The following is a 103,192-nucleotide window of genomic DNA, read 5'->3' on the forward strand; positions in this document are numbered from 1 at the left end:
GCAATCGCTTGGCGCCCAAACTGGCTGTCGGCCCCAAACATCGAGTTGAGAACGGGTGCGAGGGCGACAATGGGCACGACAGCGAGTGCCGCAATGATCGGGGCACTCATCTGATCGGCGATGTGCCACCGGGCGGCAATCGCCGAGAGCACAATTCCGAGCACCGAACCGACGAGAAGGCCAAGCAGAGCATTTGTTCCCGTGAGCATCGTCGCGGAGACTACCGCCGGCCAGAACTCGACAAGTTCCCCGACGATCGATGCCGGACTCGGCAGCAGATAGTCGGAGACCCCTCCCACGGTCACGAGAAGCTGCCACACGCCAAGCACAATCAGGCCCAGAGTGATGGGCGCCGCGATGCGCAGCGTCGATTCAGTTCGAGGGCTCCACGCCCGCTTTCGGCTCGTGCCTGATCCGCCCCCCGGGGCCACCACCGAGTTCGCGGCCGTGCTGGTGCTCATCGAGACTTCGCTCATCGAGACTCCACTCCTCGAGCGGATCGCGCTTCGAGACCGGGCTGGTCTGCTGCCCCGCCGTGCAGAGCTTCGCGCACCTCGGTCACCATTTCGAAGAAGGCTGTGTCTTCACGCAACTCGTCGGTGCGATCCTCACGACCGGCAGCAGCGCCGAGTCGCATCGGCACTATCTCACTGATTCGGCCAGGTCGCGGCGACATGACAACGACACGGTCGGAGAGAAACACCGCTTCGGGAATGGAATGTGTCACGAAGACCACTGCTGCCCCGGTATCAGCCGCGATACGCACGAGATCGGTTTGCATCTTCTCTCGGGTCATCTCATCGAGCGCCCCGAACGGCTCATCCATCAGTAGTAACCGTGGTTCTTCAGCAAGTGACCGTGCAATCGCAACACGCTGCTGCATGCCGCCAGAGAGCTGATCGGGAAAACGATCGGCAAACTCGTTGAGGCCGACCATATCGAGCAACTCGGCGACACGAGACCGACGAGCTGCGGATGCCACACCATGAAGTTCGAGCGGTAATGCAACGTTCGCGGCGACCGTGCGCCACGGCAGTAGCCCGGCCTGCTGGAACGCGATTCCGTAATCCTGGTCAAGACGAGCCTGCGTGGCGGTCTTGCCAAAAACGGTGAGTTCGCCAGCACTGGGCGTATCGAGGTCAGCGATCAGCCTCATGAGCGTCGACTTGCCGCAGCCCGACGGGCCGATGAGAGACACAAATTCGTCATCGGCGACGGTGAGGTTGATCCCCTCAAGCGCGTTCACAATCCCCGACGCGGTCTCGAAGTGTTTGTCGACGCCGCGCACCTCAACCGCGGCAACTTTTTCGGGGGCTACGGCATCCGTCTGGTCGTTCTGTAGTGCTGAGTGGGGAATGTGATCGCTCATGCGGTCTCCTCGGTTCGTCGGTAGTCCTTGAGAATCACGCCGAGCACAGCAACGGAACCGGCCGCTACGAGCCCAAGCACGATGGCGCCGAATATCGGACCCCACGCTTTCGCGGGGTCACCAGACGCCTGCCCGGCGAATTGGATGAGAAGGCGCCCAAGCCCTCCTTGGAGCCCGGTCGAAACTTCCGCAACGACAGCACCGATAACGGCGTTGGCAGCTCCGAGTCGAAGCGCCGGCAGAAGGTAGGGCACTGCTGCGGGAAGTCGAAGACGCGTAAGTGTCGCCCAATAGCCCGAGGCATAAGTCTCGAATAGCTCGACGTGGATGCGGTCGGGAGACTGCAGACCTTTGAGCGCGCCGACCGTGATCGGGAAAAACGCAAGATAGCTAGCGATGAGGGCAACCGACATCCAGTCCTGCCACTCGAAGCTGCCAATCTCCACACGCGAACCCCAACTTTTTACAACGGGGGCGAACGCGATAAGGGGCACGGTTTGGCTGATCACGATCCACGGCAGCAGGCCAAACTCGGCAAGCCGCCACCGCTGCATCAGGAGTGCAAAACCGACACCCACGACGACCCCAACCAACCAACCCGCCGCAGCAATGCCCAGAGTGGTTATTGCGGCAAGCGCAACGACCGCCCACAGCGGTAGCGCACCATCAGCCCGCGTGACGGGTTCACCGAGACGCGTCATCATGTCCCAGAGGTGCGGCATTGCCAGATCGGTTGTGCGCGGCAGCACGCGGAGTTCGCCAATCAGCACGCCGTTCTCGGGGCCGATGAACTTATAGCCCTCCCAGATCAACGCGATCAGCAGCACTCCGGCAATACCCCAGCCGAAGCCACGGAGAAGTCGAGTGCGCGCGGGGTTAGCCACCGCCCCCGGAAAACTCACGGGGCGGACAGCAACCTCCCCACGCTCATCGTTTCGGGTTGCCGTCATTGGGTTAGGCCTTCGCCGTCACAGTGTCGGTGAGGGCCGGGATCACCGTCTCGCCATAAACCCGCAATGTTTCTTCCTTATTGTCGTGCTGCAGGTAGCCAGCGAACTGGTCGACACCGAGGGCCCGCAGTTTCTCGAGCTTCTCGATATGCTGCTCCGCGGTGCCCATCACGCAGAAGCGGTCGACGATCTCGTCGGGAACAAACGCGGCGTGCGAGTTGCCTGCGCGACCATGCTGGTTGTAGTCGTAGCCTTCGCGTTCCTTGATGTAGTCGGTGAGGGCCTCCGGCACAGAGCCATCCGCACCGTACTTCTTCACGATGTCAGCGACGTGATTGCCGACCATGCCACCAAACCAGCGGCACTGGTTGCGCATGTGCTCCCAGTTGTCGCCGATGTACATCGGGGCGGCGACGCAGAACTTAATCGCCATCGGGTCGCGCCCGACCGCTTCAGCAGCGTCGCGCACTTTCTTGATCATCCACTCGGCAATGTCGAGGTCGGCAAGCTGCAGGATGAAGCCATCTCCGACTTCACCGGTGAGCTTGAGAGCGAGCGGGCCATACGCCGCCACCCATATTTCGAGCTCAGAACCTTTACTCCAGGGCAATTGAAGCTGAGCCCCGCCGTATTTCACCGATCGCGAGTTCGCAAGTTCCCGGATGACGTGGATCGAATCCCGAAGTTCCTTCAGTGTCGTGGGCTTGCCGTTGGTCACCCGCACCGCCGAGTCGCCACGGCCGATGCCGCAGATGGTGCGGTTGCCATACATCTCGTTGAGGGTTGCGTAGGTGGATGCCGTCACAGTCCAGTCGCGCGTGGCCGGGTTCGTCACCATTGGCCCAATCGTGATCTTGCGCGTCTCGGCCAAGATCTGACTGTATATCACATAGGGTTCTTGCCACAGAATGTGCGAATCGAAGGTCCACACATGGCTGAAGCCGTGGGCTTCCGCAAGCTTCGCAAGCTGGACCGTTCGTGATGCGGGCGGGTTGGTCTGAAGTACTGCTCCGAAATCCATGGTGCTCCTCGTTCGTGGTGGAGGTAGGCCGAGGCAGCATCCGCTGGCTAGTGCCGAACGGATGCTGCACAAGAACCGTTTAGGTCAGGTACTGGCTGAGGCCGCGCTTCATAAAGCGGCCATCACCCTTAGACCCGAGGTACTGGTCGTCGGCGACGATGACCTTGCCGCGTGAGATTACGGTGTCGACGCGCCCATCAATTTCGAAACCTTCCCACGCCGCGTGGTCCATGTTCATGTGGTGCTTTTTTCCGGTGGGGTTGCCATCGTCGTCAACGGGCATTCCAATCGACGTGTGACCGTTGGGGTCGTAGACAACGATGTCGGCGTCGGCCCCGGGCTGAATCACGCCTTTTCTGCCATAGATGCCAAACATTCGCGCAGGCGTTGTGCTCGTGAGTTCGACCCAACGCTCGAGGGTGATCTCACCGGTGACGACACCCTGATACATGAGGTCCATGCGGTGCTCAACCGAGCCGATGCCGTTCGGAATCTTGCGGAAGTCAGCGAGGCCCAACTCTTTCTGGTCCTTCATGCAGAACGGGCAGTGATCGGTAGATACCATTTGCACATCGTTCGTGCGCAGCGACTGCCACATGGCATCCTGATGCCCTTCTTCACGCGAACGCAGTGGCGTAGAGCACACCCATTTCGCGCCCTCGAAGTGCCCGTACTCCTCACTTCGCGCACCGAGCTGTTCCTCGAGGCTCAAGTAGAGATACTGCGGGCAGGTCTCGGCGAAAACGTTCTGGCCCCGGTCGCGAGCACCAGCGATTTGCTCGACGGCCTGCTTCGCGCTCACGTGCACCACATAGAGGGGGGCACCGGTGAGCTTTGCGAGCATGATCGCCCGATGGGTCGCCTCCTCTTCCATCTCCCAAGCGCGAGCGACACCGTGATAGTACGGGTCAGTCTTGCCCTGCTCGACCAACTGCTCAGCGAGAACATCGATCACCGGACCGTTCTCGGCGTGCATCATCGTCATCATGCCGGTGTCGCGCGACACCTGCATGGCCTTCAGAATCTGCGCGTCATCCGAGTAGAAAACTCCCGGGTACGCCATGAACATTTTGAAGCTTGTGATGCCCTCGTCGGGCAGCTTCGCCATGGCCTTGAGCGACTCGGGCGTAACGTCTCCCACGATCTGGTGAAAGCCATAGTCGATGGCGCAATTGCCCGCAGCCTTCGCATGCCACGCGGCGAGAGCGTCCTCGATGTGAGTTCCGTAGGTCTGCACGGCGAAGTCGATGATCGAGGTCGTGCCACCCCACGCCGCAGCGCGAGTGCCCGTCTCGAACGTATCGATTGCCGCGGTGCCACCGAAGGGCAACTCCATGTGAGTGTGCGCGTCAATGCCGCCCGGAATGACGTACTTTCCGGTGGCATCAACAACATGATCGACGGATGCCGCGACATCCGTTCCCAAAAGCGTGCTGCCCGGTGACAACACAGCTTTGATTACTTCGCCGTCGATGAGTACGTCGGCTGGGGCTCGCCCCGTTGAACTAACAACTGTTCCGCCGGAAATGAGAGTGGTGGCCATGATTCGCTCCTCTGCGATGTCGGGTGCCTGCTGATCCCCAGGTGCAAAAACAACCCGGAGGCTGTCGTTATGGCTTCGGGATCGAGGTGTAAGACTCCGGGCGACGATCACGGTAGAACTGCCAGTCATCGCGCATCTGTCGAATCATGTCCATATCGAGGTCGCGAATCATGATCTCTTCGTCAGTACCCGATCCGCGCTCGCCGACGAAATTTCCGCGCGGGTCGATGACCTGGCTGGTGCCATAGAAGTCGACCGCTAGGTCGCCATATTCGTTATCCTCGCGTCCAACGCGGTTCGGCTGAAGCACAAAATAGCCGTTGGCCACGGCCGCTGCCGGACCTTCAACCTCCCACAGCCGATTAGAAAGCCCCGGCTTCGTGGCGTTCGGGTTGAATACAATCTGGGCACCATTCAGGCCAAGCTCGCGCCAACCCTCAGGGAAATGGCGGTCGTAACAGATGTAGACGCCGATCGGGCCGACAGCAGTGTCGAAGACCGGGTAGCCCTTGTTGCCGGGGCGGAAGTAAAACTTCTCCCAGAATTTGTCGAGGTGAGGGATGTGGTGCTTGCGGTACGAACCGAGGTTCGTACCATCGGCGTCAACAACAACCGCGGTGTTGTAATAAACACCCGGCATCTCCTCTTCATAGATCGGCAGAACCATCACCAGATCGAGTTCTTTCGCGAGCGCCTGAAAGCGCTGCACGATGGGGCCATCAACGGGCTCCGCATAGGCGTAATACTTTTTATCTTCCGTGATTCCAAAGTAGGGGCCGTAGAACAGCTCCTGAAAACAAATGACCTGAGCACCCTGCTCTTTCGCATCACGAGCGAACTGCTCGTGTTTTTGGATCATCGACTCTTTGTCGCCGGTCCAAGTGGTCTGGGTAATTGCTGCGCGAACCGTCGTCATGGTGCCTCCTGAGTCGTTCGGCGTCGTTGCCGTCGACTCGGTGGGCGCTAAGCGCTCACCGAGCGCTGCTCAGATGCCGAAAAAGTGATAGCCACATGGGCCAGTCACCCGAATTAACATTTTCCAGCGTGAACATTTCAGTTGTGTTGTGCAGATGTGAAGTTGTGGTTACTCATCATGTCGCTTTGACAGCAAGGAGGCAATGGTAGAGGCGCGAATCTAGACCGCTCGTAAGCGCGCTTGCCAAACGCGACCGTGCTGCTGACTCTGCTGCGGAGCCGCAAATACGGTCGTCACTTCGCTCGCGTACATCACTGAGTCGGGGACACGATCAGCGAGGCCCTCAAAACCCGCAGCGGCAAGTAACCCGTCATCGAGGTGCACGAGCTCGGCAGGCTGCAGCGGCCACGGTTCGTGGTGATTGCGACAGTAGATCGTGCGTCCACGGCAGGTCTCGTGGAACCCCCAGCGCGCAGTCAAGAACATCGCCAGAGGGTCAGCCGCGAGCGCAACACTCGCCACGGGATCATCAATCGGCTGCACGATGATGTGGGATGCGGCATCCGGTTGACCGTGCCGTTTGGTTCGGTAAGCGATCTTGCCGTCACGCTCGCCAATTTTCATGGAAGCCCAGCGGTACGGCAATGCGAACACCGCCTGCGCTGTGAGCACCGGGATGAGGTGCGATGCTTCGAGAGAAAGAAACACAACTCCGCGGCGACCCTGCGCGTCAATTGAATACAGTCGCACATTCACTTCAGGAAAGTCACCCAACCACGGGATGCGGGGCCCGCCAAAAAATGAGCTGCGTGACATCTGAAACGCTATGAGCCCGACCCACGTGCTGCCGTCAATGGTGTCGGGGCGGCACCCGGCGGGCATGTACTGCTCGACGACGTTGGGGTCAACGCGCCAATGCAGAAATGTCACCTCGCTCCAGCGCTGCCGCAAGATCGCGGAGCTGCCGAGAGGGGGCGCGTCTGATGACATCATCGTGGCTGCCGCATCAGGAGAGAAGCTGGTTGTCGCGTCGAGTGAAGGGGCGCCACAGCACTACTTGATCGGAACGTTCGCCCCGAGTTCCCGCCTTAATCGAGATCACTTCACCGGCAGTGCCGGCCGCAAACACACGTCGACCGGGCTTCGCGAGCAGTTCATCCGCGAGTGCCGCTTCTAATTCGTGCACTCGCGAAGTCAGCTCACTCACCCGATTTTCAAGATCGAGGATGCGCTTGATGCCTTCGAGGTTGAGTCCTTCAGCACTCAATGCTGCGATCTCGCGCAATTGCATCACGTCGTGCATCGAATAACGCCGCGACCGACCGCTGGTTCTCGTGGGTGACACGAGACCCAGACGGTCGTACTGTCGCAGCGTCTGCGGATGCATGCCTGCCAGCTCTGCCGCGACGGCAATAGCAAAGGCGGGCGTGAACTCATCCATGATTGTCAGCTCCTGGCTTTAGCCATTAGGTCGTCTCGCGGGTTCTCTGCGGGCATAGCTTTAGCGAAAGCTTCGAGGTGTTCGAGGGCCGCCTCCGGGATGCGGTTGGGCACCGCCACTTGCACTTCGGCAAGAAGATCTCCAGTTGCTTTAGCCGTGGCTACCCCACGACCCTTTACTCGTAATACTCGTCCACTCGGAGTTCCCGGCGCGACCTTCAGTTTCACCGGGGCCCCACTCAGCGTTGGTACCTCGATGGTGGCGCCAAGCACTGCTTCCGCAAACGTCACGGGCACCACAACCCGAAGGTTGTTGCCGTCTCGTTCGAATACCGGATGCTTGCGTACCGAAACAGTCAGCACCAGATCGCCTGGTTCCCCACCGTTCGGGCTCGGTTCACCCTTTGCCTTGAGGCGGATCTTCTGCCCGTCGCTAACTCCCGCAGGAATCTTCACGTTCATCGGGCGACCGCCCGAGGGCTGGAGTTTGATCGTTTCGCCGTTAATGGCTGTGCCGAAATCAAGCGTTGTGGTTGCCGCTAGGTCGCGACCCTTCGCCGGACCACCGCGGAACCCAGCAGGACCGCGAGCACCGCCAGCTGGCCCACCGAACATTCCGCCGAGGAGGTCTTCGAAGCTTGCGCCCGACTGCCCGCCAGCGTACCGCTGACCCCCTGCGCCGCCAGCGCCAAACATGCCCCCAAAGACATCTTCGAAGCCGCCGGATTGGCCGCCCGCTTGAAAGCGAGCGCCCGACCCCATGGCACGAACCTGATCGTACTCTTTGCGCTGTTCGGGATCTGAAAGCACCGAATGCGCTTCGCTGATCTCTTTGAAGCGAGACTCCGCTTTCGGATCTCCTGGATTGGAGTCCGGATGAAATTGACGCGCGAGTTTACGATAAGTCTTTTTCAGATCGGGCGCTGTGACATCTTTCGATACCCCCAGCACCGCATAGAAGTCCTTATCGAACCAATCTTGGCTAGCCACTACACGCCACCCCCGGCCTAATCAGTGGGGCCTGAGACAGCAACCTTCGCGGCGCGCACAACGCGCTCACCAAGAATGTAGCCAGGCTCGACCACGTCAGCGATCGTGTTTTCGCTCGCTTCCGGGTCGTTCAAGTGCACAACTGCTTCATGGAAGGCGGGATCAAACAGTTCGCCCTTCTCACCAATCTTGCGAAGGCCGAACCGCTCAAAACTGGAGTGAATCTTCTGAGCGACCAGAGCCAGAGGGCTGCCTTCGATGATGTCGCCATGCTTGTCTGCACGGTCTAGATCGTCGAGAGCAGGCAGCATCGAGCGAATGACGTCAGCGATGACAGCTTCACGGTTGGCGACTCGATCGCGCTCAACGCGCGTGCGGAAGTTCACCAATTCGGCCTGAGAGCGCAACATTTGGTCACGCATTTCAGACACGAGGTCGCGGCTCGCGTCATCGAGTAGTTGCTGATCTTCTGCACTCAGCTCGTCTGGGTTCTTTTCGGACTCGGCATCCATTGTGGCCTCATCGGACTCCTCGCCTGAGCCGGATGACTCATCGACTGTCTCCTCGGCGGCATCCTCGCTCTCAGCGGGCTGCCCCCCGGCTGCTGCAGATTCCCCCGCAGCAGCCGAGTCAGCGGAACGAATGTCGCCAGTTTCCGGATCAACGCGACGTTTGTCGCGGATCACCGGCTCTCTGGGCTCGTCGTGGTCTTTATTTTTGTCTGACATCTACTTCTTGTCCGTAGCCGAGTCAGCCTCGTCGTCGTCAACAACTTCTGCATCAACGATGTCCTCGTCAGAGTTCTCGTCGGTGGGAGCTTCGGTTCCTTCTGCAGGCTCAGGATTTTCTTCCTGGTGCTTGTAGATTGCTTCGCCGATCTTCTGCTGGCTCTCGCTCAGCTTGTCGAATGCGGTCTTCACCGCCGCTTCGTCATCGCTGGCAAGCGCCGAGTTGAGCGCGTCGACGTCGGCCTGAACCTCAGTCTTGACGTCTTCTGGGAGCTTCTCTGCGTTGTCGGTGATGAGCTTTCCGGTGGAGTACGCGAGCTGCTCGGCATTGTTGCGAACCTCTGCGGCTTCACGACGTGCCTTGTCTTCTGCAGCGTGCTCTTCACCTTCACGAACCATGCGCTCGATGTCATCCTTCGACAGGCTTGAACCGCCCGTGATAGTCATCGACTGCTCCTTGCCGGTGCCCTTGTCTTTAGCAGACACGTGCACAATGCCGTTGGCGTCGATGTCGAAGGTGACCTCAACCTGCGGAATTCCGCGCGATGCTGGCGCGATGCCGGTGAGCTCGAAGGTTCCGAGGTTCTTGTTGTCGCGAGTGAACTCACGCTCACCCTGGAACACCTGAATCGAGACGGAAGGCTGGTTGTCATCCGCGGTGGTGAAGGTTTCGCTTCGCTTGGTCGGGATGGCGGTGTTGCGGTCGATGAGCTTGGTCATCATTCCGCCCTTGGTCTCAATGCCGAGGCTCAGGGGGGTGACGTCAATGAGCAGAACGTCCTTGCGCTCGCCCTTGAGTACACCGGCTTGAAGTGCTGCACCGACGGCAACAACCTCGTCGGGGTTGACGCCCTTGTTGGGCTCCTTGCCACCGGTGAGCTTCTTGACGAGCTCAACAACAGCAGGCATGCGAGTGGATCCACCGACGAGCACCACGTGCGCTACGTCGCTGAGCTTCACGCCAGCTTCTTTGATTACGTCGTTGAAGGGCTTCTTCACGCGCTCGAGTAGGTCGGCGGTGAGCTCTTCAAACTTTGCACGTGAGAGCGACTCGTCGAGGTTGGCGGGGCCGTTCTCAGTGAGCGAGAGGTACGGAAGCTGGATGCTTGCCGACGTCTGTGAGGAGAGTTCCTTTTTCGCCTGCTCGGCAGCTTCCTTCAGGCGCTGCTTAGCGATCTTGTCGCCAGAAACGTCGACTCCAGTGGAGTCCTTGAAGCGCTGGATTAGGTAGTCAACGACGCGGGCATCCCAGTCGTCACCACCGAGGCGGTTGTCACCCGAGGTGGACTTAACCTGGATGGTCGAGAAGTCGTCGTCTTTGCCCACTTCGAGCAGCGAGACATCGAACGTTCCACCACCGAGGTCGAACACGAGAATGAGTTCGTCTTCTTTGCCCTTGTCGAGGCCGTAGGCGAGTGCGGCAGCGGTGGGCTCGTTGATGATGCGCAGAACGTTGAGGCCCGCGATCTCACCAGCTTCCTTCGTTGCCTGACGCTCAGCGTCGTTGAAGTAGGCGGGAACGGTGATTACCGCGTCGGTGACGTCTTCACCCAGGTACTGTTCGGCGTCGCGCTTGAGCTTGGCAAGCGTGCGGGCCGAGATTTCCTGCGGGGTGTACTTCTTATCGTCGATCTCCACCTTCCAGTCAGTACCGATGTGGCGCTTGACGGATGCGATGGTGCGGTCAACGTTAGTGACGGCCTGACGCTTTGCGGTTTCACCAACGAGGACTTCGCCATCCTTGGTGAATGCGACGACGGATGGCGTAGTGCGCATTCCTTCGGCGTTTGCGATGACGGTGGGTTCTCCACCTTCGAGTACGGCAACCACTGAGTTTGTGGTTCCGAGGTCAATACCTACTGCTCGAGCCATGTGCTCTTACTCCTTTAAGCGTTTGGGTGTGCGAACTTGAGTCGCTTACTGTCAAGTTTCCACCTCTGCGGAGCGAGAGTCAAGCTGCGTAGCTGAAAGTTGAGTGTGTATGACTCAACTGTCTATGTACCAGCTGGGATCTATGACTGAAGTGGAGCGTTCTGTTATTGCGAAAACGTGTGACCCGCGCTGGTTTACGATTTCGTAATAAAATGATATCTTTACGAAAACGTAGTAGGTTGTGTCAACCTCGAAACGCAGCAAGGGGAAGTCGATGCGATACACCACACGGGTCACCGGGCCGGACTCGCTTGGTCAACTCATCCAGCAAGCCCGTGTGGCTTCCGGGCAGACTCAGGCTGAGCTCGCGGACGAACTGGGCATATCCCAACGAACGATCACCGAAATCGAAACCGGGAAATCGACCAAGCAAATGCGACGGGTGTTTCAGCTGCTCACGACAGTCGGCGTAACTCTCAATGGCGAGTGGGAAGTGAGCGATGGTTGAGCTCGCTGTAGAGCTTTACGGCCAGCGGTTCGGGGTTATCTCGGGAGATAACTACCGCTCGTTCGACATCACTTTCGACCCCTCCGCCATCGCAACGTTCGGCGCAAATAGTCGCATGCTCTCAATGGCAGTCCCGCTGGCATTGCAGCCTAAACGCAGTCTTGCGAGACGGCGCCGCAACTATTTTGCAGGTTTGCTGCCGGAGGGCACCCAACTGGAGAGCATGGCGAGGAACGCCCAACTCAACGAGTTTGATGTGCTGGGCTTGCTGGCTCGGTATGGCCGCGATGTCGCTGGGGCAATCCAGATCTGGGATATCAATGATCCCAGCGAACCGCGCACACCAAAAGCTGTGCCCGTGACTGCCAGCGAGGTAAGCCACATGCTCAAAGACTTTGCCGGGCAGCCACTCGGCAATGCCCGACGGGGCGGAAAGACGTCACTTCCCGGCGTTCAACCCAAGATTGTGCTCGCACAAACCACAACAGGGTGGGCACGGGTTGAAGACGGGTACCCGTCGACACACATCCTCAAGCCGGTCGTAGAAAAATATCCGACCATGATCTTCGACGAAGAGTATGGCTCCCGGTTCGTGAGGGCTCTCAAGCTTGCCGGATTTGGTTCCACGCTTCAACAGTTTGATGGCACCGAGGCGTTGGTCATCGAACGCTATGACCGCAGTACCTCAGCACCCGACGGTCGCATCCATCAGGAAGATCTTGCTCAGGCGCTCGGAGTTCCCACCATTGAGAAGTACGAAAAATATGGCGCGGTGACTCTGGAACGCCTCAGCCGTTTATTGGCAGAGACCGACGAACGAAACCCGTGGCTCACGCTCGCGAAGATGCTCACGCTGAGTGTGGCTGTCGGCAACCTCGATATGCACGCCAAGAACATGTCGCTGCTGCATCCGGCAGACGGCACCGTGACTATTGCACCCATGTACGACGTGGTTCCGCAGACACAGTACGACACGGATGGAGAATTCGCGTTCCGTGTCAATGGCAAGCTCGACCACGCCTCCATCACCAAAGCTGACATTGTTGACGAGGTGACGAAATGGGGAACAGGGCGCGCCGAAACGGTCGTCAACGAAACTTTAGAGTTCGTGCGGGATATGGCTGCGACAGAGACGCCACACCCCTCAGCAGAGCCATCCCTGCAGGAGCGTATTCACCGATTCAGCCAGAACCTGCTCGACAATCGCATGGTGGGCGCATAGCGGCCCTCTCCGCGCCCACGTATCCCCACTCGAGCGGACACGCCCCAATGTGGCTGATATGACTCTTTGTTGTACCAATTGTTTACCGCGCACCACTAGCCTGATCGCATGACGGACAAGAATCCCGACAACGAAGTCCCGAGGTCTCCCGCTGTTCCCCGCGTCGCCAACACGCGCGCGATAGGAACGGTGGGGCAAGGTCTGATCGCGGACGCACCCATCCCGAAGAGTCGCGTTCGCGCTTGGGCTTTATGGGATTGGGGCTCGGCAGCATTCAATGCTGTCGTCACGACATTCGTCTTCAGCACCTACCTCGCGAGTGGGTTGTTCATCGATCCGGAGATCGTTGCCGCCGCTGGCGATGACGCCAAAAACCCCGCCCTCGTGCTTGCCGGAGCCAACAACACCACCATTATTTCTGGCGCGCTCACCATTGCCGGAATCCTTGTCGCACTCTTGGCGCCCATCCTGGGCCAGCGTTCCGACGGCTCAGGTCGTCGCAAACTGTGGCTCGCCATCAACACCGGACTCGTCGTGGTCGCTATGGGCGCCATGTTCTTCGTGGCACCGATCCCCTCGTATATTTATCTTGGTGCCGCACTGCTTGCGGCAGGAAACGTCTTCTTCGAGTTTGCGAGCGTCAACTACAACGCCATGCTTGTGCAGGTCTCAACACCCACAACAGTAGGCCGGGTGTCGGGCTTCGGTTGGGGCATGGGCTACATCGGCGGCATTGTTCTGCTGATCATCCTGCTCGTACTGTTCATTCAAAACTTTGGCAGCGACACCGGCAACGGGCTATTGAACGTGCCCTTCGGCACTGAGGGCGGCGCGCTTGATGTGAGGTTCGCGATTCTTGCTTCCGCAGCGTGGTTCGCAATCTTCGCAATTCCCGTTCTCATCGCAGTACCCGAGATTCCGGCTGGGGCGCGAGAAAATCGGGTGAGCTTCTTCGCGAGCTACGCCAAACTCTTTGGCACCATAAAGGCACTCGCCAAGAAGAGTCCCCAGGTGCTCATGTTCCTGCTCGCCAGCGCGGTGTTCCGTGACGGACTCGCAGCGGTATTTACCTTTGGCGCGATCATCGCGGCGCAGGTATTTGGGTTCAGCCCGAGCGAAGTCATCTACTTCGCCGTCGCCGCCAACCTCGTAGCCGGTATCGGAACCTTTATTGGTGGCTGGCTCGATGACAAACTCGGCGCCAAGAATGTCATCATCGGCTCACTCGTCGGACTCGTGCTCGCGGGGCTCGCAGTGCTCTTAATCGGTGACGCCAAAACCGGGTTCTGGATTGCTGGGCTCTTCCTGACCCTCTTCGTCGGCCCAGTTCAAGCTGCCAGCCGCAGCTTCCTCGCCCGCATCACGCCGGCCGGGCGCGAAGGCGAAATCTTCGGGCTCTATGCGACCACAGGCCGTGCCGTCAGCTTCCTAGCCCCTGGACTGTTCACTCTCTTCGTCGCCCTCACCGGAGACACTCGCTTTGGCATCATTGGCATCGTGATCGTCTTGCTGGCCGGGCTCGCCCTCATGCTCCCCGTCAAAGCGAAACAGTCCGTAATCGACTAGCCAGCGGTCCGTACAGCGGGAGCCCCCACGCGTTTCGCCCGGTCGCGCAATCGAGGAGAGGAGTACTGTCAGTTTATGGACACGCAACAACCCATCGGTTACTGGGTGAAACTTGTTGACCGGCTCATCGACGGCCTATTCGCCACCACCCTCGAAGAACACGGAATAACCAGAAGACAGTGGCAGCTGCTGAACGTACTGTCGCAGGATGCGGCGGGGGTTGAGCGGCTCGACAGAGAGATCGCACCCTTTCTCAGTCCCGCGAACGCCGCCGTGCCTCCGGAGACCCCTGGTGCACACATGAGTTCGCTGGAGTCGTTGACCGAACTTGTCGAAAGCGAGTGGCTGACAACCGACGGCTCCCTCTACGACCTGACTGATCGCGGGCGTGCGGTCGTAGAGCGGCTCACGGCCGTCATCGCAGACGAACGCACACGGGCGACTGTTGGCGTGACTCTTGAACAGTACGAAACTGCCGTGACCGTCCTCGAGACGATGGCCCGCAACCTGAACCCCGAAGGCTTTACAGGGCCGCCACCGCCCACACCATAGCGGCTCTAGCGGATCAGCGCCCACCAGATCAGGAGCATCGTCACGAAAAACCCGGTGACGAAATTGAGGGCCAAGAACTTGCGCCAACCGCGATTCGCTGACGCTGCTGTGGCATCCGTGATGGTCCAGAACGGCGCGCACATCGCGGCATACGGCAGGACCAGAATTGCTGCGAGTGGGCCAGGCCAGGCAGCAAAGAGTAAAAACACCCCACCGGCAAGGTAGGCGAGAACCGCAAATCGCGTCGTCGCGCGAGCGCCGATCACGGTGCCAATCGATGAGATGTCGGCGGCGCGGTCAGCCAGCACATCCTGCACCGCTCCGAACGCGTGCGATGCAATCCCCCACAAGAAGAACGCGGCGAGCACCGCCCACAGTTGCGGCGTAAACGCAGCCCCCGCCAACACCAGTGCGTAGATTGCTGGCGACACAAAGTGCGTACTTGAGGTCACAGAATCGAGGAAGGGACGCTCCTTGAAACGCAGGCCCTTCGCCGAATACGCCACCACGGCGAACATGCTGACGAGCAACACGAGCCAAGACAACGGGTTGCCGACAACCACGAGATACGCAATGAACGGGAGTGGCGTGACCGCAGCGGCAATGAGCGTCGGCCGGTGCATCCGCGGGGCAAGCAACGCACCCTCAACCCCGCCCTTGCGCGGGTTTCGGAGGTCAGATTCATAGTCGAACACATCGTTGATGCCATACATCGCCAAGTTGTAGGGCACGAGAAAGAAAATCGTGCCCAACACAAATGTGAGATCGATCGTGCCCGTCGTCAAGAAATACGCTGCCGCGAAGGGGAACGCAGTGTTCACCCAGCTGAGCGGGCGAGACGACAGGAAGAGATCCTTAAGCATTGGTGCCTTTCCGGGAGTCGCGCGAACCGAGCAGTGTCCACAAGCACGGAAGTGCAACAACGGCCGCGATTGTGTAGGCGAAGTCTTCAAGCGGGGCGACTCCGATGAAGGCACCACTAATGGCATCCGCGCTGTACCCGACGAGACCGACCGAGATCATTATGTTGTCGAAGACCGCAGTCATGATCAGGAGGATGCCCGCAGTGATCGCGATTGCGTGCCACTGCGGAGTGCGCCGAGTGGCGACCGCAGTGATCGCAAGCGCGACAACGAGAGCGAGAAAGACCGCGTTGAGCAACCAGTAGGTCATGCTGCGACCACCTTGGTGCGGGTCAGGGCGCCGTAAACGTTCATGGTGAGGTAGCAGAGCAGAGTCAAGAAGAAGACTTCTTCGAGCGGCACCTCAGGGGCGATTAATAGACCGGTCATAAAGTCCGTTTCACCGCGGAAGAAGATGCCGAGCCCCACCCCGAAGAAATCCCACACGAGAAAGAACACAACCCCCGCGACCAGAACGATCGTTGCGCGACGTGCATCTCGCCAAAAGAACAGCGTGAACCGTCGATCAAGCACCACCATGCCCGTCAGCGAAATTAGCAGCGCAACAAGGTAGAGAACGATCACGGCTACCCTCGCGGCCCAGACTCAACCTGCGCAGCGAGTGGCTCAGGAAGCGGACCAGGAGAGGTATCGCCGCGCAATCGCTTAACGAGTACCTCGGCACTGATAAGACACATCGGCAGTCCGATACCGGGAATCGTCGAGCCGCCAACATAGTAGAGGCCCTTGACCTTTTTACTCACATTGCCCGCGCGGAAGAAAGCACTCTGCTTAAGCGTGTGTGCTGGGCCCAGCGCGGTACCGCGCCAGGCGTTAAGGTCATCGGCAAAGTTGCCCGGGCCAACCGTGCGGCGAACCGTGATTCGCTCGGCAAAATCAGGGATGCCGGTCCAGTCACCGATTTGAGCGATCACGTTGTCGGCGAGCATTTCGATTCGAGTGTCCCCATCACCATTGAGCTCACCGCGACCGATGCTCGGGTCGGCAGGAATCGGAACCAGCACGAAGACGTTTTCGAAGCCATCCGGTGCAACATTCGGGTCAACACCACTGGGCTTGCAGATATAGAGGGAGGCTGGCTCGGGCACGGTCGGGTTGTCTCCGAAGATCGCCTCGAAGCCTTCTTGCCAGTCCTTCATAAACAACAGTGTGTGGTGCTCGAGTTCGGGCAGTTCTCCCTTGACCCCCAGATACAACAGCAGCGCGCTAGGGCCAGGGATCTTCGTGTCCCAATACGACGCCGGATAGGTCTGTTCCTCAGCGGCGAGCAACTGGGTTTCGGTGTGGTGGAGGTCCGCGGCCGATACAACAATGTCGGCGTCGGCGAACTGGATCGCGCCGTGAGCATCAACGTATTCGACTCCCGTGGCAACACCATTGGCGGTCACGATGCGAGTGACCTTAGCGTTGGTGCGGATCTCAACACCGGCGCCCCGAGCAACGTCGGCGATGCTCTCGATCACACGAGTGAACCCACCCATGGGGTAAAGAACGCCGTCGGCGAGGTCGAGGTGGCTCATGAGGTGATACATGCTGGGCGTGAGATACGGCGACGATCCCAGGAAGACCGCCGGGTAGCCCAAAACTTTGCGCAGGCGGTCATCTTTTACCGTGCGGGCCACGAGCCGCGAGAGCGGTTCAATCAGCAAGCGGATGAAGCGGGCTGCCTTAGCGAGCACCGGTTTTGTCGCGCTCGTGCGTAGGTCAGCGAACGTCGTGTAGAGGAAGTACTGCTTAGCGAGTTCGTAGGTTTCTTCCGCCGACTTCAGGTACTTCTTCATTCGAACAGCTGAGCCAGGCTCGATGCTTTCGAACAGCGCAAGGTTCTCGTCAAGGTCTGTCGAAATATCGATTGGCGCGGTTTCGTCCTCGAAGTAGACCCGGTAACCAGGATCGAGGGTTACCAGCGATAGTTGCTCTTCAGCACTCGTACCCATGAGCTTGTAGAAGTGGTCGAACACTTCTGGCATCAGATACCACGAAGGGCCGGTGTCGAACCGGAAACCATCATGCTCCCACGATCCGGCACGACCGCCTACCGCAGGCAAACCTTCAAGGAGCGTGACCCTGTGGCCTTCCTTAGCGAGCAAAGCAGCACTCGCAAGTCCTGCAATACCTCCACCAATAACAACGACGTCACTCATACGCGAGGACTCACCCCAATCGCGGCGGCCGCAGCCAACCGAAGTTTGACAACATCAGGAACGCGCACACGGGTGCGCACCAGGTCACTAGCCGGAGTCGCCCGGATGCGCTTCGACAGCTGTGCAAAGAGGGAGTGCGCGAGCGCAACCGCCTTCTTGCTGCTGGAGGGAAGTTGTGAGCCGATTACAGCATCCCGCAGGTCGGCATCTAGGTCATCGAGAAGTCGAACTTTTTCTTCCTCGGTGAAGGTCGCAATATCGATGCCAGGGAAGTAGCTTCTGCCGAGTGTTTCGAAGTCGTCGGCCAGATCGCGCAAGAAGTTAACTTTTTGGAACGCTGCACCGAGCGCGCGTGCGCCGTGTTCGAGTTTGGCGCGCTGCTCGTCGCTGACATCATGCCCGTGGAGGAATGCGCACAGACACATGAGACCAACGACCTCGGCCGACCCGTAGACGTAGCGCTCGAAGCTTGACTGATCGTGCACCTTCTGGCTGAGATCCATGCGCATCGACTCAAAGAAGGGGGCCGTCAGCTCGGCACCGAATGACACTTCGCGGGCGGTCAAAGCAAAAGCGTGAACGATGAGATTCGAGCTGAAACCGAGCTCCATCGCGTTCTCGGTTTCGCGTTCGAGTTCGTTAAGTTGGCGCGTAGTGGCAACTAGGTCAAGGCCAGCCTCCTCAGCACCGCCGTCAACAATTTCGTCAGCGATCCTCACGAGTGCATAAATGTTCTCAACGTGCTGACGAACCTCCATCCCCAACAGGCGGGAGGCAGCAGAAAATGACGTCGAATAGCTGCGGATGACAATGCTCGCAGCGTCTTCAGCGACCCGATCGTAAAGCTTGAGGCGTGTGCTCACGCGCGCCGACTTTCTGACTGCCAGCGCACATTAGTTAGGCTGTGTTCACGGCGGCACAGCGCGTGCGTCGTTCCGAATCTATCCACATAGGCAGACTATCGCGATCATGACTGAATTCTCTGAGCAGGTCGTACTCCTCTCCAACGCAGGCGAGCACATTGGGGTCGCTGATAAAGCCCTCGTGCACACGACCGACACCGCACTTCACCTCGCGTTCTCCTGCCACGTCTACAACGCTGACGGCCACGTGCTCGTCACACGACGCGCGCTCAGCAAACTCACCTGGCCCGGAGTGTGGACCAACTCCTTCTGTGGGCACCCGGCCCCCGGTGAAGACATGGCTGACGCACTTATTCGGCGGGCACGTTACGAACTGGGAATTACCATCAGCGACGTCGAGCTTGTGCTGCCCGACTTTCGCTACCGTGCCGTCGATTCCTCCGGCATTGTCGAGAACGAGATCTGCCCCGTGTACCGTGCAGTGACCGCGGATCACGCCGCCCCTAACCCCGACGAGGTTGCCGAATTCGAGTGGGTTGACCCACAATCGCTGCATGCCGCCGTGGCCGCAACGCCGTTCGCGTTCAGTCCTTGGCTGGGGTGGCAGTTGGAGCAGCTCGATAAGCTCGGCGCGAACTAGCCCCATCCGCTAGGTGCGGCAAACGCGAACCCTCGACGCCCCCTAGCCCCCGATAGACCCGGCGTCGTTCGCCCGCACGTCGGTGAGGTGGAAGTTCTTAAAGCTGCGGCTCGCCGTCGGGCCACGCTGACCCTGATAGCGCGAACCGTACTGGCCAGAGCCGTAGGGCGATTCAACGGGGGAGGTCGTTTTGATGAAACACAACTGCCCGATCTTCATCCCGGGCCAGAGCTTAATCGGCAGGGTCGCCACGTTGCTGAGTTCGAGCGTGACATGACCCGAGAACCCGGGATCGACAAAACCCGCGGTGGAGTGGGTGAGCAAGCCGAGTCGCCCGAGCGAGCTTTTGCCCTCAAGGCGCGCGGCGACATCATCGGGCAGCGTCACGAGTTCGAAGGTGGAGCCGAGCACAAACTCTCCGGGGTGAAGAATGAACGGCTGGTCGGCATCCACCTCCATCAGATGAGTGAGATCGGGCTGATCTTCTGACGGATCGATGAAGGGGTATTTGTGGTTATCAAAGAGTCGGAAGAAGCGGTCTAGCCGCACATCAACGCTCGATGGTTGAACCATGTCGAGATCGAGAGGTTCGAGGCCAATGCGACCAGACTTGAGTTCGGCCCGGATGTCGCGATCACTGAGAAGCATGGCCTAAGACTAGCGAGTCGCTGGAGCCAAAGAGAGGCCCCGCACGCAAAGGAGTGAAGCTGCGAGCACTAAGTGAGCACGCAGCTTCCTTCCGTCTGGGGCTCATGCTTGCCCTACGATTAGGGGCATGTCGACGACAACTCGCTTGGTCGTGCTCGGCGCTGTGCATCAGTTTCAGCCTGTTCACGGCTACTTTCTCCGCCGCGAGCTCACGGCTAGGCACATCAACGAATGGGCGAACATTCAGCCTGGCTCCATCTACAACGCGCTTCGTTCGCTCAAGAACGATGGCTACCTGGCGGAGAATGGAACCGAAACCGCCGGCAATCGCCCTGAGCGCACCACCTACCGCATGACAGACGAGGGCGAAGTCGAGTTGCTGCGGATGCTGCGCAACGCGCTCTGGAACGTCGAAGTCTTCGACACCAAACCTGTCATGGTGCTCACGTCATTCATGTATGCCCTGCAGCGTGAAGAAGTCCTTGCGGGGTTGTTGCACCGAGTAAGTGAAATCGATGTTCGAATCACCAGCAACACCCGCCACATTGGAGATGTCGCGACCTCGACATCGACGCCCCGCTATGTGCGCGAAATTTTCGAACTCGCCACCGCCCGCCTGCGCGGCGAGCAGCAGTGGGCCCGAGACATGATCGAACGTATCCGTGGCGGCGACTATGTCTTTGCCAGTGAAGAGGACTAGTAGGTGCGTGTGGGGTTCGCGAGGCGCACCTCATCGAGAGCCGCGTTGGCAACGTCGGTGGTAAGGCTGAGACTCGTTCCTGAGGCGTGAATCCACAGGTCACCAACAAGGTAATGGGTGTCTGCGGTGGTGCTCACCATGTTCTCGCCTGATAACTCGAGCGTTGTGACCCCGCCGCTGGTAGCACCAAGGAAGCCCGAGGCGAGAAGTGCGGCTTTGAGGTTTGCTGCGTCGGTGTCAGTGATATCGGTGACGGTGAGGCTGAAGCCACCATCAGAGTTAGGCACACCCCAGACACAGTTTTTGGCAATCGATGCGTTTGAGGCTGCTGTGCCGATCTCGGGTAGTTCGTCACCACGGATCGGCACCGAGTCATCATCACCCAGCACTTGAGTGCTGTCCGAGAACAAACTCTTGGCAGAGCTCAACGGCAGCATGGTGTCGCAACCCGGAATAATGAGCGGCTCAATTGTGGGGAGCGGCGTTGAGGTTGCCGTTGTGGTGTTCGTGGGGGTCGGAGCTGAACTCGACGCTGTTTGCGCAGTCCCGCCACCGCATCCGGCGAGCGCAACTAGCAGCAGCACTGCGGATGTCGCAGCCGCTGTCACCGTCGGGCGACCCTGCGTCGCAGCCACCCTGTTGCTTGCGCTCCTAGCGTTCATGCCTGAAGCGTAGCCCTGCCCAGTGTCGCAGGGGAAGAGAGTAGTTTCTACTGTGGAGAATCTGGTTCGTGGCCTGACGAGAACTCGCAACTATTCGTCGATCATGACTCGGGCTGCTCCCCGCTCGGTTCAGGGGCCACCTGGTGTGGGGTTGTCTGGTCTGCGCGCAATCGGTGCGCTACAACAATTCCGCCAATGGTGAGCACGCCGAGCGCGCCGAGCGCAATAAAGAATCTGCCGTCGAGCGCCGCTCCATAGGCGCCGACGGCGACATACGCGATCGTTCCGGGGATGATCCCGATGACCGTACCGAGGGCATAGTCTCGAATGCGCACAGCCGTGAGCCCGGCCGTGTAGTTGATAAACGTGAATGGGATCACCGGAATAAGTCGCACCCCGATCACCGAGAGCAGACCCCGCCGCCGCAACATCTCGTCTACCGCCCGTACTCGCCCGCCGGTAAATCCTTCGACGGCATCCCGGCCAAGCAGCCTGCCAAGAACGAAGGCGAGCGTTGCCCCAAGAAGGGCCCCCAGTATTACGACGACAATCCCCACGGCCAGTCCCCAGACCGCCCCGGCAGCAATGCTGATGACGGTCTTCGGAACTGGGGCGAGAGTGAGCAGGGCGAAACCGACGATGAATCCTGTCACGCCCAAAATCCCCGCACTCTCGGTCCACGAATGAATCTGTTCCAAGGACGGAAGGTGAAGGGTAAGCGCCACGACGACAACGATGAGGAGAAAGACGGCTAGCGCGCCAGCTCGCCACAGGATCGCCGCGCGGGTCTTATTCATTGGCCAATGCTACGTCCGCGACGGCTACTGCGCCTGGGGTGTGGCGCGCTGAGCCCAGCCAGCTCGTTGACGTTCGAGATGCTGCCGCCACCGGAGTGATCGGGAATGTTCATGCCAGCAGGCTAAACCCACCTACCTGTTGCCCTAGGGAATAGCGGTGCGTAAATTGTATTGAACGGCTGCTGCCGTGTGCGGATGTAGTTCAGTGGCAGAACTTCAGCTTCCCAAGCTGATAGCGCGGGTTCGATTCCCGTCATCCGCTCCGAGTGTTCGTGTTCCCCGTTAACGACGGATGAGCTCAGGGCCACCTAGTCGGTGAACTGGACCCCACCGTTGTGTCGGCGGCGATCAACGCTGAGGGTGAGCACGTCGGGGCGCGAGTAGTGGCCCGCGACATCGAGGTCATGGCTGTGTGCGTTTCGCGCACCCAAATCTAGGGTCGCAATGATGGTGCACGCTTCGCCAACAACGGGCTCGACAACCCAAGACCCGTCGGGGCCGACCACGCCAGAACCGCCACTGAAGAGGAGACCCTGCTCGGGAGCATCCGGCCCAACCCCCTGCCGGTAGGCGGCACGAAGCTCACTAGGCACATCATCCGTCGACAGGTATTGGCCAGCACAGATCACGAAACAGCGACCCTCAAAGGCGTACGAACGCGACGCGATGTGATGCATCTCGGGAACGTCAGGCCACGCCGCAATATGGATCTGCTCATCCTGCGCATGCAGTGCTTGGCGCGCGAGCGGATTCCAGTGCTCCCAACACACCAGCCCACCCACACGCCCAGCGGGAGTATCAACAACCCGAAGACCGGCACCGTCCCCCGCGCCCCACACAATTCGTTCGGTGTGCGTTGGGGTGAGCTTGCGATGCAGATTCAGCGTGCTGCCGTCGGGGCCAATGGTGATGAGCGAGTTGTACAGCGTGCCCGACTCGCGCCCGGCACGCTCATTCAGGCCCATCACAACAGTGACCGCATTACTGCGAGCAGCTTCTCGCACAGGCTCGAGATCATCCTCAGCAGACCCCGGCTCGCCAACAACGGGGCTCTCTTCTAGCAAACGTCGGTACCAGCCCTGAGCGACCTCGTCGCGCCACCCGGCCAGCCCAAACACCCACGCGGGGTAACAGGTCAACCACGTCTCGGGAAAGACCACCAACTGCGCGCCCTGCGCTGCGGCATCCGCAATGTGCGTCACCGCACGGCGGAACGACTCTGCAAGATCAAGAACGGCAGCAGGATGTTGGATGATCGCCACTGTCGTCTCGGTCCCAGAACTATGCGCTGCCATGAGCACGCCTTTCGGCCTCGAAATACAGTTCCGGGCGCCGGTCGGCATGAACGTCATTAAGTTCACTGATTTTTTTGTTGCGCGCGTCACTCAGGTCAAGCTGGGCAACATGCATGCCGGCCTCGCCCAGTTCGAGTGTTGTGAGGGGGAAGCCATCAGCATCCACGATCACGCTGCCCCCCAGCCAGTCCTGCCCGCGTTCACGCCCGGCACGATCCGCTGCGGCAACAAACATGCGGTTCGTTGCCGCCGCGGCCTGAACTTTGACGACCTCAATGGGCCGCTCACCCTCTGGTGCGGGATAGAGCGGCCAATTCACCGGGCAACACAGCAGCTCTGCGCCCTCTAACGCGGCTGTGCGAACCCACTCAGGGAACTCAAGGTCGTAACACACCATCACACCGATACGTCCAACCGCGGTATCAACCACCGGAGGGATCCCTGTGCCGGGCGTGAACAAGTCAGCTTTTTCGTTGTTCCACAGGTGCGCTTTGCGATAACAGGCACGCACTCCAGTCGGGTCGACGATCACAGCAGAGTTATAGATCTCTCCAGAACCATCAGCCTCGGCAAACCCACCAACAATAATCAGATTGTGCTGTGACGCGAGCGCCACCCACTCACTCACAGTGGGACCCTCGACAGATTCGGCAACAGAACGCAGCTCGTCAATGTTGGCGAACATGTAGCCCGTGTTTGCGAGCTCAGGCACAACCACAACCTGAGCACCGGCATCCACAGCTCGTGTAATGGCAGAGCGCAATGACTGACGATTCGCCTCAACATCGCCAACCACCAGAGATACCTGGCAGCTTGCAACAGTCACCGTGTTGTCAGTCATTGCGCTCCCCTACTTTTCTGGCCGGTGCAGCGTGGCCCGTACCCAGCGTTCGGTACCTAGTGTCCGGTGCCCTCGAGCGTACGCTCGCTGACTTCGCGGGCAGCCTCCTCAGCCTTGAGATCGAGGTTGCGCGAGAAGATGTAGTAGAGAACTCCCGAAACGAGCAGTCCGACCACGAACGACAAGTCCGCACCACCCAGGGCCACAGCAACGGGGCCCGCAAAGAACGTGGTTGAGAAGAACGGAATCATTGCCGCAAACCCAATGAGGTACGCGGTCACCCCGCGCCACGCCCAGTTACCGTAAATACCCTTCGGCGAGAAGATTTCGGTGATGGCGTACTTGCCGTGTCGAACCAGATAGAAGTCCACCAGGTTCACCGCGGTCCACGGCACCAAGAAATACAACATCATGATGACGAAGTCGTTAAAGCTTCCCAAGTAGTCATCCGGAATGAGCAACGCGATCAGCAAGGTGAGCAGTCCAACGGCAGTGAGACCAATGACCCGCAAGCGCAGAGTCGGACGAACCTGCTTGAACCCGTCAACAGCACTCGTACCGGTAAGCATCGCACCGTATGCATTCACGCCCATAATCGACAACAGTGCGACGGTCGACACGAGCACAGCGAAGGTGCCGAAGCCGGGGAAGAGCGAGTCACCCACCTCCTTGATGGCACCAATCGCATCCGCATTCGGGATGTTGGCAGCCAGCAGCGCGCCCAGGGACATCAGCCAAATCGCTGACCCAGCAGCACCCACATACACCCAGGTGATGAGCTTGGGGGCGGAAACGTTCTGTGGCAGGTAGCGCGTGTAGTCAGAAACGTAAACCGAGTAGCTGATGTTGTACCCAGCCGCGAGCGAGAACTGCACCAAGAACGCCGTCGTGTTCCACCCGAGAGCGGTCTCATCAGTGGCGATCGCAGCGCCAACACCCGAGTAATTGACGATTGCCAAGACGGTAATAATGGCGAAGACGGCCACCAGCAGGCCAGTGAGCCAACGCTGGATGAAGTGCAGCAGGTCGTGACCGACCACCGCAATCACAATCGAAACGATGATCAGGATCGGATACCAGACCAGCTTGCCGCCCGGAAGAACCAGCTGGAGCCCCTGCGTTGCGAGAATCACATCAAAGACAAGGAAGCCAATATAGACGAACACTGTCGCCGTGAACGGCACAATCACTCCACGACGCCCGAACTGGGCGCGCGATTGGATCATCTGCGGAAGGCCCATCCGCGGACCCTGGTTGGCATGGAATGCCATGAAGAACGTTCCGAGGCCAGCACCGAGCACGACGGCCAGAATGCTCCAACCGACGCTGAGTCCGAGAACGGGGCCGATGAATCCGGTGACCAGAGTGGGCAAAACAAAGTTGCCGGCAAACCAGAAAGGCCCCTGGTGCCACACTTTGCCGTGCCTCTCGGCTCGGGGTACGTAGTCGATTGAGCGGGTTTCCAGGCGGGACTCCCGCTGTACCGACGATACAGGTGCGGTTGACATCATTGTCCTCTCGGTTATTCGTTGATTTCGGGTATCACACTGAGGTTTACGGGGCGGGCGTGGCGTCGGGGTTACGCGCGGAATCCGGCGTCATAGCCGAAATGATTTCGTACGCCACATGGGATGCTGCGACCGCGGTAATCTGTGCGTGGTCATAGGCGGGGGCGACTTCGACAATGTCTGCCCCGACGATGTTGACGTTGCGCAGTGCTCGCAACATCGTCAGCAGTTCGCGGCTGGTCATTCCGCCAGCCTCTGGAGTTCCGGTTCCTGGCGCGTGCGCCGGGTCGAGCACATCGATGTCGACGGAAACGTAGACAGGTCGATCACCGAGTCTGGTGAGCATCCGGTCAATCGCACTCTGGAGCCCCTCGGTCTCGATTTCGACGCTCGAAATAATCGCGAAACCCAGACGTTCGTCATCGCGAAGGTCATCACGTGAATACAGCGGACCACGGATGCCCACATGCGTGCTTGCCTGCATGTCGATGAGCCCCTCTTCTGAGGCTCGACGGAAGGGGGTGCCGTGTGTGATGGGAGCACCGAAATAGGTGTCCCACGTGTCGAGGTGGGCGTCGAAGTGGAGCACCGCGATGGGACCATGCTTCGCAGCAACTACCCTCAGGAGCGGAAGCGCGATGGTGTGGTCACCGCCGATTGTCACGAGTCGTTTGCCGTCGGCGCTCAGCTCAGTGGCAGCCTGCTGAATCTGGGCTACGGCTTCGTCGAGGCTGAACGGGTTTGCGGAGATGTCTCCGGCATCCACCACCTGCTGGGTGCTGAACGGGGCGACATCCTGCGCAGGGTTGTATGGGCGCAGCAGTCGTGACGCTTCGCGCACGTGGGCCGGACCGAAGCGGGCACCGGGACGGTAGCTGACGCCGCTGTCGAAGGGAACACCGACGACAGCGATATCGGCACGCGGAACATCTTCGATTCGAGGCAAGCGGGCGAATGTTGCGATGCCGGCATAGCGCGGCACGATGCTCGCGTCGGACGGGCCGATCGGTTCGGTCTGGTCAGTCATCGTTGCCGCTTCCCTTCGTTGGGCCGGATGAGATACTTATGTGAAACATAAACTGCTTATTAGGCAACAAAGTGTGTGTCTGATTCTGTCCCGATCTTCTGCGCCTGTCAAGATGGAGAAATCACCACCTCCAGCCAAGGAGTTCCATGCGTCCCCTGCACCCCACCCCCTCAGCAAGCCGCGTGCGCGTCGGAGCGCGCCTCCGTGCCAGCAGACGCGCCCAAGGTCTCACAATTGAACAATTGGCCGATGCCACCAGCCTGACCAAAGGGTTCATCAGCCGAGTAGAGCGCGATGAAACGTCACCAAGCGTTGCAACACTTCTCACCATCTGCGAAGTGCTCTCGCTGCCGATCGGCACTCTCTTCGAGGCATCCGAAACCGAACTCGTTGCGCTTGCCGACGCTCCCCTGATCAACATGGGCGGCCGCGGCGCGACCGAGCGCATGGTCACACCGCGCGGCCAATCGAAAATTCAGATGCTGCGGTCGACGCTCGAACCGGGTGCCCACGGCGGAGACAAGCTGTACACCGTCAACTGCGACGTCGAGGTCGTTCACCTCATCAGTGGCACATTCGAGATTCAGTTCACCGACCGCACCGCCACCCTCAGCGCCGGTGACACCATCACCTTCCCTGGCCGCGAACTCCACAACTGGAAAAACCCCGGAACTGCGGATGCCGAAGTCATGTGGACCCTTGTGCCCGCGGCCTGGAGCGGCGCGGTTTAGTTTCGCGCGGCCCTAGCGCCCCGCAATCACCACAGGCTGCAGGGTCGCACTTTTCGGTTCGCGGCTATCACCTGAGGAGCGCCCGGTGAGCCGGCGACCGATCCACGGCAGCACGTATTCGCGCCAGTATGCCGCGGTGCGGGGGCGGGCATCGTCCGCTGGTCCCTGATCGGCAGCAAAATCGGGAACCGGAATTTCGAGCGCAGACAACACGTTGCTGGCAACGCGAGCATGACCGCGAGAATTCAGGTGTAGCTTGTCGACCGACCAGTACTGCAGCTTCGTGAGCTCCTGATCCGCCCAGTTGTTCACAAAAGTCACGTTGTCCTTCGACGCACGCGACATCACCTCGTGTGCCAAACGATCACCGCGAGTCGCCATGACAGAACCGAACGGCAAATGCTTGCTCGGGTTTCCCCCACTGAGCAGCAGAACGTGGATGCCGCTGGTCGTCGCCGTATTCACTGCAGCAAGCAGTTGGTCGGTGATCGATTCCAGCGACACTTTGGGGCGCATGATGTCGTTTCCGCCACCATTGATACTCATCAGCTGAGGTTTCAGGGCGACCGCCGCCCGCAACTGCTCCCCAGCGATGGGCGCGAGGAGGCGCCCACGAATGGCGAGATTGGCGTAGGAGACCGGTGTGGCTGACGCTAGCGCGAGGCCCAATGCAACTTGGTCGGCCCAACCGCGCACGCGGCCATCGGGCAGTTCATCCCCGACGCCCTCGGTGAAGCTGTCACCGATGGCAACATAGCTGGAGAACTGGTGAGTCATGCAGTTTCTACTTTCCGAACGCCAAATGAACTCCAACCCCCGCTACCTGCGCGAAAACTTGAGTGTCGATCATCGTTCCAGACTACGCCTGCCACACGAGGTGCTATCAGTCGGGCCGAGCAGCCAGCTCCTCAATGAGTTCGAGCGCACGCCGCAGCACCGTGCTTGATGTGTTCGCAGTGTACGGAAAATACACGACTTCCACGCCGACCGCAGCGAACTCCCTCTCTAGCCGTTCGCCCTTTTCGGTGCCGCGCCAGTCATCGCCCTTAAAGAAGGTCGTGAAGCCGACCTGGCGCCACGTTTCTAATTTGTCTGGCACACTTTCGACGACAGCCTCATCGACATACCGGATGCTCTGAACGATTTCTAAGCGCTCGGCAAGAGGAACTGTGGGGCGCAGGTTCTTGGTTAGCTCGAGCATCTCGTCAGAGACAACACCGGCGATGAGGTAATCGCACTGTTCTCGGGCTCGTTTGAGAATGTTGAGGTGCCCTACGTGAAAGAGGTCGTAGGCGCCGGCGGCATATCCAATTCTTTTGCTCATAATGTTCACTCTGTTCGGATCAGGGTGGGTGGTGTGGGTCGGGTGGATGCTAGGGAGTAGCGCACAGTTTTCTGGTGCTCAAACGGGAACTGGTAGCCGCGCTCGACCACAAGGGACGTGAGAAAGAACAGAGTGAAGATCACGCTCGATTCGATGAGCCCGTTTTCGAGGGCGCTCCGCAGCAGCAAGAGCACAAGCAGCGGGAAGGTTAGCGCTCGCAATTCGCGCGACACCAGACTGTCTCTGAGAGTAAAAACCACCCAGACACTGACGGCGACCAGTCCCACGATTCCTGTCTGAGACAGGAGAGAAATCCAACTACTGTCGAGCACTTGAACGTCCCACCAGCGCTGATCGACCTCCACAGTTTTTACCGCCAAACCGGCGCCGATCCACTTGTGCCAAGTGGCCATGGGGATGCTGAAAACGGCATCCCAGGCAATTGTTCGTGAGCTCAGCGTGGCAAGTTGGTCGACATCCTGTCCCCGGATTGCAACCTCAGAGACGACATTCGTAAACGCCACAACCGCATACGAAACAGGGGCGAGGAGGATGAGGGCGATGCCCGTCGAGTGCGGCACAGGCCACGCCAACAGAATGCCGACAACCATCGCGATCACGACAACAAGGAGCGTCGTGCGCGATCCCGTCGCCAACAGGATCGACGCGAACGCGAGAAGGAGCGCCGCTCTGCTTGCTGTCAGCCCCGACCTCGCAATTGTGATGGCAAGGCCCAACAACGGTGGGGCGGCAAGGCCAGCAAGCTCGTTGGGTTTCATCGCCGGGATACCAGTGGCGAGTCGGCCGTCAGCCAAGAAACCGGGAATGCCGGTTACCGCTCCGATAATGGTGAGGATGCCCATGGCGATGAGCAGAGCGGTGAGCACCTGCATCGGCGCTGCACAACTTGCCAGTACGTACACGGTGGCCGCGAGCAACAGGATGCGCACTGCGAGAACGAGCGACGGCATGACATCCCCGCTTGCGAGTGCGCCCAGACAGGAGAGCCCAACCACGATCACCAGCAGAATCGTCGACCTCACACCCACACGGGCACGCGTCGTCGACCGCTGATAGATAAGGAGTGCACAGCCGAGCGCGATGAGCGCAAGAAGTGCCTTCGCTACGACGACGCTGTCGAATCCTCCCGTGAAGAGAGCATCGGGACGCCAGGAGACGACACTCAAGACGACGAGAAACCACGTTCCGATAATGGAACGTGAGATAGCTCTGGTCCCGTGCAGCTCTCGTGAGGACATCAGCCAGCCGGCGGTCTTTTCGCTGCGGCTATGCGCCGGGGAGTGATGAGCGCCTTCGCGGGTTTGGTCGCGAAATCCTCGGGGGTCCACGTTGCCATCAGGTGGAGGTGCCGCGTGCGTGGCACCTCCACGAGAACAACACCGATCGGGCGAACGCCCGCAATCCGCAGTTGGCTGACCGCTTGCGCCAGCTCAACCTCGGTGGAGTGGTTATGCCGAACAACGATGACGGATACGTCGGCATACGGTGCGACCAGTTGAATGCTGACCGGGCTCGCGACCGGCGCAATCTGCGTGATCACAACATCTGCGTCGGCGAAGAGTTGGGTCGCGACAGAACGAAACGACGCCTGCGCCTGCGCTTCTGTCAGAGTCGCAATGCCGGCGGGTACGACAAAACTGCCAGCATCTTCCACAATGCGGATGACGCCAGACAGGGTTGATGATCCTGTCAGCAGTTCTGCGAGGCCCGGTCCGCCAGCGAATTCAGCGAGTGGGCTCGACTCATCATTCGTCGTCTCGGATTCCACAAGCAGCGTCTGCCGTCCTGTTGCCGCGACAGCTTCGGCGAGCGCGAGCCGCACCTGAGGCGCACCCGACTTGTGACCGGTGGGAACAAGCAGTAGCAGGCGCGGCATCCCGCCACCATTTGCCTGGGCGATTCTTGTAACAGTTTCTGTCACGGCAGCATCGAGCTCGTAATGTTCCTGATCGCGTGCACTCCGGCGATGGCGGCGCGGAATTGCGCCCAATACTGCAAGTCCGGTGGCGCGCCTCACATCATTCACTGAGCGAATACGACGATCGAACCGTGCCAAAAGAAGGGCGATGATCGCCCCGCCAGCGAGTCCCGAAAGTAGACCAAGCCCGAGAATTACCGTCTTCTGCGGTGCGCTCGGAGCCACTGGCGTGAGCGCCGGGATCAGCCGGTCTAGGGAGACAGTAAACGTTCCAAAGTTCTCGACTCGCGCGACGAGCTGCGACAGGCTGTCCGCGACCGCATTAGCGATGGCGGAGGAATCCGCTGCTGAACCCGCGCGTGCCGTGATGTTGATATTGACCGTGCTGTTGGGGTTCGTCGCTGACACCATGCTCGAAAGTTCTTGCACCGTGAGATCGAGCTCGAGGTCCTTGATGACTGGCCTCAACACGTTAGAGCTGCGCACGAGATCCGTGTAGGAGTTGACGCGTGCGAGAGAGAACTGCGAACGCTCCGCGAGAGTCGAATTCTCATCATTGACGACAAGAAAGAGGGTAGCGGTGGCGGTATAGGTGGGCGGAATGCTAAACGCTATGAGCGCAGCGGAAACTACTCCAGCCGCGACGGCAACAAGAATAGCCAGCCATCGCTGCCGGAAAATCTCGAGATAACTCAGATCTTCCACGCGTTGAACCACCAGTCGGGAGGGGAAACAACTAGCTGGCGTCAGGTTAGTGCGCCAACCAAGCACTTCAGGTTTTCTTTACCCTAGTAGGTATCGCGCGATTCTGGGAAGATAGATTGAGGTTCCGCAGGATGGCGAGTGCCCCCGCACCGCGTCGCCCGGCGGACCGTGAGGAGCGCCCGTGCCCGCTGCGAGAGAGATCACCACCCGGTCTCCGCGGCGCCGTCGTGTGGTTGCTGCCGGGATCGCCTTAGGGGTCGCCGCCGTTGTTGTCGTGGGCTCCCTAGCTGCTACTCAACTGGGGAGTAATGGCGACGTTGTACTGCCACCGATCCCGTCGGTGGCAGGCGTTGGGGCGCCTCAGAATGCCGGATCGAATTCGGTCGACGCGGGTTCGGTCGATGTGGGCACCACAGCCTATGAGCCTCCCGCAGACGCCCTCTACGTTTCGCCCACCGGGGATAACGATGGCGATGGCAGTCGTGAGTTCCCGCTTCGCACCATCAAAGCGGCAATCGCGCGAGCTGTGGCGGGGGGCACAATCGTTTTGCGTGAAGGCGATTACCACGAGTCCGTGACGATTCCTGATGGCAAACCACTCACGGTGCAGTCGTATCCGGATGAAGCCGCTTGGCTCGACGGAAGCCAAGTTGCTGAGGGTTGGGCTTCGAATGGCGCACACTGGTCAATGCCGTGGGATGTCGTCTTCGATTCCAGCCCGACCTATACCCGTGGGGCGGAAGACAACACAGAAGAGCACTGGAACTTCGTCACCAGCAAGCATCCGCTCGCGGCGCATCCCGATCAGTTGTGGTGGGATGACGAACCGCTTACTCAGGTGACTGGGATTGACGAGCTCACGGCAACCTCGTTCTTTCACGACGAAGCTGCGGGACTGCTGTATCTTGGCGCCGACCCCAGCGAGCATGTGATTCTGGCAAGCGAGCTTCAGCGAGCGGTCAGTATCCGCGCCGCCGACACGGTAATTCGAGGCGTTGGTGTGCGCCGCTACGCGCCATCAGTGCCCGATTTTGGTGCCGTGACCGTCGAACGCCCCCGGGTCACGCTAGAAAATGTGGTCATCTCCGAGTCCGCGACCACCGGCCTTTTCATCACGGCCGCCAATGTGACGCTGCGCAATGTGACGTCGACGAAGAACGGGATGATTGGTGTCGCCGCAAACTTCGCTGACGACCTTGTTATCGAGGGCCTTAAGGCGTCTGGCAACAACACCGAATGGTTCAACAGGGCGCCAGTTGCCGGAGGGATGAAGCTCACACGTTCACGCACAGTGGTCATCAGTGGTTCCGAATTTTCGGACAACAACGCGACCGGTTTGTGGTTCGACCAGTCGTGCCGCGATATCGCCATCACCGGAAGCGAACTTGCCGGAAATAAGGGCCATGGGGTGTTCTTGGAGATCTCAGCCAGAGCAGTCATCGCCGACAACTACATTGCTCACAATGACAACCTCGGCATGAAGATCAATGACACCAGCAGCGTAGAGATCAGGAATAATCTCGTGGTCAGCAAAAAGAATGCGATCTCAGTTCTGCAAGATCAGCGGCTGAAGAGTGATGAGAGCGTTCCTGGCCACGATGAGCGCTTTATGGATGACCCGGTGATGACGTGGTTGGGTACCGATGTCACAATTGTGGGCAATACTCTGGTCGGCAGCGGGGATCGCGCCCTGATTTGGATCGAAGACTATTCGCGCACCCGAAGCGCTGACGACTTTGGGATTACCGTTGAGAACAATCTCTTTGCGCGAGCCACTAATGGCGACCCCCAAACAATCATCGCTTGGCCGATGTCCCCCGGCAACGTGACACGATTCAGCTCCCTCGACGATGTCACTCGTGGCGCCGATCAAGAGCACAGCGGGTTAGAGTTTCGCGGATCGGAAGCCGTCGAACGCAGTAACGGCTCTGCCGCACCTCTGCCAGAACTGCCTAGCTGGATCGCAACCACGTTTGTGGGGTTTCCGGCTGTGGCTGCCGCTCTCGGTTAGCGCAAGCCTGCACTAGATCCACTTCCCGTTCCCGCTCCCGGCTCGCGCCGAATCAGGGGCACCAGAATGAACCATCTAATGGCGAGACCGCCAAGAATGGATGCCCCGGCGAGTGCCGCCGGAACCCACTGCACTCCGCCCCCCGCTGCGAGCACGGTCCAAACGAATCCGACGGCGACAACGGTATCGATCGCGCGCACCGTAAAGACTGCTGCTTGCCTTCCAGCGACGGCCGCGAGCGCCCCATAGGGAGTCACTGCGGCGATGGATGCGGTGTAGGCGATCCAGCCGACCACGGCGAATAGGTCCGGCGCAGTACCGAAGAGCAGCGCACCTGCCCAGGGCAAAGCTGCAACGAGAACGGTGCCAACGAGCACCGTAAAGCCTACGAGGGCAAGCACTGAACGATCTGCTCTGCGCAGTTTCTCACGGAGCGGTTTCTTCTTGTCGTTTGCGAAAGAGATAAAGAGGTAGGAGCTGAGTCCACTCACGGCGAGCGTTGCTGGCGCTACGTACACTCGACCTGCTTCGAGAAGACCTGTCGCCGCCAGGCTTGCAAGCAGCGTAACGAGGGTGCGAACCACGGTGAGCATCGCTGGGCGCAGAAACTGTTGACCTGAGCGCCAGCTGCCGTACTGAAAGACTGCCACCAGACCGACGCGAGTGAAGCCGACGAAGAATCGTTCCTCGGCGGGAAGCAGAGCGATGCCCAGAGCGATAGCGGCAAGCTGGCCGATCGCGATGGCGCCGAGAAAGACCAGGAGACTGAGGCTGCCCGTCAGCGTGGCAATGCCGATGACCACGAGCGCCACACAGAATGCGGCGAAGTCGATCATCATCACACGCCAAAAACCGAACCCGGCCATGAGTAGACGCCGCATGATCTCTTCGAGAGCGAAGAGGGCGACGGCAACTCCGAAGACCAATGCCGTTGCGGCATCCAGAAGCCCTGACGCCCATCCGACAGCCGCAGACGCTATCGCGGCGAGCGCGGCAATCCCGACCGCATACTGCTGAAGCGCCGATCGGATGCTCCGCTCGCGGCGCTCTAACACCACTAGTGAGTCGCCGACCATTCCGCTCGCGACTCCCGCTACGAGAACCATGACGCCATAGGCAATCGCGAAGGCGCCGAGTCCGTCAAAGCCGAGCGTGCGCGCAACGATGACTTGGATCGTGAAACTCGATAGGGCTTGCATGCCCTGCGATCCGATCGCCCCCAGGGCTGTGCGTTTACGCGTCACACTAACTAAGACTATTGCGGGAGTCGTGCGAGGAAGTTGTCGAGTCGTACAGCGACGGGCGCGTTGGGGGCTGAGCTCGACAGGTAGCTTTCAAAGCCGATTGAACCGGCCGCCTGAAGGGCGGCTGTCGAGTCTGTCGTGCTCAGTTGCCATCCTGCAGGTTCAGCATCTCCAGCTTTCCAGAGCTTCGCCGTGATTGTTGTGGGGTTGGTTCCGCTGACGCTGGTCTTGAGGATAAGTGTGTCCCCTGCCACATAACTCAGACCGGGAACGTTCATATTGGCGAGCACAGTGGAGGAGCCAGACATAATCTGCAGTCCGACAGCGCCTCCGGGTTGCAATCGTGCTCGTGCCTGATAGAACGCCGAACCCACTTGGCGCCCGATGATTCCCATGACGATGTGCCCTGATTCGGCGACCTTGTCTGCGGAAATTTCAACCTGCGCTTCAACCGCGGTTTGGCTCACCCCGGTGAGAAGGGCGCGACGCGTTGATCCGGGCGTGGCGTGCGCGACTAAGCCCGATCCGCTCGACACGGTGAAGGCAGAGTTCACGTTCGTTGACCAGCCGCCTCCGGTGTTGGCTGTTCCCCATCCGGCGGCGACGGTGCGAGTGAAGTCGTCCAGCGCGATGGGGCCTCCGGCTGCAGTGACGGTGACCTGATGGCTGACCGACCCGGTGGCACCTTGGTTATCGGTGACCGTGAGAACGACGGTGTAGTTTCCGGCAGTCGCATAATCATGGGTCGTCGTGGCGCCAGTTCCTGTCTGTCCGTCACCGAAGTTCCACGAGTACGAACTGATCGTTCCGTCAGGATCACTGGAGGTAGATCCATCGAATGATGCAGTCAGGTCGGCCGTTGCGGAGGTGAACGCCGCAGTGGGTGTTTGGTTCGCGCCGAGCCAGATGTTGGTGATTGGTGCTGCCGCAGCGCTCAGGTCGTTTGACGGCACCGAATACGCATCCTGAATTGTGCGCAACACGTCATAGTGGTCGATTGTTTGCGAGTACTGGCCGATCTTGACCTTCTCGCCGACGAAGATTGTCGCAATCTGGTTGGAGGCTCGTCCATCGTTTTCATCCCACGTCAGAATCAGCACGCTGTTGTTTGCCTTTGCCCAAGTCACATAACCTCCGAGGGCGGACTGAAGCCACGTGTCTGCTTCGGTGATCGTGCCGTCGTGCATGTCATGTTGAAGGTCTGGCACAACAAAGGAGACATCGGGCAGAGTGGCGTAGTCAGTGGGGAACGCCGTGAACGGCTGGTTTACCGCTGCAGGAATTGACGGCCAGTTCACCCATGGGTTGTGCTTGCGCGCATAGTCGCCGCTTTCACAGCCGGTAAAACCAACGCTTGGCAGACTCTCTGAGTACCCGACAAAGCTCTTACCGTTAGCGGTCAACTGGTTGTATAGGTTTGTCGTCGTGAAGGTGTTTGGGCAGTCGTTTGTGGTCACCCCATTGAGCGAACCGCTGAACAGCGCGAGGTAGTTCGGTTGGCTTGGGTGGACCACAGCGAATGACTCTGTCATCAGGGCACCGTCGCCTGCTAGGGAATTGATGAACGGAGCCTGAGCACTGCCAATGATCTGAGTGTCGGACTTGTTCTCCATGATGACGACAACGGTTTTCGCAGGTTGCGGTACGTCCGCTGCCGGGTTGGGTGCGACCACGTGCGTGACAGCTGTGGTTGCGCCCTGGTTGTCGGTGATGGTGAGTGTCACTGTGTACGATCCGGCAGACGCGTAGCTGTGCGATGCTGTGGCTCCGGTGCCGGTCTGGCCGTCACCGAAGTTCCAGGCATAACTCGCAATGCTGCCGTCCGGGTCACTGGAGCCGTTTCCGTTGAAGGATGCGGCGAGGCCGGCTAGATCGAGCGTGAACGCTGCCACCGGGGGCTGATTCGCGGGATTGGCGGTGACAGTAACAGGCTTCGTGACCGATCCCGTCGCGCCCTGATTGTCGGTGACCGTCAAGGTGACTTGGTAGGTGCCGGCTGTGGCATACGTGTGGTCGGGGCTGATTGCGGTGCTGGTCTGGCCATCACCGAACGCCCAAGTCCGCGAGGCGATGCTGCCATCCGGGTCGGCCGAAGCACTCGAGTTGAAGCTTGCCGTTAGGGCGTTCACCGAACTCGTGAAGGATGCCGTGGGGGCCTGGTTGACGGGCACGACACCGCCCTCGGCATGACCGGCGACAGCGAGGAAACTGTCGTAGCTGACTCGCACCGGAGCGTTTACGGCAGAACCCGAAAGGTAGCTGTATTGGCCTACTGATCCCGCGGTCTGAAGGCTGGCAACCGAAGAGCTCGCGGCCAGAGTCCAGTCAGTTGGCTCTGCGGTGCCCGATTTCCAGACCTTGCCGCGCAAAGTTGTCGGCGAGGTTCCAAAGGCTTGAGCCTTGACTAGCAGCACGTCTCCCGGAGAGAACGTCAGCCCGGGAACTTCGGTGTAGGCGATGCTGGTTGAGCCACCGTTCAACAGTTGGAACGCAAGCGTTCCGTTTGAGAAATATCGCACGCGTGCTTGGTAGAAGCTGTTTCCGACCTCACGAACGGTAAGCCCGGTGAATGCGCCGCCACCAGTGATCGGTTTATCGACGGAGATGCTGGCGCTGACCGTCACATCATCAGTCGATACTGACGGCAACCAAGCATGCCTCGTTGATCCAGCAGAACTGTGGTTGACAACACCGGCATCCGAAGCGACCGAGAAGTTGCTGTCGGTGTTCGTTGACCAGTCACCGCCAACTACTGCTGTTCCCCAGCCAGAGGCGACCGTGCGAGAGAACTCGTCTCTGGCCAGCACGGTCACGGCCGGAGGTGCAAGCGCCGTCACCACCTGTGACACCGTGCCCGTCGCACCTTGGGCATCAGCCACCGTCAACGTAACCGTGTAGGCCCCGGCGGCGGCGTAAGAGTGGGAAACAGTTGCGCCAGTATCGTTGGCGCCGTCGCCAAAGTTCCACTGGTACGAACTGATTGTGCCTTCGGGGTCCGACGATGAGGAGCCATCGAAACTCACGACGTTCTCGGTCACAGTCGAGGTGAACGCCGCCGTCGGGGCAACATTCGCGGCAAGCACCGTCACCGATGCTGTCGTGGTCGCCGAGGCTCCCTTATTGTCAGTGACCTTGAGCGTCACGTCGTAGGTGCCCGCGGCCGCGTAGGTGTGATTGAGCACAGCCACAGCGCCCGTGGATCCGTCGCCGAAGTTCCATTCGTAGCTGGAGATGGTTCCGTCAGGGTCAGAAGAACCGGAAGCATCAAAACTCGCTACGAGATTTGCCTCAGTGTGCGTGAACGCGGCAACCGGTGCCTGGTTCGCGGTGCCCAAGAGGTAGTGAGAGCTCACATCGCTCGCGCTCAACACGGTCTGGTAGATCGCGAACTCGTCGAGATCGCCGTCGAAGTAGTTAGATGACGCCACTCCGACCGTGTTGCCGCGTCCGAGCCGCCAGAAGCCGGAGAACGTTTGGCTCGGTGTCGCAGGACTGGTCGCTGCCAACGCGCCGTCGACGTACAGGCGCAGCCCCCCTGATCCCTGGGTCGAAACAGCCTGATGCCAGTTGCCGTCGTTGTACGACGCGGCACTCGACACAGTACTGCTGCCGGTTCCAAAGAGCAGGGTGCCGTCGTTGCGCATGATGATGTGATCGCCATAACTGCTGGCGGTACCCGCAGCGGATGATCCAAATTCGACAAGTTTTCCACCGCTGGTGCTGGTCGTTCTGAACCAGACCTCGCTCGAATACGTCGATGGGTTGGCCATCGAGACTGCGGTCGCGGCGAGACCCTGCGTGAACCGGGTCGCACTGTTACTGGTGCCACCGAGCGCACCGGGAACGTCGCGAGTGTAGGTTCCGCTGAGGTTTCCGTTGATGCCCTGCAGTCCGGCGTCGTTGGCGACTGCGCCGGAAGCTTCGCTCAAACGCCAGTACAGTTGCGGACTAGCCTCATACACCGCAGCTCCGTAGCTGTCGGTTGGTGCCGGCGGGCCTGTGAGTGAGCGGCCTGAGAGCAGGTAGTGGTTCTGCACTTGGGTCGCGGTGAGTGGCTTCGGGTACACGGCAACTTCGTCAATGGCACCGTTGAAGTAGTCAGCCCCACTCCAGCTTCGGTCGCCACCAATACGCCAGTAGCCCCAGTAGTTTTGGCCCCAGACGACACTGGGATCTACGCCGATGCGCACGCCGTCGACGAAGAGTTCCATCCCGGTCGCGCCCATGCTGCCGACTACCTGATGCCACTGGTTGTCGTTGTATGACCTGGCGCTCTGCACGATGCGTGTGCTGCCCGTGTAGACCCCGAAGTTCACCTTTCCTGACGTATCCATGTAGATGTGACGGTCGTAGTTGTTGGAGTTGCCGGATTGCTTGTTGCCGAATCCGACAATCTTTCCGCCGGCGGTGGTACTCGTCTTGAACCAGGCCTCAACGGAGAAGGTGTTGTCGCGCCACACCTTCTCTCCTGATCCGGTGTAGCTGTTGGAACTTCCGGTGAAGTTCGCGGCAGTGTTGCTGTCACCGATGATCGCCCCGGATGCTCCGAATCCGACTCCAGCGTTGGCGGTCGAGTTGTCGCGGCCGACACTGTCTACCGCAGTGCTGCCGCTTGGGTCTCCGAGCCTCCAGTAGCTAGTGGGCTGGTCGTTCATCACCGCACTTGCATAGTCGCTGAGTTGTCCGGTGGCGCCAGCGGTATACGACACGGTGGTTCCCCAGCCGTTGTTGCCGTAAGGATCAATGGCACGGAGTCGGTACGTGTAGGTCTGCCCTGGCGTCAAACCGGTGTCAATGTAGGTCATTGTCGGGCGGTCGTAGAACCGTGCATCCTGCGTCGTCACGTAGATGGGCGACGCGCTCTTGCCGTCGCGGATGAGGTGGTACGTGAGGTTCTCGTTGTCACGATCCCAGTCGGCGATCCAGCTGAGCGCGATCGTTCCGGGGGCGGGAGACGTCATCGTGGGTACGAGGTCGTTACCGGTTAGTCGCGGGCCGTCAAGGTTAGGAGCGATCGACGGCACCGCAAATCGCAGTAGGCCCTGTTGTGATTTGCCGTTGACTCTCGTGAATTCTCCGCCGTAGACCGTGTACTGGGCGTTGGCGCTGACATCCCATGGCCCTTGGTACTGGCCGGTGAAGGTTCCGAGGTTGATGTCGGGGAAGAAGTTGAGCATTGATGGGCTCGCGTTGCCTGACCAGTTCGGGTAGCCGTAGGGGTCGCGGGAGATGGTGCCTGTTGCGTCCTTGCTGAAAGCGATACCGCGGCTAAATGTCCAGGGATCGGTTTGCGGGAAGGCGTCGATGTTGCCGCAATAGTGCGAGTGGCCGGCGGCATAGATGGCGCCATTGGGGGCGGGGGAAACGGAGTAGGTGTCTCCGTGGCAGTCGTTGATCCAGACGATTTCGCCATTCGACCAGTTGGCCCGGAACGTGCCCTCTAGGTTTCCGCCGGAACCGAAGACATAGCCCGAGCCGTAGAAGCTGTCGGAGTCTGATGCCAAGGAGAAGATTGCTGCATTGAGTCCAGCATTGCGAACAGAGTTGTTTACTGCGAACGGGGTGATGAGCGCTCCAGCAGTCGCATCAACCATCGCGAGGCCGTAGCCGGGGTTGCCTGAGCCGTTGACTGTGGTGAAGTCGCCACCGATCACGACTTTTGTTTCGTCAGGCGAAATGACGATGCCGAAAGCGCGGCCGCCCGCAAGCTCGGGCGCCCACGGAGTTACGGCACCATTGGAGGCGAGTGCGGCGGCACCGCCAAGCCGAGTGCTGCCGCTGACCGACGTGAAGGGGCCAGAGAAGTAGACGGCGGAGTTTGTCGCGACGACCGCGTAAACACGATAGTTCGCGCGCGCATCGAAAGCGCTATTGATGGCACCCGTGGCGGTATCAAACGCAACAATGCGGGATTTGGAGGTGCCGTTGACGGTCGTAAAGTCGCCGACTGCGTACAGGCGTGTGCCATCCGGCGATGCCGAGATAGCTCGAACCTGCGAATCAAAGGTGGGGGCCCAGGGCAGCAGTGCCCCGGTGGTGAGGTTGTACGAGAGCATGTACGAGCGGTTGACTTCGTTGGTTCCGGCGGCGGCCCCAAAGGGGCGTGCCTTGGTGAAGTTTCCCGCAACGTAAACCGTGTTGCCCACGATGGTCTGATCCCAGACGACCCCATTGATCTGAGGGGTGGGAAGTACGTCTGTCGAGACTGTGGATGGCATGGGCGGGCTAGCCGCCGTGTCGGCGACAGCCGCGGTGGGCTGCATCCACGTGAGCAGGGTTGCGATTAATGTCATCGTTGCTGCGGCTGAAATCAGTCTCAGCGTTTTCGGTGGCATATGGCGGGGTGCGCGCATTTTGTGCCTTTTCGGGGTGTCGTGGGTATTTCGGGGTTCCACTGGTGCCACACTATATTCCCTATACCCCATTTTGGGTGCCCCCCAAAAGGGGGGTAGAATTGGTGAACCACCTACGCCGGGCTGACGAGCTATCTAGCCATCAATTCCGCGACATCACCTTGGAACACCAGCGGAACAACGTCCACCGAGTAATCGACCATGATCGTGACGTTGCCACGTTGATCCTCTGGAACTGTAAATATATAAAATCCATCAATTGCTTTATTGGGTGCGATCGACGCGGGAAGTGGTCTACCACCGGGCTCACGCAGCTCCTGGGCGGGCGTGCGATCGGGCCCAAAGTAGCAACTGACAATAGCCGTACGAAGTGATGTTTCACTTGACGTCGAGTTGGTGATCGTAACGGTGACACGTAACGACGGCCCGGCCACTTCTCCCGGTCCCTGCGCAATCCCATCGACGGCTTCGACCGCGGCGATCTGTGCAGTGAGGCCAGCCGTGATGATTCCGGGCTGCTCGATATCGATCGGAGTCACATCGGGCACCACGGGGCCATCAGTTGGCGGCTGCCCCGATGGCGCAGCGGAAGGGGACCCAGCGCCCCCACCCGGCGTCGAGGGCGAGCTGGTGGGCGACGCAAGCAAACCCGACGTTGGCGCAAACTGGGTGAAGGCAACAACCCCGAGACCGAGAGCGATCACTGCCACAATTCCGATAGCCACAATCCGCCCCGAGCGCGTACTCAGCCATGACGCGGCAGGCTGCTGGGTGGGGGCTCCTCCGCCACCAGCGGGGGTCTTCGCATTTGTCATTGCGGCTCCGTGGCATTGGGAGTGTTCGGGGTTGGACGATACACCCCGGGTGGCACGAGTGTAACCCCCCACTTCTGGGGAGAAACTGCGTTTATCGCGGGGCGTACACTTTCGAGTCCAGACAGTGGGGGGTCTGTTCGAAATTCTTGAGGCACTGCCAGGAGGATGGACAGTTGAAAAACCGCATTTCAGCAAACGCCCGTCTTCCGAACGCCCGCCAGCCAACTGTGCGCATCCTAGGCACTCATGGGGTTCCCGCCGCCTATGGTGGCTTCGAAACCGCGGCGGAAAATGTCGCTCTCTTTCTTCGCGACCGGGGGTGGCGCACCATCGTCTACTGTCAGGTTCCGGGAACCGGGCCAGCGACAACAGATGTGTGGAATGGCATCGAGCGAGTCATGATCCCCCAACCTCGTGACGGCTGGTTGGGCACGGCAAGCTTCGATCTTGCCTCGATCCGACACGCGTCACGACACCGGGATGTCTGCCTCACGTTTGGCTACAACACCGCCGTGTTCAACATCATCCAGCGACTCAAGCGCATCCCCAACATCATCAACATGGATGGAATCGAGTGGTCGCGAGCGCGGTGGGGCAAGGGCCGGCAAGCGATTCTTTGGGTCAACGAGCGCATCGCCTGCTGGGTAGGAAACAGTCTGATTGCCGATCATCCTGTGATCGAGCAGTATCTCGCGACCCGAGCGCGACGGTCGAAACTCATCACAATCACGTATGGCGCCCACGCCGTGGAGCAGGCTGACCCGCTCCCCGTGACGAGCAGGGGCCTGACGCCGGGGCACTATCTAACCCTCATCTGCCGCCCGATTCCCGAGAACTCCATCCTCGAGCTGGTGACCGCGTTCTCCCGAGAAGAACGCGGTCACCAGCTCGCGATCTTCGGCACGTATGACGACAGCGATCCCTACGCTCGTGCTGTGCGCGAAGCGGCGAGCGATGAAGTTGTCTTCGTCGGGCCGATCTACGAGCCACATGAGGTGGCGTCTCTTCGATTCCACAGTCTCGGTTATCTGCACGGTCACACGGTCGGCGGCACTAACCCATCACTCGTCGAAGCAATGGCGGCGGGCAATGCGGTGATTGCGCACGACAATGCCTACAACCGGTGGGTGGCGGGCGACGGCGCTCTCTACTTCAGCGATGTGGATGACGCTGCCGAACATATTTCGACTCTGCTAGGTTCGCCGCAACAGCGGCACGCACTCGCCGCCGCAAGCCGAAGTAGGCACCTGACGGAGTTCACCTGGGAGCACGTTGCGGGGCAGTACGAAGATGTGCTGAAGCTTTACGTTGACGCGCCCCCTTTGGTGCCGCCGTTCGAAGATTCGGCACAACCATCTCAGCAACCCGCTGAGGTGCACGAGCGAGAAGAACCTCGGGAGAAGTCCGCATGATTCGTGTCGGTGTGGTCGGTTTAGGAAAAATGGGGCTATCCCACCTCTCAATGATTCGGGCACATCCCGAGGTGTCCGTTGATGGTGTGGTGGATTCGGCTGGCTACATTCTTGGCGTTCTTTCGAAGTACACAGGACTGAAAACTTTCACCGATTTCGACAAGATGCTGCAGACTGTCGAGCTGGATGCGGTATTAATTGCGACCCCCACCCGCTTTCATGCGGCAATGGTGCGCACGGCGCTCGAACACGGTCTCCACGTGTTTTGTGAGAAGCCGCTCACCCTTACTTCGACCGAGTCGTCAGAGCTAGCTGAGTTGGCTTCAGCGCGAGGGTTAGTTACTCAGGTCGGGTACCACAACCGTTTTGTTGGCACTTTCCGCGAAGCGAAGCGTCTGCTCGAGGCTGGAGCCATTGGCCGCGTCACTCATCTTCAGGCCGAATCGTATGGTCCTGTCGTGTTGAAAGCGAAGGGCTCGACGTGGCGCAGCAAGCGCACGGAGGGCGGAGGTTGCCTCTACGACTATGCCGCGCATCCACTCGACCTGGCGACCTGGTTTGTGGGTGACGCGACCGGAGTCGGGGGAACCATTCTGGGCAGCATCTTCTCGGAGAACACGGAAGACGAGGTCTACAGCACGATCTACTTCGCCGACGGAGTGAGCGGCCAACTTTCGGTCAACTGGTCAGACGAGTCGTACCGAAAGATGACGACCCGTATGAGTATCTTTGGCACCCAAGGCAAGATAATTGCCGACCGGCAAGAGATTCAGGTGTACCTGAGGAGCACCGCGCCCGAAGCAGAAGGGTACCCGCAGGGCTGGAACATCAAATCGACGACCGAGCTCACCGACGAGGTGTGGTTTTATCTGCGGGGCGAGGAGTACAGCGCCCAACTCGATCACTTTGTGCGACGCATCCACGATCCTTCCCTGCCCGCCACCAACGACTTCGCAAGCGCGGCGGTCACTGACCGGATCATCGAACTGCTCACTCAGGATGCGGCAGCAGGGCCAGCCATAACTGCCGCGTCGAGTGCTGCAGCAGCATCGACACCGACCCGCCGCCGCAGCCTCTTGGGGAGACGATCATGAGCACCACAACAGACCACACTTCGGCAGCTCCGTCAGCACCGGCCAAGCTCGACCGCCTTCTCTTCGGCGACAACCAGTTCTTTGGCATTAACCACCGCTCTGAGGAGAAAGCCCGCGAGCAGGCGATGCGCTTTCACGACCTCGACGCGATCATGGCTGTTATTGACGATGCGTATGACAGCGGCATCCGCACCCTCATGTGCACCACCCACGACCGCATCTCCGAAGTCGTTGACCGGATGCGTGCCGAGCCTAAGCGCTACGAGGGGTTTTCGTTCTTCCCCTGCATGCCCTACGCCCACAAGTATGCGGATGCCGTGACCGAGAGCGGCATCCTAGGAGCGCTGGGTAAGTTCCTGCCCGATGAGGGCCTGCTCAACGCGATGATGCGCGGGGGGCGCTCGCTGGCCAAGAAAGACATCGAAGGCATAATCACTTTGCTTGTGGATGCCGAGATGGCCGGGTTCACTGGCGTGCACACTCCAGTGATTTGGCTGCAAAACGTGGTCGTGGATCTGCTGCTCGGGCTCGGATTTACGGATGCTTTCGCAATCTTCGCTAACCATGTGCGGTCACGTTACAGCGCCGAACCTGGGTTCATCACAATGAACCTGCCGATGCTGCTCGACCATCTTGATCGTGCCGGCATCGAGAACCCACTGGTGTGCTCAAACATCAACAAGATCGGGTTCCGCATGTCTGGTGGCACCGAGGCGTATCAGGATGCACTCGCCAAGCGTCCTTTCCGGGCGGTCGCTATGTCGGTGTTCGCGTCGGGTGCTATTGCCCCCCGCGAAGCACTCGAGTGGATCTTTGCGCAGCCGGGGATCGAATCGATTGTGTTCGGGGCATCCAGCCGTGGGCACATCGAGAGCACCGTTGCGCTTGTGCGGGAGCTCGAGAACTAGGGCTCGCTAGCGCCCTCAGGACGCGTCGATCATGCGCAGTTCGCGCCACCACCGTGCGAGCACGGCGATGAGGATTACGGCGTTGGCGGCGAACAGCAACCCGTACACGATGACGAATCCGCTGAGCCAGCCAAACAGCACAAATGACAGGCAGAGCACCGCGTAGTCGGTGGGGATCGCCACGATTGTCTGCAGCCAGCCACCACCACCGCTCGGTTTGGCGTAGGCATGTCCGCGCTCAGATGACGCGATCCTGCGCAATTGGTCAGTAAGGATCATCGCGAAAAAGAACACCGATGACACCACAATGAAGCCGAGCGGAATCAGCAGCACAGCATCCGGCAACTCATCACCGAAGCGGTACAACGAAATCAGGATCACGCCGTGAAAGATCACAATCTTGAAGGCGTCAACGACATGATCGAGCCACTCACCTGATTTGGTTCCGCCTCCGAGCAGTCGAGCGAGTTGCCCATCTGCAGAATCAAGGGCATACCCGAGCAGCAGTAAGAACGCGACGAGAATTCCGAGCCACCAACTGGGCAGAACTGTGGCTACTAGAACAAGCGCGACCAGCGTCGAAGCCGCGCTGACCATCGTGACCTGGTTCGGCGTTCGGCCCATCAGAAACGCGGCCGCCGCGAGCAAACGTCCAAGACGGCGATTCACCCAGCGCGAGTACGGTGGCGCACCGCGCCCTGGTTTCTGTGCGGTTGCAAGCTGCCGGACTATGGCACGGTATCCCAATGGTGCGGCTGGGCTTTCCCCTGTGGCGGTCATATTCCACTGTAGCGGTATGCACTTCGCGAGGTCGAGGGATCGATTCCGGCCACGAGCGCAGCGCCGGCGATACGATGTGGGGCATGCGCGTTCTCTTTGACGGCTTTTGGTGGGCGCGAGGCCCTGCGTCTAATCGCCAAGTGCTGCGCGAGTTCATCTGGGCGTGGGAGCGCGAATTTCCCCAGGATGAGCTCACCGTCGCCGTTCGCCGCGCATCCGCTGACATCGCTCGGTCAGAATTGCCCGACCGCGTCACCGTCGTCGGCACTCGGCTGAAACCTCACGGCATCAGCACAATCGTCGAGCTGCCTTTCATCGCCAGACGGATGCACGCCGATGTCACCATCACGCACAATTTCACTCCGGCATTCGGGGCCTGCGCCGTCTTCATTCACGACTACATGTTTCTTACTTCGCCGGAGTGGTTCACGCTCAAGGAGCGTGCCTACTTCAGCCTGATGCCGTTGACAGCCCGGAGAGCCACCTGGGTGTTCACCTCGTCGCAGACTGAAGCCGACCGCATTAGTCGCCTAAGTCGCGGACGCACAGTTGTTCCGGTGGGGCTCGCTGTTGGGCGGGGCCTGGCGGATGCTGTTCCGCGCAAGCCAGCGGGGCTCGAGGCGCCGGATGCGACTGGCGGCGCCTTTTTGCTCTGCGTCGGCAGGCTCAACGCTCGCAAGAATCTGGCCACCACCATCGAGGCGGCACTCGCGTCTGGTCGAGCTACCGAAGATTCTCCGCTGGTGATTGTGGGAGAACCTCAGGGCAGAAGTGCCGACCTGCCAGCGGCCGTCGCCAAAGCTGTTGATCGCGGCATTGTGCGGTTTCTGGGATTCATTGACGATGACGAACTCGCCTGGCTGTATGAGAACACTTCCCTGCTGTTGTTCCTCACCCGCGATGAGGGGTTCGGGCTTCCCGTTCTCGAGGCGCGACATTTCGGCGCGCCCGTTGTGGTGAGCGATATCCGGGTATTCCATGAGATCTTGGGAGCGAAGGCTAGGTTCGCTGATCCGGATGATGTGTCGGCTATCGCCGACGCCATCCGAACTGCACCCACGCGGGAGTCGACCCCGTCGCCCGGTGATCTCGGCTATTCGTGGGAGGCAAGCGTGCGCTCAATGCGTGAGGCGATTTCTCGCCAACACTCGTAGCTCGCCGGCGGCCTTTTCCTCACACAGAACGACGGATTCCGGAGATAACCAGCTCAGAGGGTTAGCCCGCCGCTGATGGCGCAGTCCGCTTCGCAAAGCTGGGGGGACTTGGCGTCCGACACCAGCAAACGTAGATCGCAGGGCACCGCAGCCCCCCGAGATGGCTGCCGGTTCCATTACGACCCATCCGCTCAACGTGGCATCGTTCGCGTGCACAAAAGTTCCATCTCTCGTGGCACACATCAGCGACGGGTGTTTGCCCTCACATGCCTCCCGACGGCAACTGTGAGGGCGCCTGGGGGTTATTGGCGACCCGCAGGTGGTAGTTGTCTGGGCCGTTCATTGCGGCAGCACGAACGCTGGCGGGTGCGCGTTTCATTAGTACGCCCCTACGGGGTGAATCAGCACTTTGACCGTGCGCCACATAATGACGAGGTCGCCAACAACCGACCAGTTCTCTACGTAGTAGAGATCGAGCCGCATGCTGTCTTCCCAGTTGAGGTCAGAGCGTCCATTGATTTGCCACATGCCGGTGAGCCCCGGCTTGATGTACATTCGGCGGTTGACCTTTCCTTTATAGGCACGCACTTCGCTGGGCAGTGGCGGGCGCGGGCCAACTAGGCTCATGTCGCCTTTCAATACGTTCCAAATCTGCGGCAGTTCGTCAAGCGAATACTTTCGGATTACCCGGCCGATGCCTGTGACTCTTGGGTCGTTCTTCAGCTTGAAGAGCACGCCCGAGCCTTCATTCTGCTCAGCGAGTCCAGCGAGCTTTTCTGTGGCATCCGTCACCATCGACCGAAACTTGAACATCCGGAATGTCGCAAGGTTGCGACCCACTCGCACCTGGCTGAAGAATGCACCGCCGAGGCTATCCATTCGGATCAACACTGCCAAGATCAGAAACAGGGGTGAGAGGATCACGAGGGCGAGGGCAGAGACCACAATGTCGAGGCCTCGTTTGACGACGTGTTTTCCTCCTTCGAACTGCGGAATTTCAACATGGATAAGAGGAAGGCCTTCGACGGGTCGAAAGTGGATGCGCGGCCCGGCAACATTGGCGAGGCGGGAGGCCAAGATCAGCTCGGCCGCTGTGCCTTCTAACTGCCAGGCGAGGTCGCGAATGAAGTCGTTGCCTGAGCCATGGTCGCCAGCAACAATGACGGCGTCAGCTCCGAGCGCAGCGGCGGTTGCGGCGATCTGCTCTGGGCCGAATCCGTGACTCTTGACAGTACCGAATTCGGGCTCCTCTTCGGAATCCGGGTCGGTCAGCACCCCAACGACGGCGAATGCTGCACTCAGGTTCCCCTGAATCCGTGAGACGACGTAATCGACCTCGAGACGTGATCCGACAACCACTGCACGGGAGAGCGCTCGTCCGAGCTTTCGCTGACGGGTGAGCGATCTGCGCCACGACCATCTGCTGACGAGGAGCACGCCAACGCCGGTCGCCATGGTCAGCACCGCGCTTTTGCCGGGGAAGCCGGCTTCTAGGAACAGAAGGGCGATCGACAGCAGGCCGAACGCAGTCATGCACGCGGTAATGAGTCGCTTGTACTCGTCGGGTCCTGCGCCAATGATGCGGCGGTCGCGGGAGTGGAAGATCTCCAGCAGCCCTATCCACACGAGTGCGATAGCGCCGAGACCCAACCACATCAGCGGGGGAACTCCGGCGATGAACTCGGGAATGCGGGTGATTTCAGCACGAGTCAGCAATGCGGCGATCATGGTGCTGACAATGATCGCGGCATCCGAGAGCAGCAATTTCTTTTGATAGGCGCGCGTCCATACCAAACCAGATTCGGGATGGCGCGTGGTTGACGCAAGCGGGTGAAAGTCAGTCTCTTCGACGAGTCGTAGGTGGCTGCGCTCTCTCTCGGTTGTGGGCTGGACGGGTAGTTTTCTTAGCTCGCTCATTGCTCAGCTTTCGCTGGGCAATGAGCGAGCGGGGTAGCGGGTATTGCGGGGGCGGGTTGTCTTGCGGGTGATTTTAGGGGAGGGCGAAACTGCACATGCATCGGGATCACGACATTTCGGGTGTCGGGTTGGAGCGCACTCATAGGAACGCACGGGGGGCGTGCGTTGGGGGGGAGGACGCGAGCGGGGTGGCACGCGTTTGCGGGGCGAGTTTTCTTGCGGGTATTTGTCTTGCTGTCCCCCTAAAGGGGGTAGTGAGTGAAACTACTCTCCTTCGCGCTCGGTGAGATACCCCCACTTTGGGGGGTACACGGCGTGTCGCATTGACGGAACTCCGCTCTCCAGCCCGTCAATCTCCAGGCGCTGTGCGCGGTGATTCCCGCTCTAGCGTTTTCGCCCACTGCGCGCAAAGCGCTCCACTAAAGACAGCACCGCAGTCGTCGGCCGTGTAACTGAGTAGCCGGCGGATGCCCTGCTCACCCCTAAAACACGGGCATCTCTTGCATGGTGACGCCGCTAGATAACGAGCGGTTTCAGCACAACGATCCGGCAACCTCCGCAAGGAACGAGCAATCGAAGAGCTAAGGTCCGTGCAGCTGAGAGCCCTCCCCGGCACCACCAGAACCATGTGCGCTCCATTTTCGAGAATCCACCCACCAATAACCTGCTCCGGCAAGTGGTCTACACATGCACTGGTGAGAAGTCGTCGCCGCGGAATGGTACTAGGTTGCGGAATCATGGAAGGGCTTATTCCCGAAACGATCGGGCATCATCCGAGTAAAATGGCCAAGTGATGAACGCCCTCGATGTTGGCCTAGTGGTGTTAGGTCTTATTGTGCTGGTCGGTGGCGGTGAACTCTTGGTGCGGGGAGCATCCTCGTTAGCAAGCAGTTGGGGGCTAAGCCCGCTGGTAATAGGTCTGACCGTTGTCGCAATGGGAACGTCAGCCCCCGAACTGGCGGTCAGTGTCGAAGCAGTGTTCAGAAACGAAGCCGACTTAGCGATCGGTAACGTCGTCGGGTCTAACATCGCAAACGTTCTCCTCATCCTTGGTATTGCAGCGCTCATCCTCCCCCTAGCTGTCAAGCAGCAGTTGGTACGAATTGACGTACCGGTCATGATCGGGGCATCCGTTGCGTTGTTGATCTTCGCCGCGGACGGAATCATCTCCCTCGTCGATGGGCTTCTCTTGTTGGCCTTGGTCCTTGTGCACACCGCGGTCACTCTCATTCTTGGTCGCCGGGAGACGATCGCGCTGAGAAAGGGGGCCATCAACGATCAGTCCGCTACAGAAGCGGTCGATGCGCCGACGGCTCATCGACCGACCTTCGTGGTCTCGGTGCTGTTCGTGTTGGGCGGCATCGGACTACTGGTTGTGGGCGCAAACCTGCTGATCACCGGTGCCGTCAACATCGCAGCTTCATTGGGTGTAGGAAGCTTGGTGATCGGGCTGACGGTTGTTGCGGTAGGCACCTCGCTACCTGAGCTGGTTACGTCCGTCATCGCGGCAGTACGTGGCCAGCGAGATATCGCTGTCGGAAACATTGTGGGCAGCTGCATCGCTAATATCGGTTTCGTGCTCGGTGTGCCCGCTCTGATCTCGGGCGGCGGCATCCTGGTGGCACCCGCAGCGGTTGCTCTCGATATTCCGCTTATGCTCGCCGCGGCGGTGGTGATAGCGCCTCTCACGTTCACCGGCTTCACCGTGCAACGGTGGGAAGGAGTGATGCTCGTAGGGCTCTACCTCGCGTACATGACGTACGTCGTTCTGGATGCCACCGCCCACGACGCGCAAAGCGGCTTCACGTGGACCATGGTCCTTTTTGTGCTCCCGCTGCTAGTACTCACAGTCGCAACAACAGTCTTTTACGACGTGCGACGGCGCTCCAACCGGAGGAAAAGTGGCCAGATTTCTCCTGTGAAACTAACCTAGAACCGTGACCACTTTCAGCGCAGAAATCGTGTCCGCAGTACTCGCCCATATGAACAGCGACCACAACGGTGACAATTTGCTCATCGTGCGTGCGTTTGCCGAATCTGCCGCCATCTCGGCGGCCATGGTCTCACTCGACGACACCGAAGGTACGTGGCAGTACTCCGACGGCCACGGTGTTGAGCACCACGTTTCGCTCCCGTGGGGTGCCCCCATTAGCGAGCGTGCAGAGATCCGGCAAGAAATTGTGCACCTGTACGAACGAGCGTGCGAGAAGCTCGGCGTCGAAGCACGGCCACACAGCTAGCGCACCGCCGCAATCCCGCCCCAAGTTCACCACTTGCTGCCCCTAGCCAAACCGAATGGCCGAGGGATACGAATAAGGATCAACAGTGCAAACATCGGGTTTGCGCAGAGGAGGCACGTCAATGGCTACATCACCTAACCGTCTGCTGGGAGTCATCTTCGGCGCGGTATACGTTCTTATTGGACTACTTGGGTTCTCCGTTACCAACGGTGTGGGTTTCTTTGCCACCGAAGGTGGACTGCTGCTGGGCCTGTTCGAAGTCAACATCTTCCACAACGTTGCCCACATCCTCATCGGTGCCGCCCTGCTTCTCGCCGGAATCTCCAACAAGCGAGCCGCCCGCGCTGTGAACTCCACGGTCGGCTTCGCGTACCTCGTCCTTGGTTTTGCCGGACTGCTACTCGTTGGCACATCGCTCAACATCTTGGCTCTCAACGCTGCAGACAACGTGCTGCACTTCGCCAGTGCCGTTGTACTGCTCGCTGTTGGCCTCGGTGCCGACAAGCGCGCTACCGGCGTCAGCTCATAACGCTCGACCAAGTGCGACGGGCTGCGGTAACGTGCCCGTCGCACCCCCGCAAACACCACCATTCCCAGCGCTGAGAGGAGCTCGATCATGTCCACTATTGCCCGAACCTGGATTTCCTTTGCCGCAATCGGCACCGGACTAATCCATGTTGCACTTGTGATCGGTGCTCCTCTCGGGCTGGCCATCCCCCTCGCACTCCTCGGTGTCATCGAGTTTGGCTGGGGTGTGCTCGCCTTCACACGAGACACCCTGCCAACACCGCGCGCCGCGATGGTAGTTGCGGTGGCACCACTTGTTGCGTGGGGGTTGCTGGTTGCCGCAGCATCCAGTCTGCACATCCCCACCCTCGCTTCAGTCATGGATGTCGTGCCCTGGGGCGTTGCCGCCATCTTCCAACTTTTTGTGGCCGGCGTCCTGTCGCTGCACGCCCGCCGCGTGCGTGAAGGTCGCCCGGCGGCGCGCACCGCCCCCGGCGCTGTACGCTACTTGACCGCTCTCATGGTGGGTGGTCTGGTGGTTTCTGCTCTCACCACTCCGGCACTGGCCGCTACCGAGGCTGGCCTCTACGCGCAACCTCATGGCGAGCACGACAGCTCATTTACTCCGCAGAGAGACGACCCCGCCGGCGAGAACGTCGACGGCCTGTTCACTATCCCTGGCCACGACGGTCACTAGGCGACGCTCGCCGAAATCTCGCATCCCCAGTAGTCACAGCATTGGGCGGCCGTGCGGCTAACTCCGCACGGACCGCAGAGTCACTAGCGTGATGGTGATCGCTACGGCCATGAGGCCGACCGCAACCCACGATGTTGCAACAACTCCCGAGTCGAAGGCGTGACGGGCGGAGTCCAACAGTTGCTCCCCGAGACCATCGGGCAGAGTGGAGGCCACCTCGACGGCACCGCCGAGGGTCTCGCGCGCTGCCATCGCATCCGCGGCGGGGAGTCCGTTCGGGATCACTATCGACGAGCGGTAGGCGGCGGTGAGGATGCTGCCGAGCACGGCCGTTCCGAGCACCGCACCCAGTTCGTAGGCGGTCTCGGAGACACCGGATGCCGCCCCGGCCTTATCAGCAGGGACGCTGGAGATGATGAGATCGTTGGAGAGCGTTTCTGCCGAACCAATCCCGGCACCAAGAATGCAGAACGCCACGATGAGGCTCAGCACTGTCGCGTCGCCCCCGATCACTGCGATTGACGTGTAGGCGAGTAGCGACAGCAATAACCCGCCGGCCATCAGAAACCCTGGTCGAACGAACCGCACGAGTGGCACAACGCCGAGTCCCGCAAGGATGATGACAATAATGCCGGGGGTGAGCGCGAGAGCCGCATCAAACGGGCTGAGTCCCACCACAAGCTGCAGATGCTGAGTGAGGAAGAACAGAAGTCCGAGGAGCGAAAAGACACTGACGAGGTTCACAAGCACCGCACCGCTGAAGGAGGGCACCCGGAACAGGTTCATGTCGAGCATTGGGTTGCTCTGCGCAAGAAGCCGACGCACGAAAAACACGGCGGAAAGCACCGCGATGACTAGTAGCACGACAGGCAGCACACCAATACCCTCCGTTGCGATGACCTTAATGGCGTAGACGGCCGGTCCGAGCGTGAGGATCGAGAGTGCAATGCTGCCGAGGTCGAACGGACCGGGCGCCGGGTCTTTCGATTCTTGGATCAACAGTGGCGCGAAGATCAGCAGCGGCAACAGGAACGGCACGGCGACGAGGAATACCGATCCCCACCAGAAATGTTCGAGTAGGACTCCCCCGACGAGCGGTCCGATAGCGGAACCGGCCGAAAATCCGGCTGCCCAAATAGCGATCGCGAGTCGTCTCTGCCGACGATCGACGAAGAGCGAGCGCAAGAGCGACAGGGTCGACGGCATCAGCATGGCACCGAAGACTCCGAGGAACACCCGAGCGACGATGAGCGAGATCGCATCGGGGGCGAAGGCCGCGAGCACGGAGACAATTCCGAAACCCGTGGCACCGATCAGCAGCATGCGACGACGCCCAAATCGATCGCCGAGATTGCCCATCCCCACGAGCAAGGCGGCGAGCACCAGTGGGTACACGTCGACGATCCAGAGCTGCGCGACCGCACTCGGCCGCAGGTCTCTGGCAATACTCGGCAGGGCGAAACTCAACACTGTGTTGTCGATCGAGACAAGGAGTGTCGGCAGCATCAACACGACAAGAGCAAACCACTGCTTGGTCGTCGCCAAGACGCGGGGCTGCTCAATCGCACTCACTTCATTACGATACAGTCCTGACGCTGTCACCCTTGCGGTTTCCGTGGCAGCTCCCAGTAGAGTGAGGGTCACCTAAGTAACTTCGCTAGGAGACCTCAGTGACTGTAATTCCTTTCTCACAGGCCCTTCGTGAGCGCACCTGGTCAAGCCACGGTGATAGCGAAGGCGCCGACTTCATGAAAGATCTCATGACGGGCAAGGGTAGCCGCGAAGACTACATCGCCCTCGTCGCCCAGCACTACTTCATCTACGAAGCCATCGAGGCCGCAGCCGACCACTTTGCGAATGATCCCGTTGCCGCACCATTCATCACCTCGCAACTCACCCGCCTGCCCGCCATCGAAGCTGACCTAGAATTTCTCATCGGCCCCGACTGGCGTAACCACATCGCGCCCCTCCCCACGGCGGCCGCCTACGCCGCACGCGTGGGCGAGATCGCTGCCCAAAACTGGGCTGGCGGATTCATAGCCCACCACTACACCCGCTACCTCGGTGATCTTTCAGGTGGGCAAGTCATCCGCACCCTCATGCAGCGCCAGTTCGGTTTTGACACCAACGGTGTCGGCTTCTACCTCTTCGACCAGATCGCGAAGCCCAAAGAGTTCAAGACCACCTACCGTGAACAGCTCGATGCCGTTGAGTGGGATGACGCCGAACGCAACCGCGTCATCGACGAAGTGTTGACGGCCTACAAATTCAACACCGATCTGTTTGTCGACCTTTCCCGCGCGAAAGCGGCTGCCTAGCCCGCGTCAACCTGAGCACGCAAGGTATCGAGCGTTTCCAGAATTTCTACCGATACAGCGAGTGGATGCTCAGGCGCTTCCGTTCGGCCATCGGCAACGTGTTGCGCGATCGCGGTGGTTTGAAAGGCGAGCCCCTCGCGACCACGGAGTCCGGTTTCATCCGTGAACTCGGTGCGTTCCTCACCACGAACAAAGGCAAAACCATCGGGCGCATAAAACGGAGAACGCACCTCGACGCGAGCGCGCGTGCCGCTGATGCGGGCCTCTGTGGGAGTGTCGGCAAGCATCGTCGTGTGCAACACAGCCTGGGCACCGGTGGGGTGGTCGAGAATCATCGCCACCTGGCCATCAACACCACTGTCGAGCATCCGCCCCTTCGCAAACAACGAACTGGGCGCACCGAGTGCGAAACGGGAGAACCACACCGGGTAGATGCCAATATCGCGCAGTGACCCCCCACCCATTGCCGGATCAAACACTGGCTGATCACGGAGGTCGCCAAAGTCTGCTCCGAAATCTGCGGTCACCACAGCCACGTCGCCCAGCTCCCCCTCAGCCAGAAGGCGCGCCATCACGATCGTCTGTGGCAGGAACCTGGTCCACATCGCCTCCATCGCAAACACCCCAGCAGCGCGAGCGGAGTCAACGATCACACGCGCATCAGCGGCATCGACACCGAGAGGTTTTTCGATCAGCACATGCTTGCCCGCGGCGATCGCCAGTAACGCTAGCGGGCGGTGAAAGACGTTTGGGGCGGCAACATAAACGATGTCGACCTCGGGATCTGCCACGAGCTGCTCATAGCTTCCGTAGCTACGCTCGATTCCATTCTTCTGCGCAAACTCTGCGGCCCGCGCGGCAGAACGAGATGCCACCGCCACAACCCGCTGATCGGTGTTCGCGTGCATCGTTGCAACCCAGTCAGCGGCGATCCCGCCAGGAGCGAGCACACCCCAGCGAAGGGTCGCACCGCCACGTAGCGGCACAGCAGTCGGTTCCGGCAGAATCACGACAGTTCCTTTCCCAGATAGACCGAGTCAGTGCCACGGGCAACCTCCACGAATCCGAGGTGACGGTAGAACGCGATCGCGTTGTGGTTGTCTTCACCAACATCCAAGTGGATGCTGTGCACACCGCGCGCGCGAAGCGCGTCAAAAAGTGTCTCGAGCATCGTTCGCCCGAATCCTGTGCCTTGCACTCGCGGCAGCAAGTCGATGTGGAGGTGCGCCGGGTAGCGCTCGGCTACCGCATCGGGCGAGTGCACGGGTGAATGGAGGTGGCTGATCAGCTCATCGTCGAGTGTTGCGCCGCCGGTGAGGGGGTACTGTTCGCGCAGCGAAGGCCACCAGTCGCGCTCTTGCCACGCCTCAAATCTGCGGGTGTCGGCAGCGCCGAGCACGTAGCCGGCAACTCCATGGTTGTCTGCGATCACGAACGCGAAGTCAGGTTGCCCCACCAGATACGGGCCAACATAGACGTGACCCAGAAGGTCGGGGTTCTCGTAGAGAACGCTCCCATCGGCGCCCGCATCCGCTGTCTGAAGACAGACGCGGTAGGCACCGGGGAGGTCCTGCAAGCCCGCCGGGCGGATATAGCTCATTGTTTCACCATATATCTCGCGTCAAGTGGTCTATTAATATGATCACGCTACGATATCGAAGTGGTCTAAGATGACTGGCAACCAGAGTTTCCTCTTCGCTGTGGGTCCCGACATCTAGGCATTGTGCCGGGTATACCTGTGAGCGAGCAGTGCCACTACTGGTCTAACAGGATCTTTACCGCACGCCCACAAATGGGCTCTAATGTGAAGGTGACAGTCGTCGTCGAGTCAACCAGACACACACTGAGAGCGCGCCTACGAGAGCTGGTCGCGTCAACAGAGGTGGGCAAGAGCCTGCCAAGCGAGCGTGACCTGAGTGCGCAGTGGGGTGTCGCCCGAATGACAATCCGTCGGGCCGTTGACGCACTCGTCGCCGAAGGGCTTGTCGAGCGCCGCCACGGCTCGGGCACCTATGTGACTCCACAGCCCTTTGTGCGCCTGCTCGGGCTCACCTCCTTCTCTCAAGACATGCGCGACCGTGGCCTCGAACCCAGCGCCCGACTGCTCGCCTACCGTGTCGCTGCTGCAGACACCACAATCGCCGCGCAGCTACAGATCGCCCCCGGCGATCCCGTCGTTAGCTTTACTCGGCTGCGATTGGGCGGCGGTGAAGCAATGGCTGTCGAAACGGTATGGATTCCTCAAGCACTTGTCCCCGGAATTAAGGGTGGCGATCTCGGGGGTTCGCTTTATGAACTTCTCGGAACCCGCTACCGCATCGTGCCCGGCGCAGCCAACGTCTCCATCGAACCAGTACTGCCCGATCAGCGTGTGCGAGAACTGCTGACGATTCCCGAAGATCAAGCCTGCCTTCGCATCCGCATGGTCGACTCCGACTCGCGCGGCAACATCATCATGATTGCCAACTGCTTCTACCGCGGCGACAAATACCAGCTCACCGCCCAAGTCTCTGGTGCGGCGTTCAATCCCGAACAAGCAAGGAACCGCTGATGTCTACCGTTCTTGGTATTGATGGTGGCCAATCAGGCATCCGACTCAAAAGCTCTGCCCAAGCAGGAACGGTCGAGGTTGACGGCGTCAGCCGTCTGGAGGGTGACACCGTGCGCGCAGTGTTCAACGCCATCGCGAGCGCGTGGAAACACGGCCGATTCGAGCCCGTCGACCGAGTCGTCATGGGACTCACCACGTCACCAGCGGATGCCGCAGCGGCGTCACGCCTCGGCGCACTTGTCGGCGCGGAGACGGGCGCACGAGAAGTATGGATCGCCGATGACACCGTGACCTCGCACGCCGGGGCCCTCTCCGGCGAAGCGGGAGTCTCGCTGATCACCGGAACCGGCGTCGGCTGCTTGGCTCTCAAGAACGATGGCGAATCACGGGTCATCGATGGTCACGGCTATCTCCTCGGTGATGCCGGGGGTGGATTCTGGATCGGCAGCCGCGGAGTCTCCGCAGTTCTTAAGCAACTTGACGGCCGCGGCGAAACCACCATGCTCACCGAGCGCGCCGAAAACCAGTTCGCCGGCTTGAATAATCTCGCCGCACGTATTCACAGCGTGCGCCGCCCGGTGAACCGCATTTCGCAGTTTGCCCGCGACGTACTCACCGCAGCAGTCGAAGGCGATGCGATCGCAAACGAGATTGTCGACGGCGCGGCGCACGAACTATTCGAAACCGCGCGCGTCGGCCTCCACTGGGTTGGCGAGGATGCCCCCCTGGCGCTCGGGGGAAAACTCCTCGGCCCCAATACTGTTCTCTTCGCGCGTCTCGTCGAACTCCTCGCCGCCGATGGACTGTCATTCCGGCCCGCCGATGCCTCAGCCCTCGATGGAGCGCTCCTGCTGGGTGCTGGTGAGGCCGACAGCATCTATCGCAGCCTCATCCACGTCTGGAAAGAAGAGCCAACATCGTGACCGCGATCACCCCCACCAACCCAAATACCCGGGATGAGGCATCCCCTGCCGACCGGTACCTGACGCACGCGATCGAACTCATCGAACGGCTGCGTACCGCCGAAGCAGCAAACCTCATTGCGGCATCCCGGCTAATCGCAAACACGCTGATTGGTCACCACACCGTCCACGTGTTTGGCACCGGCCACTCACACATGCTCGCCGAGGAACTCTTCTACCGAGCCGGTGGACTTGTCAGCGTTCGGCCGCTGCTCTTTGAGGGCCTGATGCTGCACTCAAGTGCCCCCCTCAGCACCTCACTCGAACGACTTCCCGGCCTTGCCGAGGCCCTGCTCCTCGACCACCCGATTACGGCAGGCGATGTACTCATCGTCGCCTCAAACTCCGGAAGCAATGCGGTTACCTCCGAGCTCGTGCAGCGCGTTATGGCCGAGGGCATTCCCGTCATTGCCCTCACGAGTCTCAATCACGCAACCTCACCGGCCGCTCGACCGACAAACCTCCCTAGACTGCATGAATTAGCCACAGTCGTTATCGACAACGGCGGATGTGTTGGTGATGCGGCTGTAGACATCACCGGGATTGATACGCGCGTCTCTGCCACCTCGACCGTGGTCGGCGCTGCAATTCTCAATGCCGTGATGGCCGAAGCGATTCAGTTAGCCGTCAACGAAGGCGTTGTTCCCGATATTTACGAGAGCAGCAACACCAGCAGTGGCGACACAACGAACCACAAATTCACCAGCAAGGGGGCTTCGGTATGACAGCCACCTCCGAGCGCGGCGTTGTGCACACATCACCGTTTGCTGTCCGAGGGGTGATTGAAGGGTTCTACGGACCACCATGGAGTCACGCCCAGCGACTCAACCTCATTGACTTTCTCGCCACACGTGGAATGAACACCTTCGTCTACGCGCCCAAAGACGATCCTCTCGTGCGGCAGGAATGGCGTAGCACCTACGGCGGCACCGAGCTTGCCCGCCTGGCCGAACTGATCGCACGGTGTGCCGAGCACGACATGACCTTCATGTACTGCCTCTCCCCCGGGCTCACCATCAAGTACTCCAGCAGCGACGACCTCGAGAGGCTGCTCGCCAAATATGGTGCTGTGCGCGAACTAGGCGTCAGCAGTTTCGGGTTGCTTCTCGACGACATTCCGGCCCAATTGCAGCATCCGCAAGACAAGACGGCATTCACCGATCTGGTCGAGGCCCAGCAGTCGCTCATCGGCAGCGTGTTTTCGCACTTCTCCGCTGACCTTCACCTCACCGTGTGCCCCACGCAGTATTGCGGCTATGGCACTGAGGAGTACATCAGTCGGCTCGGCACCGGAATCGACCCCCGAATTGACCTGTTCTGGACGGGTCGTGCAATCTGCTCACCAACCCTCGATCTGACCGACGCGGCCGTTTTCGCCCGCTCGACGGGGCGCCCTGCGACCTACTGGGATAACTACCCTGTGAACGATGTGGCGATGGGCCACGAACTTCACATTGGGCCGTACCAAGGTCGTGATCCTCAGCTGTATCGCTTCTCCACCGGCATCATCGCCAACGGCATGGAACTCTTTGAGTCATCCAAAATCCCATTTGCTACCATCGCCGACTATCTGAGGGACCCCGAAGGTTACGACCCTGAGGCCAGTTGGAAACAAGCAATTCTGGATGTCGTTGGCCCCGACAACGCCGCAGATTTCGGTCTTTTTGCCGACACCGTTCGTTTCTCGTGCCTCTCGCCCGACGATGCCCCTGATCTCGCCCAGGCTCTCGAGCGCTTCACTTTTGAGTCGGAGTATGGCGATCGCGTCGCCGCCGCTTCCGAACTGCTGCAGCGCGCGGAGTCGATGGTGCAGGCTTCCGATCGTCTACTCGAGGGCCCCGTCAGTAATCCGGTACTTATTGCCGAGGTTCGCCCCTGGCTGGAGTCGTTTCGACTGGGCTCGCGCGCACTTGTTGAGGTTGCGAAGCTTGCCGCTGATAGCCGACTCGATTCGGCTGGCCCCACTGTTCTCCGCCCGTATCTTGATGGGCTGAGAAGCGCCCGTCGCCGCGTTTTCGGCGACTTGCTCGATATGACTTTGGCGGAACTAGTCTCCGCCGAGGGCTCACTACCCGCACCGCCCGCACCTGCATCATCTACAGCAAAGGAATGATCATGACCGATAAGCGAAAAACGACCACAGCTGCCGTTGCGGCGCTGAGTGCAACTGCCCTCATTCTCACCGGTTGCGCGGCGGGTGGCGGTGGTGGCTCAGATGACAATGTTCTGCGCATCGCTATGGGTTCCCCTGGCGAAGCTCAGATTCGGGTGTGGGACGACGTCGCCGCCCAGTTCGAGGCTGCCAACCCCGATGTGACGGTCGAAATGAACTATCAAGATGACGACCTCTACCAAACCATTGGCCTCCCGAACCTGCTCAATGGTCGCAACGCTCCTGACATCTACTTTGAATGGGCGGGTGCGCGCCTTGAGCAGCGTGCCGCCGATGGTTTTGCTGCCGACCTCACCGCGGCAGTGACGACGGGCCCGATCGCGGGTCTCTTCGACGAAAATGTGTTCACGTCGCTGACCGTTGATGGCGCAGTAGTTATGGTGCCTCACGCCTCTGACGTGGCAAACGTGCTCTGGTACAACGAAGACATCTTCGCGGATGCCGGACTCACCCCGCCGACGAACTGGGATGAACTGCTGGCCACTTGTGATGCGCTGAACGCGGAAGGTATCATCCCGATCGCCTCCGGCAATAAGGACCTGTGGGCTGCAGGCAACTGGCTTGCCCACATGACCTCACGTGTTGTTGGCGAAGAGGCATACAGTGCTGCGCTTTCTGGTGACTCAGACTTCAACACTCCAGAGTGGGTCGAAGCATTTGGCTATGTGAAGGACCTCGCAGACCACAAGTGCGTCAACGAGAGTGCGAATGCTGTTGACGACAACGAGGGTGCCCAGCTCTTCTTCCAGGGCAAGGCGGCAATGCACGCCATCGGGTCGTGGCTCGTGAGTTGGGCAATCGATGAAGCTCCCGACCTCAACTTCGACTACGTGAACCTGCCCAGCATGCCCGGTGCTGGCAACCAGGACAGTGTGATTGGTGTTGTTACCGGTTACGTCGTGAATGCGAAGAGCAGCAAGCAAGACCTGGCGGCAGAGTTCCTCGCCCTTCTCAATAGCGATGAGAACGTTCAGGCGTTCATCGGTGCCGAATTGACTCCGATGGCACTTTCGGCATCGTCTGGTGACGAGATTGACTCGCGCAGCGCGGGCCTGATCAACATGTTGGAGACCGCTCCCGCCATCGTTCTTCCGCCCGACACCGGCTACGACCTCGAGACCGCCAACGCACTGTATGCGGCTCTTGCTGAGGTGCTGGGTGGTCAAAGCACGCCCGAGGATGCCGTTGCCGGCATAGATCAGAAGCTCGGCTAACACCTCCCCCGCAAGTTAGCTAGTGTGCTGACCGCCCCCAACCCGAGGGCGGGCGGTCAGCATCCTTCTCGAGAGGCACCTAACCAATGAAGCCCAACCGCAGGGCCACCCCGTACCTGTTCTTGGTGCCGGCCATGGCAGTGTTTGGCTTCGCGGTGCTTTTTCCCGTGATCATGACGATCGCCTACAGCTTCACCGAGTGGAACGGTTACGGCGCGATGCAGTTTGTCGGCATCGACAACTACGTCAAGGCGGCGAACGACACGTTGTTCCGTGACTCGTTTGCCCACGTGCTCGTCTACATTGCGGCAACAATTTTTCTTGAGGTTGTTGTTGGACTGGTGTTGGCGGGTCTCGTCAGCGTGAAGCGCCGTGGCTCGCTGTGGTTCCGAGTGGCAATCTTCACTCCGGTCATGCTTCCGATGGTTGTTGTCGCGGTGCTGTGGTCTTTCGTCTACAACAATGACTTTGGGTTGCTCAATGCCGCCCTCCAGAACTTCGGACTCGACGATCTGCAGCGGGTGTGGCTTGGTGATCCTGCAACCGCACTCCTCGCGGTCAGTGTCGTTTCTGGTTGGGTCTATGCCGGTTTCTACATGACGATCTTCTACGCGGCCTTCAACCAGGTGCCGACGGAGGTCATTGAGGCCGCGCGCCTCGACGGTGCTGGCGAATGGCAACTGTTTCGCCGCATCAAGGTTCCGATGATTCGTAATGCCGTCACTGTCGCCTTACTTCTGTGCATCACGGGCGGCTTCCAAGGCTTCGACCTGTTCTATGTGATGACCAACGGCGGCCCTTATGGGGCAACCGAGATTCCCACGACTTATCTTGTCAAGTCAGTATTCACGTTCGGGAATGTTGGCTACGGCTCGGCAATGGCAGTCGTGCTTACGGGTGTTGTCGTGGTGTTGGGGCTGGTCTTCACGAGAGTCAATCGTGAGAGGCCAGAAAAGGTGAGCGCATGACCACCGACAGTCGATCGACGACATCCCGCGCATCCAGCTCTGCCTTGCGCTCATCTTCGGTGCAGCGTTCTGCCGTCGGCCGAATCCCCGATCTGCTGTTCACGCTCTCGCTAGTCGTGATCGCGGTTGTTTTCTTCTTCCCGATGCTCTGGATGGTGTTCTCCAGTTTCAAGTCGAATTCTGCAATCTTCGCCACCCCGTTTGCGCTCCCGACCGAGGTCGACTTCGGTCGTTGGGCTGAAGCGTGGGAGATCGGCCATATCGGGCAGTACGCGCTCAACAGCGCGATTGTGACGGGGGCATCTGTGTTCGGCATCCTGCTGTTTGGCGCTGCTGCTGCCTTTGCCTTTAGTCGCTACCGCTTCCGAGGTCGTAACCTGCTAATGGGGTTACTCGCACTCGGGCTACTCCTGCCGTTGCAGTCATACTTCATTGCGCAGTCCACAATGTTCACCCAACTGGCCATCACCGATACCCGCTGGGCCCTCATCATCCCGTACACCGCCATGGGGCTGCCCCTCGCGGTCTACCTGCTGAAGGTCTACTTGGATGCCGTACCTGATGAACTCTTTGAGGCCGCCCGCATCGATGGAGCTGGTGACCTTCGCGTGTTTGGGTCTATCGCGCTGCCGCTGTTGCGGCCTGGACTCGCCACGGTTGCGATCTTCTCTGCGCTGTCGAGCTGGAACGAGTTTCTGCTCGCGCTGCTCTACATTCAGGATGACGCGCTCAAAACCATTCCGACGGGCCTGCTCGCATTCTCCAGTCGGTATGTGACCGACTACGGCCTGCTGTTCTCCGCGCTGTCGATCGTGACGCTGCCCATGATCGTGATCTACATCGTGTTCAACAAGCAGATCGTCGAGGGCATCACGGCCGGCAGCGTGAAGTAGCGCGCGACTAAGCCTCAATTGCGGGAATGGGCTGAGTACGCGACATGAAACGAACAACGTTTTCGTCAACGATGATGTCGCTTGGCCGCAGGGGGCGGCTCAGGTAGAGGCCTTCGAGGCTGCTAATGCGGCTGAGCGCAACGTAGGTCTGGCCGGGTGCGAACGAGCGCGACCCGAGGTCAACAATTGCGCGGTCATAGGTTTTTCCCTGTGACTTGTGGATAGTGACGGCCCAAGCCAACCGCAGCGGAAACTGGGTGAACTCGGCAACGACATCTTTGCGAAGTGCCTTGGTGCGGGCCGAGTAGGAGTATTTGAACTTCTCCCACACGGCGGGTTTCACTTCGTAGTCGCGGCCATCGACCTCTACCCACACTGTGGAGGCTATCTTGGTGACCGTGCCGACGCTGCCGTTAACCCAGCGCTGGGTTCCGCCCTCGTTGGTGTCATTGCGCAGGAACATCACTTGCGCGCCAACTTTGAGATCGAGCGCATCATCCGCAGGGTACGAACGCCCACCAAATTCACCGGAGATTTCGGCCTTGGCCGTGAGCACTTTGCCGGGTAGTCGCGCCAATTCGGTGGCGTTGATTCGAGTGACCGCGCTGTTCGTCGTTGCGAGGGTGATTGTTCCGTCATTCGGGGCCGGTCGCGCCCCAACCTCGTTGAGCCGCGCCGCAATTTCTGCTGTCACCCCGTTGTGGCGAACGGCGTTGAGCATGAACTTAAATTCGCCTTCATGCTGGCGGTGGATGCTAGTGAGTTCATAAATCGTCAGATCAGTCTGTTCCCACACCAGAGCGTCAAAGAACCACATCGAGCGGTAGCGATCCTCAAAATACGCACGCTCATCGGGATCTCCGGGCACGGGGGCGAGTTGGTACGGATCCCCGAACAGCACCACCTGCACGCCACCGAAGGGTTCATTTTTGCGCTGACGAGCTTGGCGAAGGCTGCGGTCGATGGCATCAAGGAGATCTGCATTCACCATCGAGACCTCGTCGATCACGAGTGTTTCGATGGTGTTGAGCAATTTGCGCAGTTGGGGGTTCTGTTCAAGCTCGTGGTCGGCGATTACCCCGATCGGCAACCGGAACAGGGAGTGAATCGTTTGCCCGCCAACGTTGAGGGCAGCAACACCGGTGGGCGCGCAGATCACAATCTGCTTTGAGGTGTTGTGCGACAGGTGGTTGAGCAGCGTGGATTTTCCGGTGCCAGCGCGCCCGGTGACAAAGAGGTTATCGCTAGTCGTCTCGATCGCAGCGAAGACTGCTGCTTGTTCGGGAGACAGAGTGATTTTTGACACGCAATCACCCTAATGCTGCGGGTCACGGCTCTTGTTCTCCGTTACCTGTTTCGTGCCGTGGCATATCTCTCACCTCAGCGGTTTAGGATGTGTGAATGCGTCGCGAGCTTGTTACCTGGTCTCTTGTGCTCGGCCTGATTATTGCCGCCTTCGCGACGACCGTAATCGTGCTCAATTCGACGATCTATAGTTCCAGCGGATTCGTGCGCAGCTACCTCGGTGCTCTTGCTCGCCACGATATGTCTGCGGCGCTAGAGATTGCCGATATCTATCTGCCCGAAGAGCACGGCGCGGCATCCGACGATGGTTCTGGCGCAACGCCCATCGATACAACCGGTGCCGGAACCTTACTTTTGGCTGGATCCCACGAGCTGCTGCGCCCATCGGCGCTCAGTTCGCTTGACGACATCGCCGTTGTCGACAGCGTGACTAACGCTGACGGGACCGAGACTGTCACTTTCATGTTCGAGTTGGATGGACGCTCAGCACAATCGACCTTTACAGTCACTCGCGCCGGAGCCAATTTTGGTGTTTTCGCCGAGTGGGATTTCGTTACTCCGCCCCTCACGATCGTTCGTCTAACGGTTGCTAACGCTCAAGAATTTGATGCCAACGGCAGCGAGTTTGTTGCTCCCTCTCAAGATGTTCCTTCGCCCTATGTTGTTCTCACTCCCAGCAGTTTTGACATCACCCACAAGTCAACCTTCCTCAAGGCTGACCCCATTGTGGTTTCGGCGACCGAGCCCGGCGGAACTGTGCGGGCGCGTCTCGACGTGGTCGCCAATGAAGCGATGATCGCGCAGGTTCAGCGCGAAGTGAACGATTCTCTCGACGAGTGCGCTACCCAAGTGGTCTTGCTTCCCACCGGATGTCCGTTTGGCCAACCCATGGCTAACCGCATCGTTACTACTCCCGAGTGGAGCATCGCCGAGTATCCCCCAGTGTCACTCAGTCCGGGGTCTCAGCCAGCGAGCTGGGAGATGCCTGCCACGGATGGCGCAGCCCACTTGCGCGTCGATGTGCGCTCCATCTTTGATGGCTCAGTTTCGACGTTCGACCAGAATGTCGGCTTTAGCTCAAGCTACCTCGTGACATTCCTGGCCGACGATAAGTTACTGATCACCGCACAGTACCCGCGGTAGCCGCGCAACCCAGCGACCGAGCAACCCAGCAACCCAGCAACGGTGCCTTTCGGTACCCTCAGCGAAGCCCACTAGCGGCGCTGGGCCAGCATCTCGTTGTAGGCGTCAAGTTCCGCATCCCCGTCGCGCTGGGCCTTGCGGTCGTAGCGCACAGAGTCACGGCTGTCACTGCGCCTCCACATGATGGCAACGGCGATTGCCAGCGAAATCGTGGGGATCTCACCAACACTCCACGCGATTCCGCCACCGATGCGTTGGTCCTGAAGTGCGGTCACTCCGGTATCCCACCCCATAGCGCCATACCAGTCGGCCAGCAGAACGCCGGTGCCGGTCATGAGGCCCAGACCAAAGAAGGCATGGAATGCCATTGTGCCCAACAAGATCAGCAATCGAATGGGGTAGGCCGGGCGGTGCGGTGACGGGTCAATGCCAATGAGTGCTTGCACGAACAGGTAGCCAGAGCCTAGGAAGTGAATGATCATCCACTCATGGCCGACATGATCTGTTGTCGCCCAACGGAACAGCGGCGTGTAGTAAAAGATCCACAGCGAGAAGACGAAGATCCCGGCAGCAACCAGTGGATGCCCGATGATCGCCATGTAGCGGGAGTGCACGATGAGCAGAATCCATTCACGCGCGCCGCGGCTGCCATCGGTTCGCTTCGCGACGGCACGCATCGCCAGGGTGATGGGCGCGCCGGGGACGAGCAGCACAGGAATCATCATTCCGAGAGTCATATGCCCGAGCATGTGCATCGAGAACAGGTAGCCCTCATACACGTTCACGCCACCGTTAGTGATGTAGAACAGCAGCAGCATCCCGGCAATCCACAACACGGTGCGGTGAATTGGCCAGCTGTCCCCACGCTTGCGGAGGCGCCACACGCCGGCCAAGTAGAAGAAGATTGCAAAGGCGCAGATCAGCACCCAGATCAGGTCAAAGCTCCACAGGGTGAAGAGGTTGCTCACGGAGACCGGCGGAGGCAGCGGTGCCCCGGTGAGGTACGCGGCGGGCGAGGAATCTGGGATGTCGGCTGCCACGACCTCCGGAACAGGAGTGGGTGTTGCCGCGAGGGCGGCAGCCGCGCCAGACGCGAGCCCCATGAACGCGAGCTCAGCTGAGACAATCCACCAGAACCATCCGCGGTTCTTCGACTGGTTCGATTCGAGTCGGCCGATCGCGTAGCTGCGATAAATGGCACCGAACAGCCCCAACATGATCAGGGCGAAGACTTTGGCGAGCACGAGAAGTCCGTAGGGAGACAGCAGGTTTCCGAGGTTCTCGACCCGAATTTCTGCACTCACATACCCGGAAACTGCCACAACAATGAAACTGATAAGCGCCACCGTCGAGTAGCGGCGCAGCACCAGAGTCAACCGGCTCTTCGTAAGCTTCGGCTGCGCAATAGCAATGGCAAGCAAACCACCCAGCCAGAGGGCCGCAAAGAGCAAGTGCAGGAATATGGCGCTTGTGGCTGCATCGTGATCTGCAGTGCCACCGCTGTGGCCCTGCAGGGCCATGGGGACGAGCCCGGCAACAGCCAGCACCAGCACGAAGGCCAACCCCGAGGGATTACGCACCGCAAAGCACAAAACGGTCACCACGGCCGCTATGAGCACAGTGGCAAGCCACGCCTGCCCCAGTTCGGTAACGGTCAGAAAGCTCGCGAGAACGTCACCAAAGGCGTTTGTGAAGTCAATGGGCTGGTTGCGCACCGCAAGAAAAGTGAAAAACCCGGTGAAAGCGGATGCCACAGCCCAGAGTGCGGCACCGGCGGCAGCAAAATCGAGAGTGAGACTGAACTCATCACGCTTGGGTGCCATCGCAAAGATCGCGATAAGAAGCCCACCGATTGTGGCGGCAAGGCCCAAGTTCACAAAAAGCTTCGAGATCGGAAGACCCCAGCGAACAACAGCGCCAGGGTCGAGCAGGATGGGTGCTGCTGCCCCGCCGCCGAATTGAAGACCCACAACAACAGCCACGAATGCGACGACCAGCAGCAGGGCGGGTCCGGCTATCCGGCTGATACGAAGCACGTATCAAGAGTAGCCGTGACCACACGGGAGAACGCCCATAAACATCGGGGGTGGCTGACCGCCCGCGATACTGCCCACAAACAAAATAGGGCGACAACCCGAAGGATGTCGCCCTATTTATGAAGCCAAGTGAAGAGGCTGTAGTACTTAGCCCTTGGCTGCTGCCTTGAGCTTGCTGCCTGCACTGAGCTTTACGCCGTGGCTGGCCTTGATCTCGATTGCTTCACCCGTCTGTGGGTTACGGCCGGTACGAGCCTCGCGGAAGGTGCGCTCTGCAGCCATCCATCCTGGGATCGAAACCTTGGTTCCTTCGCCGACTGACTTAGACAGCACGGAGAAGAAAGCGTCGACGACGCCGGATACAGCGGCCTGGCTCTGGCCAGACTCTGCGGCAACCGCCGCTACGAATTCAGTACGGTTTAGCGACTTGTCAGCCATAGGTGGTCCTCCTCGGGACGTTGTGCAGTTAGTTGTTCCAAAACGTTAGAAAACGTCGGAACCGCTTGGAATCTACCAGCTTGACTTGGTAATTCCGGGCAACTCGCCCCGGTGAGCCATTTCACGGAAGCGAACACGGGATACACCGAACTGGTTCAGGTATCCACGGGGACGTCCATCAATGGCATCGCGACCGCGTACGCGGATCGGCGAAGCATCGCGGGGAAGCTTCTGAAGGCCGAGGCGTGCAGCCTCGCGCGACTCGTCAGTTCCGGCGGGGTCGACGAGAGCTTTCTTCAGCTCGAGACGACGCTCGGCGTAACGCGCAACGATGACCTTGCGCTGTTCGTTCTTTGCAATCTTGCTCTTTTTAGCCATGTTTAGCGCTCCTCGCGGAATTCAACGTGCTTGCGAACCACTGGGTCGTACTTCTTCAGTACGAGGCGGTCGGGGTTGTTGCGACGGTTCTTGCGCGTCACATAGGTGTAGCCCGTTCCCGCAGTCGAACGGAGCTTAATGATCGGACGTACGTCCTGTGCCTTAGCCATTAGATCTTCTCCCCACGTGCAAGGAGATCCTTGACAACGGATTCGATGCCACGAGCGTCAATAACCTTGATGCCCTTTGCGGACAACTGAAGGGTTACGTTGCGGCGAAGCGACGGAACGTAGTACGTCTTCTTCTGGATGTTCGGGTCGAAACGACGCTTGGTGCGACGGTGCGAGTGCGAAATGCTGTGTCCGAAGCCGGGAATGGCGCCGGTCACTTGGCAGGTTGCTGCCATGGTCATACTCCTATTCTAGTTACCGTAGGAACAAAGCCCTACCCAAGATCACTTGTCGGCACACGCAAGCCACTCAATACAGAAATGAATTCAACACACAGTTGAACTCAACACAGAGCGGATTGTGAGTGCGAGAGCGGAAGAAACCACTCGATCAACGGTATATGTTACGTGCTAGAGCACGCTGGGCACAAGCCGAAGACGTCAACGATGTGGTGCGGTTGGGTGAATCCATGCTCTGTGGCAACGTTTTTGGCCCACTGTTCCACGGCATCGGCCTTGATTTCAACGGTCGTGCCACACTCGCGGCAGATGAGGTGGTGGTGGTGCGAGTCGGGAGTGCACGCCCGAAACAGGCTCTCGCCATCTTGCTGCAGCGAGTCGGCGTCACCAGCTCCGGCAAGGTCGGCGAGCGCGCGATACACGGTCGCGAGCCCAATGGGGCTACCCGCTTCCCGCAGCGCACCGTGCAGTGATTGAGCGCTCACGAAACCCTCTGACTGGGTCAGAGCATCCCGCACCGCTTCGCGCTGCCACGTATTGCGCTTCATGGTTCCCATTCTAACTTTAAGCCAGGGTGCTGGCGGTCGCGACTGTGGCTCCGGATGCTCGGCTCACGGTGCGGCTGCGACCCCGTCGCGCCCCGATCACCCGGCACACCAAGTAGATCGCAAATGAGATTGTCGTGATGTACGGACTGATCGGCAGCGACCCGCCAATTGCGAGCAAAACGCCACCCGTTGCGGAAACGAATCCGAAGATCATGCTGAGCACCGGAACGAGTCTCGGCGAGGATGACACACGCATTGCTGCGGCAGCCGGCGTCACGAGGAGAGCCATCACGAGTAGGGCCCCGATGATTTGCACCGCAACGGCAACCATGAGGCCAAGGAGCACCATGAACCCGAGTGAGAGCATCCGCGACGGCACACCACGAGCGGCCGCAACCTCAGGGTCAAGGCTGTCGAACGTCAGCGGGCGCCACACCACGAACAACGCCGCCAAAACAACAATGCTGATCCCAATTAGCAGTCCAAGTTGGGGTCCATCAACCGAAATGATTTGGCCGGTGAGCAGCCCAAACTTGTTTCCACTGCGTCCGGGATAGAGCGCCAAAAACAGGATGCCCAGGCCCATACCAAACGGCATGAGCACGCCAATAATCGAGTTTCGATCGCGAGCCTTAGCCCCGAGCATCCCGATCAGAATTGCGGCAATCAGCGAACCAGTGATCGAACCAGCGACAACGTTCACGCCGAAGAGCAGGGCGGCAGCGGCTCCGGCAAAGGACAGCTCGCTGATGCCGTGCACAGCAAAGGCCATATCGCGCTGCATCACGAAAACGCCGATTAGCCCGCCGGCAATGCCGAGCACCGCCGCAGCGATCAGGGAGAAGCGCACCAGGTTAAGCAGTTCTGCATAGTCACTGAACCCCACGATTTGGCCCCAGAAATCGTCGAAGATCATACAACCTCCTCATCGTGGTGATGATCACCCTGCGGAATACCCGCAACGATTACTCGACCGCCGATCCGCACAACCTCAACCGGGGTGCCGTATAACTCGGTGAGAACTTCACTGCGTAAAACCTCTTCGGGTGCGCCGACCATGAACTTGCCGCCAGCCAGATACAGGATGCGGTCAACCATTCCGAGAATCGGATTCACATCGTGCGTCACAAACACCACGGCGGTGTTGTGCTCACGACGACGCGCATCGATTAGTTCCGACACACCACGCTGATGCTGCAGGTCAAGACTCAGGAGGGGTTCGTCACAGAGCAACAGCACCGGGTCATCCGCCAACGACTGCGCAACGCGCAAACGTTGCTGCTCGCCGCCAGAGAGCGAACCGATGGGTTGGTTCGCATACTCGGTCGCCCCGACCGAGGCGATCAGTTCATCAACCCGAGCCTTGACGCTGCGGGGGAGCGTTGGCACACCAAAGCGATGCCCGTTCACTCCGAGCGTCACAAGGTCGCGACCGCGCAGGGGAGTACCCGGCGCGGCAATCTTCTGCTGCGGAATATACCCAATGCACCGATCCCCTCGGCGAACCGGATGCCCCGCCACCGTGACCGTACCCGCATCAAGCTTCTGCTGCCCCAAAATCGCCTTCAGCAGGCTCGACTTGCCCGAGCCATTCGACCCGAGCACCGCCAAAAACTCACCTGGAGCAATGTCAAGGTTCAGCCCAGACCACAGCGTGCGCCCCCCAAATCCGAGCGCACCATCGTGGATGCTCAGCACCGGAGCAACGGTCGACCCGGAGGTGGCGCCAGCGGGGACACCTCCGGCCGAAATTGTTGTCATGCGATCACCGCTGTCATTCGGCAAGTGCTGCCGCGAGTGCATCGAGGTTTGACGACATCCATTCGACGTAGCTTGATCCCTCGGGCAGTGTCTCTGTGAAGGACACCACGGGAACCCCTTCCTCAGTGGCGGTCAATTGCACACGTTCAGTCTCGGGGCTTGCCGTCTGTTCGTTGTACGCCAGGAGTGCAGCGCGACCCGATTCGATGAGATCGAGCACATCTTTCAGCGCGGTCGGGGGTACATCAGCACCCTCCTCAATGGCCTGGCTGAAATCGGGTGGAGTGATGTCGCGAAGCCCGACAGCCTCGAGCAGGTACACGGCGACAGGCTCGGTGACGGCAGCACCGCGGTCGGCTGCGAGTTCGGAAATCTGATCCGCTTGGGATTCAAGATCGCCGAGCTCGATGAGGAAGGCGGCAAGGTTCGTGTCGAACTCCTCGCTTGATGCGGGGTCGAGCGCCGTTAGTTCGTCGGAGATGTGCTCGGCGATGTGCTCCATCGCGGAGAAGCTGTACCAGACGTGCTCGTTGAAGCCCTCGATGTGATCATGGCCATCGTCTGTGGTGTGTTCGTCGGCGTCATTGTGTTGCGGATCGTCCTCGAGGAGCCCCGAAGCGTCAACAGCGGTGATCAGAATCGCGGATGCTCCGGAGGATTCGTAGAGCGCTTCGGCGAAGGGGTCGTAGCCGCCGCCATTGACCACGACCAGGTCTGCTCGAGAAACCGCCAGCTGATCGCGTGCGGACCCTTCATAGCTGTGGGGGTCTTGAGCAGCATTGTCGATGAGGCTCGTGACCGATACGGCGTCTCCGCCAAGAGTCGAAACGAGACTGCCATAGACGCTCGTTGAGGCGACGACGTCAATCTTTCCATCATCCTCGGGCGGCGTGGTTGCTGAGCAACCGGCGAGGGTGAGCGCGGAGACCGCGAGCACGGCACCGGTCGTGAGAGTGAGCGAACGGGAGGAGGTAAAGTGAGACATCTGGGTGTCCTTCTAAGGTCGAAGCCAGTAGCGGTAATGAGATTCGTTATCAATAGAGTACATGGCGGTGTCAGCGGTCGCTAATCGAGCTTCCGCTAGACGCTAGACGTTCAGCCGGTTAATCGCTCAGGCTCCACAGGCTCGTTAGCTCGACTGCTCGGCGGGTTCCACCGATTCGCCGTCCGCGGGCTCACCGTCCTCCGCAGGCTCGCCGGGCTCAATGCCCGTTCCGTTCCACGTTTTGATGATCGCCCAGCCAACCGCCGCAATGGGCACCGAGAGAACCGCACCCACGATTCCGCCGAGCACGGTTCCGGTGGTCAACGCCACCAAAATTACCAACGGGTGGATGCTCAATGATTGCGCCATCACAATGGGCTGCAGCAGGTTTCCCTCCAGCTGGTTGACGAGCACAACAATGCCCAGAACGATCAGCGCAACGACCCAGCCATTCGTCACCAGGGCGACGAGAGCGGCCAAAATGCCGGCAACAGTGGCACCGACAAGCGGGATAAAAGCGCCAAGGAAGACGATTACTGCCAGCGGGAGGGCGAGGGGCACCTGCAGAACCAACAGCCCAGCACCGATTCCGATCGCGTCAACTGCGGCAATGATTGCTGTGCCGCGCACGTACCCACCAAGGGTCTGCACGGCGGTGTTGCCGATGCGGTGACCGCGCTCGCGACGCACGCCGTTCATGGGGCGCAGAAAGAACTCCCAAATAGTGTCGCCGTCTTTGAGGAAAAAGAACAGAATCACCACACCGAGAAGCAGTCCGGTGACGACCTGGGCTGCCGCAGAAACACCTTGAATCGCACCGAGACCGAAGGAGGCGCTCGTGAAGAAATCGAGCGTCGCGTTCCAGGCCTCATCGAGTGCATTTTGATCAATCGGGAATGGCCCATTTAGGGCAAACGCTTTGAGCTGCTCAAAGCCATCGGCCGCCGACGTCGCCAGTTCCGACCACTGGTCTCTCACAGCAAACACAATTGCCGTGATCAAGCCACCGAGCACAAGGATGCCGCCGAGCAGGGTGATCCAGGTTGACAGGATCCGGCCGACACCGTTTCGTCGCATCCACACCACAAGTGGGCTTGCGGCTGCCGCGAGGATCAATGCGATCAACACGGGAATTACGACGAGTTTGAGCTGAGTCAACCCGAAGACGGTTACCGAGACAAGAGTGAGCAGAAGCAAAATCTGCAGAGCACGAGTTGACCACGCGCCCAGCCGGTCCGTCCACATCGCGCGGAGACCGCTGCGTGGGGAATCAGAAAAGGAACCGGAAGCTGGCGAATCGTTCGACGTACTCATCTGGCCACACTAACGGGAGAAACCTCTCCAGCGCAGGAGAAACACGACCCGCGCCGGGCTGCTAGTCGAGCAGCAGTGCAGGCTCCTCAAGCACACTCGCAAGATCCGCCACAAAACGGCTCGCGACATCCCCATCAACAATGCGGTGATCAAAACTCGCGCTCACCGTGGTTACAAAGCGCGCTCGCACTTCGCCATCGACGACCCAGGGCTTCTGCTTGATCGAACCCAGAGCCACAATCGCGGCCTCACCGGGGTTGATGATGGGTGTTCCCGTGTCCATGCCGTACGAACCGATGTTGGTAATCGTGATCGTGCCGTTCGACATTTCGGCGGGCTGCGTCTTGCCATCACGCGCGGTGAGCGTCAGGTTTTCGAGCGCCTTTGCGAGCTCGAGAAGGCTCAAATCCTGAACGTCCTTGACGTTCGGCACGATGAGTCCGCGAGGCGTTGCTGCAGCAATACCCAAGTTGACATAGTGGTGAACGATAATCTCTTTATCGGTCCAGCTTGAGTTCACCGTCGGGTTGCGGCGCACAGCCCAGCTCACGGCCTTCGCCATGATCAGCAGCGGACTCACGCGCACTCCGGCAAAGTCGGTGGAGTTCTTCAGACGCTTCACGAACTCCATGGTTCGCGTGGCATCCACATCAGTGAAAACGCTCACGTGCGGTGCGGTGAAAGCACTGTGAACCATTGCCTTTGCGATTGCCTTGCGCACGCCCTTGACAGGAAGACGCTCTTCCCGTTCGTCGCCCCACTCGGGTGTCTCGATATTGCGGAATACGCTCGCCTGTGACGCCTGACGAATCACGTCTTCGCGCGTCATCTCGCCCGCTAAGCCGGTCGCCACCACCTCAGCAAGCTCAACGCCCAAGTCTTTGGCAAGTTTGCGAATCGGCGGCTTCGCGATTATCGGGCTGGCGAAAGAAGCGGGCACGGATGCCGGACGCGGCTTCGATGGAGCAGTGGCGGCAGCGTCATCCTTCGCCGGCTGCGCACCCTTGCGACGGCGCGACGAGACGTGCCCAGCGGAGCCATAACCCACCAGCACCGCGCCAGGCTTGTCCTCTTCGCTGGCGATGGTCGATGCCGTGTCGGCGATCGCCGATGCTGCATCAGACGAGGCGATGTCAGAGATCGTGCCATGCGCTTCGTCTTCGCCTGAACCGGGGGCTGTCAGCTCAACAGCGCCGCCCTGCGACTGCACGGCGATAATTGGGGTTCCGACCTCAACGGTCATCCCCTCTTCGACCAAAAGCTGGGTGACGGTTCCGGCAAACGGCGACGGCAATTCGACGAGCGACTTTGCGGTCTCGATCTCAACAAGCACCTGATTGACGATGATTTCGTCGCCGGGCGCGACCTTCCAGGAGACGATCTCAGCTTCAGTCAGCCCCTCGCCCACATCGGGGAGAGGAAATTCAGATACAGCCACAAGGGCCTCCTTCGTCAGTAGGCCAACGCCCGGTCAACAGCATCCAAGATGCGGTCAACACTAGGCAAGTACACGGATTCCAGCTTGGCGGGAGGGAACGGCGTGTCATAGCCGCTCACTCGCAGCACGGGGGCTTCGAGTGAATAGAACGCACGCTCTGTCACCGTAGCGGCAACCTCGGAGCCAACGCTCACATTCCCAGGCGCCTCTTGAACGACAACGACACGGCCCGTTTTTTGGGCGGATGCCACGAGCGGCTCGTAATCGATGGGGGAGAGCGATCGAAGGTCAACAACTTCAATGCTCGTGCCTTCTTCTTCAGCGAGCTCTGCTGCTTGAAGCAGCATCGAGACAATCGCGCCGTGCCCAATGAGGGTAACTTCGGTGCCTTCGCGCACTACGCGGCTGGAGTGGGTAGCAATTCCGCTCGATTCACGGTCGACCTCACCCTTCTGCCAGTAGCGGCTCTTGGGTTCGAAAAACATCACTGGGTCGTTGCTGGTGATCGCTTCTTGAATCATCCAGTACGCGTCGTGCGGCGTTGCTGGGCTCAGCACCCGCAAGCCAGGGGTGTGAGCGAAGTACGCCTCGGGGCTCTCTTGGTGATGCTCTACAGCGCCGATGTGTCCGCCATAGGGAACGCGAATCACAACGGGCATCGAGAGCGAACCCTCGTGGCGGGCCGTAATCTTGGCGAGCTGAGAGGTGATCTGGTCAAAGCCAGGAAAAATGAATCCATCGAACTGGATTTCACACACGGGACGGTAACCGCGCATCGCGAGACCGATTGCGGTGCCCACGATGCCCGACTCCGCTAGCGGAGTGTCGAGTACACGCGTGTCGCCAAACTCAGCCTGTAGCCCTTCGGTGACCCGAAAAACGCCACCGAGCGGCCCAATGTCTTCACCCATGAGGAGCACTTTGTCGTCTGCTGCGAGTGCGGCGCGGAGCCCCTCGGTGAGGGCTTTGGCCATTGTTAGTGTTTCAGCCACGTTATTGACCCTCCTCAAACGATGTTTCGAAGTCGGCAAGCGCCTGACGTTGGGCATCCATTAGTGGGTGCGGATCCGAATAAACATGGTCGAACATTGTTGATTTCTCAGGGACCTCAAGCTCAGTGATGCGCTTGCGGATGTCGGCAGCTAAATCGTCACCCTCGGCAGCAATGTCGGCGAAAACGGTATCGCTCGCACCACGGCTGCGCAGGAAAGTTTCGAAGCGAGTGATCGGGTCACGTTGGGCCCAGAACTCAAGCTCGCTGTCGTGACGGTACTTCGAGGGGTCATCGCTCGTGGTGTGAGCACCCATGCGGTAGGTGAGCGCCTCAATGAATCTCGGTCCCTGACCTGAGCGGGCAGCATCCAAGTTCGCCGTGGTTACGGCAAAGCTTGCGAGAACATCGTTGCCATCGATCTGCACGCTTGGAATGCCGAAGCCTTCACCGCGCAAATAAAGCGGTGTGCGCGACTGACGTGAGACAGGCACAGAGATTGCCCAGTGGTTGTTTTGCAAGAAGAACACTTGAGGCGTCTGGTAGCTCGCAGCGAAAACCATCGCCTCGCTCACATCGCCCTGACTTGTGGAGCCATCGCCGAAGTAGACCATAACGGCGGTGTCTTTGTCTGGGTTGCCGGTGCCAACCATCCCATCGAGGGTGATTCCCATGGCGTAGCCGGTGGCGTGCAGCGTCTGCGAGCCAATGACGAGCGTGTAGAGGTGAAAGTTGTTGTGCTCCTTCGGATCCCAGCCGCCGTGGCTGATCCCCCGCAGCATGGCCAAGATTGTCACCGGGTCAACGCCGCGAATGCGAGCAATCACATGTTCGCGATAGGCGGGGAAGATGTGGTCCTGTGGTTTGGCCGCGAGCGCCGACCCCACCTGGGCCGCCTCTTGCCCGTTGCTGGGAATCCACAGCGCGAGTTGACCCTGACGCTGAAGGTTCGCCGCCTCAATATCAAAACGGCGCATCACCACCATGTGGCGGTGAAACTCATAAAGAGCGTCGTCACTGAGCTTTTCTACATACGGAATGTACTGTTCGCTGGCATCGCTGTGAACGAGCGTGCCCTCGGGAGACAGCAGCTGAACCGTCGCGGCGGTATAAGGCATTCGACTAATCTAACGTGGCTGGTGCGGCTTCGTTTTCGCGAGAAGTCACAACCTCTTGCGCCGCCCTTAGGAGTTTCTCCACAGATTCTTCCTCGCCGACGCTCACCCGAAGGCCCACACCAAGCGCACGAACGACGATTCCGTGGGTGCGAAAAACCTCTGCAGCCCAATTGGTTACTGCGCCGGTGGGCAACCAAACAAAGTTTCCGCTTGGCGCTGGCACGTCCCAGCCTTGGCCCTGCAAGCCAACCACGATGCGGTCACGCACAGCATTGATTCGGCGCACGCGCTCCAACAATTCATCTTCATGTTCGAGGGATGCGATGGCTGCGGTCTGTGCAAGTTCAGTAACCGACAGCGGGATTGCTACCGCTCGCGCCGCATCCATCACGTATTCGGGGCCCACTGCGTACCCGATTCGCAAACCAGCAAGCCCGTAGGCCTTAGAGAAGGTGCGCAGTAGCACGAGGTTGGGGTACTCACCGAGGAGTGTTTCCCCGCGCACAGCGTCGGGATCGGTCACGAATTCGCGGTACGCCTCGTCGAGAACGACGAGCACGTTCTCGGGAACTTCGGCCATGAACTCGCGGAACTCGGAGTCGGTGACCACGGTGCTGGTCGGGTTATTGGGGCTACACACGATGACGACCCGAGTGGATGCCGTGATTGCGGCGCCCATTGCTGCCAAGTTGTGCCGGTGGTCAACACCATTCGCGATCTGAACGCTTGTGGCCCCTGTGGCGGCTACCAGCAGCGGATACGCCTCGAAGCTGCGCCAGGCGTAAACGACTTCGTCGCCGGGTGCTGCGGCAGCGCTGATGAGTTGGGCGAGCACCGCGACGGAGCCGGCACCGACCTGCACGTTTTCAGCGGTCACCCCGAAGCGCGCGGCAATGTGGGTGCGAAGTTCGTAGGCCGAAGCATCCGGATAGCGGTTGATGCTGTGGGTAGAGAGTTTCTCTCTCACCGAGGGCAGTGGCTCGAACGGGTTCTCGTTTGACGACAGTTTGAACGCGTCAGCATCGGCGGGGGCGCCCTGACGGTAGGGCGCGAGGGCGGCAATCTCGGGTCGAAGCTGTACGCGGTTGGTGATCACTTGCCCAGCCTAGAGCCGCCAGCCCCTGCGGTTGTTTCGCCCCGATAACAGATTGTGTCTGCCGTAAGCAGCAGGGATCCTGCCGCGAGCATTGCGGCGCAACAAATTAGGGGTGCATAGTTGCATCATGAGAATTGTCGTGCGCTTGTTGATCAACGCTCTTGCCCTCTGGCTGACTACGGTGCTTGTTGCCGGCGTGGAGTTGGTTCCTTTCGAACCGGGCGGAACCCTTGAGACCGTTTTGACGTTCTTGATTGTTGCTGCGGTATTCGGAATTGTTAACGGTGTACTGGGCAACCTGATCCGCATCGTCGCTTTCCCGCTGTATGTGCTGACGCTGGGGCTTCTTGCGCTCGTCGTCAACGGGCTGTTGTTGCTGCTCGTCAGTTGGATCTCGAGCCTGTTTGGTTTCGGACTCGTCGTCAACGGCTTCTGGTGGGGAGTGCTCGGTGCCCTCGTCTTGGGTCTCATCAGTTGGTTCATCGGAATTCTGGTTCGCCCCATCGTGGGCAAGAAAAACTAGCGCTATAGCGCTAGCGCAACACCGTTAGGGCAGCACCCGCTCGTAGTAGTACGAGGTGACGGTCGCTGTCGTTGCATCCCGCCCAAACAGCGCCATCCGCTGGACGGCTTCCTGCAGCTCGACGCTGTCTGACTGATCCATTAGTCGACCGGTTTCGGCATATTGGGAGAGGTGATGGGCGGGCACCGCTTCTCCTGCGGGCAAGGGCTTCCCACCGTATGCCTGCCGCTCCACCACAAGCGCGTGCCGGTTATCTTGTAGCCCTCCGGCCGCCACGACAAGGTCATCCGTGTGCTCAACAATGATCGTCGGCACGTCGTCAGGGATCACCACCTGACCGACGTTTCCTCCCACCGTAAATACTCCTGCGGTGTTGTACTCCCCGGATTCGGCCAGTCGCGCCGCGACGGCGGCGCCTTGCGAGTGTCCCGTGAAAGAAACAGGACTTTCACTCTTAATACCCGCCTCGCGCATAGCGGCAGCAACCGCGGCAATTGATCCTGACTGTTGCGCAGCCGCAAGGGAGAGATTGCTCGTGCCGTCAAACGATTCCGTGGTGTCAGACACTGCAAAGTCGACTGTTCCCGAGATATACACCTCAAAGCGGTCACGCTCGCCGGGAGTTTCGTACTTTTCGATGCGCACCTGCTCGGGATGCTCCTCCGTGGGCTGAGGGATGCGCTCGACGCGCTCCTCGACCGATCGTGCTGCGGTGACGGGTTCGGGCTGAGTGGTATTCTTCAGCATGACCGGAGTCTCCTTGAGCACGCCGGCAACCCCTCCAGCGCTCTTAATGTTCCCGGCAGAGGATGCCAACCCGATCACCCCCGCAGCACTGAGGATCGACACCACAGCGGGAGGCACCCCGGATGCTCCTGCCGAGAGCTCATCTACCGTCATAACACCGTGCCGGAGCGCCAGAACGAACGCTGGGTCGCTCAACAGTCCATTCAGTTGGGCTGAGATCCACTCGTGGTCAACTAGCTGCGGGTTAGCTTTTCCGAGCACGGCTGTTGCCACCCCGATCCCGGCAAGGATTGGAAGCAAGGGGCTAGTAAGCACAACGGTTACTGCCCAGGCGGGGAAGAGGAACCCGATAACGGCGGCGGCATCCGCGGCAAGTCGACGCACGATGCTTTCGGCGAGTGCGTCACCCACCCCATACGTTTGCGCCGCCACGCGCACAAGACCGCTCATCAGCTCCGCCCGGTAAGCGAGCTGGCTCAAAGCGGAGTGCGCATAGTCGAGATCAGTTTCGGCGATGGCGGCTGCCGTGGGGATGCCCAGGGATTCCAGTTGCCCGATCGTGAGTCGAGCATCCACCATCTCAAGGGCACCAAGAATGTCGCGGGTCTGTTCCGCCGCCCGCAACAGGTTCGCCGCATTGCTGAGCATCTCGTCTGTGGCGACCGCATAGCTACCCCCACCCGAGATGGTGAGTTCATCCGACACGAGTGCTCATCTGGCTAGCTGCGGTCGTAGTTCGTTGTTCTGCGGCCTCGATCATTGTGCAGGCGCTTGCCAGATCGCGGTGCAATTCGTGTACTCCAGCATCGAACAACTGCTGGGCCGGCCCGCGCCAGTCAACGCTCTCGTTCGGTAGCAAGGCTCGTACGTAGTTGAGCCGCTCACTAATCATGCGGAGCTGTTGGGCCTGAAATTCGAGTGCAACCTGAGCCGTTGCATCCATGGGAGTCGTCATCTATCGCCTTTCGACGACCCAACTCTCGTTAACGTCCTGTGCCATGTGAGGTGGCCGATAGGCATCCGGGAAGCCAATCCCTGAACCACCTCTGTTGAGGAGTCGAAACTGCGACAGAATGAAGCATGACTTTCGAGCGTGCTCTCTCCGACTCGACGACATTCAAGGTGTGTTTTGTGTGCACCGGCAATATCTGTCGGTCTCCCATGGCTGAAGCTGTTTTCACCGACCTCATTGCCACAGCCGGACTCAACAAACGCATTGCCGTCACCTCAGCAGGAACCGGCGATTGGCATGTCGGCGAACCCGCCGACGATCGCACCATCAACGCCCTCGCGGCCCGCGGCTACAATGGTGCTGGGCATCGAGCCCGCCAGTTTGACCCCGAATGGTTCAGCAAGCTTGACCTCATCGTCGCGTTCGATCGAGGACAAGAACGAATTCTGCGCACCTGGGCACCCAGCGACCAAGACCGGTCAAAAGTGCAGCCCATGTTGGGCTTTGATAGCGACCTCGCTCATCTCATTGACGTGCCAGACCCCTACTATTCGGATGCCGCACTCTTCGACCATGTTCTCGTCATGATCGAGAAGGCGTGCGGCTCGCTATTTCGTCAGATCACACCAGGAATCACCGCAAACACCGCAAACACCTAGGGAGCCTCATGAGCCCGTTGCCCGTTCAACCACTAAGCCCCCTCGATGGCCGCTACCGCCCCGCCGTGTCGGCACTGGGGGAGCACCTCTCCGAAGCGGGACTCAACCGGGCCCGCGTGCACGTGGAGGTCGAATGGTTGATCTTCCTCACCGGCAAGAGCCTCTTTGGTTCCCGCCCGCTGAGCGCTGAACAGATCACAGCACTGCGCGCGTTTGCCACCGATTTCGGGCAGGAGCAGATCGACGAGCTCGCTCGACTCGAAGCAACCACTCGTCACGACGTCAAGGCCGTCGAATACCTCGTGCGCGCCAAACTCGACGAACTCGACCTCACCTCGATTGCCGAACTCACCCACTTCGCTGCGACCAGCGAAGACATCAACAACCTCTCCTACGCAATCACCATCTCGGATGCAGTGCGCGAAGTGTGGCTGCCCAAGTTCCGTATTGTGCTCACCGCGTTGCGTGCGCAGTCTGAACTGATGCGCGACAACGCGATGCTCGCTCACACGCACGGCCAGCCCGCAACGCCCACCACAATGGGCAAGGAGTTTGCTGTTTTCGTTTACCGCCTTGACCGCATCCTGACTCGCATTGAGGGCATCAGCTACCTCGGCAAATTCAGCGGCGCGACCGGCACCTTTGCCGCACACCTCGCGGCTGACCCTGAGCAGAACTGGCCAGCACTCTCGAAAGAGTTTGTCGAGTCCTTGGGGCTCGACTGGAACCCACTGACTACACAGATTGAGTCGCACGACTGGCAAGTTGAGCTCTACCAAGCTACAAGCCACGCCAACCGGGTGCTGCACAACCTCTGCACCGACGTGTGGTCGTACATTTCGATGGGTTACTTCCGCCAGATTCCCCAGGCAGGCGCGACGGGCTCATCGACGATGCCGCACAAGATCAACCCGATCCGTTTTGAGAACGCTGAAGCCAACCTCGAGCTCTCGAGCGCACTACTTGAGTCGCTCGCTCAGACTCTCGTAACCTCGCGGCTGCAGCGCGACCTCACCGACTCCACCACCCAACGCAATGTGGGTGTCGCGTTCGGACACTCGCTGCTCGCCCTCGACAACATCGAGCGTGGACTTCACGAGATCGCCCTCAACCCGGTCGCGCTCGACGCTGATCTTGATAGCAACTGGGAGATCCTAGGCGAAGCCATCCAGACGGTTATTCGTGCGGAAGTCACCGCCGGCCGCAGCACCATCAGTGATCCCTACGCGATCCTCAAGGAACTCACGAGGGGCAAGCGCATCAACTCCACCGACCTCAGTGAATTCATCGCTGGACTCGATATCGGTGCGGAGGCCAAAGCTCGCCTGCAGGCGCTGACCCCAGCCACCTATGTTGGGCTTGCCAGCTCGCTCGTCGACTACTTGGGTGACAGCAAGTAACTCATACTGTCGCGCGTGCGTGGCAGCATTTCGCTCTGCACAAGGCCGGTCTCCTCACTGTGGAAATTCAGGAAGATGGGGCGACGCTAGACATCCGATCCCAAGAATCCGGCCAGTTCTGTTCGTCATGAGCCCCAGCCGCAAACGCTTTTCCTGAGTTTCCGTGGTCGCAGCGTCGTTATCGTGACGCTCCTCGAACAACTGCAAAAGGTGGCATCTGCCCGCTGGGCTTGGCCACCCCGGCGATCAGCCGCAGTACAACGGGTAGGCCGACCCGGTAGCCAGCGAAAGCAAACGCAATTGCGGCAAGACGCGGTCAAGGCGAAAGCAGCTCGTTAGCGAACCTCCGTGCGGACGCGACTAGTGTGCCGCGTCGCGGTCTTGCTCATCCATGTCAAGCAGTTCGTCCTTGTCTGGGCGTACCGCGAGCACGAGCATGGCTATCACGACGAGTGAGACGATGAAGGCGACTCCGGCAAAGATGAGGCCGATCATCCAGTCGCGGGTCGACATGAAGACGACGAGGCCCGTGAATACCCCAAAGATTCCGGAAAGACCGAGCATCTCAGCTGGGCGCGTACGGTCACGCTTGTTGGGGGAAACCACCTAATCCTCTTTCTGTTGCACGGCTGCGGCGACCGAGTCGTGGTCTTTGTTGCTCCACTTGAGTGAGAATGCAGCAATTACTAAATACACACCAAGGATGGCCCAATAAGCTCCGAGTAAGCCGACCACCACAATGGATGCCGTCAGTTCGCGATCGATACCGTCGGGCCCGGTGTATGGCTGGCTAAATCCCGGGGGGACTAGCAGCACGATGAGGGCGAGTAGTGCGGTGAGGGCACCAACGAACACCCAGTCGCGCGAAGATGCGTCTCTCCCGCGGCTGCGGAGTCCGAGGTAGAGCTCGATAAATCCAGTGATTGCAGCAAATGCTGTCAACAGGAACACGAAATAGGCCTGCCCGCCACCGGTAGCGACAAATGCTGCGATCGCGGTTGCAACGGTGACGACACCCTGCGTGATCCACAGGTTGCGTGACACACCCTTATGGGGCGAGATCACACTGGCCGTCACCAGTACTGCGCCAGCGACGAGTGTGAAGCTGGCCAGCGTAACGAGCCCGAGCCGAGCAGAATGATCGGCCGAAAATGTGACGACGATGGCTAAGGCAAGGGCCGGAATTGCTCTGGCTAACGGCACGTACCACGCAGTGGATGTCGGCAGCGGCTCAGCGTGAGCACTAGTCAAGCGATCGCCTTCTTTCTGAACAAGCGGTTGCCTCTAGTCTAAGCCGCTTGGCGTCGCTCGCAGACGGTGCCCTGTCAGCGGCCTCAGGCGAGCCCGCTGACTGGTGATCCCTTAAGATCCCGGAGGCAGGTCGACGAAGCGTGAGAAGTGTCCGTGGAAGCCAACGGTGACCGTGCGGGTAGGTCCGTTTCGGTGCTTGGCGATAATCAGGTCAGCTTCTCCTGCGCGGGGGCTGTCTGCTTCGTAGGCACTTTCGCGGTGCAACAGGATGACCATGTCGGCGTCTTGCTCGAGCGATCCCGATTCACGGAGGTCGGAGAGGGCAGGCTTCTTGTCGGCTCGCTGTTCAGGTCCACGGTTGAGCTGTGAGATCGCGATCACAGGAACTTCGAGTTCCTTGGCGAGCAGCTTGAGCGCACGCGAGAACTCACTAACTTCTTGCTGACGGGATTCAACTTTTTTACCACTGGTCATGAGCTGCAGGTAGTCGATGATGACCATGCGCAGGCCGACCTTCTGCTTGAGTCGACGGCATTTGGCACGAATTTCAACGAGGGTCATGTTGGGGCTGTCGTCAATGTAGAGAGGCGCATCGTTGATGCGACCGCGTGTCTGAGCGATTGTGGTCCAGTCGTTGGCGTGCACGGAACCCTTGCGCATGTGTTGCAGGGGAACACTTGCTTCTGCTGACAGCAGTCGCATAGCAATCTCGCTGCGACCCATTTCTAGGGAGAACACGATTGACGGCAAATCATGGTGGATGGATGCTGCGCGAGCGAAGTCCAAACCAAGAGTCGACTTACCGATGGCGGGTCGCGCAGCCAAAATGATCAGTTGGCCGGGGTGTAATCCGTTGGTCAGTTCATCGAGCTCGGCAAATCCGGTGGGAACACCGATCATCTGGCCGTCGCGGCCACGCGCTGCTTCGATCTCGTCGATGGCGCTCTCGACGGCGGTGGTGAGCGGCACGTAGTCTTCAGTCTCAACACCACCGGTGACCGAGTAGATCTCTGCCTGGGCGTTATTGACGAGGTCGAGGACTTCTCCCTCACTGGCGTAGCCCATCTGCACGATTCGAGTTCCGGCCTCGACGAGGCGGCGCAGCACCGCTTTCTCGGTGACAATGTTGGCGTAGAAGCCAGCGTTCGCTGCAGTGGGAACAATGCCGGTCAGCGTGTGAAGGTATTCAACTCCGCCGGCGCGGGAGAGGTCACCCGTCTTAGTGAGCTCGTCGGTGACCGCGATAACGTCGGTGGGCTCACCGTGCGAGTAGAGCGTCAGTACGGCGTTGAAGATCGTCTCGTGCTTGGGAACATAAAAGTCTGCGCCGCGAACGGTTTCGATGACGTCAGCGACGGCGTCTTTGCTGAGAAGCATGCCGCCGATCGCGCTTTGTTCTGCGAGGAGATCGTGAGGGGGTACGCGGTCGCCGCGTGAGCCGCCGCGAGGTTCGCCCGACTGACGTTCGTCACCGGCGAGACCCAAGTGCGCAATAGACATACGTTTCCTCCTAGTGGGGCAGCCCTAGTTATACGCGCCACCCCCGACACTTAGGCAGTCCGCCATACCGGGACCCGCTCCAAGGCTGCTTCACACTACGAAGCAGAATCAACTACCCACAACTGGGGCTGTGGATAGGGCTGTGCACAACTCCGGGGAAACGCCGGAAGTGTTGTGAGCAAGCTGTGGAAACAACTGTGGAAACTCGAACGAATTTTTCGCGTAAAGAGTTCCTGACCTGCATTTTTACAATTCACACACAGTGTGTAGAAACATGTCTAAAGTCCGGCTTGAGGGTTCCGTGTGTTTTCGAATTCCTGTGTATAAAGGACTTGACAAGTGGCCTTAAACCACAAGGACGACGAGCCAATCGGCTCGTCGTCCTTGGAGAACTATAGTTACTTGCCTGCAACAACCTGAAGGGTGATGGTTGCAACGATGTCGTCACGCAGACGGATCGTAGCTTCGTGGTCACCAACAATCTTGATTGCTGTGGGGATCTCGATCTTGCGCTTGTCGATTTCGCCAAGACCAGCACTCGCAACAGCTTCTGCGACGTGTGCTGGCTTAACCGAACCGAACAGTCGTCCACCCTGACCAGCGGTCACGGTGAGCTTGACCTTGGTCGCCTGGAGGCGAGCCTTGAGGTCCTGCGCTTCTTCGAGAGTGGCGTGCTCGCGCGATGCGCGACCTGCCTTGATGGATTCGACCTGCTTTTCGCCACCGCGAGTCCACGCCACGGCGAAGCCCTGGGGGATGAGGTAGTTACGAGCGAAGCCGTTCTTTACGTCAACGACGTCACCAGGAGCGCCGAGACCGGTCACTTCGTGAGTGAGGATGAGCTTAGACATGTCGGTGGCTCCTTAACGGCCTGCGCCGGCGTAGGGCAGCAATGCCATCTCACGGGCGTTCTTGACGGCCGTGGCGATGAGACGCTGCTCCTGAACGGAAACACCGGTGATACGACGGGCGCGGATCTTTCCACGCTCGGAGATGAACTTACGAAGCGTAGCGACATCCTTGTAGTCGATAACGCCTACGCGGATCGACTTGGCTGGTGCGGCGTTCTTGCCGTCCTTGCCCTTGCGGATGGGCTTGCGGCGGTCGCCGCTGCTCTTTCCTGCCATGAGTGTTACTTCTTTCTGTAATTAAGACTTAGCGTCGAGTGCCTAGAAAGGCGTCTCGTCGGAGTAGTTGCCGGGGGTGTTCCATACGTCACCAGATGCTGCGGGAGCGCTAGCTGCCCACGGCTCTTCTTTAGAAGGCTGGCCGCCGCCGCTCTGCTGGGCTGCACGAGGAGCCGAGCTGTCACGGGGTGCACGGGTGATCTGCGCGGTTGCGTAGCGGAGGCTGGGACCGATCTCGTCGATCTCCAGTTCCATGCTCGTGCGCTTTTCGCCCTCTTTGGTTTCGTAGGAACGCTGACGAAGGCGGCCCTGCGCGATAACGCGGCTGCCCTTAGTCAGTGTTCCCGCAACGTGCTCGGCGAATTCACGCCAGCACGAAGCGCGGAGAAAGAGTGCTTCTCCGTCTTTCCACTCGTTCGATGCTCGATCGAAGGTGCGCGGCGTTGAGGCAATGGTGAAGTTAGCTACAGCAAGTCCGCCCTGCGTGTAGCGCAGTTCAGGATCTGCCGTGAGGTTACCCACGACCGTAATGACTGTCTCGCCGGCCACGACTACTCTGCTTCCGCTTCAGCCTTGGCTTCTTCGACAGGAGCCTTCGCTTCTTCGACAGGAGCCTTAGGTGCAGCAGCAGGAGCCTTCGCTTCTTCGGCCGGAGCCTTAGTCGCAGCAGCCGGAGCCTTGGATGCGGCAGGAGCCTTGGTTGCAGCGGCCGGAGTCTTTGCCGGAGCGGCAGCCTTGCGGGCAGCCTTCTCTTCAGCAATCTTCTTGGCAGCAGCTACCTGGGCGAAGCCAGCTTCTGCACGCAGCACCTTGGTGCGCATGACAGCTTCGCTGAGCTTAAGTTGGCGGTCGAGCTCGTCAGTAGACGCGCTCTCTGCAGTGAAGTTGACGACGGCATAGATGCCTTCGGTCTTCTTATTGATCTCGTAGGCCAAACGACGGCGACCCCAAATATCGATGTTATCGATGCTGCCACCGTCATTGCGGATGACATTGAGGAACTTGTCGAGACTGGGAGCCACGGTGCGTTCGTCGATCTCTGGATCGAGGATGACCATGAGTTCGTACTGATGCGTCACAAACCCACCTCCTTCGGACTTAAACGGTTACAGACGATCTGTAACAGGAGGGTGTTGACGTTCGTCGTTCCACCTAGAGGCAGTCAGACAACCTGCCTAGTGTAGTTGCATTGTGGGGCAATACTCAAGGCGAAGGGGACGGTTGGTGCTGCTGGTGCTCCGCCCACCACCCGCGCAGTCGCTTTTCTGCTTCCTGCTCCCCGAGCGGGCCCTCGTCGAGGCGCAACTCAAGCAAGAACTTGTAGGCCTCACCCACGTCACGGCTGGGCTTGAGCCCCAGAATCGCCATTATCTGCTCGCCGTCGAGATCGGGACGAACTGCCGCTATTCCCTCAGCTTCGGCTATCGCCGCGATGCGGTCCTCGAGATCATCGTAGGCAAAGGACAAACGGTCGGCTTTGCGCACATTGCGGGTGGTGACATCCGCCCGGGTGATGATGTGCAAGCGCTCAAGCTGGCCACCGGCATCCCGCACATAGCGGCGCACCGCTGAATCGGTCCACGCCCCTTCGGTGTAGCCAAAAAACCGCAAATGCAGTTCAACAAGGCGGGCGACTGACGTGATGGTCTCTTTGTCGAAACGCAGAGCTCGCAGCCGTTTGGTCGCCAGCTTCGCTCCCACAACATCGTGGTGGTGAAAGGTAACCACACCTCCGCGCTCAATTTTGCGCGTAGACGGCTTGCCAATGTCGTGCAGGAGAGCAGCGATACGCAGCACGAGATCAGGTCCCTCAATGCCCGGGCGGGTCTTCTCAAGCTCAATTGCCTGACGCAACACCGTGAGGGAATGCTCGTACACATCCTTGTGGTGAGCATGCTCATCCACTTCAAGCTTCAAGGCCGGAATCTCGGGAAGCACCTGCTCTGCAAGCCCCGTCTCCACCAGCAGGCGGATGCCCGGAACCGGGTCATCCGTCTTCAACAGTTTTGTGAGCTCATCACTGACGCGCTCAACACTCACGATGTCGATGCGCGGTGCCAGCTCAGTCATCGCGCGAACTGTATCGGGGGAGACCGTGAAGCCGAGCTGAGAGGTGAACCGTGCGGCTCGCATCATCCGCAAGGGATCATCACCAAACGACACTTCGGGCGAACCTGGCGTCGAAATGGTTTTACTTAACAGATGTTCGACTCCGCCCCAGGGGTCGACCAGAACACGCTCGGGCAAGCGCAACGCCATCGCGTTGACGCTGAAGTCGCGGCGTTCGAGATCTTTTTCTAAGGAATCACCGAAAACAACAACCGGCTTTCTCGTTGCGCCGTCGTAACTCTCGGCGCGGTAGGTGGTGATTTCTACCGTCTCACCATCGATACGCGCGGCAATCGTGCCGAACTCGCGACCGATATCCCACTGGGCTTCAGAGATCGGTGTGACGATCCGCATGATGTCATCAGGGTTCGCATTGGTCGCAAAATCGAGGTCGGTGACCGCTCTACCCAAGAAGGCATCTCGCACCGGTCCGCCCACAAGCGCGAGTTCGAAACCTTCGGCAGTGAATCGCGCCGCTAGGGTGGCTACGGGTTTAGAGTCGGCAAGCTTTCCCAGACTCTTAATTGCGTTGGCAACACTCTCCATAGTGCGACTAGTTTCGCACGATCATGGGGAGCATTTCGCCCGATGTACCCACAACGCACCCACCATTCAGACAAGGAAGAATAAACTCACATCATGCTGGCCGAGCGAGAGTACGGGGTCGACCCTTGCCGTTAAGAGTCTTCAGCGCCGCTATCGCGCTCGCTCTCGGCCTCACTCTCGCCGCGAGCGGAGCCAGCGCCGCACCGAGCGTAGCCACCGTTCCTGCGCTGACAACCGCATCCGCGGCCACTCAGGTTTCCGTAATTGCACCCCTCACGGTGCCTACCGGCAGCGGTGGGCTGATCAGCGCTAAAGCGCTTGCTGACTACACCGACCCCTTAGGTCTCCTTACCCGCCAATTGGATGCCGTTGCCGGCAAGCCGATAGCGGTGGCCATTGACCCCATGATCTTGGCCTCCATTCGCGTGCTGGGCACGAGTGCTCCGGAGTCTGCGCGCAATTGGCTGGAACGGCTGTCTCTCCTGGGCAATGAGATCGTTCCGCTGCCGTACGCCAACTCCGATCCAACACTGGCAACTCAGTCAAACGAAGCAAGCACTCTCGGTCCGATTAGTTTTGATTTCGCGCTCGATCCGGCCAATTTTGTCGAGTCTGCTGAAGCTGACCCTGCACCGAACCCCACGCCAGACCCCATGGATGTCGGAGCAGACGAAGTGCCCGCCTATCCGACAACCGAGGAGCTTCTCGCGTGGAATTACTCCATCGACGGTTTCGTGCATCCTCGAGCAAACACTGTTGTGTCGAGCGATCTGGGCGTGCTTGCGGAGAGCGGCTTCCGCACCGTGGTGTTGTCATCGACGAATGTTTCACGGGAACCGGGAGCCGGTTCGGTCGCCACGATCGGGGGCATGACCTCACTAATTTCCGATTCGACAGCATCGGCGGCAATGGATGAGGCGCTCGGCTCCACTCTCGATCGCGATGTGACCTCCACTGAAACCGCGCTTGCCTCTGCAGTTCTTGCTGCGGGTTCAGCCCAGTCTGCTGACATCGCATCTGTGCTCATCACGATCGACCATTCGCTTGAGTTGAGTTCTGCACGATTGGATACTGCGCTTGCGAGCCTGACGGCAAGTCCCTCAATAACGCTTGTTCCACTGACGACTCTGGCGACGGCAACGGCGTCCCCCGCCACCGTCGCTGACATGCCCCAGAGCGATGCTCTCCTTAGCGACGTCAACCGCATGTTCTCCGCGGCTCAGCAAGAGCGCAGCTTCTTTTCCATCGCTGCAGATCCAGAAGCACTTATTGCACAGCGCCGGCTCGCTATGCTCGACGTCTTGGGCACCATCCCGACGGAGGATTCTGCCCAATGGCTCACCGAGGTCGATGGCTTCTTGGTCGAATCTCGTGACCTGCAAACTTCGGTCACTGTTGTTGAGTCGAGCAATTTTCTCCTGCTTGCCGACAACAGCTTTTTACCGGTTTCGGTGAGCAACAGTCTCAATCAGGCGGTGACGGTCTTCATCACCGTTGATCCCCGCACAGCGCTTCTCGCGGTGGGGGAGGGCCGAGTAGAACTGCAGATTGAAGCGAATTCACAAGCTAAAGGCAATATTCCGGTGCGGTCGTTATCTAACGGTGTAGTCGATGTGGAAATCAGTCTTACGAGCACCACGGGTCTTCCCATTGGTACGAACACAGTGACCGAAATCAATGTTCAAGCGGGCTGGGAGACACCTATCGTTCTCGCTTTCGCTGCGCTCATCGTTGTGATTTTCAGTGTTGGCTTCGTTCGCAGCATCGTGCGTCGACGGAAGCCTGTGAATGACTAACCAGCCCGGTCCCGAAGCTGAGCCTGAGCCCGGCGTTCCCAGCGCCTCGGTGGGGCTCCCCGCCCAAAAATCATCAAACATTGGTCGGGCGAGTGCGCTCCTGGCGTCCGGAACGTTTGTGTCGCGCATCCTGGGCTTCCTCAGTGCGCTTCTGTTGGCGCGTACTTTGGGCCTATTCGGTGCTGGTGATGCTTATAGCATCGCTAACCAGCTGCCGAAAAGTGTCTACGCGATTGTTGCTGGCGGCATGCTGAGCGCCGTAATCGTGCCACAGATTGTGCGCGCTGCCCTGCACAAAGACGGCGGCCAAAAGTTTATCAATCGACTTGTCACGCTTGGTATTGTCATCTTCTTGATCGTGACCGCAGCGGCCACCATCAGCGCTCCGCTCCTCGTCCACCTCTACACACAAACCAGTGAGAATTTCGGACCGCCCGAAATCGCTCTCGCGACCGCGTTCGCCTACTGGTGCCTGCCCCAGATTCTCTTCTACGCCCTGTATTCGTTGCTCGGCGAAGTATTGAATGCCCGTGGTAAATTCGGGCCATTCACGTGGGCACCCGTCGCCAATAATGTGGTCATGCTGACTGGCCTCATCGTTTTCCAGCTCCTCTTTGGCAGCGTCGATGGTCTGCCTTCCACCGCCTGGACCCCCGACATGATTGCCATTCTCGCGGGCAGCGCGACTCTCGGCATTGCCGTACAAGCAGCGATCCTCGCCTACTTCTGGCATCGTGCGGGGCTCCGCTACCGTCCCGAATTCCAGTGGCGCGGGGTTGGTCTCGGCGCGGCAGGCAAGGCAGCGTCGTGGACCTTCGGCATGATTCTGGTTACCCAAATCGGCGCCGTCGTCGAAACTAACGTTGCGTCACTCGCGTCGGGCGGAGCATCCGTGCTCCTCATGAGCACGGCGTGGCTCATTTTCATGCTGCCACACTCTGTCATCGCCGTCTCCATCGGCATGGCCTACTTCACCCGGATGAGTGGGCACGCTCGCGATGGTGACCTCACCGCCATGAAGACCGACGTGTCATCCTCGTTGAGGTCGATTCTGATGCTGCTGGTGTTCGCCGCTATCGGCCTGGTGGTGATCTCGTACCCCTTCAGTGCGCTGTTCGGTAAGACCTATGAACAGGTGTCCTCGCTCGCAGTCGTGCTCATGATTTATCTCGTCGGTCTCGTTCCGTTCAGCATCATGTACGTATTGCAGCGCGTCTTCTATTCGTTTGAAGACACCCGAACGCCATTCTTCTTGCAGAGTTTCCAAGTGGTGCTCTACATCTCTGCAGCACTCTTTGTCTCCACGTTCCCCGTGGAACGTATTGCGATGGGCCTCGCCGCAGCCATTACAATTTCTGGCACCGTCCAAACCACGGTGGCGTTGTTCGTAGTTCGCAAGCGGGTTCCCGGCTTTGAGCTGATGCCGCTGGTGCGCCGCACACTCTGGTTTGCTGGCGCCATGATTCCTGCTGCGGGTGCCGGGTTCGGCATCCTGATGCTGCTGGGTGGATTCGGTGAAGACTCGTTCGTTGTCTCCGGGTTCTCCGGTGGTTTCGCTTCGATCGCGATGGCGGGAACCGGGATGCTCGCCGTCTACTCGGCCACCCTCGCGCTCACCAGGAATGACGAGTTCTTCGCCTTTGTGCAACCGATCATGGCGCGCCTGCGCCGCCGCTAATCCTGTATTCCCGCCACAGCGTGATCGCCGCTAAGCGAAACGAAAGGGTCACGGCTGCGAACTGTTTACTGTTAGCCCGCACGCCACAGCCACTCGGAATACTCCATAGCTAGGATGTGTTGAACCGGGTAATCACGATCCCAAGGAGACACGAATAGTGCGTCAACTCATCATCATCGGATCCGGCCCCGCCGGTTACACCGCGGCGATTTATGCTGCGCGCGCAAATCTGGCGCCGCTCGTGATCGCGAGCTCGGTTGAGGCCGGTGGCGAACTTATGAAGACCACCGAGGTTGAGAATTACCCTGGCTTTGCCGAGGGAATTCAGGGTCCTGACCTCATGATCGAAATGCAGAAGCAGGCGGAGCGTTTCGGTGCCGAGATTATTCTCGACGATGTTACTGACCTTCAGCTTGAGGGCCAGATCAAAAGGGTCACTCTCGGCAATGGCGACGTTCACGAGGCTCTCTCCGTGGTGTTTGCGACGGGTTCCGCCTACCGAAAGCTTGGTCTTCCCGACGAAGAACGACTCAGCGGCTACGGAGTTTCCTGGTGCGCAACCTGCGACGGATTCTTCTTCCGCAAGAAGACGATCGCGGTTGTTGGCGGCGGAGACTCCGCTATGGAAGAAGCAACCTTCCTCACAAAGTTCGCTGACAAGGTGTACGTCATTCACCGCAAGGATGAGCTGCGAGCCTCGAAGGCAATGCAGGAGCGTGCGTTCAGCGATCCCAAGATCGAATTCCTGTGGAATAAGGCCGTAACCGGCATCACCGGTGTCGAACTGGTTGACGGTATCGACGTGACGGACACCGTTGATGGCACTGAGTCGCACCTCGACGTTAGCGGGCTGTTCATTGCGATCGGCGCCGACCCCCGCACGCATTTGGTTCACGGACAACTCGATATCAACGCTGACGGAACCGTCGAAGTGGATGGTCGTTCCTCACGCACCAACATCACCGGAGTTTTTGCGGCCGGCGACGTGATCGACCCCACCTACCGCCAAGCAGTGACCGCTGCCGGATCCGGCACCGTTGCTGCCCTCGACGCAGAACACTACCTCGCGTCACTGCCTCGCGAACTTGTCGCAAGCGCAGTCCAGCCCAAACGAATCGAAGAAGCAGACGACGAAGCCGCCTAACCGCGGTTCGGCAGCAGTTCTCACACCGTAATCCCACCGAACAAAGGAAACACACAATGTCTTCAGCAACAGAAGTAACTGACGCCAACTTTGAAGAACTCGTCATCAACTCAAAAGACACCATCATGGTGGACTTCTGGGCCGAATGGTGTGGCCCGTGTCGCGCCGTCGGCCCGATCCTTGACCAGATCGCCAGCGAAAACGCCGACAAGATCAAGATCGTCAAGCTCAATGTTGACGACAACCCGAAGATGGCGATGAAGTATCAGATCACCTCGATTCCCGCGATGAAGGTCTTCCGCGGTGGCGAGGTTGTCAAGACTGTTATTGGTGCAAAGCCGAAGCCTGCGATCGAAGCAGACCTCGCAGAGTTCCTGGCGTAAAACTCACGCCGACCGAAAGCCTCCAGCATCCACTACTGAGTGGGTGTTCGGAGGCTTTCGTAGTTAACCCCCGTGAGTCGTTCGGATTCGGTCCACAGTTTCGCTGCATCAACCTCAGAGTGCGACGCCGGGCTCGATTCGACCCGTACCGGGGCGCCACGGTACTCCTTGCGTCCGGAGGGACCAAAGTACTCACCTCCGGTAGCGCTCGGGTCGGTTGCGGCACGCAGAGACGGCCGAGCGCCCTGCTTCGGCGTCTGGATGCCCAAAAAGACCAGCGCCTTGAGCGGGCGCAGGTACCACCGGTTAAACATGTGGTCGGCGAGCCCTGTTCCGGCGGTTCCGGGATGCGCAGCTACCGACGTGGCATCGATCCCGGCCGACTCGAACCGGCGCTGCAGCTCGTAGGTGAACAATAGATTGGCAAGTTTGGAACGACCATAGGCGGCGCGCGGCGTATAGGAGCCGTTCTGGAACATCAGGTTTCCGAACTCCATAAATCCCCAGCCGTGGGCCAGGCTCGACAGGCTCACCACGCGTGCACCAGGGGTGGCGGTGATGAGGTCGAGTAAGCGACCGGTGAGTGCGAAATGTCCGAGGTGGTTGGTGCCGAGCTGTGACTCGAAGCCGTCGATCGTGAGTTGGGCATCCGTCATCATGATTCCGGCGTTATTGACCAACAGGTCGAGTTGCGAATGTTTCCCGTGAAACTCTTCGCTAAAGTGCTGGATCGATTCGAGATCAGCAAGATCGAGAAGCATCGTCTCGAGCGAAACCTCCCCGAGATCGTTCAGAAGTGCACTTTTCGCGGCAGCGGCCTTCTCTGCCGTACGCATCGTCATCACAACGTGTGCTCCCGCTGTGAGCAGGGCGCGGCTCGTTTCAAAGCCGAGGCCCGAGTTTGCACCGGTCACGATCACGACTTTGCCCGTGAGGTCTCCGATGTCAGAGGCGGTCCATTCGGTACGAGCGTTCACTAGCGTCCTTAGTTTCATGTTCCGGGGGGTGACTCAGTCTGAGGGTAGTTCGGAACGGGCATCCCGAAAGATAGTCCACTACCCCCGTGTAATCATCCCTCAGTTTCAGCTCGCAACCGTCAAACGCCTATTGTTTAAAGTCAACCGAACGGGACTACCCATGACAACGCAGCCAAATAACCTCGACCAGTGGTTTGACCACTATGCGGACCGCGCCTCTGGGCTTGCGGCCTCCGAAGTGCGAGCGTTGTTTGCCGTTGCCTCACGCCCTGAGGTTGTTTCGCTCGCCGGCGGCATGCCATACGTCTCTGCCCTGCCTCAAGACCTCATCACCGAGTCAATTGATCGCGTAATGCGTAATCGCGGCGCTTCGGCGCTGCAGTACGGCTCGGGCCAAGGTTTGCCCGCACTTCGGGAACAAATTCTCGAAGTAATGGCTCTCGAAGGTATCCGGGCGAGCGTCGATGACGTTGTTGTTACTACCGGCTCGCAACACGCTCTAGAACTCGTCACGAAGCTGTTCATCAATCCCGGAGATGTCGTTATCGCTGAGGGCCCCAGCTATGTGACGGCAATGGTGGTCTTCAAGTCGTTCCAAGCAGAGATCACTCATGTTGAAATGGATGACTTTGGGCTCGTTCCCGATTCTTTGCGCGCTCACATCGCATCTGTTCGTGCCGCGGGCAAGACAATCAAGTTTTTGTACACGGTGCCAACCTTTAGTAACCCCGCAGGCGTGACCCTGAGCTGGCAGCGTCGACTTGAGGTGCTGGAGATTGCTCGGGAGAATGGGATTTTGGTTCTCGAAGACAACCCCTACGGACTGTTGTACTTTGATGGTCCGCCTCCGCACGCGATGCGTTCCGTCGAAGGGGATGGTGTCGTCTACCTCGGTACGTTCTCAAAGACTCTTGCTCCCGGTTTCCGGGTGGGTTGGGTGCTCGCGCCCCACGCGATTAGAGAGAAACTCATTTTAGCTAATGAGGCTGCTGTTCTTTCACCCAGCTCATTCACTCAGAACATCATTAGCGAATATATGAGCGTCGCGGACTGGAAGGGCCAGATCGATACCTTCCGCGGTGTATACCGTGAACGCCGAGATGCCATGCTCGATGCCCTCGATGACTACCTCCCCGATCTGCAGTGGACCGTTCCCCATGGCGGCTTCTATGTCTGGGTTACACTGCCCGACAACCTTGATTCCAAGTCGATGCTGCCCCGCGCAGTCAAAGAACTCGTGGCTTACACCCCGGGCACCGCCTTCTATGCCGACGGAAACGGTCGCAACAATATGCGATTGTCCTTCTGCTATCCAACTCCTGAGTTCATCCGCGAGGGCATCCGTCGACTTTCCACTGTTATCAACGGCGAGCGTGAACTGCTCAACACTTTCTCGCAAACGGCGCCACTCACGATTGCGCCCCCCGCACGGTCGATGATCAACCCTCCCGCCAATCTCAGCTAGGACACTATGAACGCTCCACCCACCCGCGTCCTTGTTCTCGCCGGAGGAATCTCGCACGAACGTGATGTTTCTCTTCGCTCGGGGCGCCGCGTAGCCGACGGCCTTCTTGCGCAGGGCAAAGACGTCGAACTGCGGGATCCGGATGCCAGCTTGCTTCCCTACCTTCGAGAGAGCAAGCCGGATGTTGTCTGGCCTGCGCTTCACGGTGCCAGCGGCGAAGACGGCGCTTTGCGCGGCCTGCTCGACCTCATCGGCATTCCCTACGTCGGATCCCGAGCGGATGCTGCCCGGCTCGCTTGGGACAAGCCCACCGCAAAAGCACTCGTTTCTCGCGTCGGAGTGCACACACCCCTCTCGATCGCTCTCTCGCGCGATTCCTTCCGCGAACTCGGCGCGCATAGCATTCTGGATGAGCTCGCCGACGAACTATCGGGAGAGTTGGTTGTCAAGCCCGCTCAGGGCGGATCGGCTCAAGGCGTCACGATTGTCTCCGATCGTTCCGACCTGCCGAGAGCGATGGTCAACGCGTACAACTACTGTGACGTTGCGCTGATCGAACAGCGCATCACCGGTGTTGAGATTGCTATCGGAGTTCTCGACAGCGGCATGGGCCCCGTCGCGCTGCCGGCAGTTGAAATCGAGCCCGTCGCAGGCGCGTACACCTTTGAGGCTCGCTATAATGCTGGTCAGACCCGCTTTTATGCTCCCGCGCGAATCTCGCAGCACGACGCTGATCGTGCTGCGGAGACGGCTTTGACGGCTCACACTGCGCTCGCACTCCGTCATCTCTCCCGCGTGGATCTGATCGTGGATGGAGCGGGGACGCCGTGGTTCCTCGAAGCAAATGTGCTTCCCGGACTAACGGAAACATCGATTTTTCCCCAGGCTCTCGTTGCAGCCGGGCACGATTTAGGCTCGGTTTACGCAGCACTAGCCGAAGCGGCGATCGAGGGACCTTAGGTAAGCTCTCGCAGACGGATCGCCGATGTTTCATGTGAAACATCGAGTAGCGGGGCAGCATGCACGCGCGCAGAACTTCTCTGTGCCCGGCTAGCACTCTAGTCGTCCGTCAATCCGACGACGATCGGTTGCGCAATCCTTCGGTTGCGCAATCCTTCGGTTGAGCAGTCGCTCGGGCCAGCAGTGGATCAGTCACACTCCGCGCCGAATGTTTCACGTGAAACTTCGCCCTTGCCGCTCGTTCGCTTAGCGCGGGGAGCGAGGAGCGAGCTCTCCACCAGCCGCGGTCGCGGCATCCGCGCACCCGGCATCCGCATTCGCATTCGCATTCGCATCTAGTTTCACGTGAAACATTCGTGACCACGTCGAGCGGTGGCCTGCTGGAAGCTGACGAGCTGTTAGCGGTTGAAGCCGGTGTCGCCAAGCTCTTCGAGGATACGGTTAAGGTCGCCGACCGTGGCGAAGTCGATTACGACCTGTCCCTTGCTAGCACCAAGAGTAACTTTGACGCGGGTGTTCAGTCGATCAGCAAGTCGCTCGGCAATTTCATCCAGCGGCCCTTGTTTCTTTCCCCGAGCTGGCTTCGATCGGGCCGGCTTTGTGGAAAGAGAGCCAGCTGCTGCCTCAGCTGCGCGGACTGAGAGCTCTTCATTGACGATCTTGTCGGCCAACCGCTCCATTCCTTCGGCGTCAGGAAGCGAGAGGAGCGCACGAGCATGTCCTGCGGTAAGAACACCGGCGGCCACGCGACGCTGAACGCTTTCTGGAAGGCGCAAAAGACGCAAGGTGTTGGTGATCTGGGGTCGAGAGCGACCAATGCGCTCCGCGAGCTGCTCTTGCGTGATTCCAAAGTCTGAGAGTAGCTGCTGGTAGGCCGAAGCCTCCTCGAGCGGGTTCAAGTTTGCGCGGTGAAGGTTTTCCAACAACGCGTCGCGCAGCATATCTTCATCCGCGGTGCTCTTGATTACCGCGGGAATTGTAGCGAGCCCCAAATGCTTACTGGCTCGAAGACGACGCTCACCCATGATGAGTTCGTACTGCGGTTCACCCTCAACTGCACCAGTCAGCGGCCGGACCACAATGGGCTGGAGCACGCCGATCTCACGGATCGACACGATGAGTTCCGATAGCTCTTCCTCACGAAACTCCGTGCGAGGCTGACGAGCGTTGGGAACAATGTCGAGGGGGGAGAGGCTTGCCAAGCGTGCGCCGGGGACAGAACGAAGCTTCTCAGTTGAGATCTCGCCGCCAGGAAAGAAGACGTCGACCGGACGTTGTTCGTTCTCGTCAGATGCTGGGATAAGGGCGCCGATACCCCGGCCAAGGCCGGTGCGTTTGGGTGCTGCCATTATTGGGGTGCTCCTCGATGTGCAATCTCCGCCGCCGCTTCCAGATAGGAAAGGGAGCCGGGGGAGTTCTGGTCATAGCTAATAACGCTTTGTCCGTAGCTTGGCGCTTCGGAAATTCTCACTGACCGGGGAATCACTGTTGTCAGCACTTGTTTGGGGAAGTGTTCGCGCACATCATCCACGACCTGATTGGCGAGATTCGTGCGAGAGTCGTACATCGTCATCAGGATCGTTGACACTCGAAGCTTCGGGTTGAGGTGACGTTCGATGAGTTTGATGTTGTTGAGTAATTGGCTCAAACCTTCCAGCGCGTAATACTCGCACTGGATCGGGATCAGCACTTCTTGGGCCGCAACAAAAGCATTGATTGTGAGGAGACCGAGAGACGGTGGGCAGTCAATGAATACGTAATGGTACGCGTCAGGAGAATCCTGAAGAAACTGATCGAGGGCGGAACGTAACCGCTGTTCCCGAGCGACGAGCGATACGAGTTCGATCTCAGCACCGGCAAGGTGAATCGTGGCGGGGACGCAGTATAGGGCCGCGAATTCTGGGCTCTTCTGAACGACGTCGGCCATGGGAACGTCGTTGATAATAACGTCGTAAACGCTCGCAGTCTCTGAGCGATGTTCTACACCAAGAGCGGTGGACGCATTTCCTTGCGGATCAAGGTCGATAACAAGCACCCGTGCACCCGTGCGAGCCAGTGCGGCTGCGAGGTTCACGGTAGACGTGGTCTTGCCAACGCCTCCCTTCTGATTAGCAACGGTGAAGACGCGCGGGTGCTCGGGCAGGGGGAGTGACGCTGCCGCCACCGCTTTACGACGACGTGTGAGTTCTGCGATCTCCCGCGCAAGCGGCGTGGTCTCATCGAACGACTTGCTCTGTTCGCTGACTTCGCTTTCGGGATGTTTCACGTGAAACTTTCTTTCTGATGGTGCGGAAAAGGCGGGAAGTAGTGTGACGGCCGAGCTCGTGGCCGAATCAGTCCACTCTAGCCCGAAAGACCCTAGTGATCTCTGGGGTAATTCCCTCACCAAGCACAAGAGACTCGACATCCCTTAGTCCCGCCTTGCGGATCGCCTTTGACGCAGATTCAATCTCTTCGTCAATGCGGGCGCCCTTCATAAACACCATTTCTCCGCCTCGTGCAAGGAGGTGCTCGGTCGCGGGGATCAGCTTTGTAAGAGCAGTGACCGCACGCGCCGTCATCTGTGTCAAAGCTTCGGCATACGGAGCATCCTGGGATCGCGAGCGATCAACGACTACGTTCGTCAGCCCGAGACGGTCCGATTCCGCCCTCAACCAATCAACGCGACGTTCCATTGGCTCAATGAGAACAAACTCGACATCAGGACGCGCGATTGCGAGAACGAGTCCTGGAAGCCCGGCGCCGCTACCGATGTCACCAACAAGGCCCGGACGAAGCAGGGGAGCGACCAGAACACAATTCACAATGTGACGAGTCCACAGGCGCGGAACTTCTAAGGGACCAATGAGTCCAAGCTCTTCACCGCGAAGAGCGAGGCTATGGGTGTACTGCCGCGCGAGATCGATGCGCTCGCCGAACAGCTTCGCAGCAACTTCGGGCTCGATCTCGAGCCCCAACTCTTCGATCAATGTTTCACGTGAAACTATGGGCGGGTGATGACGGTGTGGCGGTCACGGCCTTCGCCGCGCGACTGCGAAACGAAACCACGTTCGGCGACGACGTCATGAACAAGTTTGCGCTCGTAGGAGGACATTGCGGGAAGTGCAGCGGAATCCGCCCCCGCTTCAATCCGCTCGACCGCGGTATCAACGAGATGGGAAAGCTCAGCCGCACGGGCCTCGCGTGATCCCCCAATATCGAGGATGAGGCGCGAGAATGCGCCGGTCTTATTCTGCACTGCGATACGGGTTAATTCTTGGAGCGCAGTCACAGTATCGGGGCGAGACAACAAACGCAGATTCGTGTTCTCGCTCGACGTCACAGAGACATAAGCGCGGCCGGAACGAGCATCAATCTCGATGTCACCATCGAGGTCTGCGATGTCCAGCAGCTCCTCAATGTAGTCAGCGGCGATGTCGCCTTCTTCTTCCAACTGAGCAGAAGTACGATCTTCGCGATCATCAACAAGGGCCGTCTCAACAGCGGCGCTTTCAGTGTCAGAAACGTTTGTCATTTCCTTTTTCCCTGCTTCTTCTTGGCACGGTTCTTGCTAACGGGTTGATCCCGCTGCGGGTTCTTGGGTTCTTCGGCTACAAGGGTTCCTGTCCCAGTTCCGGATCCGGAGTCGGGGGTTTCTTCGATGATTCCCTTGCGCTGGTTACGTTTGGCTAAACGAGCTTCACGAGCTAAGGCTGCCTCGCTACCAGGAGTCGGCATGTTGCGGATCACGAGGAACTGCTGGCCCATCGTCCAGAAGTTCGAAACGAGCCAGTAGAACATCACGCCGAGCGGGAAGGTGAATCCCGAGAAGGCAAAGACGAGGGGGAGTAGATACAACATTATCCGCTGCTGGCGGTACATGGGACTTGCCTTCATCTCCGCCGACTGGTTCTTCGACATGATCTGAAGTTGCGTAATGAACTGTGAGCCGGTCATCAAAATCACCATGATGACCGCGGTGACGATTACAGCGACGTTGCCTTCAGCAGTACTAATGGCCAAGTGTAAAGGGGCGATACCAAAGAGCGACGAAGTTCCGAAGGACTCGGACAAATCAGAGTTGAGTAAACCGACTCCTGGAGCATTGCCCTCTAGCTGCGCATTTCGCAGCACAGAGAACAGTCCAAAGAAAATGGGCATCTGGAGCAAGAGCGGAAGGCACGAGCTGAAGGGATTCGTACCGGCGTTTTTATACATCGCCATCGTCTCGCGAGACATAGCCTCACGAGAGAATTGATCCTTCTTGCCCTTGTACTTGTCCTGGATCTTCTTGAGCTGAGGCGCCACTTCCATCATGCGACGCTGGCTCTTAATTTGGCGGACAAAAACCGGAATCAACGCAGCACGCACCACGAGCACAAGTCCCACGATCGACAACACCCACGTGAGGCCGGCATCTGCATTCATCCCGAAGAAGGTCAGAACCTCGTGGAAGGCAACGAGAATTGCCTCAATAACCCACTTGATTGGCCACAACAGTGTGCCAAAGAAAGCAAAAAGATCCATGTGGTGGTTAGCCCCTTTCGTGGCTTGCGGCTACAACAAAGCCGAACCGGGTGATCTGGTAGCGGTCATGCCGCCGAGCCGGGATGTCGTCGATTCCGCCCTCTGCCCACGGGTGGCAACGAAGAATACGACGGGAACCAAGCCACACGCCACGAATAACTCCGTGTTGTTGAATGGCTTGAAGCGTGTAGTGAGAACACGAAGGATAGTAACGGCACACATCACCGTACAGAGGGGAGATGACTGCACGATATACACGGAGAATGAGAACACACACGTTGCGCGGAATCAGCATCGCGAACGTCAGGACGGTTTTCATTCCTTCACCACGATGCGGTCGATCCCTTCTGCAATCTCAGCGTGTAGCGTAGCCCACTCAGCTTGCGCCGAACCTGCAAGAGCACGAACCACAATGTCCGAACTAACGTCGACATCGTGGAGAAGCTGGAACGCTGCCGCACGAAGTCTGCGACGAACCCTATTGCGAACTACCGCGTTGCCCACAGCTTTGGAAACAATGAAGCCAAAGCGCACGTTGTTTGATCGCTCATTCTTCACCACATGAACAACGCAGTGCGGTGCGGAATAACGACGCCCCCGACGAACAGCCAAACGAAAGTCGCTCGGATGAGTTACGCGGTTCGCCTTAGACAGCACCGGGCGAGATTACGCGGAGAGTTCGGTGCGTCCCTTGCGACGACGAGCGCCGAGGATCGCGCGGCCTGCACGGGTGCGCATACGCAAACGGAAACCGTGAACCTTCGCACGGCGACGGTTGTTTGGCTGAAAAGTTCTCTTGCTCATAGCTATATCTCCAAGGCCCAGCTCTGGCGGCCGGGAAGAATTGGTTGGCCCTAGGGCCAGAAGTCAACTG

The 103,192-nt window shown here is 59.5% G+C and carries 102 protein-coding genes, 1 tRNA gene and 1 pseudogene (1 of these 104 running past the window's edge); 35 read left to right on the top strand and 69 right to left on the bottom strand.

Translation table 11 applies throughout. The features are described from left to right. The 11 genes from AADH44_RS12465 to dnaK form a co-directional block, all read right to left on the bottom strand. Positions 1 to 476, bottom strand: partial view of an ABC transporter permease subunit gene (locus AADH44_RS12465; protein WP_341953185.1) — the 5' portion only. Its footprint begins 388 nt before the window's first position; only the first 476 of its 864 coding nucleotides appear in the window; it begins with the start codon at positions 474 to 476; the stop codon falls past the left edge of the window. After that, a complete protein-coding gene (locus tag AADH44_RS12470; protein WP_341953186.1) occupies positions 473 to 1,369 on the bottom strand; it encodes an ABC transporter ATP-binding protein in 897 nt (298 codons plus the stop codon). The genes AADH44_RS12465 and AADH44_RS12470 overlap by 4 nt, the downstream gene beginning before the upstream one ends. After that, the gene (locus AADH44_RS12475) at positions 1,366 to 2,319 is read right to left on the bottom strand and encodes an ABC transporter permease subunit (protein ID WP_341953187.1); all 954 of its coding nucleotides are present in this window, start codon (positions 2,317 to 2,319) and stop codon (positions 1,366 to 1,368) included. The genes AADH44_RS12470 and AADH44_RS12475 overlap by 4 nt, the downstream gene beginning before the upstream one ends. Positions 2,320 to 2,323: 4 nt before the next feature. Beyond that, positions 2,324 to 3,340, bottom strand: a complete 1,017-nt coding sequence (locus AADH44_RS12480) for a TIGR03842 family LLM class F420-dependent oxidoreductase (protein ID WP_341953189.1) — start codon at positions 3,338 to 3,340, stop codon at positions 2,324 to 2,326. A gap of 79 nt (positions 3,341 to 3,419) precedes the next feature. Then, the gene (gene hydA / locus AADH44_RS12485; RefSeq protein ID WP_341953190.1) at positions 3,420 to 4,883 is read right to left on the bottom strand and encodes a dihydropyrimidinase; all 1,464 of its coding nucleotides are present in this window, start codon (positions 4,881 to 4,883) and stop codon (positions 3,420 to 3,422) included. A gap of 67 nt (positions 4,884 to 4,950) precedes the next feature. After that, the gene (locus tag AADH44_RS12490) at positions 4,951 to 5,799 is read right to left on the bottom strand and encodes a nitrilase-related carbon-nitrogen hydrolase (protein ID WP_341953191.1); all 849 of its coding nucleotides are present in this window, start codon (positions 5,797 to 5,799) and stop codon (positions 4,951 to 4,953) included. 219 nt (positions 5,800 to 6,018) lie between these two features. Then, complete coding sequence (locus AADH44_RS12495) at positions 6,019 to 6,792, bottom strand: DUF2071 domain-containing protein (protein ID WP_341953192.1); 774 nt, start codon at positions 6,790 to 6,792, stop codon at positions 6,019 to 6,021. Between the two features lie 13 nt (positions 6,793 to 6,805). Next, positions 6,806 to 7,240, bottom strand: a complete 435-nt coding sequence (locus AADH44_RS12500; protein WP_341953193.1) for a helix-turn-helix transcriptional regulator — start codon at positions 7,238 to 7,240, stop codon at positions 6,806 to 6,808. A gap of 5 nt (positions 7,241 to 7,245) precedes the next feature. Further along, complete coding sequence (locus tag AADH44_RS12505) at positions 7,246 to 8,229, bottom strand: DnaJ C-terminal domain-containing protein (protein ID WP_341953194.1); 984 nt, start codon at positions 8,227 to 8,229, stop codon at positions 7,246 to 7,248. Positions 8,230 to 8,246: 17 nt separating this feature from the next. Further along, on the bottom strand, positions 8,247 to 8,957 hold the full coding sequence (locus AADH44_RS12510) for a nucleotide exchange factor GrpE (RefSeq protein WP_341953195.1): 711 nt from the start codon (positions 8,955 to 8,957) through the stop codon (positions 8,247 to 8,249). After that, entirely contained in the window at positions 8,958 to 10,829 is a 1,872-nt protein-coding gene (gene dnaK / locus AADH44_RS12515; protein ID WP_341953196.1) for a molecular chaperone DnaK, read from the bottom strand. 274 nt (positions 10,830 to 11,103) lie between these two features. On the opposite strand from dnaK, the gene AADH44_RS12520 reads away from it, so the two are divergent. The 4 genes from AADH44_RS12520 to AADH44_RS12535 all read left to right on the top strand — a co-directional run bounded on the left by AADH44_RS12520 (position 11,104) and on the right by AADH44_RS12535 (position 14,677). After that, positions 11,104 to 11,337 (top strand): helix-turn-helix domain-containing protein, encoded by a 234-nt coding sequence (locus AADH44_RS12520; protein WP_341953197.1) that lies wholly within the window; start codon positions 11,104 to 11,106, stop codon positions 11,335 to 11,337. Next, positions 11,330 to 12,559: a HipA domain-containing protein gene (locus AADH44_RS12525; RefSeq protein WP_341953198.1), complete on the top strand. Its 1,230-nt coding sequence runs from the start codon at positions 11,330 to 11,332 to the stop codon at positions 12,557 to 12,559. The genes AADH44_RS12520 and AADH44_RS12525 overlap by 8 nt, the downstream gene beginning before the upstream one ends. A gap of 108 nt (positions 12,560 to 12,667) precedes the next feature. After that, a complete protein-coding gene (locus tag AADH44_RS12530; RefSeq protein ID WP_341953199.1) occupies positions 12,668 to 14,125 on the top strand; it encodes an MFS transporter in 1,458 nt (485 codons plus the stop codon). 75 nt (positions 14,126 to 14,200) lie between these two features. Continuing rightward, entirely contained in the window at positions 14,201 to 14,677 is a 477-nt protein-coding gene (locus AADH44_RS12535; RefSeq protein WP_341953200.1) for a hypothetical protein, read from the top strand. A 5-nt stretch (positions 14,678 to 14,682) separates the two neighbouring features. Here AADH44_RS12535 and AADH44_RS12540 read toward each other — a convergent pair whose 3' ends face one another. Genes AADH44_RS12540 through AADH44_RS12560 form a run of 5 tightly spaced genes read right to left on the bottom strand, consistent with a single transcriptional unit; the run spans position 14,683 to position 18,607 of the window. After that, positions 14,683 to 15,540 carry a prenyltransferase gene (locus AADH44_RS12540; protein ID WP_341953201.1) on the bottom strand — a complete coding sequence of 286 codons (858 nt, stop codon included), beginning with the start codon at positions 15,538 to 15,540 and terminating at the stop codon, positions 14,683 to 14,685. After that, positions 15,533 to 15,850: a lycopene cyclase domain-containing protein gene (locus AADH44_RS12545; RefSeq protein ID WP_341953202.1), complete on the bottom strand. Its 318-nt coding sequence runs from the start codon at positions 15,848 to 15,850 to the stop codon at positions 15,533 to 15,535. The genes AADH44_RS12540 and AADH44_RS12545 overlap by 8 nt, the downstream gene beginning before the upstream one ends. Then, positions 15,847 to 16,164 carry a lycopene cyclase domain-containing protein gene (locus AADH44_RS12550; RefSeq protein ID WP_341953203.1) on the bottom strand — a complete coding sequence of 106 codons (318 nt, stop codon included), beginning with the start codon at positions 16,162 to 16,164 and terminating at the stop codon, positions 15,847 to 15,849. The genes AADH44_RS12545 and AADH44_RS12550 overlap by 4 nt, the downstream gene beginning before the upstream one ends. Before the next feature lie 2 nt (positions 16,165 to 16,166). After that, positions 16,167 to 17,744: a phytoene desaturase family protein gene (gene crtI / locus AADH44_RS12555; RefSeq protein WP_341953204.1), complete on the bottom strand. Its 1,578-nt coding sequence runs from the start codon at positions 17,742 to 17,744 to the stop codon at positions 16,167 to 16,169. Continuing rightward, positions 17,741 to 18,607 (bottom strand): squalene/phytoene synthase family protein, encoded by an 867-nt coding sequence (locus AADH44_RS12560; RefSeq protein ID WP_341953205.1) that lies wholly within the window; start codon positions 18,605 to 18,607, stop codon positions 17,741 to 17,743. The genes crtI and AADH44_RS12560 overlap by 4 nt, the downstream gene beginning before the upstream one ends. 106 nt (positions 18,608 to 18,713) lie before the next feature. On the opposite strand from AADH44_RS12560, the gene idi reads away from it, so the two are divergent. Next, positions 18,714 to 19,247, top strand: coding sequence for an isopentenyl-diphosphate Delta-isomerase (gene idi, locus AADH44_RS12565; protein ID WP_341953206.1), 534 nt, complete (start codon positions 18,714 to 18,716; stop codon positions 19,245 to 19,247). Positions 19,248 to 19,289: 42 nt separating this feature from the next. On the opposite strand, the gene dcd is transcribed toward idi, so the two are convergent. Continuing rightward, complete coding sequence (gene dcd, locus AADH44_RS12570) at positions 19,290 to 19,895, bottom strand: dCTP deaminase (protein WP_341953207.1); 606 nt, start codon at positions 19,893 to 19,895, stop codon at positions 19,290 to 19,292. 127 nt (positions 19,896 to 20,022) lie between these two features. On the opposite strand from dcd, the gene AADH44_RS12575 reads away from it, so the two are divergent. Further along, positions 20,023 to 20,595, top strand: a complete 573-nt coding sequence (locus AADH44_RS12575; RefSeq protein ID WP_341953208.1) for a helix-turn-helix transcriptional regulator — start codon at positions 20,023 to 20,025, stop codon at positions 20,593 to 20,595. Here AADH44_RS12575 and AADH44_RS12580 read toward each other — a convergent pair. Beyond that, positions 20,592 to 21,257, bottom strand: coding sequence for a hypothetical protein (locus tag AADH44_RS12580; protein ID WP_341953209.1), 666 nt, complete (start codon positions 21,255 to 21,257; stop codon positions 20,592 to 20,594). The two genes, AADH44_RS12575 and AADH44_RS12580, sit on opposite strands and share 4 nt — an antisense overlap. Positions 21,258 to 21,358: 101 nt before the next feature. Next, positions 21,359 to 22,054, bottom strand: coding sequence for a TVP38/TMEM64 family protein (locus AADH44_RS12585; protein WP_341953210.1), 696 nt, complete (start codon positions 22,052 to 22,054; stop codon positions 21,359 to 21,361). A gap of 191 nt (positions 22,055 to 22,245) precedes the next feature. Between AADH44_RS12585 and AADH44_RS12590 the strand changes: the two genes are divergently transcribed. After that, a tRNA-Gly gene (locus AADH44_RS12590) sits at positions 22,246 to 22,316 on the top strand. 46 nt (positions 22,317 to 22,362) lie between these two features. On the opposite strand, the gene AADH44_RS12595 is transcribed toward AADH44_RS12590, so the two are convergent. Genes AADH44_RS12595 through speB form a run of 4 tightly spaced genes read right to left on the bottom strand, consistent with a single transcriptional unit; the run spans position 22,363 to position 26,725 of the window. Beyond that, a complete protein-coding gene (locus AADH44_RS12595) occupies positions 22,363 to 23,349 on the bottom strand; it encodes a carbon-nitrogen hydrolase family protein (RefSeq protein ID WP_341953211.1) in 987 nt (328 codons plus the stop codon). Then, on the bottom strand, positions 23,336 to 24,190 hold the full coding sequence (locus tag AADH44_RS12600) for a nitrilase family protein (RefSeq protein ID WP_341953212.1): 855 nt from the start codon (positions 24,188 to 24,190) through the stop codon (positions 23,336 to 23,338). The genes AADH44_RS12595 and AADH44_RS12600 overlap by 14 nt, the downstream gene beginning before the upstream one ends. A gap of 56 nt (positions 24,191 to 24,246) precedes the next feature. Beyond that, positions 24,247 to 25,698: a cytosine permease gene (locus AADH44_RS12605; RefSeq protein WP_341953213.1), complete on the bottom strand. Its 1,452-nt coding sequence runs from the start codon at positions 25,696 to 25,698 to the stop codon at positions 24,247 to 24,249. A gap of 46 nt (positions 25,699 to 25,744) precedes the next feature. Next, positions 25,745 to 26,725 (bottom strand): agmatinase, encoded by a 981-nt coding sequence (gene speB, locus AADH44_RS12610; RefSeq protein WP_341953214.1) that lies wholly within the window; start codon positions 26,723 to 26,725, stop codon positions 25,745 to 25,747. Positions 26,726 to 26,871: 146 nt separating this feature from the next. Here speB and AADH44_RS12615 point away from each other — a divergent pair, with 146 nt between their 5' ends. Beyond that, positions 26,872 to 27,456 (top strand): helix-turn-helix domain-containing protein, encoded by a 585-nt coding sequence (locus tag AADH44_RS12615; RefSeq protein ID WP_341953215.1) that lies wholly within the window; start codon positions 26,872 to 26,874, stop codon positions 27,454 to 27,456. A gap of 12 nt (positions 27,457 to 27,468) precedes the next feature. Here the strand turns inward: AADH44_RS12615 and AADH44_RS12620 are convergent, their stop codons facing one another. The 4 genes from AADH44_RS12620 to AADH44_RS12635 form a co-directional block, all read right to left on the bottom strand. After that, positions 27,469 to 28,233 (bottom strand): SGNH/GDSL hydrolase family protein, encoded by a 765-nt coding sequence (locus AADH44_RS12620; RefSeq protein WP_341953216.1) that lies wholly within the window; start codon positions 28,231 to 28,233, stop codon positions 27,469 to 27,471. Positions 28,234 to 28,339: 106 nt separating this feature from the next. Beyond that, complete coding sequence (locus AADH44_RS12625; RefSeq protein WP_341953217.1) at positions 28,340 to 28,780, bottom strand: adenylyltransferase/cytidyltransferase family protein; 441 nt, start codon at positions 28,778 to 28,780, stop codon at positions 28,340 to 28,342. A 5-nt stretch (positions 28,781 to 28,785) separates the two neighbouring features. Continuing rightward, positions 28,786 to 30,039 carry an O-antigen ligase family protein gene (locus tag AADH44_RS12630; RefSeq protein WP_341953218.1) on the bottom strand — a complete coding sequence of 418 codons (1,254 nt, stop codon included), beginning with the start codon at positions 30,037 to 30,039 and terminating at the stop codon, positions 28,786 to 28,788. Continuing rightward, complete coding sequence (locus tag AADH44_RS12635) at positions 30,039 to 31,424, bottom strand: Wzz/FepE/Etk N-terminal domain-containing protein (protein ID WP_341953220.1); 1,386 nt, start codon at positions 31,422 to 31,424, stop codon at positions 30,039 to 30,041. Before AADH44_RS12635 ends, AADH44_RS12630 begins: the two co-directional genes overlap by 1 nt. A gap of 181 nt (positions 31,425 to 31,605) precedes the next feature. Here AADH44_RS12635 and AADH44_RS12640 point away from each other — a divergent pair, with 181 nt between their 5' ends. After that, positions 31,606 to 33,435: a right-handed parallel beta-helix repeat-containing protein gene (locus AADH44_RS12640; protein WP_341953221.1), complete on the top strand. Its 1,830-nt coding sequence runs from the start codon at positions 31,606 to 31,608 to the stop codon at positions 33,433 to 33,435. Here AADH44_RS12640 and AADH44_RS12645 read toward each other — a convergent pair. From AADH44_RS12645 to AADH44_RS12655, 3 genes are all read right to left on the bottom strand, one after another. Continuing rightward, positions 33,432 to 34,679 carry a hypothetical protein gene (locus tag AADH44_RS12645; RefSeq protein ID WP_341953222.1) on the bottom strand — a complete coding sequence of 416 codons (1,248 nt, stop codon included), beginning with the start codon at positions 34,677 to 34,679 and terminating at the stop codon, positions 33,432 to 33,434. The genes AADH44_RS12640 and AADH44_RS12645 overlap by 4 nt on opposite strands. Positions 34,680 to 34,690: 11 nt before the next feature. After that, positions 34,691 to 41,032: a PKD domain-containing protein gene (locus AADH44_RS12650; RefSeq protein WP_341953223.1), complete on the bottom strand. Its 6,342-nt coding sequence runs from the start codon at positions 41,030 to 41,032 to the stop codon at positions 34,691 to 34,693. Between the two features lie 131 nt (positions 41,033 to 41,163). Then, the gene (locus tag AADH44_RS12655; protein WP_341953224.1) at positions 41,164 to 41,847 is read right to left on the bottom strand and encodes a hypothetical protein; all 684 of its coding nucleotides are present in this window, start codon (positions 41,845 to 41,847) and stop codon (positions 41,164 to 41,166) included. 173 nt (positions 41,848 to 42,020) lie between these two features. On the opposite strand from AADH44_RS12655, the gene AADH44_RS12660 reads away from it, so the two are divergent. Genes AADH44_RS12660 through AADH44_RS12670 form a run of 3 tightly spaced genes read left to right on the top strand, consistent with a single transcriptional unit; the run spans position 42,021 to position 45,261 of the window. Continuing rightward, entirely contained in the window at positions 42,021 to 43,259 is a 1,239-nt protein-coding gene (locus tag AADH44_RS12660) for a DUF1972 domain-containing protein (protein ID WP_341953225.1), read from the top strand. After that, entirely contained in the window at positions 43,256 to 44,353 is a 1,098-nt protein-coding gene (locus AADH44_RS12665) for a Gfo/Idh/MocA family oxidoreductase (RefSeq protein WP_341953226.1), read from the top strand. The genes AADH44_RS12660 and AADH44_RS12665 overlap by 4 nt, the downstream gene beginning before the upstream one ends. Continuing rightward, on the top strand, positions 44,350 to 45,261 hold the full coding sequence (locus AADH44_RS12670; RefSeq protein WP_341953227.1) for a hypothetical protein: 912 nt from the start codon (positions 44,350 to 44,352) through the stop codon (positions 45,259 to 45,261). Before AADH44_RS12665 ends, AADH44_RS12670 begins: the two co-directional genes overlap by 4 nt. A gap of 15 nt (positions 45,262 to 45,276) precedes the next feature. On the opposite strand, the gene AADH44_RS12675 is transcribed toward AADH44_RS12670, so the two are convergent. Then, the gene (locus AADH44_RS12675) at positions 45,277 to 46,041 is read right to left on the bottom strand and encodes a CDP-alcohol phosphatidyltransferase family protein (RefSeq protein ID WP_341953228.1); all 765 of its coding nucleotides are present in this window, start codon (positions 46,039 to 46,041) and stop codon (positions 45,277 to 45,279) included. Positions 46,042 to 46,124: 83 nt separating this feature from the next. Between AADH44_RS12675 and AADH44_RS12680 the strand changes: the two genes are divergently transcribed. Beyond that, positions 46,125 to 47,195: a glycosyltransferase family 1 protein gene (locus AADH44_RS12680; RefSeq protein WP_341953229.1), complete on the top strand. Its 1,071-nt coding sequence runs from the start codon at positions 46,125 to 46,127 to the stop codon at positions 47,193 to 47,195. 378 nt (positions 47,196 to 47,573) lie between these two features. Here AADH44_RS12680 and AADH44_RS12685 read toward each other — a convergent pair whose 3' ends face one another. Further along, positions 47,574 to 49,112 (bottom strand): sugar transferase, encoded by a 1,539-nt coding sequence (locus tag AADH44_RS12685; RefSeq protein WP_341953230.1) that lies wholly within the window; start codon positions 49,110 to 49,112, stop codon positions 47,574 to 47,576. A 793-nt stretch (positions 49,113 to 49,905) separates the two neighbouring features. Between AADH44_RS12685 and AADH44_RS12690 the strand changes: the two genes are divergently transcribed. From AADH44_RS12690 to AADH44_RS12705, 4 genes are all read left to right on the top strand, one after another. Next, a complete protein-coding gene (locus AADH44_RS12690) occupies positions 49,906 to 51,045 on the top strand; it encodes a calcium/sodium antiporter (RefSeq protein ID WP_341955013.1) in 1,140 nt (379 codons plus the stop codon). 4 nt (positions 51,046 to 51,049) lie between these two features. After that, entirely contained in the window at positions 51,050 to 51,352 is a 303-nt protein-coding gene (locus tag AADH44_RS12695; RefSeq protein WP_341953231.1) for a DUF2470 domain-containing protein, read from the top strand. A gap of 121 nt (positions 51,353 to 51,473) precedes the next feature. Beyond that, entirely contained in the window at positions 51,474 to 51,881 is a 408-nt protein-coding gene (locus AADH44_RS12700; RefSeq protein WP_341953232.1) for a DUF4383 domain-containing protein, read from the top strand. 87 nt (positions 51,882 to 51,968) lie between these two features. Further along, entirely contained in the window at positions 51,969 to 52,556 is a 588-nt protein-coding gene (locus AADH44_RS12705) for a hypothetical protein (RefSeq protein ID WP_341953233.1), read from the top strand. 57 nt (positions 52,557 to 52,613) lie between these two features. On the opposite strand, the gene AADH44_RS12710 is transcribed toward AADH44_RS12705, so the two are convergent. Continuing rightward, positions 52,614 to 54,128, bottom strand: a complete 1,515-nt coding sequence (locus AADH44_RS12710) for an MFS transporter (protein ID WP_341953234.1) — start codon at positions 54,126 to 54,128, stop codon at positions 52,614 to 52,616. A 98-nt stretch (positions 54,129 to 54,226) separates the two neighbouring features. On the opposite strand from AADH44_RS12710, the gene AADH44_RS12715 reads away from it, so the two are divergent. Further along, positions 54,227 to 54,874, top strand: a complete 648-nt coding sequence (locus tag AADH44_RS12715) for a biliverdin-producing heme oxygenase (protein WP_341953235.1) — start codon at positions 54,227 to 54,229, stop codon at positions 54,872 to 54,874. Here the strand turns inward: AADH44_RS12715 and AADH44_RS12720 are convergent. Together AADH44_RS12720 and AADH44_RS12725 are read right to left on the bottom strand one after the other, a co-directional pair. After that, the gene (locus tag AADH44_RS12720; protein ID WP_341953236.1) at positions 54,871 to 55,884 is read right to left on the bottom strand and encodes a Gfo/Idh/MocA family oxidoreductase; all 1,014 of its coding nucleotides are present in this window, start codon (positions 55,882 to 55,884) and stop codon (positions 54,871 to 54,873) included. The two genes, AADH44_RS12715 and AADH44_RS12720, sit on opposite strands and share 4 nt — an antisense overlap. Continuing rightward, positions 55,881 to 56,474, bottom strand: coding sequence for a GNAT family N-acetyltransferase (locus AADH44_RS12725; RefSeq protein WP_341953237.1), 594 nt, complete (start codon positions 56,472 to 56,474; stop codon positions 55,881 to 55,883). The genes AADH44_RS12720 and AADH44_RS12725 overlap by 4 nt, the downstream gene beginning before the upstream one ends. A 204-nt stretch (positions 56,475 to 56,678) precedes the next feature. Between AADH44_RS12725 and AADH44_RS12730 the strand changes: the two genes are divergently transcribed. The 7 genes from AADH44_RS12730 to AADH44_RS12760 all read left to right on the top strand — a co-directional run bounded on the left by AADH44_RS12730 (position 56,679) and on the right by AADH44_RS12760 (position 63,635). Next, positions 56,679 to 57,425 carry a GntR family transcriptional regulator gene (locus tag AADH44_RS12730; RefSeq protein WP_341953238.1) on the top strand — a complete coding sequence of 249 codons (747 nt, stop codon included), beginning with the start codon at positions 56,679 to 56,681 and terminating at the stop codon, positions 57,423 to 57,425. Beyond that, positions 57,425 to 58,348: a BadF/BadG/BcrA/BcrD ATPase family protein gene (locus tag AADH44_RS12735; protein WP_341953239.1), complete on the top strand. Its 924-nt coding sequence runs from the start codon at positions 57,425 to 57,427 to the stop codon at positions 58,346 to 58,348. Before AADH44_RS12730 ends, AADH44_RS12735 begins: the two co-directional genes overlap by 1 nt. After that, positions 58,345 to 59,112, top strand: a complete 768-nt coding sequence (locus tag AADH44_RS12740) for an SIS domain-containing protein (protein ID WP_341953240.1) — start codon at positions 58,345 to 58,347, stop codon at positions 59,110 to 59,112. The genes AADH44_RS12735 and AADH44_RS12740 overlap by 4 nt, the downstream gene beginning before the upstream one ends. Further along, positions 59,109 to 60,500, top strand: a complete 1,392-nt coding sequence (locus AADH44_RS12745) for a protein O-GlcNAcase (protein WP_341953241.1) — start codon at positions 59,109 to 59,111, stop codon at positions 60,498 to 60,500. The genes AADH44_RS12740 and AADH44_RS12745 overlap by 4 nt, the downstream gene beginning before the upstream one ends. Before the next feature lie 2 nt (positions 60,501 to 60,502). Next, entirely contained in the window at positions 60,503 to 61,774 is a 1,272-nt protein-coding gene (locus AADH44_RS12750; RefSeq protein WP_341953242.1) for an extracellular solute-binding protein, read from the top strand. Between the two features lie 86 nt (positions 61,775 to 61,860). After that, the gene (locus AADH44_RS12755; RefSeq protein ID WP_341953243.1) at positions 61,861 to 62,742 is read left to right on the top strand and encodes a sugar ABC transporter permease; all 882 of its coding nucleotides are present in this window, start codon (positions 61,861 to 61,863) and stop codon (positions 62,740 to 62,742) included. Further along, the gene (locus AADH44_RS12760; RefSeq protein ID WP_341953244.1) at positions 62,739 to 63,635 is read left to right on the top strand and encodes a carbohydrate ABC transporter permease; all 897 of its coding nucleotides are present in this window, start codon (positions 62,739 to 62,741) and stop codon (positions 63,633 to 63,635) included. The genes AADH44_RS12755 and AADH44_RS12760 overlap by 4 nt, the downstream gene beginning before the upstream one ends. A 7-nt stretch (positions 63,636 to 63,642) precedes the next feature. Here AADH44_RS12760 and AADH44_RS12765 read toward each other — a convergent pair whose 3' ends face one another. Further along, positions 63,643 to 64,941: an AAA family ATPase gene (locus AADH44_RS12765; protein WP_341953245.1), complete on the bottom strand. Its 1,299-nt coding sequence runs from the start codon at positions 64,939 to 64,941 to the stop codon at positions 63,643 to 63,645. A gap of 95 nt (positions 64,942 to 65,036) precedes the next feature. Here AADH44_RS12765 and AADH44_RS12770 point away from each other — a divergent pair, with 95 nt between their 5' ends. Beyond that, complete coding sequence (locus AADH44_RS12770) at positions 65,037 to 66,083, top strand: hypothetical protein (protein ID WP_341953246.1); 1,047 nt, start codon at positions 65,037 to 65,039, stop codon at positions 66,081 to 66,083. A gap of 71 nt (positions 66,084 to 66,154) precedes the next feature. Here AADH44_RS12770 and AADH44_RS12775 read toward each other — a convergent pair whose 3' ends face one another. The 14 genes from AADH44_RS12775 to AADH44_RS12840 all read right to left on the bottom strand — a co-directional run bounded on the left by AADH44_RS12775 (position 66,155) and on the right by AADH44_RS12840 (position 78,595). Continuing rightward, positions 66,155 to 68,119: a cytochrome c oxidase assembly protein gene (locus tag AADH44_RS12775; RefSeq protein WP_341953247.1), complete on the bottom strand. Its 1,965-nt coding sequence runs from the start codon at positions 68,117 to 68,119 to the stop codon at positions 66,155 to 66,157. A 147-nt stretch (positions 68,120 to 68,266) separates the two neighbouring features. After that, on the bottom strand, positions 68,267 to 68,557 hold the full coding sequence (locus AADH44_RS12780; protein ID WP_100387826.1) for an HU family DNA-binding protein: 291 nt from the start codon (positions 68,555 to 68,557) through the stop codon (positions 68,267 to 68,269). 72 nt (positions 68,558 to 68,629) lie between these two features. Then, the gene (rpsN, locus tag AADH44_RS12785) at positions 68,630 to 68,935 is read right to left on the bottom strand and encodes a 30S ribosomal protein S14 (RefSeq protein WP_341953249.1); all 306 of its coding nucleotides are present in this window, start codon (positions 68,933 to 68,935) and stop codon (positions 68,630 to 68,632) included. 2 nt (positions 68,936 to 68,937) lie between these two features. After that, positions 68,938 to 69,105, bottom strand: coding sequence for a 50S ribosomal protein L33 (gene rpmG / locus AADH44_RS12790; RefSeq protein ID WP_009773536.1), 168 nt, complete (start codon positions 69,103 to 69,105; stop codon positions 68,938 to 68,940). After that, entirely contained in the window at positions 69,105 to 69,341 is a 237-nt protein-coding gene (gene rpmB / locus AADH44_RS12795; RefSeq protein ID WP_341955014.1) for a 50S ribosomal protein L28, read from the bottom strand. The genes rpmG and rpmB overlap by 1 nt, the downstream gene beginning before the upstream one ends. A 167-nt stretch (positions 69,342 to 69,508) precedes the next feature. Beyond that, complete coding sequence (locus AADH44_RS12800; RefSeq protein ID WP_341953250.1) at positions 69,509 to 69,892, bottom strand: transcriptional repressor; 384 nt, start codon at positions 69,890 to 69,892, stop codon at positions 69,509 to 69,511. Positions 69,893 to 69,908: 16 nt separating this feature from the next. Further along, the gene (locus AADH44_RS12805; RefSeq protein WP_341953251.1) at positions 69,909 to 70,808 is read right to left on the bottom strand and encodes a metal ABC transporter permease; all 900 of its coding nucleotides are present in this window, start codon (positions 70,806 to 70,808) and stop codon (positions 69,909 to 69,911) included. Continuing rightward, the gene (locus AADH44_RS12810; RefSeq protein ID WP_341953252.1) at positions 70,805 to 71,653 is read right to left on the bottom strand and encodes an ATP-binding cassette domain-containing protein; all 849 of its coding nucleotides are present in this window, start codon (positions 71,651 to 71,653) and stop codon (positions 70,805 to 70,807) included. Before AADH44_RS12810 ends, AADH44_RS12805 begins: the two co-directional genes overlap by 4 nt. Positions 71,654 to 71,666: 13 nt before the next feature. Further along, positions 71,667 to 72,638, bottom strand: a complete 972-nt coding sequence (locus AADH44_RS12815; protein ID WP_341953253.1) for a zinc ABC transporter substrate-binding protein — start codon at positions 72,636 to 72,638, stop codon at positions 71,667 to 71,669. A 144-nt stretch (positions 72,639 to 72,782) separates the two neighbouring features. Then, on the bottom strand, positions 72,783 to 73,952 hold the full coding sequence (locus AADH44_RS12820; RefSeq protein WP_341953254.1) for an AI-2E family transporter: 1,170 nt from the start codon (positions 73,950 to 73,952) through the stop codon (positions 72,783 to 72,785). Positions 73,953 to 74,013: 61 nt separating this feature from the next. Then, positions 74,014 to 75,390 carry a dihydrolipoamide acetyltransferase family protein gene (locus tag AADH44_RS12825; RefSeq protein ID WP_341953255.1) on the bottom strand — a complete coding sequence of 459 codons (1,377 nt, stop codon included), beginning with the start codon at positions 75,388 to 75,390 and terminating at the stop codon, positions 74,014 to 74,016. Positions 75,391 to 75,404: 14 nt separating this feature from the next. Continuing rightward, positions 75,405 to 76,382, bottom strand: a complete 978-nt coding sequence (locus tag AADH44_RS12830) for an alpha-ketoacid dehydrogenase subunit beta (protein ID WP_341953256.1) — start codon at positions 76,380 to 76,382, stop codon at positions 75,405 to 75,407. 1 nt (position 76,383) lies between these two features. Continuing rightward, entirely contained in the window at positions 76,384 to 77,499 is a 1,116-nt protein-coding gene (locus AADH44_RS12835; RefSeq protein ID WP_341953257.1) for a thiamine pyrophosphate-dependent dehydrogenase E1 component subunit alpha, read from the bottom strand. A 4-nt stretch (positions 77,500 to 77,503) separates the two neighbouring features. Further along, complete coding sequence (locus tag AADH44_RS12840; protein WP_341953258.1) at positions 77,504 to 78,595, bottom strand: histidinol-phosphate transaminase; 1,092 nt, start codon at positions 78,593 to 78,595, stop codon at positions 77,504 to 77,506. Positions 78,596 to 78,722: 127 nt separating this feature from the next. On the opposite strand from AADH44_RS12840, the gene AADH44_RS12845 reads away from it, so the two are divergent. Further along, complete coding sequence (locus tag AADH44_RS12845) at positions 78,723 to 79,118, top strand: phage holin family protein (RefSeq protein WP_341953259.1); 396 nt, start codon at positions 78,723 to 78,725, stop codon at positions 79,116 to 79,118. Positions 79,119 to 79,142: 24 nt separating this feature from the next. On the opposite strand, the gene AADH44_RS12850 is transcribed toward AADH44_RS12845, so the two are convergent. After that, the gene (locus AADH44_RS12850) at positions 79,143 to 80,570 is read right to left on the bottom strand and encodes a hypothetical protein (RefSeq protein ID WP_341953260.1); all 1,428 of its coding nucleotides are present in this window, start codon (positions 80,568 to 80,570) and stop codon (positions 79,143 to 79,145) included. Then, on the bottom strand, positions 80,560 to 80,820 hold the full coding sequence (locus AADH44_RS12855) for a hypothetical protein (RefSeq protein WP_341953261.1): 261 nt from the start codon (positions 80,818 to 80,820) through the stop codon (positions 80,560 to 80,562). Before AADH44_RS12855 ends, AADH44_RS12850 begins: the two co-directional genes overlap by 11 nt. 125 nt (positions 80,821 to 80,945) lie before the next feature. Between AADH44_RS12855 and AADH44_RS12860 the strand changes: the two genes are divergently transcribed. Both AADH44_RS12860 and purB read left to right on the top strand, forming a co-directional pair. Continuing rightward, positions 80,946 to 81,476 (top strand): low molecular weight protein-tyrosine-phosphatase, encoded by a 531-nt coding sequence (locus tag AADH44_RS12860; protein WP_341953262.1) that lies wholly within the window; start codon positions 80,946 to 80,948, stop codon positions 81,474 to 81,476. Positions 81,477 to 81,484: 8 nt separating this feature from the next. Then, the gene (purB, locus tag AADH44_RS12865; protein ID WP_341953263.1) at positions 81,485 to 82,876 is read left to right on the top strand and encodes an adenylosuccinate lyase; all 1,392 of its coding nucleotides are present in this window, start codon (positions 81,485 to 81,487) and stop codon (positions 82,874 to 82,876) included. A 360-nt stretch (positions 82,877 to 83,236) separates the two neighbouring features. Here the strand turns inward: purB and AADH44_RS12870 are convergent, their stop codons facing one another. The 8 genes and pseudogenes from AADH44_RS12870 to AADH44_RS12905 all read right to left on the bottom strand — a co-directional run bounded on the left by AADH44_RS12870 (position 83,237) and on the right by AADH44_RS12905 (position 89,409). Then, on the bottom strand, positions 83,237 to 83,482 hold the full coding sequence (locus tag AADH44_RS12870; protein WP_341953264.1) for a hypothetical protein: 246 nt from the start codon (positions 83,480 to 83,482) through the stop codon (positions 83,237 to 83,239). Next, positions 83,483 to 84,127, bottom strand: a complete 645-nt coding sequence (locus AADH44_RS12875) for a DUF308 domain-containing protein (RefSeq protein WP_341953265.1) — start codon at positions 84,125 to 84,127, stop codon at positions 83,483 to 83,485. It lies immediately after the preceding gene. Between the two features lie 111 nt (positions 84,128 to 84,238). After that, positions 84,239 to 85,627, bottom strand: coding sequence for a replicative DNA helicase (gene dnaB, locus AADH44_RS12880; protein WP_341953266.1), 1,389 nt, complete (start codon positions 85,625 to 85,627; stop codon positions 84,239 to 84,241). A gap of 398 nt (positions 85,628 to 86,025) precedes the next feature. Beyond that, positions 86,026 to 86,478, bottom strand: coding sequence for a 50S ribosomal protein L9 (rplI, locus tag AADH44_RS12885; RefSeq protein WP_341953267.1), 453 nt, complete (start codon positions 86,476 to 86,478; stop codon positions 86,026 to 86,028). Between the two features lie 12 nt (positions 86,479 to 86,490). Next, complete coding sequence (gene rpsR, locus AADH44_RS12890; RefSeq protein WP_009773575.1) at positions 86,491 to 86,754, bottom strand: 30S ribosomal protein S18; 264 nt, start codon at positions 86,752 to 86,754, stop codon at positions 86,491 to 86,493. A 42-nt stretch (positions 86,755 to 86,796) separates the two neighbouring features. Further along, complete coding sequence (locus AADH44_RS12895; protein ID WP_341953269.1) at positions 86,797 to 87,303, bottom strand: single-stranded DNA-binding protein; 507 nt, start codon at positions 87,301 to 87,303, stop codon at positions 86,797 to 86,799. A gap of 167 nt (positions 87,304 to 87,470) precedes the next feature. Continuing rightward, a pseudogene (rpsF, locus tag AADH44_RS12900) lies at positions 87,471 to 87,833 on the bottom strand (30S ribosomal protein S6); the annotation flags it as partial. Positions 87,834 to 87,957: 124 nt separating this feature from the next. Next, complete coding sequence (locus tag AADH44_RS12905) at positions 87,958 to 89,409, bottom strand: CCA tRNA nucleotidyltransferase (RefSeq protein ID WP_341953270.1); 1,452 nt, start codon at positions 89,407 to 89,409, stop codon at positions 87,958 to 87,960. Positions 89,410 to 89,534: 125 nt separating this feature from the next. On the opposite strand from AADH44_RS12905, the gene AADH44_RS12910 reads away from it, so the two are divergent. From AADH44_RS12910 to trxA, 4 genes are all read left to right on the top strand, one after another. Then, entirely contained in the window at positions 89,535 to 91,205 is a 1,671-nt protein-coding gene (locus tag AADH44_RS12910) for a DUF6049 family protein (protein ID WP_341953271.1), read from the top strand. After that, positions 91,198 to 92,883 carry a murein biosynthesis integral membrane protein MurJ gene (gene murJ, locus AADH44_RS12915; RefSeq protein WP_341953272.1) on the top strand — a complete coding sequence of 562 codons (1,686 nt, stop codon included), beginning with the start codon at positions 91,198 to 91,200 and terminating at the stop codon, positions 92,881 to 92,883. The genes AADH44_RS12910 and murJ overlap by 8 nt, the downstream gene beginning before the upstream one ends. A 157-nt stretch (positions 92,884 to 93,040) precedes the next feature. Continuing rightward, the gene (trxB, locus tag AADH44_RS12920) at positions 93,041 to 94,027 is read left to right on the top strand and encodes a thioredoxin-disulfide reductase (protein ID WP_341953273.1); all 987 of its coding nucleotides are present in this window, start codon (positions 93,041 to 93,043) and stop codon (positions 94,025 to 94,027) included. Between the two features lie 56 nt (positions 94,028 to 94,083). Next, complete coding sequence (gene trxA, locus AADH44_RS12925) at positions 94,084 to 94,410, top strand: thioredoxin (protein ID WP_341953274.1); 327 nt, start codon at positions 94,084 to 94,086, stop codon at positions 94,408 to 94,410. Between the two features lie 32 nt (positions 94,411 to 94,442). Here trxA and AADH44_RS12930 read toward each other — a convergent pair whose 3' ends face one another. After that, positions 94,443 to 95,387: an oxidoreductase gene (locus AADH44_RS12930; protein ID WP_341953275.1), complete on the bottom strand. Its 945-nt coding sequence runs from the start codon at positions 95,385 to 95,387 to the stop codon at positions 94,443 to 94,445. A gap of 160 nt (positions 95,388 to 95,547) precedes the next feature. Between AADH44_RS12930 and AADH44_RS12935 the strand changes: the two genes are divergently transcribed. After that, the gene (locus AADH44_RS12935) at positions 95,548 to 96,852 is read left to right on the top strand and encodes a PLP-dependent aminotransferase family protein (RefSeq protein ID WP_341953276.1); all 1,305 of its coding nucleotides are present in this window, start codon (positions 95,548 to 95,550) and stop codon (positions 96,850 to 96,852) included. 6 nt (positions 96,853 to 96,858) lie between these two features. After that, positions 96,859 to 97,812 carry a D-alanine--D-alanine ligase gene (locus tag AADH44_RS12940; RefSeq protein WP_341953277.1) on the top strand — a complete coding sequence of 318 codons (954 nt, stop codon included), beginning with the start codon at positions 96,859 to 96,861 and terminating at the stop codon, positions 97,810 to 97,812. A gap of 398 nt (positions 97,813 to 98,210) precedes the next feature. Here AADH44_RS12940 and AADH44_RS12945 read toward each other — a convergent pair whose 3' ends face one another. From AADH44_RS12945 to rpmH, 8 genes are all read right to left on the bottom strand, one after another. Beyond that, the gene (locus tag AADH44_RS12945; protein WP_341953278.1) at positions 98,211 to 99,161 is read right to left on the bottom strand and encodes a ParB/RepB/Spo0J family partition protein; all 951 of its coding nucleotides are present in this window, start codon (positions 99,159 to 99,161) and stop codon (positions 98,211 to 98,213) included. Next, positions 99,161 to 100,078 (bottom strand): ParA family protein, encoded by a 918-nt coding sequence (locus AADH44_RS12950; RefSeq protein ID WP_341953279.1) that lies wholly within the window; start codon positions 100,076 to 100,078, stop codon positions 99,161 to 99,163. The genes AADH44_RS12945 and AADH44_RS12950 overlap by 1 nt, the downstream gene beginning before the upstream one ends. Before the next feature lie 67 nt (positions 100,079 to 100,145). Further along, a complete protein-coding gene (gene rsmG / locus AADH44_RS12955) occupies positions 100,146 to 100,781 on the bottom strand; it encodes a 16S rRNA (guanine(527)-N(7))-methyltransferase RsmG (protein WP_341953280.1) in 636 nt (211 codons plus the stop codon). 14 nt (positions 100,782 to 100,795) lie between these two features. Further along, complete coding sequence (locus tag AADH44_RS12960) at positions 100,796 to 101,326, bottom strand: R3H domain-containing nucleic acid-binding protein (protein WP_341953281.1); 531 nt, start codon at positions 101,324 to 101,326, stop codon at positions 100,796 to 100,798. Beyond that, the gene (yidC, locus tag AADH44_RS12965) at positions 101,323 to 102,318 is read right to left on the bottom strand and encodes a membrane protein insertase YidC (RefSeq protein ID WP_341953283.1); all 996 of its coding nucleotides are present in this window, start codon (positions 102,316 to 102,318) and stop codon (positions 101,323 to 101,325) included. Before yidC ends, AADH44_RS12960 begins: the two co-directional genes overlap by 4 nt. 7 nt (positions 102,319 to 102,325) lie before the next feature. Beyond that, complete coding sequence (gene yidD / locus AADH44_RS12970) at positions 102,326 to 102,637, bottom strand: membrane protein insertion efficiency factor YidD (RefSeq protein WP_341953285.1); 312 nt, start codon at positions 102,635 to 102,637, stop codon at positions 102,326 to 102,328. Next, the gene (gene rnpA / locus AADH44_RS12975) at positions 102,634 to 102,975 is read right to left on the bottom strand and encodes a ribonuclease P protein component (protein WP_341953286.1); all 342 of its coding nucleotides are present in this window, start codon (positions 102,973 to 102,975) and stop codon (positions 102,634 to 102,636) included. The genes yidD and rnpA overlap by 4 nt, the downstream gene beginning before the upstream one ends. Before the next feature lie 9 nt (positions 102,976 to 102,984). Then, positions 102,985 to 103,122, bottom strand: coding sequence for a 50S ribosomal protein L34 (gene rpmH / locus AADH44_RS12980; protein WP_010204566.1), 138 nt, complete (start codon positions 103,120 to 103,122; stop codon positions 102,985 to 102,987). Between the last annotated feature and the right edge of the window lie 70 nt (positions 103,123 to 103,192).

It is taken from the genome of Salinibacterium sp. TMP30, assembly GCF_038397785.1.
Classification (GTDB): Bacteria; Actinomycetota; Actinomycetes; order Actinomycetales; family Microbacteriaceae; genus Rhodoglobus.

Excerpts from the sequence above, each read along its gene's own strand:
- rplI (WP_341953267.1), bottom strand. The coding sequence starts at position 86,478 with ATGTCTAAGCTCATCCTCACTCACGAAGTGACCGGTCTCGGCGCTCCT.
- AADH44_RS12495 (WP_341953192.1), bottom strand. The coding sequence starts at position 6,792 with ATGATGTCATCAGACGCGCCCCCTCTCGGCAGCTCCGCGATCTTGCGG.
- yidD (WP_341953285.1), bottom strand. The coding sequence starts at position 102,637 with ATGAAAACCGTCCTGACGTTCGCGATGCTGATTCCGCGCAACGTGTGT.
- rpmH (WP_010204566.1), bottom strand. The coding sequence starts at position 103,122 with ATGAGCAAGAGAACTTTTCAGCCAAACAACCGTCGCCGTGCGAAGGTT.
- rpmB (WP_341955014.1), bottom strand. The coding sequence starts at position 69,341 with ATGGCAGCAACCTGCCAAGTGACCGGCGCCATTCCCGGCTTCGGACAC.
- AADH44_RS12540 (WP_341953201.1), bottom strand. The coding sequence starts at position 15,540 with ATGCTTAAGGATCTCTTCCTGTCGTCTCGCCCGCTCAGCTGGGTGAAC.
- AADH44_RS12725 (WP_341953237.1), bottom strand. The coding sequence starts at position 56,474 with ATGAGCTATATCCGCCCGGCGGGCTTGCAGGACCTCCCCGGTGCCTAC.
- AADH44_RS12655 (WP_341953224.1), bottom strand. The coding sequence starts at position 41,847 with ATGACAAATGCGAAGACCCCCGCTGGTGGCGGAGGAGCCCCCACCCAG.
- dnaK (WP_341953196.1), bottom strand. The coding sequence starts at position 10,829 with ATGGCTCGAGCAGTAGGTATTGACCTCGGAACCACAAACTCAGTGGTT.
- AADH44_RS12475 (WP_341953187.1), bottom strand. The coding sequence starts at position 2,319 with ATGACGGCAACCCGAAACGATGAGCGTGGGGAGGTTGCTGTCCGCCCC.
- AADH44_RS12935 (WP_341953276.1), top strand. The coding sequence starts at position 95,548 with ATGACAACGCAGCCAAATAACCTCGACCAGTGGTTTGACCACTATGCG.
- AADH44_RS12905 (WP_341953270.1), bottom strand. The coding sequence starts at position 89,409 with ATGGAGAGTGTTGCCAACGCAATTAAGAGTCTGGGAAAGCTTGCCGAC.
- AADH44_RS12805 (WP_341953251.1), bottom strand. The coding sequence starts at position 70,808 with ATGATCTTCGACGATTTCTGGGGCCAAATCGTGGGGTTCAGTGACTAT.
- AADH44_RS12675 (WP_341953228.1), bottom strand. The coding sequence starts at position 46,041 with ATGACCGCCACAGGGGAAAGCCCAGCCGCACCATTGGGATACCGTGCC.
- AADH44_RS12760 (WP_341953244.1), top strand. The coding sequence starts at position 62,739 with ATGACCACCGACAGTCGATCGACGACATCCCGCGCATCCAGCTCTGCC.
- speB (WP_341953214.1), bottom strand. The coding sequence starts at position 26,725 with ATGACTGACCAGACCGAACCGATCGGCCCGTCCGACGCGAGCATCGTG.
- crtI (WP_341953204.1), bottom strand. The coding sequence starts at position 17,744 with ATGAGTGACGTCGTTGTTATTGGTGGAGGTATTGCAGGACTTGCGAGT.
- AADH44_RS12835 (WP_341953257.1), bottom strand. The coding sequence starts at position 77,499 with ATGCCTTATACCGCCGCGACGGTTCAGCTGCTGTCTCCCGAGGGCACG.
- dnaB (WP_341953266.1), bottom strand. The coding sequence starts at position 85,627 with ATGTCTATTGCGCACTTGGGTCTCGCCGGTGACGAACGTCAGTCGGGC.
- AADH44_RS12500 (WP_341953193.1), bottom strand. The coding sequence starts at position 7,240 with ATGGATGAGTTCACGCCCGCCTTTGCTATTGCCGTCGCGGCAGAGCTG.
- AADH44_RS12940 (WP_341953277.1), top strand. The coding sequence starts at position 96,859 with ATGAACGCTCCACCCACCCGCGTCCTTGTTCTCGCCGGAGGAATCTCG.
- idi (WP_341953206.1), top strand. The coding sequence starts at position 18,714 with ATGACTGAATTCTCTGAGCAGGTCGTACTCCTCTCCAACGCAGGCGAG.
- AADH44_RS12510 (WP_341953195.1), bottom strand. The coding sequence starts at position 8,957 with ATGTCAGACAAAAATAAAGACCACGACGAGCCCAGAGAGCCGGTGATC.
- AADH44_RS12650 (WP_341953223.1), bottom strand. The coding sequence starts at position 41,032 with ATGCGCGCACCCCGCCATATGCCACCGAAAACGCTGAGACTGATTTCA.
- AADH44_RS12770 (WP_341953246.1), top strand. The coding sequence starts at position 65,037 with ATGCGTCGCGAGCTTGTTACCTGGTCTCTTGTGCTCGGCCTGATTATT.
- AADH44_RS12585 (WP_341953210.1), bottom strand. The coding sequence starts at position 22,054 with ATGAATAAGACCCGCGCGGCGATCCTGTGGCGAGCTGGCGCGCTAGCC.
- AADH44_RS12855 (WP_341953261.1), bottom strand. The coding sequence starts at position 80,820 with ATGACGACTCCCATGGATGCAACGGCTCAGGTTGCACTCGAATTTCAG.
- AADH44_RS12845 (WP_341953259.1), top strand. The coding sequence starts at position 78,723 with ATGAGAATTGTCGTGCGCTTGTTGATCAACGCTCTTGCCCTCTGGCTG.
- AADH44_RS12665 (WP_341953226.1), top strand. The coding sequence starts at position 43,256 with ATGATTCGTGTCGGTGTGGTCGGTTTAGGAAAAATGGGGCTATCCCAC.
- AADH44_RS12705 (WP_341953233.1), top strand. The coding sequence starts at position 51,969 with ATGTCCACTATTGCCCGAACCTGGATTTCCTTTGCCGCAATCGGCACC.
- AADH44_RS12535 (WP_341953200.1), top strand. The coding sequence starts at position 14,201 with ATGGACACGCAACAACCCATCGGTTACTGGGTGAAACTTGTTGACCGG.
- AADH44_RS12630 (WP_341953218.1), bottom strand. The coding sequence starts at position 30,039 with ATGTCCTCACGAGAGCTGCACGGGACCAGAGCTATCTCACGTTCCATT.
- AADH44_RS12670 (WP_341953227.1), top strand. The coding sequence starts at position 44,350 with ATGAGCACCACAACAGACCACACTTCGGCAGCTCCGTCAGCACCGGCC.
- AADH44_RS12530 (WP_341953199.1), top strand. The coding sequence starts at position 12,668 with ATGACGGACAAGAATCCCGACAACGAAGTCCCGAGGTCTCCCGCTGTT.
- AADH44_RS12780 (WP_100387826.1), bottom strand. The coding sequence starts at position 68,557 with ATGGCTGACAAGTCGCTAAACCGTACTGAATTCGTAGCGGCGGTTGCC.
- AADH44_RS12755 (WP_341953243.1), top strand. The coding sequence starts at position 61,861 with ATGAAGCCCAACCGCAGGGCCACCCCGTACCTGTTCTTGGTGCCGGCC.
- AADH44_RS12860 (WP_341953262.1), top strand. The coding sequence starts at position 80,946 with ATGACTTTCGAGCGTGCTCTCTCCGACTCGACGACATTCAAGGTGTGT.
- AADH44_RS12625 (WP_341953217.1), bottom strand. The coding sequence starts at position 28,780 with ATGAGCAAAAGAATTGGATATGCCGCCGGCGCCTACGACCTCTTTCAC.
- AADH44_RS12745 (WP_341953241.1), top strand. The coding sequence starts at position 59,109 with ATGACAGCCACCTCCGAGCGCGGCGTTGTGCACACATCACCGTTTGCT.
- rpsN (WP_341953249.1), bottom strand. The coding sequence starts at position 68,935 with ATGGCTAAAAAGAGCAAGATTGCAAAGAACGAACAGCGCAAGGTCATC.
- AADH44_RS12600 (WP_341953212.1), bottom strand. The coding sequence starts at position 24,190 with ATGACTGACAACACGGTGACTGTTGCAAGCTGCCAGGTATCTCTGGTG.
- AADH44_RS12480 (WP_341953189.1), bottom strand. The coding sequence starts at position 3,340 with ATGGATTTCGGAGCAGTACTTCAGACCAACCCGCCCGCATCACGAACG.
- AADH44_RS12960 (WP_341953281.1), bottom strand. The coding sequence starts at position 101,326 with ATGACAAACGTTTCTGACACTGAAAGCGCCGCTGTTGAGACGGCCCTT.
- AADH44_RS12680 (WP_341953229.1), top strand. The coding sequence starts at position 46,125 with ATGCGCGTTCTCTTTGACGGCTTTTGGTGGGCGCGAGGCCCTGCGTCT.
- murJ (WP_341953272.1), top strand. The coding sequence starts at position 91,198 with ATGACTAACCAGCCCGGTCCCGAAGCTGAGCCTGAGCCCGGCGTTCCC.
- AADH44_RS12605 (WP_341953213.1), bottom strand. The coding sequence starts at position 25,698 with ATGTCAACCGCACCTGTATCGTCGGTACAGCGGGAGTCCCGCCTGGAA.
- yidC (WP_341953283.1), bottom strand. The coding sequence starts at position 102,318 with ATGGATCTTTTTGCTTTCTTTGGCACACTGTTGTGGCCAATCAAGTGG.
- purB (WP_341953263.1), top strand. The coding sequence starts at position 81,485 with ATGAGCCCGTTGCCCGTTCAACCACTAAGCCCCCTCGATGGCCGCTAC.
- AADH44_RS12615 (WP_341953215.1), top strand. The coding sequence starts at position 26,872 with ATGCGTCCCCTGCACCCCACCCCCTCAGCAAGCCGCGTGCGCGTCGGA.
- AADH44_RS12595 (WP_341953211.1), bottom strand. The coding sequence starts at position 23,349 with ATGGCAGCGCATAGTTCTGGGACCGAGACGACAGTGGCGATCATCCAA.
- AADH44_RS12735 (WP_341953239.1), top strand. The coding sequence starts at position 57,425 with ATGTCTACCGTTCTTGGTATTGATGGTGGCCAATCAGGCATCCGACTC.
- AADH44_RS12580 (WP_341953209.1), bottom strand. The coding sequence starts at position 21,257 with ATGAACGCTAGGAGCGCAAGCAACAGGGTGGCTGCGACGCAGGGTCGC.
- AADH44_RS12525 (WP_341953198.1), top strand. The coding sequence starts at position 11,330 with ATGGTTGAGCTCGCTGTAGAGCTTTACGGCCAGCGGTTCGGGGTTATC.
- AADH44_RS12700 (WP_341953232.1), top strand. The coding sequence starts at position 51,474 with ATGGCTACATCACCTAACCGTCTGCTGGGAGTCATCTTCGGCGCGGTA.
- AADH44_RS12685 (WP_341953230.1), bottom strand. The coding sequence starts at position 49,112 with ATGAGCGAGCTAAGAAAACTACCCGTCCAGCCCACAACCGAGAGAGAG.
- AADH44_RS12750 (WP_341953242.1), top strand. The coding sequence starts at position 60,503 with ATGACCGATAAGCGAAAAACGACCACAGCTGCCGTTGCGGCGCTGAGT.
- AADH44_RS12690 (WP_341955013.1), top strand. The coding sequence starts at position 49,906 with ATGAACGCCCTCGATGTTGGCCTAGTGGTGTTAGGTCTTATTGTGCTG.
- AADH44_RS12470 (WP_341953186.1), bottom strand. The coding sequence starts at position 1,369 with ATGAGCGATCACATTCCCCACTCAGCACTACAGAACGACCAGACGGAT.
- AADH44_RS12520 (WP_341953197.1), top strand. The coding sequence starts at position 11,104 with ATGCGATACACCACACGGGTCACCGGGCCGGACTCGCTTGGTCAACTC.
- rpsR (WP_009773575.1), bottom strand. The coding sequence starts at position 86,754 with ATGGCAGGAAAGAGCAGCGGCGACCGCCGCAAGCCCATCCGCAAGGGC.
- AADH44_RS12820 (WP_341953254.1), bottom strand. The coding sequence starts at position 73,952 with ATGAGTACGTCGAACGATTCGCCAGCTTCCGGTTCCTTTTCTGATTCC.
- AADH44_RS12815 (WP_341953253.1), bottom strand. The coding sequence starts at position 72,638 with ATGTCTCACTTTACCTCCTCCCGTTCGCTCACTCTCACGACCGGTGCC.
- hydA (WP_341953190.1), bottom strand. The coding sequence starts at position 4,883 with ATGGCCACCACTCTCATTTCCGGCGGAACAGTTGTTAGTTCAACGGGG.
- AADH44_RS12800 (WP_341953250.1), bottom strand. The coding sequence starts at position 69,892 with ATGAAGCGCAATACGTGGCAGCGCGAAGCGGTGCGGGATGCTCTGACC.
- trxA (WP_341953274.1), top strand. The coding sequence starts at position 94,084 with ATGTCTTCAGCAACAGAAGTAACTGACGCCAACTTTGAAGAACTCGTC.
- rpmG (WP_009773536.1), bottom strand. The coding sequence starts at position 69,105 with ATGGCTAAGGCACAGGACGTACGTCCGATCATTAAGCTCCGTTCGACT.
- dcd (WP_341953207.1), bottom strand. The coding sequence starts at position 19,895 with ATGCTTCTCAGTGATCGCGACATCCGGGCCGAACTCAAGTCTGGTCGC.
- AADH44_RS12490 (WP_341953191.1), bottom strand. The coding sequence starts at position 5,799 with ATGACGACGGTTCGCGCAGCAATTACCCAGACCACTTGGACCGGCGAC.
- AADH44_RS12575 (WP_341953208.1), top strand. The coding sequence starts at position 20,023 with ATGTCGACGACAACTCGCTTGGTCGTGCTCGGCGCTGTGCATCAGTTT.
- AADH44_RS12810 (WP_341953252.1), bottom strand. The coding sequence starts at position 71,653 with ATGACAACAATTTCGGCCGGAGGTGTCCCCGCTGGCGCCACCTCCGGG.
- AADH44_RS12545 (WP_341953202.1), bottom strand. The coding sequence starts at position 15,850 with ATGACCTACTGGTTGCTCAACGCGGTCTTTCTCGCTCTCGTTGTCGCG.
- AADH44_RS12945 (WP_341953278.1), bottom strand. The coding sequence starts at position 99,161 with ATGGCAGCACCCAAACGCACCGGCCTTGGCCGGGGTATCGGCGCCCTT.
- AADH44_RS12620 (WP_341953216.1), bottom strand. The coding sequence starts at position 28,233 with ATGACTCACCAGTTCTCCAGCTATGTTGCCATCGGTGACAGCTTCACC.